This is a genomic window from Terriglobia bacterium (assembly GCA_020073085.1).
Lineage (GTDB): Bacteria > Acidobacteriota > Terriglobia > JAIQFV01 > JAIQFV01 > JAIQFV01.
The window spans coordinates 57,672-148,824 of record JAIQFV010000012.1 but is presented as its reverse complement, the minus strand read 5'-3'; the positions used below and the strand labels follow the sequence as shown (position 1 = coordinate 148,824).

The window sequence follows — 91,153 nt, the reverse complement described above, 5'->3', positions numbered from 1 at the left end:
CGAGCTGTGAAGAGACAAAATCCATATCTTCGTCAAAGTGAACATCGAAGCTGAGGCCTCGGCGCTCGTCCGAAACAACAAGCTGCGCTCCGAGGCTCATGCTGATGCCGTGAAAGAAGACCTCCACACTGCCTTCCGAAAAATCATCCATATCCCCGTCGTCTCCCGTCAGCCATTCAGCGACATTAAAGTATCGACTTTCATGGGGGTTGAGGGTTATCTCGGGAACCGCCAACGCCTGGCCGTGCTTGTTGTAGAGCGTAATCATAGCACGACTGGTGCTACCGATGACATTGTTGAGCACGAGGGTGGACTTCCATCCTTCTTGTATGGAATAAAACGCCCCATGTAAATGATTATCCATTTCCATCATCTTTCCCGAGGGCGGCGGAAGTGGGCTCTGCGGTTGAGGCGGTTGGGCAAATAAGACGCAAGAAGGACAATGAAAAAGGAAGATTATCCCCAGAAAAAGGAATGACCTCTTCGAGGCAGTCCTGACAAAGAGCTTCCATGATTGTAGAGTCATGATTGAGGATCCTCCTCATGTTTAAAGGGTTAAACTACCTTGTCTGGAGTCAACGATTCTTGATGATGGTGAAGGCGGGTTTATACGTCATGGCGGGACGAAGGTCTAGCGCGTAATGCGCCAGTTGCGCCCAATGCGCGAATTGCGTGAAAAAGTTTTGCCCCCGGTCAGATTGCTTGCCGTTCGGCCTTGGCCCTCAGATAGGCCTTCAGCGAATCCAAGCTGACCTGGTATCTCCTTCCCACACAAAGGGCGCGGATGGCTCCGACCTCGATCCAGAATTGAATCGTGCGCTGCGAGAGGCCCGCGATTTCTGCGGCCCGGGCGGTCGAGGCAAATGCTTCCGAACGCTTCTGAAGGGAAAGGCTCAGATAGAAATCCAGCAACTGCTCTTCATTGAGGGTGGTTAATTCAGTTTGTAAGTGCACGGAGGGGGCCTCCAACACTTCCCCATGGCGGTTCAACAATCCATCTACACGATTCACCCTGAAATCCGAAATTTGTGGGGGAGGGGCGCTATTTCTGCTACAGAGAGGCTTCCTCAAGGCTTCGCCGAGAAATCGGGCGACACGATTTCTACCTGCCGCTCTGGAGCCGACTCAAATTCAGGTACTCAACCATTTCAAATTCCCGATTGCCATCCCTATGGAAAAAAACCAGGGGAGAAGGGTTTCTCCCCTGGTCACAGGAGGTAGCATCGGCGTACATTGAAGCGAAGTTCCCTCACCTCCCCGGTGATTCGGAATCTGGCAATCCCGAATCGTCGAGGCGGGTCTGCCTGAGTTCCCCCCGCTCCAAACTGGTAACAAGCAGGACGGCCAAGGTTACGTCCCGCCAAAAACCTCCTAGAACATGAACTTCAACGCAAACTGAATCTGGCGCGAAGAACCGGAATCGCCGGTCCCAAAACGCGTATTGGTCACCTGTCCGAAGTTCGAGGCGCCCACGACACGTCCTGGCTGACCGAAATTGGGATGGTTAAAGAGGTCGAAGAACTCCGTCCGGAATTCCACATTCATACTTTCCTTGATCCGGGTTCTCTTGATGATCGACCAATCAAAATTGTTGAACCCCGGTCCGGTGACCGTGTTTCGGCCCACATTGCCGAAGACAGCCGGGCCGGCGCAGCCGGCCGCTCCGGGTGAGCAGAAGGCGGCGATGTTAAACCACTGCGCAACGGTCGGATTACCCACCGAGGGATCCCCCACCACGTTGGCACGTCGTGTGGCAAAGCCTGTGGGACCCGCCCCCGACACAATGATGTCCAGGGGGTTGCCCGACTGGAACGTCGTGATTCCGGAAATCTGCCATCCCTCCACCAGCCGATTTCCTTTGAAAGGGAGATCGTAAATGTAGCTGATGTTGAAATGGTGCCGCGCGTCATAGTCGGAGGAACCCTTTTCATTGCGCAGATTGAAACTGTCCTGCGCCATCATAGTGGATGCGGCGGGGGAGCTGAGCGAGATCCAATCGATGGAGTGGGACCACGTATAGGAGGTGCTGAACTGCAGCCCGTGCGAGATTCTTTTGGTGGCACTGACCCACAGGGCGTTGTAAGTGGAGGGCGAGGGGCTGTCGACCTGCACTATGTTTGAGAAGCCCGCGTAGGGTCGCGTCAGGTTGTTACCCGGCACAAGAGGCTGATTGATGTTGTGAAACATGCGCAGGTGGGTGCCTTTTGAGCCGAAGTAGCCGACTTGCACGGAGGTGCCCTTGGCCAATTCACGCTGGATATTCAGATTCCAGGACTGGACATAGGAATTCCGGAAGTCGGGGTTGATGGCGGCCGGGCTCGTCGCGGGGACCGAAGCAGAATTCGCCAGCGGATTGCTCAGCGAGACTGTCCCGGTCGCCGACACGGGATTCGCAAAGGGAGGATTGGTCGAAAGATTGGCGACAGAGTTGGTAATCGGTTGATCGTAGTACAGACCATAACCGCCGCGGATCGAGGTCTTGCCATTACCGAACGGGTCCCAGGCAAAGCCGACGCGGGGCCCAAAGTTCTTGTTATTCGAACCGTAGACCTGATCGATCCCGGAGCCCAGGCGGACCAACTTGCCCGTGACTGGATCGAAGTTCACAAACCGGTTGTTGACCTCGGTCGGCGTGGTGTTCATGTCCCAGCGCAGCCCCAGTTCCAGGGTGAGGCGCGACGAAACCTTGTAGTTATCCTGGACGAAGAGGCCAAAGCCGGTTGTCCGGATGCCGCTCTCCACGGCGCCGAGCGTGGCGCTAAAAGATGTCGCGGTGGCCGAGAGGAAACTTGAAAGGCTCGTGAACTGCATCAGTCCGATGTCGTTATTGAGGTTGTTGTTTTGGAAGCGGCGCAGTTCCGTTCCGATTTTCAGGGAGTGCTTTCCGACCAGGTAGCTGAGGGTGTCAGACCAGAGATATCCCGTGTCTGCCCGACCCTGGGGAAATCCTGCAGGGCCACCCAGGTTAGCCGAGCCGGTAATATTGATTTGTGGAAGACCAAGGGTGCCCGTGACGCCGTCATTGATCCCGAAGGTGGCCGGATCCAACGTCGCGTTCGGCGAGAACAGGATGTGAATGCGGTTGAACCCCATCCGGAAATCATTGACCGTCCGGTCGTTGAAAATATGGGTTTCATCCAGCGTAAAAATCTGCCGGTGGGATTGTCGCGTGTCGCCGAATCCCGGAATGTTATTGCCCTGCAGGCTGGGTTCCTGGCGCAGATCGCGTTGGAACGCATAGTAGCCGTGAATGGAATCTTTATCGGAGATACGGTGAGAGACGTCGCCCGTCAGTTGGTCGATATTCACCGGGGCTGTCCCGGTGCCGATAAAGCTGTTGGTCCCTGGGACATTGGCTGCCGGAATGAAAGGCAGGAGCTTGAGAACGGTCGGGTCCGTCACGGCGGCCCGTTGCGCGGCGGTGGGAACCGAGGTGACCTTGGGGAAGGTCAAACCCTGGCGCTGGCGCAATCCTTCATAGCTGAAGAAAAAGAAGGTGCGGTCCTTTCCGGAATGGCTTGGTCCCAACCACACCGGCCCCCCCACGTTAAAGCCGAACTGGTTGCGCTTGAACGGGGCGATGGGCAGGTTGGCTTGATTGGCGAAGAAGTTGTTTGCATCCATGGCATTGTTGCGAAGGAACTCAAAGACTTCTCCATGGAACTGGTTGCTCCCGGAACGCGTCGCGATGTTCACGATCGCGCCGCTGTTCCGTCCATACTCCGCACTGAAGGTCGAGTTGGTGGAGCTGAATTCGGAAACGGTATTGATGGACGGTTGGAACGTGATCTGGTTCTGTACCATGTCGTTCAGGTTGACGCCGTTGACCATGAAGTTGACAGTATCTTCGCGGTTTCCGGCGGTGTTGAAAGCGAAGGCGCCCTGTCCGCGCAACGGGGCCGTCAGGAACCCGTTTTGCGGTTGGACGACCGATCCGGGAAGCAGCAATCCCAGATCAACGAAATGCCGCCCGTTCAGGGGAATTTCCTGAACCGTCCGCTGGGGGATGACCGCGCCCACCGACATCGTAGTTGATTCGATGACCGGGGCCGAGGCCTCCACATTTACGGTTTCGCTCAGTTGACCGACCACGAGCGCGATATCGAGGTCGGTGGTTTGGGCGACCTGGACGAGGACGCTTTCGGCCACTTTGGTTTGAAACCCCTGGGCCTGGACCTCGACCTTGTAGGTGCCGATCGGCACGGCGGCAAACTGATACTGACCGGTCGGTCCGGTCACCGTGGTGCGTTCCAGACCGGTGGCGGTGTGATGCGCCGTTACTTTGGCGCCCACCACGGCGGCTCCTTGCGCGTCGGTGACCAGTCCTGAAATGGCCCCGGCCGACTGCGCCTGGGTGGCCGCGGTGAGGAGCAGTAGCAGCGCCAAGGCAATGACGGCGACCAACAGGAAACTTCTTGTCGTGAGATGTGTGTACACCATACTCCCTCCGTGTTTAGGTTGCGTTAAACACTCCTGTGCGGTGGTAACTCCTGTCTTTCAAACTCCAACCCGAGCATACGCCCGGCAGACTTAACGTTCCCCTAGTCGTAATATATGAGGGTGCTTATAGCCCAAGACGGTTGTTCCATGCAATGGAACAATTTAAATTTTTTTGTGAGATTGTTCCAGAAGGGCCTTGAGGAGGACGCTGCTCCCTTTTTACCCTGCCGGGCGGGTCCCGGGCCGCAGGGAGGCGCGGGGGAGGACCCTTTGCAGGTGCCGGATGAAGATGGCCGTGCGGAGGGAGTTCAACGATTCCACCGAGAGATGCTCCGGAAAATCAACCCTGCGGATCGTCGGAGGGAGGCGGTCGAGAACGCCGTCACCACAAAGCGGGGAGACATAGATGTGTTTGACATGGGAGAGTATCGAAGTGAGTTCCTGCTGATCGGAAGCCAGCACGGCATGAATATGCCTCAGGGCCGATTCATACCCCAGGTCACGAAGGGCGGCACGGAATTTGGAATAGTAGTCCATGTTGGAGACCACCATCAAAATCCCCCCCTTCCGCGCGCACTGAATGAGGGTGGTCAGGAATTCCGGCCGCAGCCGGATCTTCAGGGGAATTTTGTGATGCAGGAGGGCGATGCGCTCGACATCTTCCCAGTGAAAGTCGGTCGTGACCAGAAAGGAGGCCTTCGAAAGTAGCGAGGCGACCCGCGGGCCATGGGCCTTGAGATGGTCGATCAGGATGGGATGCGCGGTGATGCCGATGCGCGTCGAGATCTCGGAGGCAAACAGCCGGATTTGTTCGGTGTTGCATTCCACGACCAGGCAGGCGATCTGGCGGCGCTTGTTCGGATCGATGACTTGCCGGAGCAGGCCCAGGTAATCCCCTTCTGAAAATTGCATGCGCCCTGCTTCCTCGAGATGGCGCTCCAGCATCGACACCACCGACGCATAGTAACTGCGTTCGAAGCGGGTCCGCTCGATGGCCCCGACCTGGACCCCGCTGCCGAGACGGACTTCGACCAGGCCCTCCGTCTGGAGCTGATGATAGATTTTGAGAACCGTCTTGGGATTGACCCCCAGCAGGCGAGCCAGGGCACGGACAGTCGGGAGTTGCTCGTGGTAAATCAAACTCCCCATGTGCAGCGCTGCCGTCAATTGACTCTTAATCTGATCGTAATAGGGCAACTTGCTGGATTTGTCGAGAGAGAATTGCATGGCGCCACCCGCGTTTTTGGAGGAGTCAATCTTCGAATCGGCTCAGCAGCGCCATTCTAGCAAATTTCAGGTCATCGGAGGGTTCGGTCTTCACGGGGACAGTCGGGCGGGGAAATTTGTGAGATAATTTGGAGGCCATCACTCTCGGGAAAGGCATCCGAATGCGCGAAGTATACATTGTCGCGGCGAAGCGGACACCCATTGGAAAATTCGGGGGAGTTCTGAAGAACCTTTCCGCCGCAGACCTGGGATCGGTGGTGACCCGCGCCGTCATTGAACGCGCCGGCCTGGATCCGTCTGAGATCGATGAGGTGATCTTTGGCTGCGCCCGGCAAGCCGGAAGTGGGCCCAACGTGGCCCGGCAAATCCTGTGGCGCGCCGGCCTTCCGGAGGAGCGCATTGCGTTTACCGTGAACATGGCATGTGCTTCGGGTCTGAAATCCATCCTCCTGGGCGCCCAGGAGATTTCCCTCGGCAACGAGGATTGTATTGTGGCCGGGGGAACAGAATCCATGAGCCGCCTTCCGTTCTACCTGGAGAGTGCCCGATGGGGCGCGCGACTGGGAACGCAGGCCCTGGTCGACGGAATGTATCGGGACGGGTTCCTGTGTCCCCTTTCGAAGATGATCATGGGTGAGACGGCCGATCTGCTGGCCCAGGAGTACCACATCTCGCGGGAAGAGCAGGATGCCTATGCGCTCGAAAGCCAGTGGAAAGCCCGACAGGCGATTCTCGGGGGCCGCTTCGATTCTGAAATCGTTCCGGTGGATTTGACCACCAAGGTAGAACGCAACGGGGATCATCCCAAGGAGTCTCGCGCCCTCGATGAAAGCGTTTCACGGGGCGGCCTGGAATCGGCCCCCTCGCTGGTCACCCGGGACGAGCATCCGCGATTGGATGTGTCGATCCGGGACCTCAACAACCTTCCGCCTGTTTTCTCAAAATCGGGGACGATCACGGCCGGAAATTCATCCGGCATCACCGATGGGGCAGCCGCGGTGCTCCTCATGTCGGCGGCAAAAGCCAAACAGCATCATTTGGAGCCCCTGGCCCACATCGTCGATTGGACCAGCGTGGGGGTCGATCCTCGGAGGATGGGGATCGGTCCCGTTCCCGCTGTGCGCCAGCTCCTCAAAAAGACCGGGCTCCGCCTCGAGGATTTTGAGGTCATCGAACTGAATGAGGCGTTTGCAGCCCAGGTCCTGGCATGCGATCGCGAACTGCATTTTGATCATCAAAAACTGAATGTAAATGGAGGGGCCATTGCCCTCGGTCATCCCATCGGAGCCACGGGCGCCCGCATCGTGACGACGCTGGTTCATGAAATGGAGAAGCGTCAAGCCAAGCGGGGATTGGCCACGTTGTGCGTCAGCGGGGGCCTGGGAGTGGCACTCGTGGTGGAGCGGTCGTAATCTATCGATTTCAAGTCCATGGAGCGGAATGAATGGGAAGAGGTGCCCTTGGGTCTGGTGGATGATGTATCCTGAGAAACCACTCGGTGAAGGCGAGTACTGCCTGGTCGAATTGAGCCCCACGCAAAACCAATACACGCCCACAGTCTGGGATTTCTCGATTGTGAAGTGACGCTCGGCACAAATTTTCAGCAGGACGGATTTAGTATTACAATACGACTCGCTCCAGAAACCGAAGCCTGGAAATCAGACGACATGATCCGACGGAAGCATGAGTCTCATTTCGAAGGGCCCCCGAAGCTGAAGGACTTTCCAGGAATTCAAGTTTTCCTTGGATGCCGGCGGCCCTCTACCGACCTGCTTGACCGGATTATGAAAGGCTGGAATGGCACCTCGAGCACGTTTACGGCGAAGCGTTTTTTGGAAGCACGGATATTTAATTTTTCATAGCACAAATTCAGGAAATTGTAGATTTCTCTATCGGTTGGACAGAGGATTAATATCCTGTTCAAAATCATATTGTTGGCGATATGGGTAATGTTCTAAAATGTGGCAACTCAGTTGCATTGAATAGGGTGGTTTGTCAGTGACCTAGAGTCGGCCGGCGAGGGATCTAACGATCGACGGCTTGAGATGATTTTGCTCTTCAGAGGCGCCGCTGAATTGAGTTCAGGATCCCGGCTCCACAACAGCGACTCACAACTGACAAACAAGCCCGCCTTGAGTAGCATGACCATTGATTGCTGGTAGCAGAGACGCATGACACGAATCGTCCCATTTTCGTTCAAGTCCGTTGTGATCGCGCTGATCACCGTGTCGGTGATTGTGTTTGGTGTGATCAATTTCATCAAGCGGGCGGAGTTGAATGCCTGGATTGCCCCCGACGACGGAGTTTCGTGGAGAGATTCAGAGAAGGGGATCGAAGCCTGGATCGTGGAACCAGCAGGACCGGGAGACAAGGCAGGGATCCGGGCTGGAGACATCCTGGTTTCCATTGAAGGGCACCAGGTGGCGGATGCGATTGATGTGACCCAGCAGCTGTTCCGGCTGGGCACCTGGAGCAAGGCCAACTATCACCTCATCCGGGAAGGCGTTCCCATCGATTCGCGGGTCATTGTGGCGCCGCAGGACACGCGGGCCTCATTAAAATTCTATTTAGAGATTATTGGCTTTTTGTATCTCCTGATCGGAATTTTCATTTTTGTCAGGCGGTGGGAAGCCCCTCGGGCGACGCTTTTTTATGTCTTTTGCGTGGCCTCGTTTGTTCTGTACGCGTTTTCCTACACCGGGAAGCTCAATCTTTTCGACTGGTGTATCTACTGGGCCAATTCGGCGGCTTTGCTGTTGCAGCCTCCCCTGTTCGTGCACTTCTGTCTGTCTTTTCCCCGGTACAAGAAAGTCCTGGAATCGCGAAAGTTCCTGCTCGCTTTCCTGTACGTTCCGGCGCTGGTCCTGGTGGGCTTTCAAATCCTGTTTGTCACGGGCACCTTTTTCTCCTCGGGCTTTACTCTGCCGGAGCGGTGGCTTCTCGACCGGGTCGACATCCTCTATTCCGCCATTTATTTTCTGGTTGGAACGGCGAGCCTGGTCGACACCTATCGCCGCGCCGATACGCCCGAGTTGAAGCAGCAGATGAAGTGGATTACGCCGGGCGCAGTGGCGGCCGTGGTCCCCTTTTCGATCGGGTATGCGGTGCCCTATTTCCTGGGACATCTCCCCACCCTGTGGATGAACCTTTCCGTTCTTCCGCTGATCCTGATCCCGCTGACGTTCGGATATGCCATCATCCGTTATCGATTGATGGATGTGGACATTATTTTCAAACAGGGGGCCGCTTACACACTGGCCACCCTGATGATTGTAGGCCTCTATTTCGCGGTGGTGGCGGCGATCGGCATTATGTTCAGCAATGCGATTGCCGGATCGCGCGTGGTGAGTGTCGTGACGACGGTGGTCGCGGCCTTCTTGTTTGCCCCCGTCCGCAACTGGATCCAGGTGCGCCTCGACAAGTTCTTTTACCAGGAGCGTTACGATTACCGGACCACGATGATTGAGTTCGGCCGCGCGCTGAGTTCCGAGGTCCACCTGGAGCGCATGTTGAACTCTGTGGTGGAGCGAATCTCTCAAACCTTGCTGGTGAACAAGATTGCAATTTTCCTGCGAAAGGATTCCGCCGCGGCACCCTTTGAAGTGGCGAAGGCATTGGGGATCCGCGATATTTCGAACGTGAATCTCAGTTTCTTGTCACCCGACCGGCCCGAGTTACGGCGGGGCTATCTCTTTTACGAAAATTTCAAGTCGCTGTTGAAGGAGAAGCCTGAGGTGCACGCCACGCTGAGGCAGTTGGACCTCAACTATTACCTGCCGTGTGTGGTGAAGGACTCCATTATCGCGGTGATCGGCCTCGGCAAGACCCTCCAGGGCGATTTTCTTTCGAGCGAGGATTTCGAGCTGTTGCAGACCATCGCGGGTTATGTCGGGATCGCCGTTGAAAACGCGCAGCTGTACCAGTCGCTGGAGCAGGAGGCGACTGAGGCGCAGCGCCTGAAGGACTTCCTGGAGAACATCGTGGAGTCCATCAACGTCGGCATCCTGACGACGGACCTGGAGGACCGGATCGAATCCTGGAACTCCCAGATGGAGCGCTTCTATGGCGTTCCGAGGTCTCAGGCCCTACGCCGTCCGCTTAAAGAGGTCTTTTCGCAGGATCTGCTTCGGGCCATTCAGCGGGTGTACAACAGCAGTGTGGCCACGGCGGCCCTGGGAAGCACCACCGGGGGAGAAGATTCCATCGCGCGAATCTACCGGTTCAATTTGAGGGCTCCTGCAAGGATGGGGATTCCGGGAGGGAACGGAGACTCCCATGGCGAAGAGGCCGCGTGGCGCATGGTGAACATCGCTGTGACGCCGCTGATCAGCCGCGACAACAGTATCAAAGGGAAGTTGATCCTCTTTGACGACGTGACGGACCGCGCCTCCCTCGAGGACCAGCTGATGCAGTCGGAGAAACTGACCTCGATCGGTCTGCTGGCGGCCGGCGTGGCGCATGAAGTCAACACGCCCCTGGCGGTCATTTCGAGTTACACCCAGATGCTCCAGAAGCAATTGAAGACGGACGATCCCAAGATGAAGATCGTCGACAAGATCATCAAACAGTCGTTTCGAGCCTCGGAGATCGTGAACGCGTTGCTGAGTTTCTCGCGGACCAGCGGCACGCAATACGCCGAAGTGGACTGCAACAAGATCATCACGGAAACGCTTTCCCTGCTGGACCATCAGTTCCGGACGGCGAAGGTGGCTGTGGAGAGGAATCTGGACGGGGAATTGCCCCCCATCCAGGCCAATGGGGGCAAGCTCCAGCAGGTGTTCTTGAATCTGTTCCTCAATGCCAAGGACGCCATGGTGCAGGGCGGCATCCTGACAGTGAGTACGCAGGCGCGGAACTCCGAGGTGGTCATTGAGGTGGCCGATACCGGGTCGGGCATTTCACCCGAGCATCTGAAAAAAATCTACGATCCCTTCTTCACCACAAAAACCGGGCGCGGCACCGGGCTGGGCCTTTCCGTCAGCTATGGCATCATTCAAGAGCATTCCGGGAAAATTGACGTGGAGAGCCAGCCGGGGCGCGGCACCCGTTTCACCCTGGAGTTTCCGGCCCTACATCCTAAATCTTCATTAGAGAGAGTCGTCAACGTCTGATCCTCCGGCAGCGGCTTCACCATCACATCGTATGTCTTCCGAAAAAGCGAACATCCTGGTCATTGACGACGAAGCGGAAATCCGCGAATCCCTGCAGGTGCTGCTGACCGCGGAAGGATACGCGGTCGATGAAGCGGAGGCGGGAGATCCGGGCCTGCTGCGGATTCGGGAAAAAAGCTATGACGTGGTGTTGCTGGATGTGATGATGCCGGGAAAGAACGGATTGGAGGTCCTCAAGGAAATCCGGACCATGGATCACAACCTCGCCGTCGTCATGATTACGGCGTTCGGCTCGGTGGAGAACGCGGTCGCCGCGATCAAGGCGGGCGCCAACGATTTCATCACCAAGCCCTGGGACAATGAAAAGCTCCTCATCGACATCGAAAACGCCGTCCGGCAACGCCAGCTCTTCATTGAAAACCTCCAGCTGAAGCGGGCGTTCAAAGAGCGGTACAACTTCCCCAACATCGTGGGCAAGAGCGAGCGGATGTTGAAGATCTTCGACCTCGTCTCGCAGGTGGCCCCGTCGCGCTCCACCATTCTGGTGCAGGGCGAAAGCGGCACGGGCAAGGAATTGATCGCCAAGGCCATCCACTCGATTTCGCCGCGCGCCGAGCGACCCTTCGTCCCCGTCAATACAGGGTCCTTGCCGGCCGACCTGCTTGAATCCAATTTGTTCGGCCACGAGAGAGGGGCCTTCACCAGCGCCATCGCTGCCAAGAAAGGGTTGTTCGAGGTGGCGGATACCGGGACGATCTTTTTCGACGAGATCGGCCTGGTGGGATTGGAAACCCAGGCCAAGTTGCTTCGCGTGATCCAGGAGCGCGAGTTCATGCACCTGGGCGGAATCGACACCATCAAGGTGGATGTCCGCATCATCGCCGCCACCAATGAAGATCTCAAGGGTCTGGTCACGCAGGGGAAGTTTCGAGAGGACCTGTATTATCGGCTCAACGTCATTAGTATCCAGTTGCCCCCCCTGCGCGAGCGGAAGGAAGATATCCCCTTGTTGGTGGAGCACTTTATTCAGAAGTACTGCCAGGACAATGCCAAGGCCCCGGTCCGGTTCACGCCGGAGGCACTGAAGGTATTGATGGACTACCACTGGCCCGGCAATGTCCGCGAACTGGAAAATGCGGTGGAGCGGGCCGTCGTCCTCAGCACCTCGGAATCGGTCGATGTGGCCCTGTTGCCGGAGTCCATTTTTGAATCCAGTATCCCCGGGACACGGATGCTGCGCAGTGTCGCGCTCAAGGAAAATGCCACGCTCTTCGAGATTCTTGATTCTGTGGAGCGACAGGTCATCCTGGAAACCCTGGAGAAGACCGGTTGGAGCCAGACCAACGCGGCTGAAAAGCTGGGAGTCCCGCTGTCCACCCTGAATCAGAAGATCAAACGCCTCGCCATCGAAATCAAACGCAAGAAAGAAAACTGACCCCTTCCCGCAGAGAACTCTCCTTGATTTCAACGATTCCATTCCCTAGAATGGGTCTGCGATGAAGATCCGTCTGCTGCTCCCCCTCCTCTGCCTCGGTGTGCTGGCGGTTCCTGCCCTTGGACGCGCCGATTTCATCAAAGGCGCCAGTTTCTTCGCCCAGGGCAAGTATGAGCAGGCCATCCAGGAATACGAGGAGGAGTTGCGTGCCGATCCAAATTATGTCCAGGGCCATTACATCGTGGGGCTGTGCTGGGCGCGGCTGAAGAACTATGACAAGGCGATCGAGTCCCTGAAGAAGGCCCAAACGCTTGACGGGAAGAACTTCCAGATCTCGCTGGCCCTGGCCCAGGCCTACTTCGATGCACAAAAGTATACCGAGCTCAATGCCGCGATTGCGACGGCGACGGCGAATGCGACCGAAGCGTCCGATCTCGACAAGCTGAAAACTTTGCGGGCCGCGGCCCTGTTCAACCAGCAGGACTATGCCCAGGCGCTCCCTGAACTCAAGGCAGCCGCGGATTCAAATCCCCGCAATGCGACGCTGCAGGCGCAACTGGGAATCGCTTATTATCATCTTCAGAAATACGACGAGGCGATTGCGGCGCTGAAGGGGGCCACGACATTGAATCCTGAGGACCAACAGGCCGCGTTGTATCTCGCCCAAACCTATTTTGCCAAGGCGGTCTCCCAGACGGAGGCGAGGGAAAAGAACAAAGGACTGACAGAAGCCCTCCGCCTGGCACAGAAATTGGTCGACAAACCGCCCGCCGGCCCGGAAGCGCTTTTGCTGGCGGGGCGATCCGCTCTGGCCTTGAAGCGGTATCCTGAAGCCGTCTCGTTTCTTAAACGGGCAGCCGACCTTCAGCCCGAGTCGGCGGCCCTGCAATTTGATCTGGGGCAGGCCTACGCCTTCAATTCACAACTTCCGGAAGCCGAGGCCGCCCTGACCAAAGCGGCTCAAAGCATGACCCAGGAACCCTCGCTGTTTTCCATCCTGGGATTTGTACTCGAAAAGCAAAACAAACTGGAGGCTGCCGAGGCCGCCTATCTTCAGGCCAACACGTTGGCTCCCAGCAAAGAATCACAATCCGCCCTGGATCGCGTTCGACAGAAACGGAATCATTCCAATCCTTAAGGAATCCCATAAATCATGGACATCATCAATCGAGTTAAGGCCCGAGCCCGGGAGAACCCTCAACACATGGTCCTCTCGGAAGGGGAAGACGATCGAACGTTGCGCGCCGCCGAGAAGATCCTGGATGAAAAACTGGCGCGCCTGACCATTATCGGCGATGAAGCGGCCATCCGCGCCCGCGCCCAACAGATCCGCGTCAACATCGACGCGGCACACCTCGTCTCGCCCCAACGCTCCCCGCTCACCAGGAAATTCGTGGAAATTTATTATGAGGGACGGCGAGCCAAGGGGACGACGCAGGAGGAGGCCGAAAAGGACATGCAGGATCCGATGTTCTTCGCGGCGATGATGGTGCGCACGGCCGAGGCGGATGGGACGGTCGGCGGGGCGAGCCATACGACGGCGCACACCGTGCGGGCGGCCCTCCGGTGCATTGGCCCCGCCCCCGGATGCTCCATTGTCTCCAGCTTCTTCTTGATGGTGCTGCCGGAGAACGCCGCCGTTTCGCGCTCCGATTTCGGCGTCGAGGGGGCGCTCGTCTACTCGGATTGCGCGGTCGTCCCCAATCCCAATGCAACGCAATTGGCGGACATTGCCATTGCCGCCGCAGAAAGTGCCCGAACTTTTTTGGAGGTCGAACCGCGGGTCGCTTTGCTGGCCTTCTCGACCAAGGGAAGCGCAGCAGACCCTTTGATTGATAAGGTCATCGAAGCGGTGCGGACCGCCAAGGTGCGCGCTCCACACCTGGTGATTGATGGTGAACTCCAGGTGGATGCAGCGCTCATCCCGAGGATCGCCGCCTCCAAGGCTCCCACCAGTGTGGTGAAAGGCCGCGCCAACACACTGGTCTTCCCCGACCTGAATTCGGGAAACATTGCGTACAAATTGACGGAGCGGCTGGCGGGGGCAGCGGCCATCGGCCCCATGCTACAAGGGCTTAACAAACCGGCCAATGATCTTTCGCGCGGATGCTCCCCCGACGACATTGTGAACGTGACGGCCATTACGGCGGTCCAGGCGCTTGCCCGGAAAACTGCGGCCGCTCGAGGGTAGTGGCGTAAGGAAAACGTGAGGTAAACTGCGTTCGATGCGGTCACGGGTCGATGGTAAGCCACAGCCTTTCTTTCGCCCCGCAGAAAGAAAAAGCGCGGGGCTCCCGCCACGGCGGATCTTCGACAGACGGGGCCACATTCTGGGAGCCCTTCGGGCCCAATCCGACACCTCTCCCATGCCTGACTCCATCTCGCCCGTCCAGCCACAAGACCGAAGGCCGCTTCTGCCCGCCTGCCTGATCTCTGTCAAAGACGTGATTCCAATCTTCGCCCGACTCCCTTCATCGCCTTCAACTTCGGGATCCGGGATAAACAAGGCGACACCCACGAAATGCGAGAGACAGTATTCAGAGAGATTGGGGGAAAGTGACCATCCAGAAAAGGCCACGGAACTTCATTCATGCGGGTCGGGGCGCGAAGGTCATTCTTCCTGCCAGCAAGCCCGCAAACGAACTTCTCGTGCGGTCGGCAGGCTTGCCGGCCTGGCGATTCACCCCGCTGGTTTGCTCAGGGGCAATTAAGTGCTGGCTGGAGAGGGGGAGATTGAGCTCCGGCGCTGCTGGAAACACTCGCGACAGTAGACCGGCCTGCCCTGCGTGGGCTTGAAGGGCACAGTCGTTTGGCGTCCGCATTGTGAACACACCGTTTGAGTCTCTACTCGCGCCCCGGTGGTACCCCCCACGTTGGCGCGCTTTGCCTTACAGGTCTTGCACCGCTTGGGTTCATTCTTGAAATTCTTGTCGTGATAAAAAAGCTGTTCACCGGCCGTAAAAACGAACTCTTGATGACACTCCACACACACCAGCGTTCGATCGTGGTACTCCATGGGGGAACTCCCTAGGACCTGTGCCGCCCCTGCTTAGCCGGACGGCTGGGTAAAAGTGTGTTAGGTTGTAAAACGAGGGGAGACCAGAACCTCGTTCCGGTCATCGTACATCCACGGCAGACGGATGAAACGAACGACGGATCCACCTCAATTGCCCGAACCAGAAACCGGGGGCTGGCCAGCCTTCGGTGGTTGGCTCGCTCCCCGGTCAACGCGTGACTAATCGAGTTCCTTCCTGGCTTTTTTCCGGTTTCGCTTGCGCGCCAGCGCTTGCTTGACGCGTTTCTTTTCACCAGGCTTCATGTAAAACGAATGACGCTTCACTTCTTTGATAATATCTTCCTGCTGTACTTTCCGCTTGAACCGGCGAAGCGCATTCTCTATACTTTCGCCTTCCTGAAGTCGAACTTCAGCCACTCATCAACACCTCCAGTTGGCGGGAGATTTACCAATTCGACCCACCCCTTCTACTTCAATTGTCTTTGGACTGTCAAGGAGAATCTTGGCGTTTTAGCACGGGAGTGCAGCTCGAGAAAGCCTATGTTTGATTGATGAATCGTACGATGACGAACCGATAAGAGGGAGCCATGAGCGAAACATTTGTAGCTTGCCGATGGACACGCGGGAACCGGATTTTTCCCATCAAGATTGAAATCACCCCGATGCAAGTGATCAAGGTGAAGCGCTCTTTGTTTTCCTCCGATGAGGAATCGATCAACATCAGCAAGGTGGCCTCGGTGAGAATCAAGAAGGGGCTGATCTGGTCGGACATCTGGATTGAGTCCTCCGGGGGCAGCGATCCGATCTTCAGTCACGGGCATCACAAAAAAGATGCGCAAAGGATCAAGGAACTGATCGAATCGCTTCAATCCCAATATCGGCACGGGGCTGAGGACATCATGGTCAGCGAGGAGGCGACAAAGAAGTGTCCCTTCTGCGCGGAGACGATCAAGGCGGCGGCGAAGGTCTGCCGATTTTGTAGCCGGGACCTGGGCGGATAGCGGTTTCGTTATTAGGAGGCCAGAAATACAGGAAAGTAAAAAGCCTCAATCGGAACAGAATCTGACGATCCCGCCGGGGGGTGACTTTCCCTCGACGCCCGATCCCGCCGTTTCCTGGCTTCCTAATAGAATTTGGTCATGGTTTAGGCCGGTCCGGATCAGGAGTGTGAGGGATGATGATTGCCGGTCGGCGTTCATCTACTGTCCGCCGATTTTCAAATGGGTTGTCTGCGGCGGGATTGGCGAGTAACGATAGAAGCGGTCGCAGTGGCGGCAATGAAAAACGGCGAATCCCGGGGTGGAATAAATCTTCTTGTGCCAGGAGGTGTTGGCATTGCTGAAGGCGTTATCGCCGCAATGGGGGCAGGAAATGGTGATTACAGCCCTTTCCAGGGAGGGCAGTTCGATCTCGAACATTTTGCGGTCCGCATCTCCTCGATCATCCTCCAGTTCATCTTCCGTCAGGGCAGGATCGTTCTCACATCGGGGACACCGGTTACTGCGGCTGATGGATTCGCACTGGCTGCAGAAATAGATGGTCCGAGGTTCCGCGGTGGCTGGCATGGGTGCACCCACTTCCTCTAAAAATCCTAATGAATGAGTCTCACAGTATAGCCGCCTTTGCTTCATCCCGCAAATCACCCTCTCCCGTCCGACGCCGGTTGGGGAATGCCTACCGGTGAATTCCGGTATCTCCGTTTCACCGCCTTGTCGGGGCCGACAAAAAATGCTATAAACGAATGTTTCGGAGCGACGACTGAGAATCCCCTGAGCGTCAGAAGACCATGACGCGGCAGAGGGATTTGTCGGCGGAAACCAGAAGTTTCCGTGAGCAAAGCGCTTGACGCTCCAGCGGTTCCAGGTTTCGGGCTCTGTGCAACTGCAGCCCGTGAACCCCGCCAGGGCCTGACGGCAGCAACGGTAGCGGAAACTGTGGTGTGCCGCGGATCACCCGAAACCTGGTTGTGTTAAGGCAGGGAAGGTTTTCCCGGTTGCGAAGGCTAAGAGACTTCCGGGAAATTGTTTTTAAATATGTGAAGTCAGAAGTCGGAAGTCAGAGATCAGATGAGGACCTTTGCCTGATCTGACTTCTGATTTCCGACGTCTGACTTCTTCCGCAAGAAAAGCAAAAAAGGTTGGTGTCCGTACCGCATGGCGTACCAGGTCATAGCGCGCAAGTACCGTCCCCAGCGATTCGATGATGTGATTGGGCAGTCGGTGATCACGACCACGCTCAAAAATGCCATCGAAATGCGACGAATCGGGCACGCCTACCTCTTCTCCGGTGTGCGCGGGGTCGGAAAGACCACCACCGCCCGGATCCTGGCGAAGGCATTCAATTGCGCCAAGGGCCCGACGCCCACGCCCTGCGAAGAATGTGATTCCTGCCGTGAAATCAAGAACGGCAATGCGGTGGATGTCATTGAGATTGACGCGGCGTCCAATCGAAGCATCGACGACGTTCGCCAGTTGCGCGAGAACGTCAAGTACCGGCCTTCGCGCGACCGCTACAAGATTTACATAATTGATGAGGCGCACCAGCTCACCGACGATGCCTGGGATGCGCTGCTGAAGACGCTCGAGGAGCCGCCCGATCACGTCATTTTTATCTTTGCAACCACCGAGCGGCACAAGCTGAAGCCCACCATTCTCTCCCGCTGCCAGAACTTCTCATTTCGGACACTTTCCTACCATGAAATTTACATGTCGCTGGAAGCCATCACGGCTGCGGAGGGGGTTGGCATCACGCCGGGCGCCCTGTCGATGCTGGCCCGGGCCGCCGAAGGCTCGATTCGCGATGCGCAGTCTCTCTTAGACCAGGTGATTTCGTTTTGTGGAAAATCGATTGATGAATCAAAAATACGGGAACTTCTCGGATTTGTTTCCCAGGAGTATCTCGACCGTCTCAGCGGAGCCCTGGTTGCCAGAGACACCCGGGGGGTGTTGACGCTGGTGGAGGATCTCATCCGGGCGGGGTTCGATCCGCGCCATTTTTGTCGCGAAGCCATTCAGCATATCCGGAACCTGATGATTCTCCGTGTTGCGGGGAAGGATTCGGAGTTGCTGGAGCTTCCTCCGGGTGAAATTGAGCGCCTGGCGGAGACCGCCACTCATTTTTCGGAGGAGGATCTTGTACGCTTTTTCCACCTCCTGGCCCGGACCGACTCGGATCTCAAGTGGTCGACCCATCCGCGGCTTCACCTCGAGCTGGGTCTGGTCCGGTTGGTGCAGGCATCCCGGCTGATGTCGATCGAAGAATTTCTTTCGGACTGGAAATCCAGGGAGACCTCTACCGGCACGGCCGCAATGACCGAGGCTGTAAAGCGTCCCCCGCCCCCCGTGGCCCCCGCCGTCGCCCCTTCAATAAAAAAAAACGATGAAAGACGTGCCCCAGTTCCGGCCGCTTCAAGCTCGGCTGCTTCGAGCCGGCCCACTTTGAGGGATTCTGCCCGCTCCGAATCGGGACCTGGCCCTGACGTGCAGCGCGCCCATCCTGAGGGCCCGGGCGAACAGGACGAAGAAGTTCTTCTGAACTCGGGGGCTGGAAGACCAACCGAAAGTAAGGAGATCGAATCCTTTCGAAATGCGGTCTTCGCCAAATCAAAGTTTCTGGCCTCACTGCTCGACCATGTGAGCCGCATGGTTTTGGAAAATTCCTCCCTCGGGATTTACTTTACCCAGGCTAACAAGCATATCTATTCGATGCTGAACAACAAGGACCAAATTGCAACTTTGGGGCAGATATGCCAGAATGTTTTTGGCCGCCAGCTACAGGTGAAATTGGTGCTTACAGAGAAACTGGACGACGAGGCGCCCTTGTCTCCCCGAAGTGAGGGTACGGGGGACGCCCGGGGGCCTCTCCCTGCGGCAGGAGGAGAGGAAATTCTCAAAGAGCCCCTGGTCCGATCTTTTGTGGACACTTTCCGGGCTGAAATCCTCCAGATTAAGAAGAAGTAACCAGGGGGACGGGATTGAATTATGAACACACCCAATATGCAACAAATCCTTAAACAAGCTCAAAAGATGCAGGAACAGCTTCAGAAACAGATGGAAGATCTGGTTGTCGAAGGATCTGCGGGCGGGGGCATGGTGACGGTCAAGATGAATGGCCAGAAGCAGTTGCTGGCGGTCACGATCGACCCTGAGGCCCTCGGCTCGAGTGATCGGGAAATGTTGCAGGACCTGATTCTCGCCGCGGTCAACGAGGCGAACCGCAAAGTGGATGAACAGCTTCAAGGCCAGCTGGGGAATCTGGCCGGCGGTCTGAAGATCCCCGGCTTGTTTTGACGGGAGCATTGCCCTGTTTTGAGAGAGGAAAGAAACCGGGAAGGAGACTCCGCGAGACCGACCTGACTTGAATCCTACCCATGCCCGACTATGCCGAACCCGTCGCCCGCTTGATCGAAGAATTGAAACACCTGCCGTCGATCGGGCAAAAATCCGCGCAACGTATCGCCTTCCACTTGTTGAAAGGCCCCACCGAGGAAGTAGAACGTCTGGCCCAGGCCATCCTTGACATGAAACAGAAGGTGGGCTTGTGCTCCACGTGCAATAACCTGACGGACGTGGACCCGTGTTTTTATTGCTCCAGTCCCACGCGCACGCCCAGGCAGATCTGTATCGTCGAAGAGCCCGCTAACGTTCTTGCCATTGAGAAGACCCGTGCCTACCAGGGCCGATACCACGTCCTGATGGGCGCGCTGGCCCCGCTGAAGGGTGTCGGCCCGGATCAACTCCGCATCAAGAACCTGATAGAGCGATTGCGGGGCGGGGAAGTGGAGGAGATCATTCTCGCGACCAACCCCAACGTTGAGGGCGAAGCAACCGCGATCTATCTATCCAAGCTCCTGAAGCCCCTGGGGGTGAAAGTGACGCGCATTGCCATGGGCGTTCCCATTGGCAGTGAACTGGACTATGCTGATGAGGTCACCGTCATGAAATCCCTGGAAGGACGACGGGAGATGTAGCGTCAACGTTCTTCTCCCTCGGCAAGACCCTGCGCCCTACCCCCCATGCCGGCCAAAGACCCTCACAGACATCGACGGTGAATATTGATGAAATCCGACAGCAGCCCGAAGGCGGTTTGATGCGGGCCCCCGGGACCCTCGACGATGGTTATCTTTTCCATCGTGTCCGTATCGATGCACAGGGCGGTAGTGTCCCCACGGAGGGTTGCGAAGGTATGGGTCAGTGGAATTTCAGCGGGCTTGACACTCCCGCGGACATGGCGCCCATCCCGCCATGCGCGAACCAGCAACCGGATGCAGTAACCACGGTTCCGGGCGTTGAGAAGGTGCTCAGGGGTGAGGTTTTGAATCCCTTCGCGGTTAACCTGGCTGGGTCTCAAATTCGCGCCCATCATCACGTTTGCGAGACAACACAGCTTGGATGTCGCGTCCCATCCCTCCACATCGACCGCCGGATTTGACTCGACAATACCCATTGCTTTGGCTTCTTCAAGAGCGGTCTCCAGGCTCTTTTTCTTTTCCATCTCCTCCAGCAGGTAATTGGTCGTCGCGTTGAGGATCCCCTCAAAGCCACGCACTTCGGTCGCCGGCAAAGTCATCTCCGCCAGGTTAAAAATCGGGGTCCCATCCATGACCACGCCCTCATGCCGGAATTGCACCTTGCTCCGGGCGGCGAGCCGTTTCAGCTGCCGGTAAGCATGGACCACCGGTCCCTTGTTCGCCGTGACCACGTGCATCCTTTTCTTCAAAGCGGCTTCAATGTGCCTGATGGCCGGTTGACCGGTCCACGGATCTTGCGGTGAGATCTCAAACATGACATCGGCAGACGACCGTTGAATCAGGTCGAGGACACCTTTGAGCGGTTTGCCGCGGTGCAGAGCGTCAAGAGAGCTGTGCTTTTCCAGTTGGGTAAAGACTTTCTTCGATTGGAACCCCTGGGGCTCGATGGCTAGTCCGTGCCTGCCGGTGGCAATCGCCACGATCCGAAATTCGATCCCGTAGTCTTTTCTTAACCTCGACCTTTTCCGCTCCAACAACCGGATGAAGCTCTTCCCAACATTCCCAAACCCAATCAGTGCCAGCTTATAGAGCATGAGGACGCTTCCTTTCATGAAAGGATGAACTCGCAGGGGGGAGGCAGGTCAAGTTGCCCCCTGAGAATCAATGATACCAATTGTATGCGAGATTCGCTTGGGTGCAAGGAGAGAAATGGTTGAGGTGAGAGGTGTCAGGCGCCGGGCCGAAGGTCCGCCGGCTTTTTGGCGGATGCCGGGTGTCAGGGAAAGATGCGGGAGGCCAGACGCCAAAAGCCGGAAGTCTCCTGTAGGGGCGCACGGATGTGCGCCCCCGGTTGAGGTCGGAAGTCGGAGGTCGGAAGTCGGAAAAGCAGTTGTCGGTTCCCAGTTCTCAGTTATCAGTAAAAACCAGGATGGTTGCGGAAAATGTTTTGATGAGCTCCTGAGTGATGAACCTGGAACCGGGTTTTAGACTTTGGACCTGGAACTTTGAACCTGGAACTTTGAACTGAGTTTCAGACTTTGGACCTTGGACTTTGGACTTTGAACTTTGAACTTTGAACTTGGAACTTTGAACCTGGAACTTTGAACTGGGTTTCAGACTTTGGACCTTGGACTTTGGACTTTGAACTTTGAACTTGGAACTTTGAACCTGGAACTTTGAACTGGGTTTCAGACTTTGGACCTTGGACCTTGGACTTTGAACTTGGAACTTTGAACTGATCTTATCCTTTCCTCATGACCGCCTTGACCGATTTGCTCTGGCTTGGACTGACGGTTATTTCTTCTTCGAAATGCGCATAACCGGGTTTAGTGACGGCAACCGTATGTTTCCCCGGGGGAACATCGTTAATCACGAATTCAGGAATAGACGCATCGGATACACCCATGAACTTGCCATCGACATAGATCGCCGCATCTGACGTCGCGTGTTCAAACTGGACGGTAATTCTTCCAAATTGCACGTCCTCAGCCACACCAGGAGACGGGTTGGAGGGCGGTGTCTCGGACTGTGGGGGAAAAGGGGGATGCACATCATTTCGTGGACCTGCTGAGGCCTTCTGTCCCGCATTTCCTCGATTCACCGGAGGGGCCGAATAAGGTTGTCGCATAGGGGGTGGAGTCCGGCCTGATTGCCGCGACGGGGAGATCGAAGGTGAAGAAGGAGGGGGGCTGGACGGGGCTGCGGTCGCTGCGCCACCTGCCTGCAAATGTTCGGTGACGTCCAGGGTCTGAAGCGGGTTGACCTTGAGGTTGATGACCGCGGATTGAAAACCTTCCGCTTCAAAACGCAACGTGTGGCTGTCAGGGCTCACCGGGAGCAGTTTCTTCCCCTCTACAAATTCGGATCCTTTTCCCGCGTACTTCCCATCGATGTAAACTGAGGCCTCTCGCGGCAGGATGTCCAGTCTCAACCAAGCGATATTCTTATCGCGGGAATCCTGTTGTCGTGGAGCCTGATCTTCCAGAGTATAACTGGGCGGATAAGGTGGTCCTGGAGCCCAATAGGCTGGCCCCCAATAGCCCGGGTAATAATAGTAAGGACCAAACCCTGTGTAGAAGAAGGAAAAAGAAGGGTAAAACCCAAAAGAACGGGGAAAGAAGTTGCGATGGAATCCAAACTCATTGAATCCCCTGTGCTGCGGAAACCCGCGTGCGAACGAGGCACCCCGTCCGAATCCATGATCGGCGAACAGCGGTTGAGGAATCACAGACAGAAGTCCTATGGATAACACAACAGCGATGGTGCACACGGCCAGCAGCGATTTGCCGTGAGCGGTTTGATCGTTAGTAGGAATTCTCATACGCCCCCCTGGGACTGCAAGTTATGCATTTCATTGCTTTGTATTTCAGGTTCCCTTCTGTTCAGACACTCGGGTGTTGCTCCCTTCGGCCGAGGAGACAGGCCCCATTGCGGACTTTGAAGGGCAACAAGGGGGGCAATCCACCTGAGAGGATCACCCTCCAATCCTTATGGTTATTTTGATGAGATCCGGCCGCCAGAGGTTTGATGGGGGTGTGCCTACCGATAGAAATTCCTTTGCCAGGCGTGCTCTCTAAGTGCCGCGGACAAATCCGAAGCGAGCTTTCGGCCATCGGACACGGAGCAATTTGCTTCAACATTTTGCGTCTTGCGCATTCCCGGGATCACGGTGGAGACGGCGGGATGATTCAACGTGAACCGAAGGGCCAGCTCCGACAGGGTTTTGGCCTCGCCGTCGAGCAGCGTCCTGAGCTTTTCGATGCGGTGAACCACCTGCTTTTTACGGTCGCCGCCGAAATAACGCGTCCGGAAATCTTCGGGTGGAAAGGTCGTCTGCTCCGTAATGGTCCCAGTCAACGATCCTTCGTCAAAGGGAACGCGCACGATCACCCCAACGCCTTTTTGCTGGCACTTGGGAAACAACGCCGTCTCCGGGGACTGGTCGAAGATATTGTAGATCACCTGGACGGCGTCGATCTCACCGGTCTCGATCATCTGGAGGCTGTCGTCGGGATCATGTTCTGTGACCGAAATTCCAAAATGCCAGACCTTTCCTTCACGCCGGAGCTTCTCAAAGGCGGAGTGCCATTCGTCAGCGCCTGCCCATTCGTCGTTCCAAACATGCAGTTGCTGGAGATCGATGCGTTCGACTCCAAGGTTTCTGAGGCTCTGTTCAGTCCGCTCAACGATGTAATTCCGGGGGAAGACATCCCGGATATCGCCGCCCTTCTGGGCAGGCCAGACATAGTTCTTCGGGTTCACTTTGGTGGCGACATAGATCCGCTTGTCGCGATGCGATTTCAGGACTTTTCCGATGAGTTGTTCGCTGTGTCCTTCACCATAAGCGGCAGCGGTGTCGATGAAATTGACGCCAAGGTCGATGGCACGGTGAAGCGCCTTCAGGGATTCATCGTCATTCGAATCCTGCCACAAGTGCCCTCCGATCCCCCATGCGCCAAATCCAATTTCGGAGAGCTGCAATTCTGTTCGTCCGAGTTTTCGATATTGCATCAATGAAGGCTTCGCCTTTCTTGGGGGCGCACAGAGGTGCGCCCTCGGCGGTGAATCATCGCGTCGCTGTTTAATGTGGTCACTTCCGTATCACTTCGAAAACTTATTCAACCAATCGATCGCCGTTTTGTAGAACAGCTCCGAGTTCAGCGGCTTGAGGATCCAGTGGCCTTCGTCGGGGAAGTATAACAACTTCGACTCAATGCCGCGGCGTTGGAGCGCGGAGAACATTGCCAGGCCTTCGGCCACCGGGACTCGAAAGTCAATTTCTCCATGGGTGACCAGTTCCGGCGTCTTGAAATTCTTCACGTACCGCCCGGGAGAGAGGAAATCATAGAGTTCCGGGTTATCGGCGGGGGTTCCGCCCAACTCCCACTCAGGAAACCAGAGCTCTTCGGTCACGTAATAGCCGCTCACCTGGTCGAAGTCGCCGGCGTGGGCCACCAGCGCTTTAAACCGGGTGGTGTGACCCTGGAACCAATTGATCATGAAACCGCCGAATGAAGCGCCCGCGGACACCGTCCTGGTTTTGTCGAGATAGGGCAGTTTTTCGGCGGTATCGGTGGCCAGCATGAGATCCTTGAAACATCGGCCGCCCCAGTCTTTGTTGATTTCATCGATCAGTTGCTGTCCGTATCCGGTGGATCCGCGCGGATCCGGCATCACCACGACGTAGCCGGCGGCCGCATACATCTGCGGATTCCAGCGATAGCCCCAGTTGTCCTCCCAGGAGCCCTGGGGGCCGCCATGCACAAACAAAAGCATCGGGTATTTTTTGGCGGCATCGAACTGTGGCGGCGTGAGGATCCAGGAATGGATTTTCGGGGTGTCAACGCTCTTCTGAGCAGGCATGGCCGCATCGACCTGGCCGGGATCGAGGAATCCTTTGGCCACCTTGGGATCCACTTTGGGCCCGCCGGATGAAGGGGCGCCGTCGCTCCAAAACTCCTCGGCGGCGTTCATGTCGAGGGTCGCGAGCAGCGGCTGATTGTGGCGGGTAAGCGGTGTGGCATTCGATCCGTCGGTCCCGATGCGGTAGATTTCTGCGGGCTCGTGCATCGAGGACCGTGTGAACACTAAAGTTTTTCCATCCGGAGTGACGTTGAGATCGCCGGAGGAATGTTCCCCGTACACCCGCTTCACATCGTTGCCGGTGAGGGAGACTTCGAAAATAGAATTGCGTCCTCGGTCACCGGAGGCAAAATAGAGTTTTTTGGAATCCGGCGCCCAGGCGAACGAATCGACCCAGCGGTCGAAATTTTCCGTCAGGCTGCGAGGCTGGGCGTTCGACCGATCATAGAGCATCAGTTGAAAGCGATCGCTCTCGTAGCCGGGTCGGGATTGTGCCCGGTAGGCGATGAACTTGCCGTCGGGCGAATACTGGGGCGAGCCGTCGTAAGCCGGGTTGCCGGTGATCTTCCTGGTTTCACCGGAGGTCACGTTGACCACGAACAGATCCATGTTGGTGGAACGCTCTTCGTGGGGGTCGTGGTTTGAGGTGTAGCAGATTTCCTTGCCATCCGGAGAAAATGCGTAATCATCGGGTCCCCCGAGCGAGAATGGTGGAACATCGTGGTCCCCCGGCGTCAAATCGCGGGGTGGCTCGGAGCCATCCACCGGCACGATGAACAGGTGGGAGCGTTTGCCGTCCTTCCACTCGGTCCAGTGTCGAAAGAGCAGGCGGGTGGCAATGTGCGCCTTCACCTTGGAGTCCTCCGCCGCTTTCTTCCGGGATGCATTGCATTCGAGGGCTTTCTGAGGATCGCTGTGATCGCATTCGGGGTAGACATCGGATGTGAATAACAGGTGTCTTCCGTCGGGGGAATACAAAACGCCGCTGGCCTCGGTGGCAACGGAGGTGACCTTCCTGGCTTCGCCGCCATGGGCCGGGAGGATCCAGACTTGGGAGGAACCATCGCGCATGGAGATGAAAGCGATCTCCTTGCCATCCGGAGACCACTGCGGGCGGTCATCACTCTTTTGAGAGCGGGTGAGCTGTTGTGCCGGGCCCCCGGCGCTCGGGACCACCCAGATGTCAGAGTTCTTGGTGTTTTTTTCCTTATCAACCGCCGTGACGGAGTAAGCCACCCACTTGCCGTCCGGGGAAATGTGCGGGTCTGCCACGCGCTGCACTTTCATCAAATCGTCGAACGTGAGCGGATGCTTTTCTGCTGCCTTCATGGATGAGACTCCTGCGATGCACAAGGTACCGAGCATGATTACGGTGAGAAACAGGGGACGCATGATGCCTCCATCTGTGGAATTTGAGCAGAGTATTCTATCAGAAAGAAGGCTCAAAGTGTCGGAGGAGGTAAGCCGGAAGTCAGAGGTCAGAAGCCGGAAGCCGGAGGTCGTCCGTAGGGGCGCACCGCTGTGCGCCCTCGCTTGAAGTCAGCGGACAGAAGCCGGAAGTCGGAAATCAGATGTCAGAAGTCAGAAGGAAGAAGCCAGAAAACCTTTAATCCGTTTCCTCACGGCAACCATGCGTCTCTGCAAGAGATCATCCGTTCCCTCTTTCTGATCTCGTATGCCTAACCTCAATTCAGCCCAAGGACCATCTCCGACAACCGCTTCAAGCCTTCCTTCAGATGTCCAGGATGTCCACCGAATCCGATTCGAACATGGTGGTCCAACAGGAAATGGTCCCCCGGGACAATCAGGACGCTTTTCTTTTTTCGGAGCCGGTTGGCAAGCTCGGTGGAATTTATCTTCATTCTGTATTGGAGCAATGCGATGGCCCCTGCCTGCGGGGGAGCAGCTACAAATTGAGGGTCGTGCGCGGCGATCCATTTTTCCAGAATCGGCCACTGCGCCCGAAGGATTGTTCGCGTGCGCTCGAGGATGGCCCGGCGTGTGGCGGTGGAAAGGGCCACGGTGGCCAGCGCGTCGTTCAAGGTGCCCGGACCGATGGTCGTGTAGTCGTGTGCGGCCTAGGACTGGTCGATGGCCTCCCGCCGACCCGCCATCCAGCCAAGGCGCAGGCCGGGCAATCCGTACGCCTTGGAGAGGCTGTTGGCGACGATGAGCTTCCTATACGGGGCATTTGAGCCGGCGGCTATAGTCCAAAACGAGGGTGTAACGGGTCCCCCCAGTTCGGCACCCTGGTACACCTCATCGGCGAGAAGCCACGCTCCCGCCCACCGCGCCCGGTCAACAATCGATTGCATGGCGTCGCGAGTTAACACGGCCCCAGTGGGATTGTTGGGATTACAGATGGCGATCAATTTGGTCCTCTTCGTGACCAGCGATTTGAGCTGCTCGAGGTCCGGCGCCCACTGAATCGGTCCGCGTTGTGAGGGGGAGGTCGCCACCGGCCGCAGCCACCAGGCCTTCACCTTCGCGCGAAGCGCCCGGGCGACGCCCCACACCTGCATGTAATTGGGCAACATGACCACGACTTCATCGCGCGGCTCAACAACCCGCCACATCGTGATGAAGTTCGCCTCGGAGCCGCCATTGGTGATTTCGATGTTGTCTTCGGTGGCGCCGGGGTAAAGCGCCGCCACGCTTCGGCGCAGAGGGACCGTCCCGTTCGTCTGGCTGTAGCCCAGTGATTTCTGGAGTAACCGAGCGATCGAAGGGTCGGAAGACTTCTCGCGTCGCGCCGTCCCCGAAGCAAGCTGTGTCAGTTCCCGCACCGACATCGGCAGGATACCGCTCTCCGAGAGGTTGTAATCCACCTGGTTTTCCCATGTGGATTGAAATCGCTCCAGTTCGAAGGTCTCAAAATTCATGGGGGTGCTCCATTCGGAGGTGTATGATCGCGTCTCGATTCCTTACTTAGATTCAATCCGGCCAGACCAAAATGCCCGATGAATCCTCATCGGGCATTTGTTATTGCTTTCGCTTTATGCTTCCACTTCGTGTTGCGTCTGGTTTTCAAGACCGCTGCTTCGTGGGCCCGGAGCGCCTTTACATTCTACTTTCGCCCACAGAATGGAATTTCAAGTCCGCTTAACAAACTGCCCACCGCCCACCGCCCACTGCTTCTCAAAAGATTTCAAACTGGTCCTGAAACGTTTGGGGATCGGCTTTGATGATCACGTCTTTCCGGGTATGGCTTTCGATTTCTGAGACGACGGTCTGCTCGGACGTTTTCAAGGCCCGGGCCACTTCCGGATGAACGCGGATCCGTATCTCCCGGCCATCGAGCAGAGGGGCCATCTTCTTGGCCTCGGCCTGGATTTCGTAGCACACGGTCTGCACGCTCTTGACCAGTCCATGACCCTGACAAAAGACGCACGGCTGCATGAGAATCTTCTCGAGCGACTGTTTGACCCGCTTTCGAGTCAGGGCCACGAGCCCGAAATCATTGAAGGAAAGAATCTTTGAGGGAGCCCGATCTTGCCGCATGGCCTCTTCCAGCGCCTGAATCACCTTCTGCCGGTTCTTGCGCTCCTCCATGTCGATGAAGTCGATGACGATGATCCCCCCCATGTCGCGGAGACGGATCTGCCGCGCCACTTCCTTGGCCGCGTCGATATTGGTCTTCACGATGGTATCTTCGAGCCGCGTGGTCTTGCCCACGAACTTGCCGGTATTGACGTCAATGGCCACCATCGCCTCGGTCTGGTTGATGACGATATATCCGCCCGACTTGAGCCACACCTTGGGCTTCAAGGCCTTCTCGATCTCATGGTCGACGCCGTATTCCTCAAAAATGGGAGTGTCCTTGAAATGCAGCTTGACGCGTCCGACCAGGGCTGGCTGGAACTGGTTGACGAATTCGAGAACCTTGGCGTACTCGGTTTCTGTGTCGAGACGGATGGCGGAGAATTCCGATGAAAGTTGATCGCGCAGAATTCGTTCCAGCACGCCGAGATCGCGATGAAGCAGCGCCGGGGCAGCCCGCTTCTCCGCGCGGGAACGGATATCGGCCCACGTGTTGGCAAGAAAACGAATGTCCTGCTTCAATTCTTCTTCGGTCCGGCCCTCGCCCGCCGTGCGGACGATAAAGCCTCCCGGAAGGCCTTCCCCGAATTCATTAATGATGCGTTTCAGCCGGCGGCGTTCTTCGTCACTACCGATCTTTCGTGAAACACCGATGTGATCCACCGTAGGCATGTACACCAGATAGCGACCCGGCAGCGCAATATGTGAAGTAATGCGCGCCCCTTTCTTTCCGAGCGGCTCCTTGGCGATCTGGACCAGAATTTCCTGGCCTTCTCTCAACAACTCGGCAATGAGCAGGCGGGACGCCGGCCGCTTCTCCTCCCGGGGTGCAGGTTGTTCGGACGGAGTCTCATGATCGGCAAACCGTTTGTTGCGGCCTCGCCGCCCACGCCGACCCCGCTGGAAGGCGTAATCCCGGGGCTGAGGCGCCGCTAACTTGCGCGAGGAATCGAGGATTTTGGCCGAGGTCTTTTCTTGGGCGCGACGGGCGTTGTACTCGGCTTTTTCTCCATCCGTCATGTATTCGTAAGGCGTCGGTGGCCCATAGACCTCGGGCTGGAGAGCCAGTTGAGCAGCGGCCTTCTCCGCTTTCGCTTCGAATCGCCGGGCGGCGGGAGAGAATTTCGAAGCTGAGGATTTTTCAAAGCGCGGCCCAGTTCTTTCCCTCTTGGACTCTTCTTTGAACTTCGGCTTGAAGGTTTCGGGGGTCGATGAGGCCGGTCCCTCTGCGATTACAGGGACAGCGGCGGGAGGCACTTCCGGCAGTGGTGTCACCGGACCGGCCATCTGGAGAGTCAATCCGGCCGCCGGAGGGATTTCGGAGATCGGCACCGCAGGCACCGGTTCCCGATCAGCCGTTTCCACAGTCCTGGCTTCCTTGACGATGGATTGTTCAGACACCGGCCAACGCGGTTCGTCGGATTGTTCCGTGGATTCGCGGTGGAGCATTGTCGCGGCGAGGCTTTCGCCCGGTTCTGACTCAGGCCTTGGAAGGGGGTATTCTTCTGAGATCGTCGTCCCACGCGTGACCGCGGCTTGCTCGTCAGCCCCCGCAGGCACGGGTGGTTCGGAAGCGGGCGGAATACTCGGCGGCGTCTCCTGCTCCCTGGACACTCCTTGAACTGGGGTTGCCTGTTCTTCCGCGGGAATCGAACCTTCGTGTGCTTCGGAAGCCGGAATCTCTAATGCGGTCTCGGTCCCTTTCGATTCTGTTATGGGCTCCGCCTTTTCCTCCGGGGTTCTTTCTGAAACCCTCGAGTCCGCTGATTCAAGAGAAACAGGTTCAACGGTATCTTGCCATGCGTTGATCGCTTCTGGCGGTTCCGATCTGGCGACCTGGGCTCCTGATTCCATTGCGGCGGAGTCCGTGCTGGAGAATCTTGCGACCAGGGGAACATCGGCCGAGGCCCCTGATTCATCCAGCTGCAACGAAATTGGCTCCTCAGTTATTTCAACGGTTTCACTGGCCGGGGTGGCTGCTTCGGCAACCGCAGGGCTCACGGGCGAAGGGATTTCCGGGACAATGACATCGAGAGGGATGACGGAATCCTTTTCCAACGGGGTGGCCCGTGGCGCGGCTGGTTCCAATCGTGTCGGGGATTGACCCGGTTCGACCGGGACATCCAGGATGGACAAGATCTTCTCCACCTGTTCGAACGTCTCGGGTTGATTGGGGATCAGGGGCGCTTCTTGAACCCACGACATCCCTCCGGCCTGACTCGATGGAGCAGGTGTCACCTCTCCTTGAGTTTCCGCAGGGGCGGTTTCAACCGGGGGCAATGGGGGAGTTTCCGCCATGCCGGGCGGCGAGGATGCCGCTGTCTCGGGAAGATCAGCCTCGGGAAGATAAACAGCGTCGGGGGAAAGGAATTCGTGAGCTGGTGGCTGTTCTTCACCGGACACTGTCGCGGATTGCTGGAATTTTGACAGGGATTCTCCGGGAAGAGGGGTCAAGGTACTCACCAGCGCGGGGGCGGGCGGAGGGACCATCGCGGTCGGGATCGGGGCCTGTGGTTGGGCCGGGGACTGCGGAACACTCCGGGGTGGTTCTTCCTTTCGCCGTTCCCATGGGCGGCGGCGGCCGCGGCGGCGGCCGTACCGGCCCCGCGACTGACGGTCAAATTCACCTTGGGATTTTTGGGCGGATTCGGCAGATCCCTGCCCGGACGCCGCGGGAACACCCTTCTCCAGATCCTGTCTCGCCTCCGCCTCGGCCGCCTTCTCAGAGACCGGCGTCGGTTGCGCCATTACGGCCGCTTGAGCAATAGGAGGAACCTTCTCGGGGACCGCCTTTCCAGCTGTGGTAACGGCCGCGGCGGGGCCTTGGGTTTCAGAAGGGTCAAGCCGGGTGGGGATTTCGATAACCATCGGGGAGGGGGCATGGAGGGCCGCCTCACCCGGAGTGGATTCAAGCTTTTCAATCTTGTCTTCCACCGTGGCGACGATGGAATCGTATTCCTCAGCATCTTCAAAGAAATCGGAGACGTAAAGAAAGGCGTCGCGATCCAGGCCCACATTCACGAACGCGGATTGCATGCCGGGGAGGACTTTAGTGACACGGCCTTTATAGATGGACCCAACCAGGCCTTGTTCGAGGCTCCGTTCGATGTGAACTTCGACCAATTGGTCTTCTTCGAGTATCGCGACCTTCGTCTCTTGGGGAGACGTGTTGATAATCATTTCCTTTGACATTGCCGAATTCCTTCCCGAGACACTTCCGCGGGAGGCCGCTAAGGCTTCTCCCCAGGGTGTCCTCGAGACAGGAACTTTCGCGACCATCCGGGCACAGAGCACGCCACGATCCGAGATCCACCGCAACACGACCCCTGCCGGGTCCTGGCCTTCCGGTGCAACCGGACAATGCGGGAACGGTGGTGAAATGAAAGTTATTTTCCAGGAGACTCTGAACGCCCCGGGCAAGCCTTGCAAGGGGGCACTCCGATACAGCGTGCCAGCGGCCCTCCCCGGCATCGCGGCCCCGTGCAGTCCACCCCGTCCACGCGGAGCGATGGCGGTGCATGCAGGTCGCTGCATTCAAAATCGCTTCCAGAAAAGTGATGAGCCTTATCCAGAGATCAGCTGGAAAAAGCTGGAGAGTAAGTTCCATTTCGCTCGGCGAAAAGCGCGTCGCGCTTGATTGCGTGAAAGTTCTCGTCTGAAATGTTCAAAATGGATTTTAGAACTTCTTGAGGCCTGACCGAACCGCGCTCGCCCATCTCGATTTCGAGCTCGAGCAGCAGGCGACCGGAGGATTCCTTGACCTCGATTTTCCTTACGAACGACCGGAGATCCGTCGGGACGATCCGGTCCTTCTTTTTTCGCTGGATCACGAAAGACTTGGCGGCAAGAAACGCATCCAACTGCCGCGTCACCCCATCGTAACTCAGATCTCCCTGGGACCCGTCCTGTGACCTGTCCGACGTCAGGATCCTGTCCGTGGCCAGTTCCACTTGATATCGTGCTACCTTGACGATGGCTGATGGCGCAGGAGCGTGCAGGTCAACTGGTTTTAAGCGGGTGAATCGGACTCCGTCAGGGAGCACGGAGTTGATGACCGAAAGAAACGATTTTTCCTCCAACCCGACCATGGCTTCGAAATCCACCAGCTCGGCTGTGCCCTCGATCCCGACAGACAGGGCGGGGCCAAACGAAACGACCGGCTGCGGATGGAAGCCTTGAGAGTACTTCAATGGAATCCCCGCACGACGAAAGGCGCGCTGGACCAGCCGCATCAGATCGAGGTGCGAGAGAAACTTGGATCGACCCACTTTCGTAAATGAGGCACGGTAACGCCCGGCTCCCGGACCCTGAACCGGCGCGGCGGGGATTTCACGCTCCATTTCCAAATCCCGATCGTGATTCTGGCCGTGACCGTTCCCCTGAATTCCGGGCTTCTTCAGCTCCACGGATTGAATGACTCCAGGGCCCGTCCCATCAAATTCGCACTCCAACCCGCAATTATAGCACAAGTCCGGGCCGCAGGTGGGCGAGACCCGGGCCTGGAGACTGCGTTTCAAGTCCCAGACGATGAACTTCTTGTCCACTCGGTCGTCGAGGTGATCCCAGGGCAGCGGCGTCCAGTCGACGGGGGCGTCCAGCGGTTTCACGCGGATCGTCGAGAGCGACTTGATATAGGCGGTACAGTCGTTCCGTTCCGGCTCCGTAGATCCCCGCCACTCGGCGCAATCGAAGACCGGGAGCGCCCTCAGGTATTGTCGAAAATCCACACCCTCCTGTTCAAACGCCTGGACCCATAAATCATATCGGAACTGGTCGTCCCAGCCGTCAAAGCGACATCCGCTTCGATACGCCCGCTCGATGACGCGTCCCAGGCGACGATCCCCGCGCGACAGGACGCACTCCATTTGCGAAGTCTCGGGATGGTGGTGCTTGAAGTTGATCCGGGCCGACTTGCACCACGAGCGCAACAGGCGCTGCTTCTCTTTGATCTCCTCCAAATCACAAAAGGCGAACCATTGAAAGGGGGTGTGCGGTTTCGGAATGAAGGACGAAGCGGAAAGATTGATGTTGACCGACCGCCTCGACCGCGTGCTGAGATCCCTGACTTTTTTCCCCAGTTCGAAAATTCCCCGGACATCGTCTCCGGTTTCCATGGGAAGGCCAATCATGAAATAAAGCTTGATGAGGTCCCATCCCGCGTCAAAGGCGGCCGTGGCGCTCTTGAGCACCGACTCCTCAGTGATGTTCTTGTTGATAATATCGCGCATGCGCTGGGTGCCTGCCTCGGGAGCCAGAGTGAGGCCCGTCTTACGCACGCGCTTCATCTGCGAGGTGAGTTCGGGAGTGATCGAATCGGCCCGCATGGAGGTGAGCGACAATGCAATCTTGCGGTGCTCCAGCTCATCCATCAATTTTTCCATCAACGGATTCAAGCAGGAGTAGTCGGCCGTGGAGAGAGAAGCAATGGTCGCTTCGTCGAATCCCGTTTGTTCGCTGGCCTTGACAATGGTTCGGACAATGTCATCGATCGAGCGCTCCCGCAAAGGCCGGTACGTGTAACCGGCCTGGCAGAAACGACAGCCATCGAGACACCCGCGGGCGATTTCCATGGAGATACGGTCATGCACAATCTCACCGAACGGCACGATGAGATCGGTCGGAAAAGGATAAGCGGACAGGTCCTCAACGTATTGCCGGACGACCGGGAAGGGAGGTGCAAGCCCCCCGGCCGGCTGCGTTCGATTAAGGACCCCGTGAAAGAAGACGGGGTCATATCCGGTGGGCCGCTTGACGGTGGGCCCGGACTCGCGCGGCACCACGACCTGCAAGCCGTGCAGCGGATGAACCGCCGTGTCGTAAAGGGCAGGGACATAGATGCCCGGCCGCTTGGCAAGCTCGCGCAGCAGCTGGGATTTGTCCGCATGAGCATTCATCCCGTCCCCGGAGCGCTTCCAGTCTTTGACACAATCGATCAGGCCGCCGAGCGTTTCTTCACCGTCTCCAATAACGAAGGCGTCGATAAAGTCCGCGATCGGTTCCGGCGAGAGGGCAACCGGGCCTCCGGCAATCACTAACGGAAAACTCAGGTCGCGGTCGACACTCCGGAGCGGAATGCCGCCCAGTTCCAGCATCAGCAGGATATTCGTGAACGACATTTCATACTGGAGAGAAAAACCGACGATGTCGAAGCGATCGAGCGGCGTGCGGGTTTCCAGGGAAGTGAGCGGCAGGTGGTGCTGCTGCATCTTCTCGATCATGTCCACCCAGGGGGTAAAACATCGCTCGAAGGCCACGTCCGGTCGCCGGTTCAACAGGGAGTAGAGGATGCGAACTCCCATATGCGACATGGCGATTTCGTAAATATCGGGAAAACAGAGGGCCATGGCCACGTCAACGGCGGCATGGTCCTTGACCACCTGGTTCCACTCGCCCCCCAGGTAGCGGACGGGTTTTTCCACCTGCTGAATAAGTCGGTCGAGATCAAGCGAGATTTCCATACAAAGACCTTCTGCCCTCCAGGTCAACTCATCCGGGAACGCACGTGGTCCCGGGGGCCAGTGTCAGAGGGATATGCTTATGGCCAGCGATTATATAATCAAATGCCCTCGAATGGACACGGCATAATTTATCGTTTCCGGGATGGCTGAGGGTTCACCTCTTGCCGGGGTCCGGGTGAATCGCTCTTGATGACGGTGGAGCGGAGGGACTTTTCGTGGGGCCGGACAAGAGCAGGATCGAACTCTGGCCCATGATCCTTTCTTCAACTTAAAACGCGGCTAATTGACGTATCGGCGCATGCGGACATTCAGCACCAGGCCCAGGGCGAGGAATGTCGTCAGGATGGCGGAGCCCCCGGAACTGACCAGGGGCAACGGGATTCCCGTCACTGGCATGAACCCGATGATCACGCCCACATTGACGATGACATGGAACGCAAACAGGGCGACGACCCCCATGACGATGAAGACTCCGTACCGGTCCCGCGCGGTTCGCGCATGCCGGATCGACCTGAAAATGACGAAGGAAAACAGCGAAAGCACGACGGCCACTCCCAGGAAGCCCTGCTCTTCTGCCACCACCGAAAAAATGAAATCGGTGTGGCGATGCGGGACGTACCCGAGACGGTTCTGACTGCCGTTTAAGAATCCCTTGCCGAACAGTCCCCCCGAACCCACGGCAATTTTAGATTGGGCAATCTGGTACCCGCGACCCAACGGATCGGCATCCGAATGGATAAACGTCATGAGACGGTCCCGCTGGTAGGGCTTGAGCACAAACCATCCCATGGGCAGCACCAGCGCGACGGCGAGGCCCAGTGTGGCCACCATTTTCCAGCGGACGCCGGCAAGCCACATTCCCACCGCCAGAATCGGAAAGAAAGTCAGCGCGGTTCCCAGGTCGGGCTGAGCCAGAATCAGAGCAAAGGGAATGATCACCAGGATTCCCACCTGAAACAAATCGATCCAGTTGAGTTCCCGGTTGCGGCGCTCGCTGAAATAGCGTGCCAAAGTCAAAACAAGAATGAGTTTGAACACCTCGGACGGCTGGATCGAAAAGGCCCCATATCCCAGCCACCGCTTGGATCCGAGGTTGGTTTGCCCCATGACCATCACCAGAATCAGGAGCAGCACACCAAACAAATACAGCAGGGGCACATGCTCGATGATGAAGTGATAATCGACGAGCACGGCGATCCACATCAACCCCAGTCCCAACAGCACCCAGTAGAGCTGACGGATATGGAGTCCGGCGTACTTGGTGTGGATGGTAGAGCTGTAAATCTCAATCAGGCCGATTCCGGCCAGTGCCAGCACGGCCAGCAGCAGCCACCAATCGAAATCAGCAATGGAACCCCTTTTTGCCATGTTGCCTTTCGGTCTTTCCCGGTCAAGCGCCGTTCTGAAAACCCGGCGGCGCTCAGTTCTCGATCTTTCTTGTCCCCTGCCGGTGCGATGCCATGTCGTTCGGCAGTGCGGTCAATTGCACGGGCACCTTGGGCGAGGGTTTCACGTGCTTCTTGTCGAAATAGGTCTTGAGAATGTCGTGCACGATGGGGGCGGAAATGTCACCGCCATAGCCGCCGTGCTCGACGATGACCGCCACGGCTATTTCGGGGCGCTCGCGAGGGGCAAAAGCCACGAACCAGCCGTGATTTCCAAACTCGCTTCCCGCCGTTTGCTTGACCTTGGCTCCACTGCCAACGACCTGGACGGTCCCGGTCTTGCCACAGACCTCGACATCGGGCAGCCTCGCCCGTGTGCCGGTGCCCCCTTCATTCACCACGCCCCACATGCCTCGCGAGATCTCATCCACGGTGGTCGGTCTCAAATCAAATTTTTCATCGACGGGGTTGGTGTTCGGTGTCGCGAACCCCTCGTTTTGCTGCCAGTCCACCAGGTGCGGCTGGCGGAAGATCCCTCCAAGGGCAATGCCACCCAGCGAACGGACGATCTGCAAGGGTGTCACCCCCACGGCTCCCTGGCCGATGGAGACGGAGATGGTTTCACCGAGGTACCATGGCTGGTAGCGGACTTTCCTCTTCCATTCCGGAGAAGGGATGAGACCGGGATCCTCGTTGGGCAGATCGATGCCGGTCTTGTCCCCGAGCCCGAGCTTGTGGGCGTAATAGCTGATCCGGTCGATCCCGAGGGTCTTGCCGACATTGTAGAAGAAAATGTTACAGGAATTGACGATGGCCTGATGAAGTCCGACGGTTCCATGGCCGTGCCCGCCATGGCAATGAAACAGATTTCCGTAAAGCACAATGGACCCCGCGCAGTGGTACGAGGTCGCCGGGGTCACGGTGCCGGCCTCCATGCCTGCCGTGGCCATGATGATCTTGAAGACAGAACCCGGGGAGAAGCGGGCCTGGATGGCGCGATTGAGCAGGGGCCGGTTGGGATCGTTCTGGATGGCCTGCCACTGCGCCGCTCCCATACGTCCCGCAAACTCATTGGGGTCGAAAGCGGGATGAGAAACCATCGCCAGCACTTCGCCCGTCTGCGGATTCAGGACCACCACTGCACCGGAGCGGTCTCCCATCGATTCCTCGGCGACACGCTGCAAATCCAGGTCCACGGTCAATTTCAACTGCCTTCCGGGGATGGGGTCCAGCTGTTCGAGTTTTCCCATCTCGCGTCCGCGGCTATTGACGATGACCCGCTTATACCCGTCTTTGCCCGTCAGGAAGTCATTGTACGTAAACTCGACGCCTGACTTTCCCACGACATCGCCCGCCTGAAGATTGGCGTACTCCTTGCTGCCCAACATCTCCGGCGTCACGTCGCCGACATAGCCGAGCAGATGTGCGGCCATTCCATTCGGGGGATAGTTGCGCCGCGGGAGCAATATGATCTCCAACTCCGGGTACTCGAGGCGGTGTGCCTCAACGAACGCCACATCGGCACTCCCGGCGTCTTCCTTGATGATGATCGGCTGAAAGGAGGGGGTATGTTTGAATTTCGTGATGCGGTCGAGCACAACGGCCCGGTCCAACCCCAGGCCCTCGGCTATCGCATCGACGGAGAGATTGAGATTCTTGACGTTCTCGCGCATGAGGGCCACGGAGTACGCGGAACGGTTGTCCACGATCACGCGGCCGTCGCGATCCAGAATACGTCCCCGCGGCGCGACCAGGGGGATCAGGCGGACGCGGTTGCGTTCGGCCAGGTCCAGGTATCGCGGGGATTCAACGAGCTGCAGATAGGCGAAACCGGCCAGCAACACGACGAACACTCCGGCCAGTCCGCGTTCAATCAGAGGGATCCGCCGGATCTGAGACTTGGTGTTATCTGAAAAAAGATCGCGATAATCCATGCTCGACTGCCTAAACCAGGGTTTTCAATCTTTCTTGCGGAGTCGGTCGCCGAGGTAGAAGAGAGGGAGGCCAATGACCGCATTCAGGATCGGGGAGAACACAAAGTGATAGTGGGCCCAAGAAAAACGCGAAGAAAAAAAGATCTTCTCCAGCACCGCAAATACCCCCAGATCGACGACGCTGAATAGCCATAACGCGGTCATGCGAATCGCTGTATGCTCCACTTCAATCCGTCCGCTGACCGAAGAGGTGAAGAATCCCACCACGGTTTTTGTCAGGCCATTAATTCCAACGGGGCCATGGGACAGCGCATCCTGAAGCAGCCCGGCCACCACCCCGATGGACATCCCGCGGATCGAATCCCGGTAGGACAGTCCAAAATAGATGGTCACAATCAGGGGGAGATCCAGCCACGAGGTCCGGGGCAGCCAGAGGGGCAGCTTCGACTGCACCAGCACCGAGATGACCACAAACAGGGCGATGACCCAAATCGAATAACGGAGACGCTCCATTCAGTCAACCCGTCCGCCGGGACCCCGCTCGCGAAGCCGTCGCTGCCTCGCGGGAGTGTTATTCGCGCTTTGATGTTTTTTTCATGACCAACACCTCTTCCAGTCGCGACAGTTGCGCCGCGGGAAGGGCGGTGATTTTCTTAAAGATTCCGCTACCCGATTGCACCGAGACCACCGTCCCCACCAGGAAATCCTTGGGATAAATCTGGTCTTCCCCCGAGGTCCGGATGGCATCTCCGACCGAAATGTTCTCTTCATTCACCACATACTCAACGTCCAAAAGGCTGCCGCCCGAACCCTTCGCGACTCCGTGAACGCGCGACTTCTCAAACACCACGCCCACCCCGCTCTCGCTGTCGGTGATCAGTTGCACCCAGGAAGAGTGAGCCGACACACGGACGATCCGGCCGACCACGCCGTCTGGGGTCAGAACGGGCAGGTTGTTGCTCAGGCCGGCATTGACTCCGGTGTTGATGATGATGGACTTGAAGGCTTCACTGGGAGAACTCCCAATGACTTCACCGGCCACGCTGGCCCAGGGGGCGGCTTCCTTCAAATTGAGGAGCGCCTGCAGCCGCCGGCTTGCCTGGACTTCCGCATCCAACCGGTTCTTCTCAAGGGACAGGGCCTGAATCTGTTCCTTCAACTGGTGGTTTTCTTCCGAGGCATGTCGAAGGGCAATATAGCGGTGCCACACGTTGCTCGTGATATCGACCGTGGCTGAGGTGAATTGTTCCGCCGGGATGATGAGGAAGTTGGCCCAGATCCGAACAAACCTGACGTTGTTACGGTCGGTGACTTGAGCCCCTAAAAGGATCAACTGTGTGAGCAGCGTCAGGCTGAGCGTCACCCAGTTTTTTCTTCGAGTCAGAAATGCGTTCATGGTCGTACCCTTCAACCGCCGGACGAGGCCCTGGCGGCTTGAAGTTTTCCCATCACTGGTAGTCCACTGAAATTTTGCGCAACAGCCGGAAGTCGTCGAGCATACGGCCGGTTCCCAGGACCACCGAACACAGCGGGTCATCCGCCACAAATACGGGCAGGCCGGTCTCTTCACTGATGCGGCGGTCCAGGTTCTTGAGCAGGGCGCCGCCACCCGTCAACATGATGCCGCGATCGCTGATGTCGGCGGAAAGTTCGGGAGGGGTGCGTTCCAGCGCCACGCGAATCGCGTTGACAATAATTCCCACCGATTCCGAAAGCGAGTCCCGGATTTCCGCATCCGTCACGGTCACCGTCTTGGGGATGCCCTCGATCAGATTTCGGCCCTTGATCTCCATGGTCAGCGGCGTATCGAGCGGGTAGGCGGAGCCCACTTCAATCTTGATTTGCTCGGCCGTGCGCTCCCCGATCAGCAGGTTGAACTTCCGCTTCATGTACTGGGTAATGGCCTCATCCATGGCGTTGCCGGCGACCCGCACCGAGCGGCTGTACACGATGCCCGAAAGCGAAATCACGGCGATGTCCGTGGTCCCGCCCCCGATATCCACGATCATGTTGCCGGAGGGCTCCGAAATCGGCAGGCCGGCCCCAATGGCGGCCACCACCGCTTGTTCGACCAGATGCACTTCACTCGCTTTGGCGCGAAAAGCGGAATCCATCACCGCACGTTTTTCGACCTGGGTAATCTCGCTGGGGACCCCGATGACAATCCGGGGATGCACCAGCATCTTCCGATTGTGGGCGCGCTGGATGAAGTAGTTCAGCATGCGCTCGGTGACCTTGAAATCAGCAATGACCCCGTCTTTCAAGGGCCGTATGGCGACAATGTTGCCGGGGGTGCGTCCCAGCATTTCCTTGGCTTCCCGACCCACCGCTTCGACTTCGTTGGTAACCCGGTTGACCGCAACGATCGAGGGTTCATTGACCAGGATTCCCTTGCCTTTTGCGAAGACCAGCGTGTTCGCCGTGCCAAGATCAATCGCCAGGTCGCTGGAGAAAAAACTGAAAATCGATCGAAAGTTCATTACGGACTGAACTCCTTCTGCTACCACGGAATCACAAGAGTAACCTGTCAACGACTTCAATCCCTGTCGACTTGCGCCGCCCGGGACCGGAGGGCGTAACCTCCCCCGAGAGTTGACAGGTTATCTCCCTCCTTTTATCTTAACGGCTTAAATCGGATAAACTTTAGATATTTGGGAACGGACAAACGGACCGGCTTGGGATTGACTTCAATTGAAGAAAGTACGTCGATAGACGTGAATGCTGACCCGTCTCCTGTCAAATGAAAAGGGCATTTTGATTATCACGAGATGAGATCAACACGAAACTCAAAAACCCCGAATTCGAATCCTCCGACGCTCGAGCACAATTTTTTTCTCGGACCAAAAGTCCAGCGCCAGAAAACTCATCTTTCGGAAGAGTGCGATTGTCATTCCCAAAACCCGGGTGCCTCGAACCCCCTGAAAAAACATAAATTAGCATAGACACGGCACAAGTTCAACTCTTTTGAGGGGTACCTCCAGGGGGCGCGCTTCCATTTTCTGAAGGGGAAACCGGGACAAAAAGTCATGTTTCAAAACGGAACCCGGATTTAATTTTACTCCGTCGACCCCATTGCCGCTCCAAATCCTGCTCGCACCAACCGGATGAAAAGGGTCGATGGATCGGGGAGTGGAGGAACCGGCAAAAATCACATTGAGGATTCAGAGGTTGTCGAATATAATTCCCCGTTTGGGAAGGAGTAATCATTCATGCTTGATCTGTTCCGTAAGCAAAAAGCCGCGATGAAGTGGATTCTGGGATTCATCACGGGCATCATGGCGCTGGGCATGGTGGTCTTTTTTATTCCGACATCCGGCACGATCAGTGATGCCGGTTCCAGTGCGGCAGTGGCCGAGGTAGGGAAAACGGAAGTCACCTCGCGCGACTTTGAAACCGCCTTCAAACGCTTTCTGAAAGGGTCCAACTACCCCAAAGACATCGAGTTCCTGAAGAAGGTGGGGGTGCCCCGGCAGTTGCTCGACGAGATGATTACGCAGAAGCTGCTGATTCAAGAGGCGAAGACCTTCGGGCTGGACGCCAGCGACCGCGAGTTAAAAGAAAGAATTCTCTCCATTCCCCTGTTCCAGCAAATGGGGGGTGGGGTGAACATGCAGGCGTATAGCCGCGTCATTCAGCAGACCGGGATGTCGGTGGAGGAATTCGAGGCCAGTGAACGCGACCAGATTCTGATCGAAAAACTCCGCCACCTGATAACGGATTCCATCATTGTGACGCCGGAGGAGGTGGCGCAGTCCTACCGTAACAACAATGAAAAAGTCACGCTCGATTACGTGTTGTTCGACCCCGTGGAGATCGAGAAATCGGCCCCGGTGGACGAGGCGGGACTGAAAAAATATTACGAAACCAACAAGCAGAAATTCATGACGTCGGAACAACGCCGGGCAAAATATCTCCTCGTCAGCATGACCAAGATCCGTGCCAATCTGAAGATTACCGATGAGGATCTGCGGCAGTATTACGATCAAAACCGTATCCGGTATTTCGTCAACGACCGCACCCGGGTCAACCACATACTATTCAGTACGACCGGTAAGTCGCCTGATGAGGTTGAGAAGGTCAGGCAGAAAGCACTTGAAGTTCTGGCAAAGGCCCGGGCGGGAGCCGATTTCGTTCAATTGGCGAAAGAATACTCCGAGGATCCCGGCACGAAAGCATCCGGCGGAGCGTTGGGCTGGGTGGATGAGAGCACCCCCTTTGTTCCCGAGTTCAAACAAGTGGCGCTTTCCTTGGGCGTGGGCGCCGTCAGTGATCTGGTCACCACCCGGTTTGGTTTTCATATCATCAAGGCGATGGAACATCAGGGGGCCCACACGATGAGTTTCGAGGAAGCCAAGGAGCAGATCCGGCCGACCCTCATGGCACAAAAGGCGGATCGTGAGGGCAGCGCCCTCGCCGACCAGATTTATGCGTCTGCCTCGGCCAAGCCGGCGGATCTCGAGGCCATCGCCAAGCAGTTTGGCGCGGAGGTCCGCGAGACGCCCCTGTTCGCGGTCGGTGACACGGTGCCGGAGGTCGGCAGCAATCCCGACTTTGAGAAAAGAATCTTCGGGACCCCGCTGAACAGGTGCGGACAGCCCGTCCGAATCAGCACAGGTTTCGCGGTTCCCGAGGTGGTGGCGATTGAATCGCCGCACGTTCCCGAGCTCTCGGAAGTGCGCGCCCGGGTTGAGAAGGCGTTTAAGGACGAGCAGGCATCGACGTTGGCGAAGAAGAAAGCCGAGGCCTTTGCAAAGGCGGCCGCTTCGGCCAGGGATCTTTCGGCTTCAGCCAGATCGGCGGGATTCAAGGCCGAGACCACGGAACCCTTCAAGCGGAACGCTCCTGATAAAAAGCTGGGCGACACGCGAGATATCAGCAATGTGGCATTTGGGATGAAGGTGGGCGAAACCTCGAGCGCCCTCAAGCTCGGGAACAAATTCGTGGTCTTCCGAATCAAGGCGAAGGAAGAAGTAAAGCCGGAGGATTTTGAGAAGGCCAGGGCGGCCACCACCGCATCCCTGCAGGAACAGAAGCGCGGCAACGCCTTTCAGTCCTTCCAGGAGGAGTTGCTCGCCCGCGCATTGCGCGAGGGCAAGGTGAAGATCAATGAGAAGGCGCTGAATGCGGCCTTGAATCGCCGGGTGGTCTGATGATCCATGGGTGAGCCATCCCGGCGCCCCGGGGAGCGAGGATCCTGGGTTCCGTTTCTTGGGGCGGGAACGGTTTGTTTGAACCAACTGGAACGTCGCACGGGGAGCTGATTCTGCCTCAGCGCCACGCTGTGCGTCGATTCGAACCGGTGCGGATTCCCATATCCCGCATCGGTTTTTTTGTTTCTTCCGGGTTCGCATCTCCATAATCGCTTTCTCCTGAACCCCGGGGTTGATACAATCAAACCGGATTTCGATTGCAAGCCTCCGGTCATCAAGATCTCAACTTCACATGACTAATGAGAACGCCTCATCTTTGCCCCCGGCCGCGCAGGGATCCTCACACGCGCCGCGCCCTGCACTTTCAAGAAGGCTTTCCTTTTTTGATTTATGGTCGATTGGCGTGGCCTCCCTGATCGGTGCAGGAATCTTTGTCCTCACCGGCATCGCGGCGGGCCCGGCGGGCCCGGCGCTCTTCCTGAGTTTCCTGATTGCGGGCAGCGTCGCCACCTTGACGGCCCTGGGTTTTTCAGAGCTGGCAGCGATGTATCCGAATGCCGGAGCCTCTTACGTTTATTGCCGGGAGGCATTTACAACCCTGTCTCCGCGAATGGGAGAATTCGTCTCCGTGGTGGTGGGATGGACCCTGATGACTCAGTACGTGATCATTGGCGCCGCGGTGTGGCTCGGCTTCGGGCTGTACGCACGCTTTGTGTTTCCCGGATTATCATTGCAGGCCTGGGCCGCCTTGCTGGGCGTTTTGACGACCCTCCTGCTTTACCTGGGGTTGACCCTATCCAAGCACGTGATTAACGTGCTGGTCTTCGTCAAAATACTGGCCCTTGCCGTTTTTATTGTCCTTGGTCTTAAGACGGCTCGCCTCGCTGCACCGATATTCCAAACCCCTTTCATGCCGCTGGGAATGGCCGGAGTCATCGCGGCGGCTGCCATTGTGGCGTTCGGGCAAACGCACATCGATGCCATTTGTACCCTCGCCGAAGAAGCAAAGAACCCGCGACGGGACGTCCCTCTCGCGACGGTCACGTCGATCCTTACGGTGGTGGTCCTTTATACCCTGGTGGGCTGGACCTGTGTTCGTGTGGTGGATTGGAACCTCCTGCCGAAACTGGACGCCCCGCTGGCCACGGCGATGCGGGCTGCCCTCTCGACGAAGTCGTTCTTCGCGTGGATGGCACCCGCCTTCATCGCGCTCGCGGGAATGGCCGCCACGGCCACTTCGGGAATGGGCTGCCTGATCGGGGCGCCCCGCGTGGGCCTCGCCATGGCAAGGGATGGCCGCCTCCCCGGATTCCTCGCCTCGATTCATCCCCGCTTTCATTCCCCCTCGGTGGCGACTCTCGTCCTGGGCGCGCTCGGGGTCGGCTTGACCGCAATCGGCAACATCGCCGTCGTCGCTTCCGCAGGCGTGTTCGCGGCCTTGATTGTATTCGTGTTCGTCAATCTCTCGGTCTTGATTCTGCGGCACCAGAGACCCGATCAGGAACGGCCATTCCGGATACCGTTTTCAGTGGCGGGACAGCCCGTGCTGACCTGTCTGGCCCTGGCCGGGGTGGTCGGAGAACTGTTCTATCTGACCCGCCGCGCGATCCTGATCGGTCTGCTCTGGCTGCTGACGGGCGTCTTGGTTTATTTCATTCATCGAAGAGAGAAGCGGTCAGAGACGGGCAGAGAGCAATGAGGGGAAAATCCATGAGTGCGGGGCTTCCTCATGGCGCACTGGGCAGGGCCGAGCAGCCTCGCCTGCAATCCTCAGGTCTCGATGATTAACAATCCCTGCTTGATCTCCACGTGTTTGATGGAAGTGGAAAGCGGGATGGGCTTGGTCACATCAATCTTCTGTGACTGCCTGCGGGCTAACACCTCGATGAGTTTTTCCACGAGGGCATTGGGCAAGGTCACTCCATTCAATTGCGCGCGTTCCAGTTCGTAGGTGACCGTATTGCCCTTGAATATCAACTTGGCTTCCGCGTGGAGCAATTGATTGCCGCTCATCAGCCAGGTGAGCAGCTTCAACCCCATGGAATTGTCGCTTTTGACCTCGTCCACATCGATCATCGAATCCGCCGCTACCCGGTTCCCGTCGAACAATTTCACGGTGGCGGATTTCATCCCGCTGTTTGGTTTCTTCCGGTATTCCTGCTCGAGGTAAGCATTTAACTCCTCTTCAGTGATTCGGATCGTCGAGCTGGGAGGCGGACTCTGGTCCCCGGGAGGTCTCTCCTTCAGCGATTGGAAGATGGAGGCCACCCGGGCCGCCTTTTCCTCGGAACCCGGAGAGGGCCCGGCTTGGCCGCCGGACACCCAAGCGCTCCAAGCCAATACCCCCGCCAGGATCCACACGCCGATCCGTCGGGAGTCAAATTCTCGGGCTGGGCCATTACGATGCGTTTCCATTGCGATCGATTTAATCACACCCTGCGCTCATTCATCAAATGTGAATGAGACCGGTTCCTGCGTCGCGTGGGCGGAGAATTCAGAAAGGGCGAACTGCTGCTCACCCCTCGAATTGCCCCCCTGCTCCTCCTCTGGTAGAATCCAACGGTTTTACAATATTCTCAAATCGACCGCATTCGCCGCAAGCCCATGGAACCCCGATGAGCGACACGATCGTCCACGTGAACGGGCTGTGCAAGTACTTTCGAACCTTCAAACGCCGCGAGGGTGTCGCGGGAGCGCTCAAGGATCTGTTCGCGCGGACGTACCATCAGGTCAAAGCCGTCGACCACATCTCATTCGACATCTCGACCGGAGAAATGGTTGGTTACATCGGTCCCAACGGGGCTGGAAAATCGACGACCATCAAAATGCTGACCGGCATCCTGGTGCCTTCAACGGGAAAGATCGAGGTGAACGGTTTTGTCCCGCACCGGGACCGCAAGCATTACACCAAGACCATTGGAGTGGTGTTCGGCCAGCGGACGCAACTGTGGTGGGACATCGCCGTCATCGAATCGTTCAAGCTGTTGCGGCGCATCTACGACGTCTCGAAAAGGGATTTTGATGCCCGCATGGCGTTGTTCAATGAGATCCTCCGCCTCGGAGATTTCCTGCACACCCCCGTTCGGAAGCTCTCGCTTGGCGAGCGGATGCGCTGCGATCTGGCTGCTTCCTTGTTGCACAATCCGCCGCTGCTGTTTCTCGACGAACCGACCATTGGCCTCGACGTGGTGGCCAAGGAAAGCATCCGGGAGTTTCTGAAGACGATCAATCCACAATTTCAAACGACGGTCCTGCTGACGACCCACGACCTGGCGGACATCGAGGAACTCTGCAGGCGAATTATGATCATCGATCACGGGAAAATCCTGTTTGATGGTTCTCTGGAGGAAATCAAACGCCGCCTCGGAAAGATCAACCAGATAACCCTTTATCTCAAGGATAAGACCGAAATTCCCAAGATCGACCAGCTGAATGCTGCCCTGGCCCGGATGGCACAGAACCTGACGGCGCCCCCGGGCGCGACTTCCAACGGGCTGAAACTTGAACCCATGGACGAGTTGAAGTGCCGGATCGTTTATGACCGCAATAGCATCCCCTCCGAAGAGATCCTCCGCCAAATTGTCAACACCCTCGAGGTGCGAGACATCCTGATTGAAGAAGAATCCATCGAAGAAATAGTCAAGAAGATTTACACGCAGGGCAGTGAAGCGCTGGTTGCTCCGAGTTGAGTGTTTGGAGGAGGGAGAAGAACGCCTCTTCGCTCGCGATACCCTCTTGAGTTTCTCCCAAGCCGCGCCTGCGGGATCCTTGCCTGTGGTTGCGCCCTTTCACACGTCTCGGATTCTCGTGGATGGCAGAGACCTTGAAAAGCGCTATAATGATCTAGCTTAAATTCCAAATTGAAACCATGCGGGTAGCCTTGGTGGATGACAAGGCGTGAGATGGAACGCCCGGAGACAGAGGGACGCGGGAGGTGTTTTCTCTCCCAGTCCAGAGACGCCTTGGTGACAAAATCTATGGCCGGAGGCAGGTCCATGAACAAGCCACTATTCGGATTATTCCTTTTTATGACATTGATGGGAGTTCTTTGCAAGAACGATCAGACATACGGGGTGACCTCGGGCGCAGGGCCCGTTCAGGCTTCTATCCAGCTGGTGCCGGTTTTGACCGGGCTCTCCAACCCGCTCTTTGTAACCAGTGCCCAGGATGGGAGCAATCGGCTCTTTGTCGTGGAGCAGGGAGGACTCATCAAAGTTCTGCAGCCCGGAGCCTCCAGTCCCACTGTTTTTCTGGACATTTCCTCCAAGGTGATCTTTGGCGGAGAGCAAGGCTTGCTGGGTCTGGCGTTCCATCCGCAATTCCCCGCGAACCGGCGCTTCTTCGTGGATTACACACGGGCGGGCGACGGGGCGACGGTCATCGCGGAGTATCATGCCTCGGCTTCAAACGCGAATGTGGCGGATCCCACAGAGCAGATCCTGCTCGTCATTGCCCAGCCGTTCGTCAACCATAACGGTGGGATGGTCGTGTTTGGGCCGGATGGATTTCTTTATATCGGGATGGGGGACGGGGGTTCGGCCAACGACCCCGGCAACCGGGCCCAGAACACCAACGAACTTCTCGGCAAAATTCTTCGCATTGATGTGGATCATCCCAACGGATCCGTCCCGTATTCTTCGCCGCCCAGCAATCCCTTTTTCTCGGGCGGGGGGAGGCCCGAGATTTTTTCACTGGGCATGCGCAATCCGTTTCGATTCTCATTTGACCGGGGCACGGGGCAACTCTACGTGGGGGATGTCGGTCAGGACCACTGGGAAGAGGTCGACATCGTGACGGTGGGAGGCAACTATGGCTGGCGCATCTTTGAGGGAAATCATTGCACGAACAATGATCCCGCCTTGTGCGCCAACACGAGTGGTTTCACGTTTCCAATCGCTGAATATCCCCATGCCCAGACGTCTCCCGCCGTCCCCGCGCGATGTTCGATCACCGGCGGGTATGTTTATCGAGGGACTCGGGGGAGCCTTCCGGCGGGGGCTTACGTTTTTGGTGATTTTTGCTCCGGCGAGATCGTGATGTTGAACAATGGGACGCAAAGCGTTCTTCTCAACAGCGGATTGAACATCTCGTCTTTTGGGGAAGACGAGGCGGGAGAAATTTATGTGGTTGGGCTCGGAGGCGTCGTGAACCGGCTCACCTCCGGCACCTCGGCCTGCTCGTTCTCGAGATCCCCGGTGAGTCAATCTTTTACGGCGAACGGCGGGACGGGCAGTATTGCGGTGACCACGACCTCCGGCTGCGCCTGGACCGCCCTAAGTAACGACCCGTGGATCTCCCTCAATTCAGGGAGCAGCGGCTCAGGAAACGGAACAGTGAGCTACACGGTGGCTGCCAACCCGCCGGGACCTTCGCGCGTGGGGACCATTTCTGTCGCCGGTCTCAGCTTTACTGTCACAGAGGACGCCGCCGGGGTCGGAACGTCCGAGGTGACCCTGGCCGTCCCCGGAGACGGCGCTGCTTCAAGCACGACCCCGGGGCAGGGGGGCTCAGTGCGTGCCGGTTATGCGACGGTGACCCTGGGCGTTCCGAATTCATTGGTGGGGACCGCCGTCTTCAGCCTGAGGCAAAACAACGTCATCGTGAGCGAGGTCGGGGTGCCTGCGTCACCGCCCACGGCGATCGCGCGAACGTTTATTGATTTTCGAACCGGCGTGGCCGCAAAGGACGACCGGAATGAGCTCGGGACCCTCAGCGTGAACACGGGCATCGCGTTGGCCAATCCGGGTGGGACGACGGCAAGCGTGCAATTCCTGCTGCGCGACGCCAATGGAAATCAGATCGCTCTGGGCAATGGAGCGATTCCGCCGGCGGCCCATCGCGCGCTGTTCATCACCGAGTTGAATCAGCTGGCGCCGGATTTTGTTCTTCCTCCAAACTTCGCCTCGGCCATCCAATTCGGTTCGCTGGAGATTTCCAGCTCTGTGCCGTTGTCCGCCGTAGCCCTGCGCCTGACGACCAATCAGCGCGGTGACACGCTGCTCACCACGACCCCGGTCGCGGATGTGAGCCAACCGGCCTCCCCGGGACAACTGTTCTTTCCACACTTTGCAGATGGGAATGGTAACCAGACCGCGCTGGTTCTCTTGAATACTTCGCAAGCCATCGAGACCGGGACACTGCGGTTCTTCAGCAGCGCAGGCGGCTCCCAGGCCATTCATCGAGTGGGAGACTTCTCGCCCAACGATAGCTTCCAGTACAGTATTCCTCCCGGCGGGCTCTTCCGTCTGGTGAGCGACGGCTCTCCGGCGGCGACGGTCACCGGGTCTGTTCAGTTAACTCCCGACAACGGAACCTCGACTCCCAAGGGCGCGGGCATTCTCGGCTTTTCCCAGGGCGGGGTACTGGTGAGCGAGACGGGCGTTCCCGCGGCGACTCCCACCACTCATGCACTGATTTACCTTGATAAATCAGGAGGCCACGATACCGGCATGGCAATCGCGGCGACCGGCAGCTCCCCCATCACGGTGGCGCTCAATGCCTTCCAACCCGATGGCAGCACGCCCGCCGGAAGCGGGGCCATAAACCTCACCGGCAACGGACACGACGCCAGGTTCGCCGGCCAGTTCATCCCCGGACTGCCTGCAGGGTTTACGGGAGTGCTGGATTTGAGTTCGACCAATCCTTTTGCGGCCTTGACCCTCCGCTCCCTGACGAATTCAAGGAATGAATTTTTGATGTCGACCTTCCCGGTGGCCGATTTTCTTCAGGCCTCGCCCATACCAATCATTTTTCCCCAGGTGGCCGATGGAGGCGGATATCAAACGCAGTTCATCCTCCTGGCGATTGATGCGCCGACCCAAGCGACACTGAATTTTTTTGCCGATAACGGGACGGCACTCGCCATCGGGAAATCGGCCCCTCCGCGATGAGGCTTGAATTCCGCTGGAGAGGCACCCCCCGTGGACCCCTGCGGCCGAGCGGCGGCGAGAGCACCTCGCCGCCGTTTCGGGAGAGGCCGGCTTGGCTGAACTCCTGACCCCCTTGCTTTTCTTTCGTGTTAGAATCCTGCTTCTTCAACCCAAGATAGCTTTGTATCGAGGCATTCAGGATAAGTGATCACAAAATGCTGACCTGGTTCAAGACCTACCTCGAGTTCGCCCGTGTGGGCTTTGTGAACATCCTGGCGTACCGCCTCCGCTACTATACCGGGGTGATTACCTATCTCATCAATGTCACCGTGTATTACTTCATCTGGCGGGCGATCTTTCTCAACAGTGACCGCATCGAGGGATTCAACCTGAAACAGATGGTGACTTACATCTCCTTGGGCTGGATCATCCGGTCGTTCTATTTCAGCACGATCGACCAGGATATGGCCAACGACGTCATGGAGGGAAAAATCTCGATGACGCTTATCAAGCCCATCCATGTCCAGTGGTCCGTGATCGCCCAGTCACTCGGCGAGAGCTGCTTCCGCCTGTTCCTGCTCACCGCACCCGCCGCCGTGGTGATTTCGCTGGTTTTTCCGGTGAGCGGACCATCGAGCGGGGTCCACTTCGTCGCATTCTTCATTTCCACCGTGCTCTCCTTTTTTATTGTGGCCACGATCAATTTCATCTTCGGAACCTGTGCCATCCGGTTGAAGTCGATCCAGGGCCTGTTGCGGGCCAAGTATTTTCTTTTGGAATTGTTCTCGGGACTTTTAATTCCGATGTCGTTTTTCCCGCGCGGTTTCCAGCGAGTGCTGGCTTACCTCCCCTTCCAGCATATCAGCTTCACACCCGTGCTGATTTATCTGGGAAAAGTTCAGGGGGGAAAGATCTTTGAGATGCTGGCCATTCAGCTCTTCTGGGCCATTGTCATTTTCCTCCTCGGAGAGTGGTGGTGGGCCAGGTCGATTCGAAGACTCTCTATTCAAGGAGGGTGAGTGTGCGGACTTGAAATCCTCGAAGTAAACAGAGCCGGGTAAGAAGTGTCAGGTGTCAGGAAGGCAGTTGCCAGAGGGAACAAGCAGAAGCCGGAACCAAGATTCCCGAAGAAGCCTTAGGATCGTTAACTTTGGACTTTGGACTTTGAACTTGGAACTTGGAACTGGTTTTGGACCTTGGACCTTGGACTTTGAACTTTGAACTTTGAACTTGGAACTTTGAACTTTGAACTTTGAACTTTGAACTTGGAACTTTGAACTTGGAACTTTGAACTTGGAACTTTGAACTTGGAACTTTGAACTTGGAACTTTGAACTCTCATCCATGAAGCGCCATTTTATTTTGTTCATCAACTACTTTGCCCAATACGCCAAGGTCCGCATGGCGTACAAGGCGGATTTCTTTATCGCCATCGGCACTTCCTTCACGGCGACGCTGCTGGGATTTGGATTTGTACTGGTCCTCTTTTCAAAAATACCCAGTCTCAAAGGGTGGTCGTTTTACGAGCTGCTCTTCCTGTACGGATTTTCCCTGATTCCCCTCGGGCTCTTCAATGTATTGAGCTTAAACCTCTATCAGTTCGGGGAAACGTACATTATCCAGGGCAAATTTGACCGTATCCTGTTGCGGCCGATTCACTCCATGTTCCAAGTGCTCTTCGAGGCCTTTCGACTGGAATCTTCGCAGGAATCGGTGACTGGCCTGCTCGTCATCGGATACTGTTCACACAAGCTCCACCTGGAGTGGCATGCCACGGACTTGGCCCTGGGTTTCGTGATGGTGATTTGCGGGGCGGTAATTTATGTCTCGACTTTCCTTATTCTGACCACTGTTTCTTTTTTCTTTGAAGACAAGGTGGGGGTCGTCCCGCCAGTTTACAATATGCTGGCATTCGGCCGGTATCCTCTATCCATTTACAACGGGTTCCTCCAGTTTTTCCTGAGCTGGATTATCCCCTTTGCGTTTGCTTCGTTTTATCCCTCCGTGAGACTCCTCCGACGGAATGAATACGCGCAGTTCTACTATCTAATACCGGTCGTGGCAGCCATTTTTTTCGGGTTTGCCCTCGTCATGTGGCATGCAGGGGAAAGAAACTATAGCAGCACGGGTACGTAGTAAGGGGGAGCAGCATTCAACCGTCAGCGCTCGGCTACCAGCTATGGCCCACCGCGCTCCGTTATTGATGGGCGCGACCTAAATCCTGCTTTGGATGGGTTTTGGGCCTCGATAGCTATTCATTCAGCAGGCTCACAGCTGCGAACTGAGCGAAAATCGGTGACTACTGACAGCTGATGGCTGAAAGCTGACCGCTGATCGCTGATCGCTGATCGCTGAAAGCTGACCGCTGATCGCTGAAAGCTGACCGCTGCCCTTAAGGTCCCTTACTATGGATGACGAAAGAAGCCTGCTGGACTGGCTGCAGTGGCCGTTGCTGATCCTGATTGTAGCCACCCCCTTGCGATTTGCCCTGGAGGTTGCCGGGATCCCCAAGCAGGTCACGCAATTCTTCAGTTCTACAGTTTTTGTGTATATCCTCGCCATCTATCTCGGGGTGGCCATGGCGCGAGAAGTGGGAGGGCGATTTCACCGATTGCTGGGGGCGGGATTCGCATTGGGCTACGTCAACGGGTTCATGACCCTGATTGCGACACTGTTGAGCACCTACGCCTCTCTGGAGACTCATTATCGGCATCACAACCTCAACGTGAGTGATGCCCAGCATATCCTGATGCGGCACATTGTTCTGACACCGTTATACACATCCCTGGCTGCGTGTGTCGTCCTTTTGGTGGTTTATTACGTTGCCGGGAAGATTCGAGCAAGCCGAAAGCGGTCTCTGGATTCCACAGGAGACCCTGCTTAGTCCTCCGTGGTCATTTCCCATAGCTCCAGGAACCTATCAATGCCCATGACCATAGCCTGGTTTCCCCCTTCCGAACGGCCAGAGCGCCCCTCCGGGCGAAGGGGCCTTTCCAAACCGCGTCCCGGGTTTTTCCGGATCCGGGCCCTTTGCGGTCTCCTCCTGCTCCTGGGCCCTATTGCGAAAGCCCAGGAGGCAACGACCTTTTCTGAGCGGGCCCATGATCTGCCCAGGGCGGCGCGCGTTCTGATGACGGGCGCGCATCCCGATGACGAGAACAGTGCCCTGCTGGCCTATCTGTCGCAGGAGCAGTTTGTGCATTGCGCCTACCTCTCGGCGACGCGCGGAGAAGGGGGACAAAACCTCATCGGGCCCGAGCTGTTTGACAGCCTGGGAATCCTGCGGACCGAGGAAATGCTGGCGGCCCGTGGATATGACCACTGCCAACAGTTCTTCACTCGCGCCTACGACTTCGGATTCTCAAAAGACCCGAAGGAAGCCTTGGAGAAATGGGGGCGGGATGTGGTTTTGGGAGATATGGTTCGCGTCATCCGGCGTTACCAGCCGGACATCATCATCTCCGTCTGGCGAGGGACGGCGGAGGACGGACATGGACATCATCAGGCCATCGGAATTCTCACCCCGGAGGCGTTTCGTGCGGCGGCCGATCCCAACCGCTTTCCCGAGCAACTGACGCAAGGGCTGCATCCCTGGCAGGCTCAAAAACTCTATGTGACGGGGCGCGACCCACACGAGCCCGGCAGCTTTTCGCTCGACGTGGGACAATTCAGTCCACAGCTTGGTAAGTCGATGACTGAGATTGCGGCGATTGGCCGAAGCCAGCACCAGTCCCAGGGCCAGGGGGCAGAACAGCGAAAGGGCCGGCATCCGGTTTATCTCCGGCTGATCGCCTCTGCGAGTTCATCCGAACCCCCGGATCTCTCTTCTGGGTCTCAGCCATCGCAAACCCCGGCTGATCCCGCAATTGCTCAACAAGCCTTTCATCAGTTTATGCAGGCTCGAATGGCCGATTGGACTGCCCTGGCAGGAGGTGAGCTGGACCGGGTGCCGTTCCTCTCCCCCGGACTGAGCGCGATTGACTCCCTCGCCATGGAGATGGCCGGTCATGCCCCCGACGAGCACCCTTCCGCCAGCGTCCCTGCGTTGATCAAAGGGATTGAGGCACTCCGATCCTTGCGCCAGAGGGTTTTGTCGAGCGCGCTCAGTGAGGGTCGCCAGCTGGCGCTGGCAGAGCACTTGAGATCCAAAGAAGAGGACTTTACCGAGGCGCTCATCGCGGCGCTTGGGCTGAGCTTTGAAGTTCGTTCGGATCAGCCCTCGCTCACGCCGGGCTCCGGCGTCACGGTCACCGCAACGCTTTTGAATCGAAGCGATGTCCGCATTGAACCCGTGACCATTGAACCCGCGTCGGTTCGAGACTGGACCGTGAAGAAGACCTCGGGCGAACTGAAGCCGTTACGATACAACGAAAAAATGGAGTGGAAGTTTTCCGCCACCGCTTCCACGGCCGCACTGCCGACCGAAATGTACTGGCTGCGGCTGCCGCGGGAAGGGGATCGATACGCCGTCGCGAATCAGGCCCTCGTGGGACGCGCGGAAAATCCGCCCGAGATCCCTTTTGTGGCTGCCTTTCGCGTCGCTGATGATCCCTCCGGCGCCTCTTTTCAAGTGGTGCGGCCCGTCGAGTTCATGCAAGTGGACCCGCGCTACGGAGAACGGCGCGAGAGCTTCAAGGTGGTCCCGGTCCTTTCGGTATCGAGCCTGCCCGACGAGTTGATCATCGCGAGTCCGGCCCTGGCACAGTCGAAGACCGTTTTTGTGCGCCTCGAAAGTGAGGGCGCCGAAAAAGTCGATGGCGTGGTCAAACTGATTCTGCCCAGGGGATGGAGTTCATCGCCCATTACCACGGCCTTTTCGACGGCGGGAAAAGAGCAGGTGGTTTTGAAGAAGTTTGTGCTGCGCGTTCCTCCCCGCGCGTCCACGGGAGACTATCGCATACTGGCGGTGGCCACCGTGGGCAAAGAGAATTTCTCGCGGGGGTTTCAGAGGATCTCCTATCCCCACATCCGGGAGCAGAATTTTTATCGGCCCGCAGAAACCGTTGCCCATGTCACCCCGCTCAAACTTCCCCCGGGACTAAAGGTCGGGTACATCATGGGAACCGGCGATCGCATTCCGGAAGGGCTGGAACAGATGGGCGTCAGTGTCACGTTGCTCGATGATCAGGCCCTCGCCATCGGATCCCTCGACGGATTTGATGCGATCATCACCGGGATTCGGGCTTATGATGTGCGCCGCGATCTGGATCAAAACAACGGACGACTGCTGGACTACGTCAAAAAAGGCGGCACGCTGATTGTCCAGTACAACTCGGCGTCCTTTGGCCTGGACCCCGCTCGGGTCCCGCGCCTCGAAATGGATTCCCCGGATAGAGAGGAACAGATTTCCCAGAGGACGGCGTTGTTAAAGGAGCTCGAAGAATTCAAGGGGCCGCAGAGCGCAGAGAAGATAACGGCCTATACCGATCCGGTCCGCCAATTTGGCCCTTACCCCCTGCTGCGCTGGCAACGTGAGGAGGTCGTGCGGGAGAGATCCTCGGCCAGACATCCCGACCACGAAGCGGAGCCCCCCGCCGATGACCTTGCTCGCATCGTGGATGAGCGAGCGCCCGTCCACATCCTGGTTGCGAAGAATCCCGTCTTCTCCTCTCCTAATGCGATTACAGAAAAAGATTTCGAAGGCTGGGTGCAGGAACGCGGTCTCAATTTCATGAGGACCTGGGATGAACATTACACCCCATTGCTGGCCTCCCATGATCCCGGCGAGAAGGAGCAACTCGGGGGAATGCTTTACACCCGGTATGGAAGGGGGAACTTTGTGTACACCGGGTATTCCTGGTTTCGCCAGTTTCCCGCGGGGGTAAGTGGCGGGTACCGCATCTTTGCTAACCTCATTTCTCTTTCACGCGAACAAGCAGGAAAATAGGTTTGATGGAATGGGTGAACGGAGGATTAGCGAGGCTGAAAAGAATCCTCACAGGACTCGGGTTTTGAGACTCCGTTAATTGAAGGGTTATCGCGTGGGTTGGTCACCCTGATCGCTCGTCCTCGATAATCGAGCGGGGCCGGTGTCACTCCAGGCCCGTAAGGGCTGTCAGGTTGTAGCCTCGTTTGAGCCCCGCGCTTTTTCCTTTTGCGGGGCGAGGGGGGTATGCATGAGAGAAACCTTGAGAGCCCCGCTTGCGGGGCAAAACGAGGCCCGCAGTTCCAAGTATGCCGAACGCCCTATGTCATGCTTCGTACTCAGAAAGAGTCCGCCCGCTCTTGCGGAAAAGAAATCTTCCGAGGGCGTTCCCGCAGCTGGAAAAACCTCCAGGGTCCCGATATCGTTTCATGAATCCGACCGCTGGAGTTGGGCTCCACTCTTTCGTGAAACGAGAAGGGTGAAGGGAAGCGGCGAGAAAGCACTGCGGAGAGGGACATGCCAGTGAATTATTATAGGGTTCTCCGAAGATCCATTCGACAGATTCCTTCGCCCCGCAAGCGGGGCTTGGATGTCCTTGGGGAGACCGGCACCCCACCCTCGCCCCGCCCCGCAAAGAACGCGTAACGGAGCTTCAGGTGGGGCTATACTCTGACGGCCCTTCAGGCCTAAAGAGGAACTCAGGCGAGGCTATAATCGAGAGCCCTTTGGGTCGAAAGCAGCAAGACCCTTATTCGAAATGCATCCACTAATGCGAATCGAACCCCCTCCGACTTTGATCATGGCATTCAACTTCGGAATTCGGGTTAAGACAGCACGCCAGGTAACCGGCGGGTAAGCGATGGCAAGAAAGTCCTAAGCCCGGTCCACCGGGCTTCAATTTCATTAACTCCCGACAGGCAGTCCGTTCGGCTCAAAAGACACGCTGCTTCATGGCTACCTCCCCAAACACTTCGCCCGGGATGATCCGTGGCATCGGCTTGTGGCAGGCCACAACGCTGAACATGATCGACATGGTCGGCGTGGGGCCGTTCATCACGTTGCCGGCGATTCTGGCGGCCATGGGCGGCCCTCAGGCGATGCTGGGCTGGATTTTTGGCGCCCTGATTTCGATGTGTGACGGGCTGGTCTGGTCGGAATTCGGAGCGGCGCTGCCCGGGTCCGGGGGTTCATATCTCTACTTGCGCGAGGCGTACGGGCCCGACCGGTGGGGCCGCCTCATGTCGTTCCTGTTCATCTGGATGATCCTCTTCAGCGCTCCCCTGTCGGTGGCGTCGGGAGCAATTGGCTTTTCACAATACACCGCCTTCCTGTGGCAAGGCATGACACCGCTTGAAGGCAAACTCGTGGCGGTGGGTGTCGTGGTCCTCACCGTGGTCCTGTTGTACCGGAAGATCACCGCCATCGGAAAGCTTTCCATCCTGCTGTGGGGCGGCGTGATCTTGACGGTGGGGTGGATGGTGGTGGCAGGCCTGGGCCATTTCAATGCCCGGCAGGTTCTTGATTTTCCTCCCCAGGCCTTCCACCTGTCGAAGGAATTCTTTCTCGGACTGGCCCTCGCGTCCCGATTCGCGGTGTACGATTATTGGGGGTACTACAACATCTGCTTCCTGGGAGATGAGGTCCGCGATCCCGGCCGGACGATTCCGCGCGCCGTCCTGTTGTCGATTGCAGCGGTCGCGGCAATTTACTTATTGATGAACCTTTCCGTCATTAGCGTGATTCCCTGGAGGGAGGCGGTCGCACTGGTGGCGGATCCTAATCACGTGCACAATTTCATCGCTTCAATTTTTATGGAGCGACTTTACGGCCATCGCGCTGCCCAGGTCATTACGGTGCTGGTGATGTGGACGGCCTTTGCCTCCGTGTTCTCGCTGCTGCTGGGATATTCACGAATCCCCTATGCTGCTGCCGTGCGAGGTGATTTCTTCAAAGTTTTTGGCCGCCTCCACTCCCGCCATGCATTTCCCTACCTGTCGCTGATTTTTCTGGGGGCTGTCGCGGCCTTCTTCAGCTTAAAGAAACTCACGGACGTCATCTCAGCCCTGGTGATAATCCGGGTGGTGGTCCAATTTCTGAGCCAGACCCTCGGGATCATGATGTTCAGGCGCCGGAGGCCCGACTTGAAGCGGCCATTCCGGATGTGGCTTTATCCTATCCCTGCTGTCATTGCCCTGGGAGGATGGGTGTTTATTCTCTTCTCGCGGGCCAGCGAAATGCGGTTCGTTCTTTATGCCTTGATCATTACTGCGGCAGGCGCACTCATCTTTTTTCTTCGCGCGGCTCGCCGCCGGGAGTGGCCCTTTGAGGCCCGAGTTTGAGCTTTAGGCGGTAAGCACCAGAATTTGTGCGGGCATGGGCGGGAAAATTCATGATTAGGAGGCCAGGAATGCAGGGGGTCAAGAACCTTCAATCGGGAGAGAACGTGATGATCCCGCCGCCGCGGGCTGTCCATCGACGACCGATCCCCCGGTTTCCTGGTTTCCTAATAAAATCTGGTTTTGGTTTCGGCTCGTCCGGATTGGGAGGAGAAACGAAACATGTGCCCCTTATGCGGAACGCCTTGGACTCCGTTACGTTTTGAGTTCGCGGTTCGATAGAAACCCGCGTCGAACCCAGCAACTTTTGCAAATTATTACACTCTGTCGGCAGACACTCTGCTACAGTATGGAAGCCACTTCATGCAGACCGTGCTCGCAGGAAAAGCATCGCGCCTTCCGGTCGCGGTGCCCAGTTGGGTTGCCTTGTTTCAGTCGATTTTCCTTTTTACGGAATCATCAAGGGCTTCACGCCCGACATGAAATCTCTCGACAATTGGGAGGGAAAGAGCAATGCCTCAGAAGAACAAACCCCCGCGGGGGAAAAACAAGTTCATCCCCGCCTCGCTCAGCATGGTTGAGCCGAAGCTGCGCGACATCTATTACGAGTTTTACAAGGAAGCTTACCGGCCCAGTTCCCTGGATTTCAAGACCAAGGAACTGATCTCGATCGCCGCTTCACTGCTGGCTCGATGCGAGGGCTGTCTCGACGGCCACGTGAAGAAGGCCCTTCAGAGTGGAGCGACCAAACACGAGATCAGCGATGCCATTGCCATTGCGATCGGGATCAATGCGGCCGCCGTCATCGACCAGACCGACCGGCTGGCTGTCCGGTTGGAGCTGAACCACTTTGAAGGGCTTCGCCACGGAGGCGGGCCGGCGGTGGAGCACAAGTCATAAGGTTTTCGACATGAAATGGGTACGGCCTGATGATCTCAAGCCCGGAGAAGATTGGAATGGGACTTGGGACATTCGAAAAAGGGCGGATGGTTGGGGGGTTACCTCTCTCAAGATCTTGTTTAGACGGGTGGCGCACCTGTGTTCCTGGCCTGAGTGCGATCTTCGTTGTGCTGTTGGAAACCTCCCCCGCCCGGGAAGCACCATCAAAAAGACTCCCGGGGTCCAGCAATACGAAAGGTGTCTATTCCAAGAAACTGCGGCCGGGAGAATCGTCACACTCGGAGTTCACGAAGTGCGTCCCCGGGCGCGGATGCGGTTTGTTTAATCCATGAGCAAGAAAACTCAATGGGCAGTGATGGTGAATCTCTTCCTGCTCCTCTTTCTCGGGCTGGTTGACAACCAGCTCATCTCGCCGCTGCTTCCTCTCATTCAAAAATCCTTTCACGTGGATGTGACCGTGGTCGGAACGCTCGTCGTGGCTTACTCGGTGGCGGCGGCCTTGAGCTCGCTGGTTTCGGGGGCCCTGTCGGATCATTACGGACGGAGGGTTTTTCTCATCGGCTCGGCCCTGGCATTTGCGGTATTTTCGCTGCTCATCCACTGGGTCGCCTCTTTTGGCATACTGCTTGTATTGCGTTTCCTGGTGGGGCTCTGCGCCGGGGCGATCTCGACCTGCACGATTGCACTCGCGAGCGATATTTTTCCTTACGAAATTCGAGGCCGGGCCATCGGGACGATCTCTTCGGCCTACTTTGCGGCTTTAATCCTGGGGGTTCCACTGGGATCGCTGGCGGCCGATCAGTTTGAATGGCGCACGATTTTTCCGGGAATCGCCGTGATTGCCCTGGTGGTCGCCATTTCGAACTGGATTTATCTGCCCGCACGGAAAATGGAGTTTAGGGCCGGCGAAACGGATGCGGAATTCCTTCAGACGCGGATCAAGTCTTTTGGGACCTTTCTTTCCCGGCGCGATCTGCTGGCCGCCGTAGTCATGGCATTTTTTGTGTCCGGGGGGATCGTGGGCTTGATCACCTACGTCGGGGTGTGGCTGCACACCACCTTCCAGGTGCCGGTGCGATTGATCGGCATCATCTTTCTCCTGAGCGGGGTCGTGTCCTTCATCGGGGCGCCCCTGGGTGGAATCCTGGCCGACCGTTGGGGCAAACGCCGCGTCTCGATCGCCAGCAATGTCCTGCTGGCGCTCTCGATGATGCTGGTGCCTCTGCTTCACTGGGGGGTGCTGCTCTTTGTGGTGTTCGGGTTCTTGAGTTTGAGTGCCGCGTTCCGGCAGGGGCCCATCACCGCCCTCATCAGTGAGCTGGTGGAGGAACGTGAGCGGGGTTCGTTCATCGCCCTTCGAAACATTTTTTCACAGCTCGGGATCGCGATCTCAGCCTTCCTGGGAGGCGTTCTTTACGTGCGATGGGGATACTCGGGTGTTGCCGCCTTGTGCACGATCTTTACACTTGTGGTGGTGTGGCTGCTCGCCCGTTACCTCCAGGAACCGAATTCGGTCGCAGCGGATTCAGCGTCCTCACTCATCGGCGTGCCGAGAGGATCCCATTAGTGATTCATCAGCCAGCATTATGCTCATCCCGGCACGAAGATGGTTAGGAAGCCAGCAACTCAGGGGATGAAAACGCCGGATCTTAAGTCCATTGTGCTTTCTGGACAAGCGACGGATTGGTTGCCTGCCTCCTCAACTCCTGGTTTCCTAATAAATTAAGATTTTGGTTTCGGGTTGTCTGGGAAGGAAATTCATGGTTGAATCAAGAAGTCAACATTCCATTTTCATCCGTGGAGAGTTCATTGGCAGAGAAACCCAGGAAGCGCTGGAAGAGAATCCTCAAGTGGTCTTTGATTGGTCTCACCGGGGCGGTGGCCTTCTTCTTCCTCGTCTACGTCCCCTATTTTCTTGCCAACGTGGTGACCCACCGCCGATACCATTATCCTGACAAGGACGATGGTCAGACGCCCGCCACCTATCACGTTGACTACCGCCCGATTGAGTTCACCTCCTCGGATGGCATTCCGCTCAAGGGATGGTTCGTCCCAGCCGAGCACGCCAGGGGAACGTTTATCTTTGTACACGGCCTGAATCGGACCCGGGTGGAACTGTTGCGGGAGGCGATGTTTGTGCACCGGTTGGGTTACAACGGCCTTCTCTTTGATCTCCGCCATTCCGGCGCGAGCGGGGGGACCGTGACTTCCATGGGGTATTACGAGCGGTTGGACGTGGAGGCCGCGGTGACGCAAGCCACAGGGCTCGATCCTCAGGCCAGGCCTGTCATGGTCTGGGGGGTCTCCATGGGTGCGGCCGCGGCGTTGATGGCGGCCAAAGAAACGCCGGCCATTGATGGAGTGATTTGCGACAGCACGTTTCTCACGCTTCGCGACACCGCCTACCACCATTTGAAGCTCTTTCTCCACATTCCCCGCTTTCCGATCCCCATGACGGCGATCTGGCTGGTTGAGCGTTTCGCGCATTTTGATGCGGACGCCCTGGACCTCGAGGAGGCGGTGCATCAGATTGGCGACCGCCCGATCCTCTTTGTATCGGGAGGCGCCGACAACCGGATGCCCCCCAGCATCGCGCTCGGGCTGTTTCATCAGGCCAGGGAAGGGTACAAGATGTTCCTTGAAGTGCCGCGCGCCCGCCACGGTGAAGCCTTCCGGACCGATCCCCCGCTTTATGAAAATGCCGTGACCGAGTTCCTGAATCAATCTCAGCAGGATGGCTCCGCCGGGGGAAGGTAGCCCGGATTCGCGGCGGATTTGTGGCGGGGCATTTAACCCGGATTCCGAAGTTGAAGGCCATGATTCCATGATTAATGTCTAAGGAAGATTCGATTCCCATGAGTGGATGCTTTTCGAGCGAGGCTTTTGTCCCTTTAGGCCCGAAGGGCTGTCAGATTGTAGCCCCACCTGAAGCTCCGTCCCGCGTTTTGTGCGGGACGGAGCGAGGGTGGGGTACGCGTTTTCCCAAAGACATCCGAGCCCCGCTTGCGGGGCGAAAGAATCTGCCGAATGGATCTTCGGACAATCGTGCAATAATTCCCGGCATGTTCTTCTCCGCAATGTTTTTTCTCCGCCCCCGTTACCCTTCTCGTTTCACGAATTAGGAGAGCCCAACCGCACCGGTTGGATTCACGAAGCGACATCGGGACACTGGAGGTTTTCCTGGCAGCGGGAGCGGCCAGGGAAGCTCTCTTTTGTGCAAGAGAGGGTGAACTCTTTCCGAGTGCAAGGCATCGAACAGGATGTTCGGCAAACCTGGACCTGAGGACATTGTTTCGCCCCGCCTGCGGGGCTCTCACATTTTCTCTCATCACCACTCCAGCCAAAGGAATTCATGGATTCTCCTCCCCCCCAGCAAGGTCCTTCCCACCCCACCCTTTGGAATGTGAGCAATATAGAATAGATTTCAGGTCTCCAACCTGCTAAGGTACTGGGACGATTCAACCGCCGGAGGAGTCTTTTCCCTGGCTCCACAAGGCGATCGGGAACAGATCCCCATTTAAGACGGAGAATGGCTGGCCGGGGAGCGGCCTTTTCGCGGGGAAGTGTTGTTTAAAACAAGATTCTTCAATCCTGCACTTCGGAGACAGGTGACTTTTAGATGAATATCCTGCTTTACAATCCGGACAACGAAATTACCAACAATTTCATGCCGCATCTTTGGATGTTTCTTCTCAAATCACTGACGCCTCCGCGACACCAGGTGTTTCTGGTGGACGGTAACGCGCAGCGATTGGACAAAGCAGAACTGGTGAAGTACATCCAGGAGAATCACATCGGGCTCGTGGGGATTGGCGCGATGACCCGCATGGTCAGGAAGGCCTACCAGATGGCGGATGCGGTGCGCGCCGCCGGCGTGCCCGTGGTGATGGGCGGACCGCACGTCACCGAGGTGCCCGACGAGGCCTTGGGGCGTGACGGCGGACCACGCCATGCCGATGCCGTGGCACTGGGCGAAGCCGATGAAACCTGGCCGTCGATTGTGGCCGATGCGGAACGTGGCACACTCAAAGAAATCTACGCCCCTCTCGACGCGGCCGGAAAGGAAGTCAAACCGTCACTCGATGACTACCCGGTGATCCCCTGGGACCGCATGGATCTGAACCAGTTCAACATGATCCGGCCGCTTCCTCACTGGGGTCGGCGGATCCTTTCACTCGTCGGCATCCACTGGGAGGCTTTTCATGTGCTTCCCATCGAAACCGGGCGCGGCTGTCCCTATGGTTGCCATTTCTGCACGGTTACGGGGTTCTTCGGTGATTCGATCCGCTTTCGACCGAACGAAAGTGTGGTCAACGAGTTGTTGATGCTGAAGGCGCTGGAGAAGAAGAAGAAAGGAAAGATCGCCGCATTCTTTATTGACGACAATTTTGGCATCAATCCAAAGCGCACCAAGTCGTTGCTGCGGGAAATCATCGCCCGTGACGCCCAGGTTCCCTGGGTGGCGCAAATCAGCATGAACCTCTTGCGAGATGAAGAGCTGGTCTCCCTGATCGCACAGAGCGGCGGCCGATGGGTTTTCATTGGACTGGAGTCCATTGATCCCGAAAACCTCAAGAGTGTGAGCAAGGGATTCAACAAGCCGGATGAGTACAAAGAGGTTTTGGAACTGCTGGCCCGGCATGGCCTCTCTGCCATCACGTCATTCATTTTTGGAATGGATGGCGATCGACCCGGTGTGGCCGATCGCACGGTCGAAGTCATTCAATCCTGGCCACCCGGACTGCCTGTGTTCGGTCTGCTCACGCCTTTTCCGGCGACACCGCTCTACGCCCAGTTGGCTTCGGCGGGCCGGCTGACCCGGCCGAAACATTGGTTGGAGTTCGAACCCTTCGTCATGAACTTCTCACCCCTGGGGATGTCGCCCGGCCAGGCTCAGGAAGAGATGAGACAAGCCTGGGTGTCGTCTTATAATCCCGCGGCAATTGCTTCCGCCATGAAGGCCCTGAAATCAAGGCCCCTGGAAGATCGCATCATCCACCTGCTCGTCCGCCTGATCTTTCGGGGAATCTATTTTCCTCAGACGAGACGGCGGGAGTGGTTGCGGGTTCTCTTCGAAAATCGACGCCCCATTCTGAATCTGATCGGTCAGGCGCTGGAGATGAAATTCATGCCGAAGCGTGGAAGATCCCCATTGCCTAACACATATCAGCCCGCCCAACCCCCGTCCAAGATCGTTGAGATCACCGCTGAATAGCCTTCAAGAACGATTGTGGGGGGTCACGCACCAATTTTTTTTGAACGTTCTTTGTCTGGGCGCTTGTGAAATGAACAAGGGGTCCACTAAGGCGACTACAGGCCAATGAGCCTGTATTCGGTTATTACAAGCGATATGGCCTGTAATTGATCAACACAGGTCAAATGACCTCAAGAACAAAAACGAGATAAATCGAACGGGTTGGCAGCTTGGGATCAGTCTCGTGGAGGATTGTGGGGGTCAGACACCAACAAATGATGCCCTGGCTTTTTTTGTTTCTACTTCACTTTTTCTTCTTGTCAACAGGCGATTTGGAAATTTGTCGTCGATTATGGAATCCTCTTGGTGCCACCGCACGAATTCCAAGATCCCATTCATATGCAGCGTGACCATTTTTCTGGGTTCTTATAACCAGACCTTTTTCTTCAAACCTCTGCAAGATGGTCGCTGGGGCAGATTCGGGGCGGGAATACCTGCCTGTATTGAATTCCATCTCCCGAAGTCCCTCGCACAGTTCTTTACTGGTCAGGGGCGAGGGGCTAGACCTAAGGACGGTCTCGCAGGCATCGGTGAGTCCAAGAGCCACGGCGTCCGGCATCTCCTGATCAACGAGCCCCCGCAAACCTGCGATTGCTTCCCTCACCTTAGAAATTCTTTCCTCGATGGCTTTCCTGTCATTAACCAAGATTTGCAGGAAGAAAAATAGGGACAGCCAAGTTTTTGTCAACAAGGGCTCAGGTTTGTGTACCGCGAACCTTGTGAAAAAGGTCCTGTGCGACTTGCTTTGGTGTATATCCGCGAGCGTCCAGATAACCCACAGTTGGGGGCAGGCCGGGCACTTCAGAATCGTCTAGTCGGATCGGCAATATATATTCTCGCTTTTCGAGAATGGCCCGTGACAGTGCGTGCTGACGTTCAAAGTTTGGCCACGCCTTACGTACGTAATCTCTTGAAATGAACATTGCACAATAGTCTGCTCGTTTTCCGTAAATCCAAGCAAAGTGGGTAGCCAAATCCTTCCCAAGTAGACTTACCCGTTCAAAGGCGTCGTAGAATATTCTCACGCGCATGGACTTGAGGATATCAGCGATTTGATCGACATAAGTTCGATCCTCACCGCTGAAAGAAAGAGCGATTTCATACCGCTTACCACTGATTGTGGAAACGGCTCGTTTTGGAGGTATCGTCGCAAGACTTCCTCCATGCTCCCGCAGATCTTGTATGAAGAGTTCTCCGATTTTTCGGACATTTCCGTTCTGGAAGAAGAAATCAAAGACAATAGCAGGTTCTGTCGAACGCAAACGCACGGCCTTTCCTCGGTCCACTTGACGGAAGAGCAAGGACAGGTGCCTGGGCATCCCAGCCCGCAACAGCTCAAAGACCGCAGACGCCGCGCCGCCACGCTGAAGTCTCTGCGTCAATACTGCCCACATGGACTCGTAATTCGTGCGAGGAACACGTATACCGCGCGAAGAGAAGTAAGCCTGCTTTTGTTCCTTTGTCCCTCGAACATGCTGCAAGACTTTGATGAAATCGTCTTCAACGGCAACAACATCTTTTGCTGGCAACATTTACTTTTCTATCCTCTGCCAAATGAAGAGTGGAAGAGCCTGCCTTTACTCTGTCATTTACATATTCATAGCGTTAAATCGCTTTGACACTGCCACCGCATTTAGAACATCGAATGGGCCGAGTTGAAACTTGTTTCTCCTCAGCTTCCCCAGGTTCGAAGACTCTTTCCTCGAATTCATAACCACAACGGACACACACGAACCGCAACGTAATCATAAGTCGTCTCCGGATGACATTAAACCCGATTCAAATCTCTGATACTCAATGTGGGTAACCGCTGCCAAGTTTGCCCTTCCAGTAAATAGCCGGCTCTGACATGTAACCTCCTCCTCTTCGGTGGTGCGATCAATCGGAGCGAGCAAGCTGTTCTCTGTGTTCTCTGAGTGGGGGAAGCGTCCAAGGCTGCGTTCGAATTGGGCCCTGGTTCGAAAGCATCTGTCTTTCGTGCTTTCGTGGACCCCATTTTCTAATCCTCACTTTCCACGACTTCTCGGAAGGATTCAAATTTCATCCTGAATCGGTTGCGCTCAAGCTCGGTCTTAATTGCATCCGCCTCCTCCTCGGACAAAAGACCCTGCTTTATCGCCTTCAGCAAAATCCCGGGTGTGTTAACAACCTGGATTCCTCTTTCCGTGATTTCCCGCGTCAACCGCTTGTCCTTGATCTCGTCGGTTGCTATTACCCAATCGCGACACTTGGCCACGGCCAGCGAGGCGGCCTCGCCTTTGCCAAATTGTTCAGCATATTCGGCGTAAGCCTGCAGCTCCTCCACACTCTCAATCTTGATTGTTCGTAACCCGCCTGTCGCAATCTCGGCATTCACCCGTTCCTTTTGGGTTGGATCTTTAATCTCGTTTAGGACTTCCAGGGGAATGCAAAAGTCAAAATCCGACAGCTTTCGGAGGAGGTCAAGCCGCGACACAATGGCCAGATTGATCAGCACACAACTGTCGACGCAAACCTCTCTTTTTCTTGGAGCAGGTGACATCGCGTTTAGTTGGGCAAACGTACCCCCTCCGCCTCTGACTCCGCGTGGACATCAATGCCTCCAAGAAGATTTTTCAATTCTTCATTCGGAACTTCGACATCCTCTGCGATTTCTTTCAACTTGGCTCTGCTGATGTGGCCGAGACGAAAAGCCTCCAGCGCCAAAGTAAACAGTTTGTGCTGAAATGCCCGCTCCCGCCTTACAAATCTCTGTCTGTGATTGGCAAATCGCTCACCGAGAACCCGTCGAAATGCATTGGCCGATCCTTGTTTCTCGAAAAGCTCATTCCTCTCCTCCTCAGAGAGAATCTGGAGAGCCTTCAATCGCCACAGCGCTGCCTCATAACTCACTCCAAAGTAAAAAGCGAGATGTGCAACGTCATAAAACTGAAGCCCGGTGGGGAAAGAAGGACCCCGGCGCTGCGCACGCACCATGCTTCCGTCTTCGTCGTACACTTCTTGTAAAGCGGGAAGATCGCGAGTCTTGCCGACAGAAGTCAGAAGGTCTTTGACGCCTTGTTCAGGCATAAGGAAGGCAGCCGCGAAGGCGTTTGCTCGAACCTCAGTAAGTTCCTCGCGGTCAGCGAGACGGCTGATCGTACCTCGCTTTTCTCTATCAAAAAGCAAATGGCTGTATTCATGAGCGTAGGAAAAGAGTTGTCTGTGCTCGCTCTGGTTGGCATTAATGAGGACGCTGAGTCCAAATTTCTCATCAGCCATGAACAAACCCGAGATGGAGTCATCTAGCGGCAGCACACCTCCCCTGACTCCCTGAGCTTCGATAATCTCAGGAAGCTCCGAAACGGGCCCGGTCCCCAATTTGAGCCGGCTTCTTTCATGATCGGCAACAATGGTGCCCTGTTGGATTGCTTCCCATTTGCTTCGTGCTTCAGGCAAATCGTAGCGAACTGGAGAGACATAACTTCTATCGACTCCAACAAGCCTTTCAAGCGTGGTGAATTGACGGCACAATGCTGACCACTTGGAAATCGTATGGGTCAGTTTTTTGTCAGTTGCCAAATCTGGATCGGCCCGGAACAAAGCCGTTACTGAATCCAACTGCTCGCTCGTCTTCGCAGCAAAGAGATCTTTTGGATCGAAACCCAGCTCCGCGGATAACTTCATTAATTCGATGCTGTCGAGAGAGCGTTTTCCGGCCTCGATCTGAACAACACTCGGGCGGGGGATATCGAGAACCCCGGCGATTTCCTCCTGGGTATAACCCCGGCTCTCTCGAATCCTGCGCAACCTCAATCCGATATCCTTGAGGTCAATTGACATGAGCCACCTCTCCCTGGAAATTCGATGATATTATAGTATCAATATCAACCGTATGTCAATATAAATACATCGAATAATGATATATTATCATACATACATCTCGCCCTTAGACAACAGCCAGGGCTTCAATGCTCTAGACACTCGTTGATTTAGAAATGTCCGGCCCATCATGTAAGAAAAATCGATGGTGTCAGGATGCAGAATTGAGGCAGCAGGGCATTTTCGGTTAACTTAGGGGCAGCATTCGTCTATGATTTGTTGTTCGCTTCCCAGAAGCCAGTCGCCGCAGATATAGTTAATGATATTTTTAACAAGTACCGACGTAGGGGAATCTCCTAATGGCTGCCAATTCCTCCATTGAGTGGACTGAATCCACCTGGAACCCCCTGACGGGGTGCAGCAAGATTAGTCCTGGGTGCAAGCACTGTTATGCGGAACGTATGGCGTTTCGCTTGCAGGCGATGGGCCAGCCCCATTATCTCAACGGCTTCATACTTACCTTGCACGAAGATTCGTTGGAATTGCCTCTGCGCTGGAAAAGGCCACAAACGATCTTCGTAAACTCCATGAGTGACCTTTTCCATCTCGACGTTCCGTTTGATTTCATTCAGAAGATGTTTGTGGTGATGGCTAAGGCCCGGTGGCACCGCTTTCAAATCCTGACCAAACGCGCAGATCGGCTCTCGAGACTGAGCTCGTTGCTGCCTTGGACCGAGAACATTTGGATGGGAGTCAGCGTCGAAAACCAGGATTACGTTGGTCGCATCGATTTTCTCCGCAGCACCGACGCCAAGATTAAGTTTCTCTCCCTTGAACCGCTTCTTGGACCTTTGGAGAGTCTGGATCTTCGGGGAATTGATTGGGTGATTGTAGGAGGTGAATCGGGCCCCGGCGCGCGCCCGATGAGGGTGGACTGGGTACGATCAATCCGCGACCACTGCAGGTCCGCCGGTGTGCCGTTCTTCTTCAAGCAATGGGGCGGCGTCCGAAAGAAAAAAGCGGGACGAGAGCTTGAAGGACGAACTTGGGATGAGATGCCTCTAAAAAAAGGTCGAGAGGAAGTCGGGTTAGCGATGTAAGTTGCATACCCGCCCTCATATCTTCATTTTCCATTTTTCCTTTCCTTTCCAGACGTATACACTATCTCTTGCGGCCCTCCATGCCTCGGCGGTGCTGTTCACCTCGGATGCTTTATGAGAAAAAACTCGATCCTGATTCTTCTCCTATTAACACCGCTGATCATAGCAGGGCAAACAGAGCCTTCAGCACCGGGCACGGGGCAAGGTGGAAGCCAGCCCGCTTCGCCTCCCGCGCTGACGCACAATGCGGCGGTTGAGGCGGCCCTTCAAGTAAAGCACGCCGCCGTGAATTCGTCCCATAGTTCGACGCTGCCTGCGGGGGTCACGATGGTGTCCCTCGAAATTGAGTTTCAAAACAATTCCCGCCAGGTGATCACCGCCTTCAACTACCATCTTTGGCTCCGGTTCGCCGACGGCAGGGGAGCCCCCAGCGAAGGCGGGGAGGACCTGATCAAGAATCTGGCCATCGCTAAGAATCAGCCGGAGGTTGCCAGCCCCTCCTTAACTTTCTCTCCCGCGACGACACGTCAAATCACGAGGAATTTTACCGTGCGGTCAGCCGGTGCAACCCCGGTGGCAGTTGAAGTGTATCCCTCGCTCGTGGTGTTCGAGGATCGGACTGCACTCGGAATTCCCAGCGAAATGGCAAAGCTGGAGGCTTCACGCAAGAGCGAGGCTCAATACCTGGCGGGCCTGATTGCGGATCTGGATGGCGTGGCAGCGTCCAAAGACCCGGCGGCAGCCCTCGCCACTCGAATTGCCCGACTCAAGCAAGAGGGGTCTTTGGGCCCGAATTCCAAACAGGCCAAAGATCTCGAAGGCTTTTCCGACGTAGTGGGACTCTTTGGAAAAATCAATAATGGACACGATATCGGCAGAGAGGCCTTCAAGGGTCAACTGGACGAGATTCGCACCCAGCAGAAGATGCTGGCCGAGCACTCCAGCCTCAAACGCGCCGAGTAGGTCTCGATGGAAATGAACTTGCACGGAGACATCGTGGAATGTTTGTTGTCGGGGCGTCCGCCGCGGCGTCCGCCCCAACGTTGAACCCGGAAAGGCCTTGTGACATATTAATTGACGTTTGTATTTCAAGGGGGCTTTGTGAGTATTCCCGAAAGCGAGTCAACAAAGTCGGGTGGGAGAAGTCTTCCACGAAAGATCATCCGGTGCTTCCAACAAGGGCTGGCCGAGGAATTAGGGAAGGTCCGAGGCAGGGAAGTGCTTGCAAAGGTCCAGACCCGGTATTCTGCCCTCCTCGGTCTTTGCATTCGATATCCTGAACGGGCGTTACGCATGCACCTGGAAAAGAACATTCTGCCTGCCCTTGCCTTGTACCAGGTCCTTCGCGAGGAGGGGATCACCCAGGCGCCGGCCCTGGAAGTGGTGGACCGGATCATCGAGATTCGAGTGGAAGCCGTCCGGAGGAGAGCGGCCTGGGTTGGAAAGTTCGCGCTTTTCTATCATTTGATTCGAAGGTTCACCCGGCCCGTGATGCGCGTCAGCTACCCCGAGGCCGGGTGGAAAGTCGAATGGCTGGAAGTGGGCCCGAAACAAGTCGCCTTCAAGATTCATCGATGTTTCTACTGGGAGGTTTTGACGTCGTTCGGCGCTGCTGAACTCACATCCTCATTCTGTCGGGGCGACGATCTGCTCTACAAAGATGTTTCTCCGCATCTTCGATTCGAACGCACGAAAACGATTGGCCGGGGGGATGATTGTTGCGACTTCCGGTTTGTGCGGACAAGGTCCAACTGAGGATGATAAGGGAGGGAGTCATGCTGAAGCGTTTCGTCGTGTGGGGCTCGATCCTCATTCTGTTCATGGTGACAAGCTGCCAGAAGGCCAGGACCCCTTCGGAGGTGATCAAATCCATTCCAATCGCAAACATGGATGGGGTTCTGACCCAGTCCGGAGTTACCTTTGACAAGAGTACTTCGAGCGATGGGAATGGCGCCTTAAGAATCGATACCTCGCAACCGGTCACCGTGAGGTTGTATGAAGTCAAGGATGTCAACGTTGAAAATGCCCGCCTCACTTATCGCGCCCATCTGAAAACACAGAATGTGATCGGCACGGCTTATCTTGAAATGTGGTGTGTGTTTCCCGGGTCCGGGGAGTACTTTTCCAGGGCCTTGCAGAACCCCCTTTCCGGGACCATTGACTGGACGACCATGGAAACACCATTTTTTTTGCAGAAGGGACAAAAGCCTGAACTGATCAAGTTGAACGTCGTTATTAACGGCAAAGGGACGGTGTGGGTCGACGACATCACTTTGACGAAGGGGCCTCTGAACTGAAGCCGGTTGAGCGGTTAGTAACTTATCAATAGAATTTGTGAGGATCTATGGCAGCTCCCGTCAAGCCCATCATTTCGATCGATCTCCTGAATCAGGTGGATATTCGCGTGGGTACCATCCTGCGGGTGGAAGAGGTTCCCCAATCGGCAAAGCTGGTCCGATTGATTGTTGATTTCGGAGACTTCCAGCGGTCCATTCTGGCCGGTATGAAACAAGAACGGCAAGATCCCCATGAGGTGGAAGGCAAGCAGGCATTGTTTGTGGTGAACCTGGCGCCCAAGAAGATGCTGGGGGAGCTGTCGGAAGGCATGCTGTTTGATATCGGGTACGCCGATGGCGTTCGACCGGTGCTGGCCGTCCCGGAAGGTCCGGTTCCTAACGGCACCCGGGCGGGATGATGCGAACCCGGCGAATGGCCCGGCATGGAAGCAAGCGAAAAAGATTGTGTCCCGCTCGATTTTTTCGAATGTCAATTTAGCGCGTCAAGAGCGAGCTTTCCACTATGTTGAGGACTCTCTCTATTTTGGGACTGGCCATCATGGTGCTCGCCTTGGCAGGCCTGATTTCCACCCATTCGCTCTTTTCGGCATCGCCTGCAATGATGGCCGTTCAGGCGTGCGCGCTCGTCCTCTTGATATGGGCACGGCTGACATTTGGAATCCGCAGTTTTCACGCCAGTGCCGGTCCGACCAAGGGCGGGCTGGTAACAACCGGTCCTTACGCTTTCATCCGTCATCCGATCTACACATCCGTGTCCTTGTTCGGATGGGCTGGCATTCTGGCGCACTGGTCCCTGCTGTCGATATTCTTTGGTTTACTCTTACTGGCCGGCGCGCTTGTGCGAATGTTGTGTGAGGAGAGACTTGTCGCCGAACGCTACCCGGAGTACTGGCAATACATGGCGCGCACAAAGCGCATGGTGCCTTTTTTGTTCTAAGTTGCTCCCGCAGACGTTTGGATTCTAAAATGTGGAATGTGTGAAGAGATAGTTCGACATTTGGTGACGATCTGGTTGAGGACATCCATCGCGGCAGAAGAAGTCAGAAGTCGGAGGTCAGAAGGCAGAAGAAAGGCCCGTCCTCATTTGGTCTGAACCTTTTTGCGCTCTCCCAGGCACAGCCCGATGGATAGGGAGCAGCCAGGCCCTTCACACGAAGGAGGATTACAACTCCTGCAATCCCACGACGAATACCTCACCACGCCGGATGGCCTGCGACTTTTCACGCGCCGGTACACGAATGCCAACCCGGTTGCGGAAATTGTCCTGGCGCACGGCTTCGGCGAGCACAGCGGGCGTTACAGTGCGCTCATTGGACACCTGGGTTTGCATAATTATGCGGTGACCGTCTATGATCACCGCGGGCATGGGAAATCAGAAGGGCTGAAGGGACACGTTGAACGTTTCAGCGATTACGTGGATGACCTGGATCTGTTCATATCCCGCGCGCGAGCCCAGGGCCCGTCGCGCCGGCTGTTTGTCATCGGCCACAGCATGGGAGGGCTTATCGCGCTAGCCTACGCGGCGTCTCACCCGGAGCGCGTCGATGGAATGGTCATTTCAGCCCCGCTTCTGGGGGTCGCAGCCCCGATTCCGCCCGCCAAATTAATGATCGGCCGAATGGCGGGGCGGTGGATGCCTCGCCTGCGATTGCACAATGGATTGGATCCGTTCCATCTCAGCCGTTCACCCGAAGTCGCGCCCGCTTACACCGCCGATCCGCTCGTCAATTTTAGGGTCAGCGCGCGCTGGTTCGCAGAAGCCACAAAGACGATGAGTGAGGTCATGGAGGCGGCCCCGCGAATCCGTCTTCCGATGCTCATTCTTCAGGGAAGCGGAGATCGAATTGCCAGCCCCGGAGCAACCGAGCAATTCGTTAGGCGTCTTGGGTCAAGCGACAAGGAGTTTGGGCTCTGCCCAGGCCTGTACCATGAGCTCTTTAACGAGCCCGAGAAACATGAGATCTACGATCGAGTGAGCCGTTGGCTGGAGGCACATTGAGGATTGACGTCAGGGAGGGCGGAGCCCCACGAAGTTCAAAGGCGAGTAGGTGTGAAGATGATTGTCCACTGGGTTAGGAAATTGAGAGTCCGGCTGGAATAGGATAGTCCCCTTTGAGGGGACTTGGCTTCCTGCAGCCCGCCGCTTTAGCGGCGCGAACAGGCGAGCTGGAAGTCGTACCCCGATTCATCGGGGTTGGTGGCGAAGGGGTCGGTCGTTAACGACCGACCCGGGCATGAGGTCAACCCCGATGAATGGTGGTGAGAGCCCGATGGGGCGTGGAATTTCATGAATAAGAAGATAGCGGCATATTTATTTCTAGGAATCTGTTTAATCCTCGCGGTCCTGCTCTTGACCAAGACGATCACACTCTTGACCAGCTCTTACGTGTTCGCAATTGCTCTGGTTGTGCTGGGAGGACTTTCGCGGGGATTCAGGGAAGAAAAACCATAGAGGTCCCGCAGCTGGGGACGGGTTCACCCATCACTTCTTGCCCGGACTCTTGATTTCGGACAACGTTTCGACGTTGAATTTCTTGTACTGGCTGTAATGAAGGACCAGATTTGCGGAGACGCTCTTGAACAACAGGAACTTTCCTGAGAGGTTGACCTCTGCATAGGACGGCAACCAGACTTCATTGTTGACCAGTTCCTGTTCGAAAACAAAGGCTGACCCGGGCAGGATGGTGACCAGCAGGCCCCCGGCCATTTTGAAGGAATCGCTGAGACGCGCTTCCAACCGGACCACTTGGTTGGCGTGTTCATCAATCCAGACAACGCCGACCAGCTTTTGCACGAGGTTTTCTCCACGGGTCTGTGATTTATAGCCGGGCTTCGGCTCGAAGTCGAAGACAACCACGTCTTGACCGCGGAAACGCTCTCGTCGCGGGTTGACAAACCGTGCGACCTTGAGGAAAGTGGAAATCGTCACTTCGTTCTCATCGTTCTTTTTCTTCCCCTGCTTCTCCTGTTCCTCTTCCTTCTTGTGCCGCTCTTCAATTTCGCGAATTTCTTTAGTCACGCGGTCCTGTTCTTTTTTCTGCTCGGCCGCGCTTAGATCCTGGCCATTCTTTTTGATGAGTCGTTTCACCTCTTTGCCCTGGACGTAGAACACCTCGGATTCTTCTTCGGATTTGTCCTTGAGGGTTCCCTTCTTGTCGACCTCGATTTCGCGGCTGACCTCCGTGTAGGTGTAGTTTTCGACAATCTCTTCAAGATGCTTCTGGTTGGCGGTCACCGCCGCCAGCAGCGAGGCGATGTCGGGGATCGGATCCGAAGAGACCTTGGGAATGTCAAAGAGCCGAGCATCGATGGCTGCATTGTGGGTCACCTCGGTGAGGGTGACGTCGTAGGAATTTGACCCTTCCTTCCAAGAAAACCGGAAGGGCTCCTTCACACCGTCTACCGCCCGATAATCGGAGAAATCCAGCTCCCTGGATTCGGACGAGAGGGAATCCTTTTCAGCGATCAGGAGGGAAGTCTTCACATCGAAACAGAGCGTGTATTTGAGACCGGACCGCGTGGTGACCTCAATCACGTTGGCGCTCACCCCGTTTATTTCGTCGCGCCCCAGAAAACGGAGCCGTGTTTTCTCCTTCTTGTAAGAGAGCAGATGATCGTTGCGAAAAGAGGCGTTCGTCTTCAGCCGGGTGCTCTCCGGGCCGGTGAGGGTAGTCAAGCCCGAGGCGGGATCCTGGCGCCACGCGGATTTTCCGTTGAACCCCTCGCTCCACCGGTTCTTTGTCCAGAGGATCTCGGTATAAATCCGGTTCGGCGCTTTCAGTTGAAGACGATAGGATCCCGTCTCGCTGGTGGTGTGATCGACAATTTTTCCGGCATAGGTCGTGTTGGCGATACTGCGGAGCGCCCGGGCGCCGCCCAGGGCCTTGATGTAATCATCGACCAAGCGCTGGGGGGACTGCGCAGATAGAATCGCGGGAATGCCGGCCAACAAGGTGCATGCGAAAAAGGCGCGGACGAGACGTTTCACAGGATCTCCTTGTGTCGTTGTCGTGATGTCCATCCCTTTCCCCTACGGGCAAACTCCCCACGAGGTTTCCGGTCATCCACGGCGGAAGCGGCAGAGCCGCACATCATTGCCAAACTCCTCCAGCGGTGTCACTATACTTAATCATCATCAATCCGTTCTGCTGCCTTGGATTCTCAAGAAGGGAACAGGGTTGTCACGTCAGACGGAAGCGGTGAGCTTAATACCTGGCGAACTCGCCGGAGGAGCAGGGGAGCGGAACTTTTTGTCTCCTGCGATGAACGTCAAATCAAAGCGGCTCGGAAGGCAGGGCTCCGAACCCGGCATATCGAGCCCGGATAATCGGAAGAATTCGGGGGGACTTCTATATCCTGCAAGGAATCACCCCCGATCAATGCGGGATGGAGCTGTATACCCGAATTCCGAAACTAAGGGCGTCTACGAAGGGCTCGGCTCTTCGATTCAAATCGATTGGAATGGAATGAAGGAAGAATGGAATTGTTTATCCCTTGAAGGGACCGGAGAAAGAGGGAGAGATGTCTGACTCTGTACCATCGGTCGATGCTTTTCGAGCGAGGCGGCTGTCGCTCTAGGCCCGGAGGGGCCATGGTGCCAATGAACCGCTGAACTGCGGGGACAGGCAGCTTCGTTTTAGGCCCGGAGGGCTGTCAGATTGTAGCCCCGCCTGAGCCCCGCGCTTTTTCTCTTTGCGGGGCGAGGGCGGGGTACCGAGGAGAGAAAAAGTGAGAGCCCCGCTGGCGGGGCGAAACGATGTCCCAGAGCCAAGTATACCGAACGTCCTATTCGATTCCTTGCACTCGGAAAGAGTTCCTCTCTATTGCGGAAAGGAGATCTTCCGCAGGCGCGCCCGCAGCCAGGAAAGGCCTCCCGGGTCCAGATATCGGTTCGTGAATCCAACCGGTGGAGTCGGGCTCCACTCATTCGTAAAGCGAGAAGGGAACGGGGAGTGGAAAGAAAGCACAGCGGAGAGGAACATGCCATGGAATTAATGTAGGGTTGTCCGAAGATCCACTCGACAGATTCTTTCGCCCCGCAAGCGGGGCTCCGATGTGATCGGGAGACCGGTACCCCACCCTCGCTCCGCCCCACAAAGAACGCGGGACGGAGCTTCAGGTGGGGCTACAATCTGAGAGCCCTCCGGGCCTAAAGCGATATTCGAAAATCATCTATAGAGGATGATAAAACATAGTGACACGACTCGGCCACCCAAGACCCCACCAATGTGGCAATTCCTGCACGGGCGGCGTCACAATAATTTATCATCCTCTATAATAATGGGGATTGAATCTCCCTCCGACCTTGATCATGGCATTCAACATCGGAATTCGGGGTAGAATAATTCCCTTTCCACAGCTCAAGCGGTGAGCTGCACGATTCCAACACCGCCGAGGCGGCATTGGACGCAACTCCGTCGTCACGTCACAGACTGCGGGGGTAAGCGCCATTCGGCCCTGGATCCGTCCTATCTTCTTACCATCTCAAGACGACTTTTTGCGGGTGAAGCGAAAGGCGCCGCTCTGGTCTTTCCCGTTCTCCCGCCACGTCCAGTTTTGGGTGAAGTGAGCGTGGTCGTCGAACGTGACCACGAGATGATGGATATGGCTGGCACCCGGACTGGCGAGGTTGGTAATGCTCACGAACGAGAGATCGAGTTTCTGAGGATTGCCGCTGAGGGGCCCGGTCTTTAAGTGGGGCTGCCAGAGGCTGGAGTCATGGACCGCGCACCTCCAGCAAGAGGTGGTCGCAGTCGCCGGAAAGCCCGTAGACAATCCCTTGGGACAAGCACTCTCTTTCAGACGTCCAAAGGACTGGAGAACGGCTATCCATTCAGAGGAGAGATTTGATGAGAATCACCGCCCACGTTGAGAACGGTCGCCACCAGCATCGGGTGACTTTGGCAACCAATGATCATAGTCACTCCCTCCGCATTCCTCCCAAGCCTGATGGGTTCGGCTCGAGTGTCAATGGAGGAGAGTTGCTGTTCCTTGCGTTGGCCACCTGTTATTGCAATGATCTTTACCGCGAAGGCACCAAGCGGGGGATAGGCATTGAAAGGGTAGAGGTTGAAGTGACCGGTGATTTTGGGGTTGAGGGAGCCGCTGCCATGAATGTCACTTACCGCGCCCGAGTGATGGCCCGCACAAGTGAGGACGCAATCCGGGAGCTCATGATTCACACCGATCAGGTGGCAGAGATCCACAATACCCTGAGAACCGCAACCCAAGTCACGCTCAGCCACGTCGAAGCGATTCCGGTGAACTGAACTCATCGCAGAGCACTGTTCATCGAATGCATCCTGACCACCTTCCCCTGCCGCCCATGGAGTCGGAGTGTGGAATTTAACGCTTCTCTCCGCCCAAGGCGCTGCTTAACACCCCCCCGATCAGCCCTTTGTCACCGTGGCGACGGGATTACACCGGACATGTCCTGTGCTAACGATACGCTCCGACATCCACTTGCCCGAATGGGCAACCTGTGTTTTAATGGCGCTGGAAAATTCCAAACCTCAAGAAACCGGTCGCACTATGGCGGCGAAAATTCAACTGTTCATCACTTGCCTGGCGGAGCAGTTCTTCCCCGGCGTCCTTGAACGGACGGTTGAATTGTTGGAGCGCCTCGGCGTGGAAGTGGAGTTTCCAGAAGAACAAACCTGTTGCGGCCAACCCTTCTTCAACAGCGGTTTTCAGAGTGAGGCCCGTGTCGTGGCCCGCAAATGGCTCGACATTTTTGCCCGGACAAAAGGCCTCATTGTCTCTCCCTCGGGCTCCTGCGTTGACCTCGTCCGCCATCATTATCCCGAACTCTTTCCCGCCGGAACGCCTGAGCACACGAGCGCCCTGGAAGTGGCCGCCCGCGTGCGAGAGCTCAGCGAATTCCTGGTCAAAGAACTGCACGTCACCGATCTGGCAGCCCGTTTCCCCCACAAGGTCACCTACCATGCCTCGTGTCACTTGTTGCGTGGATTGGGTATTTCCGATGAACCCAAGACACTCCTCAAGAATGTGCGCGGCCTGGAACTGGTGCCGTTGGAGGGCGAACAAACCTGTTGTGGCTTCGGCGGGGTGTTCAGCGTGATTTATCCCGAAGTAAGCCGGTCCATGATGGAAGACAAGATCCGCGCAATCGAGGCGAGCGGCGCTGAAGCGGTGGTTGCCTGCGATGCGGGATGCCTGATGAATATTGCCGGGGGAATGAGGAAGACCGGGTCGCGTCTGAAGGCCTTACATCTCGTTGAAGTTCTGACTTCGGGACAGTAATCCTTACCAAAACCGGGACTTGACCCGTGCTCCGGGCCGATCAGCAAAGGTGTCGAGCATGAATCCCAGCCCAGCTCCGATTGACTTTCGCGGCAACACGCAGCGGGTGCCGCGGCAGATCGTGACGTCGGTTCGCAAGGCGACCACCCGGTTCCTGGGAACGCGCGCCGGTGTGGTCGGCCAGGTTGAAAACTGGGAGGAGTTGCGGGAAGCCGGGCATAACATTCGACTCCATGCGATCAACCACCTGGACTACTACCTGGAACAGATGGAGCAGCGCGTTACCGAGGCCGGAGGGCATGTTCATTGGGCGCGGACGGCAGCAGAAGCCCGCGAGATTGTTCTCTCCATCGCGCGCCAGCATCAGGTGAAGTCGGTGGTCAAAGCGAAGTCAATGGCGACCGAGGAGATTGGCCTGAACCATGCCTTCGAGGCCGTGGGCATTCGAGCTTTGGAGACCGACTTGGGGGAGTACATTGTCCAGATGGCGGGCACCGGCCCGTCCCATATCATCGTGCCGGCCGTCCATCTGACCAAAGAGGACATCGCCGACCTGTTCTCGGATAAGCTGCACATGGACGCCCCCGCGGATCCGATCCGGCTGGCGGAAATCGCGCGGCAAAAATTGCGCCAGGAATTCATCTCCGCCGATATGGGGATCTCGGGCGCCAATTTTCTGGTGGCGGAGACGGGTACCCTGGTCATGGTGACGAATGAGGGCAACGGACGGATGTGCACAACGCTGCCCCGGGTCCACGTGGCGGTGGCCGGGATCGACAAGATTGTCCCGGACTGGGAAAGCCTGACTGTTCTGCTCAAGTTGCTGGCCCGCAGTGCCACCGGTCAGAAAATCACCACCTATACTTCATTCATCACCGGGCCCCGGCGTTCCGAGGCGGAGCACGGCCCGCGGGAGTTTCACCTCGTCCTGCTCGACAACGGCCGCACTGCGGCGTTGCGGGATCCGCTGACCCGGGAGACGCTGCTGTGCATCCGCTGTGGCGCGTGCCTGAACGTCTGTCCGGTTTACAACCACGTGGGCGGCCATGCGTATGGCTGGGTCTACTCCGGTCCCATTGGCTCCCTCCTGTCCCCGCAATTGATGGGCACAAAGATTGCGGGAGATCTGCCTTTTGCCTCCTCGTTGTGTGGGGCCTGTGGCGACATCTGCCCTGTAAAGCTCCCCATCCCTCAGATCTTGTTGCATCTCCGACGACGGGTTTCTGAAGGTGATGAGATCGAACCTCCAATTTCTTCACGTTTCGCCCGATGGGGAGCCCGGGCGGGCGCCATCATACTGACGCGGCCGTGGCTCTACCGCTTCATGTGCGCCTTGCTCAAGCTGGTCCAGATTCCGTTTCGCCGCGACGGTTGGCTGCCGGCCCTTCCGCCACCGCTCAATCGTTGGACAATGTCCCGGCCCCTTCCTGCATTCAACGCCCGATTCCGGGGGTGGTGGTCACTACACCAGAGCGGTTTAAAGAGAAACTGACATGAACGACAGCCGAGGAACGATTCTGAGCAATGTCCGGGGAGCGCTGGGTCGTGCACCGGGAGCGTCGATCTCAAACCGCCCCCCGCTCCTGGCCCCGCGTGTGGCCGGCCCAACGGATGCGGAGATTGATCGGTTGTTGAGCGAAATCTCCGCCCTCACCGGAGTGACACGCCGTGTGTCAGCCGGAGAAATTGACGGGGCCCTTCAGGAGCTGGTCGAATCGCAATCGGTTCGAAAAGCCACCCTGTGGAATACAACGCGGTTGGGGAAGTTGGGTGTCGCCGCCCGTTTGAGTGCCCTGGGGGTTGAAGTCGTAGCCCCGGATGCAGGTGCCGCGGCCCTGGCGGATGTCGATTTGGGCATCACGGAAGCGGACTTTGCCCTGCCGGAGACCGGGACCCTCGGACTGTTTTCCTCCCCGTCGCAACCGCGGCAGGTTTCGCTCGTGCCCCGCATTCACCTGGCGATTGTTCACCCCAGCGCCCTGCGGGCCGATTTGCACGAGGTGTTTGCGGAGGCGAAGCAACGGCATTACATGGTCTTTGTCACCGGCCCGAGCCGCACCGCCGACATCGAATTAACGGTGACCATCGGAGTACATGGCCCCAAGGTTCTGCACGTCTGGGTTGTGGAATGAGGAGAAGCGTCGGAAGTCTCGACGCCGAAGCGGACGATGCGGGCGACGCCGTCCCATGGGCACGGAGCAACACAGTAGATGCCCCCGTTCTGTTAATAAATGTTGAGGTCTGAATCTCAAACCTTCTTAAGTGGCCTGATGCGATCCCTGGCTTGATCCCGTACTTTCAACTAGCTGGTTGTTCAACCACTCCACCCAACGCCTCCCGGTAAGAGGAACGGGAGAAACAAATCCGGAGGTTTGAGATGAACCCTGATTCGAGTTCCAGGACGGGAGCAGGAAGTGCTTCCCCGTCTGTGCTACCTCTAGCAAGAGTTCCCGGTCCGGCACCAAGCCAGTGTGACATCGCCGGAATCGGTGCGGGGAGGTGTTATGTACCATCAGAACTATAATCCCTTTGGCAATGCCGCGCTTTCCACCCTTGTGGCTGCCCTGCCCATCCTTGTCCTGCTGTACTTTATCGCGCTCCATCCCCACCGCGATAAACAGGGTGCAAGGCATCTGGGCATCAGCGCTCCCTACGCAGCTTTTTACGGCGTCCTGGCGGCTTTCCTGGTGTCCTGCGTCGCATTCCGGATGCCGCTCGGCTCAGCGATCTCAGCGTTTGTCCTGGGTACTTTCTCAGGGTACCTGGGAATTATCTGGATTGTGCTGGCGGCCATGTTTCTTTACACCATGACCGTCATCACTGGAAAGTTTGAGATCGTCAAGGAGTCCATCATCCACATCTCCTTCGACCGTCGCCTCCAGGTTCTTCTGATTGCCTTCTCCTTCGGGGCGATCATCGAAGGGACCTCGGGCTTTGGGACTCCGGTGGCTATTGCAGGGGCGGTGATGGTGGGTCTTGGTTTTTCGCCCTTCCAGTCAGCCGTTCTGAACCTGCTGGCCAACACGGCCCCCGTGGCCTATGGGGCCATTGGGACCCCGATCGTGACGCTCGCGGCGGTGAGCGGCCTCGATCAGCTCAAGCTGTCGACGATGGTGGGTCACCAACTCCCGTTCGTCTCCGTGCTGGTTCCCTTCTGGTTGGTCACGACCTTCGTGTTAATGGAAGGAGGAACATGGAAAGAGGCTTGGGAGGTGTGGCCCGGGTCCTTGTGTTCGGGCCTCTCCTTTGCCGTGATGCAGTGGTTCGCCTCCTCACATAGTGCGACACACCTCATGACCGATGTCGTCTCGGGAGTTTTCTCCGTGATTTGCACGGCGCTCTTCTTGCGCTTCGTTTGGCACCCCAAGACGAGATTTTTGCTGAGGTCGGAGCGGCAGGGGGCGAAGAACAAAGCCAATGCGAAGGGGGTGGCGGCTCACGCGACTGACACCGAGTGGGAATATCCTTACACCCTCGGCCAGACGGCGCATGCATGGACGCCTTGGGCGATCCTCATCCTCTGTTGCGCCCTTTGGGGCCTTCCGGCCAACAAAACCCGTCTGGATAATCTTTTCGCCGGAACGAAGATTAAGACGACCATCCTCGGGTCCAATTTTTCCGGCCCGCTTTCCGTGCCGGTATGGGAGATGCCGGACCTCCACAAAAAGGTCCAGCGCATGCCCCCTGTCGCCCCGCCCAACGCCCCTCCGGAGGCAGCCACCTTCAGGATCAACTGGCTTTCCGCGGCTGGGACAGGGGTGTTCGTGGCAGCGCTCCTCTCGGGTTTGGTGCTGGGGTTAAGCTCCAAGCAGTGGTGGGAAGCCACCATCCGAACTCTGCAGCGCATGAAGGTTCCCGTGCTGGTGATCGGCCAGGTGCTTGGGTTGGGTTTCCTCACGCGGTATGCCGGCACGGATGCCGTCCTGGGATTGGCATTCACCAGTGCGGGTGTGATGTACCCGTTCTTCGCTGCTTACCTTGGATGGCTCGGCGTGTTTCTGACCGGGTCGGACACCGCTTCGAACGCCCTTTTCGGCAGCCTGCAACGGATCACCGCCCAGCAACTCCACCTCAACGAGATCCTGATTGTGGCCACTAACTCGACCGGCGGCGTCATGGGAAAGATGATTGACGCGCAGTCGATCATGGTGGCTTGTGCCGCGTGTTACGACGATCCGTACGAACGCTCCCATGCCCTGGGGCCGATATTCCGCACGGTGTGGTGGCACTCCATCGCCGGGGCCGCTGTGATTGGTTTGATCGCTTTACTCCAGGCCTACGTGTTCACCGGCCTGATACCCAAGTAACTTCAGGGAGGGGCGGCGCCGGGCTGCCCCTCCCCTCAGGCCGCTTGATGGGTCCGGTCATGGTGGGCTGCTCCTGAGAAAATTCTTCGGGAGTTATTGCGAATGTTGGAAATACAGTTAGAGGGAGAAATCGTGGATTCTTCTCAGTAGGGGCGTCCACCACGGCGGACGCCCCTACAGTAAGGCGCGCACGCTCTTGCAACAATTTCAATGATACTTGTATAGGAATCCAATGGTTTTCCCGGAGGGGATGAGGCCCCATCAATACCGAAGTTTTTTTAGTTGCAAAGTTGGTGGTATGCTCAACCGTTGAGAGGACCGCGAGGTAAGGATTCGGCCTGAATTCCAAGATCTTCAGAAAATTGATTTAGTTCCCTTCGAGCTGAACCAACCTCCCATGACCTCGCTATGACCAGCCCCGCAGAATTAACTCAAAAACGTGATGCTCAGGTCTCTCAACCTGCGGCGGATACATCTTTCACTCCCGAAGGACTGAAGCAGGCGCTCTCTCGAATAATCGACTCCCAGCGCATCCTCACTCGCCCTATCGACCGGATCGCCTTTGCGGCGGACGCAAGCTTCTATCGCATGATCCCCCGCGCGGTCGTGCTGGCCCGGTCGGTCGAGGAAATCCAGTCCCTCTTTCGATTCAGTCACGAACACCTCCTTGCGCTGACGTTTCGCGCCGCAGGCACCAGCCTGTCCGGACAGGCGATTACCGACGGAATCCTGGTCGAGGTGGGACATTACTGGCGTTGGTTACGGGTGGAAGAGGAGGGCCGGAAGGTTCGGTTCCAGCCGGGCGTGATCGGTGGCCACGTTAACCACGCCCTGCGCCCTTATCGCGTCAAGATGGGGCCCGATCCGGCTTCCATTAATGCCTGCATGATGGGCGGCATCCTTTCCAATAATTCCAGCGGGATGTGTTGCGGCGTTGCCCAGAACGCCTACCATACCCTTGACTCCCTCACCTTTGTCCTCCCTTCGGGCACCGTCATCAACACGGCCGATCCGCGCGCCGACGAGATGTTTCGCGTGGCGGGACCGCACCTCGTGGAGGGTCTGCTGGAGCTCAAGCGACAGATTGGAGCCAACCCGGCACTCCACCAGCGTATCCGCAACAAGTACCGCATGAAGAACACCACCGGCTACTCCCTGAACGCCTTCGTCGACTTCGATCGCCCGCTGGACATCTTTCAACACTTGCTCATTGGGGCCGAAGGAACGCTGGCATTCATCGCCGAGGCGGTACTCAACACGGTGCCGGACCTTCCTGTCAAATACACCGGCCTGTTGCTGTTTCCCGATCTTTATGCCGCGGCTGCGTCAATTGTTCCTCTTCGCGACGCCGGGGCTGCAGCCCTTGAGATCATGGACCGCGCCTCCCTTCGCTCAGTCGAGGACCAGCCGGGGATCCCCCCCTCCATCCCGAAGCTTGCGGAGGGTGCCACCGGGGTGCTTGCTGAATTCCAGGCGGCGGAAGAAGCGGAGCGGTCGGCCCTTGAAACCAGAGCACACGAAGCGATCCAGGGGCTCCATTTGCTGGAACCTCCGCTGTTCACCCACGAGCCCGCGGAGCAGGCGGCGTTGTGGAAGATCCGTCAGGGCATGTTTCCCTCGGTGGGCGCGGTGCGCGAGAGTGGTACGACGGTCATCATCGAGGACGTCGCTTTTCCTATTGAGCGACTCGCTGATGCCACCCTGGAGCTGCAGCAACTCTTCGGAAAGCACGGATATGAGAAGGGGATCATCTTCGGTCATGCCAAGGACGGCAATCTGCATTTCGTCATCACGCAATCGTTCAACAATCAGGCGGCCGTGGATCAGTACGCACGTTTCATGGACGACGTGGTGCGACTGGTGGTTGAACGCTATGATGGCGCGCTCAAGGGAGAGCATGGCACCGGCCGGAACATGGCCCCGTTTGTGGAGGCGGAGTGGGGCGGCGAGGCCTATGGGATCATGAAACGGCTGAAGGAGCTCGTGGATCCCGACAATCTGCTGAACCCGGGCGTGATCATCAACCCCGATCCTGCAGCCCATTTGGCCAGCCTGAAACGTATGCCCGTGGTCGAGGAGGAGGTCGACAAGTGCATCGAGTGCGGCTACTGTGAATCCAAGTGCCCGAGCCGCGACCTGACGCTGACGCCGCGCCAGCGGATCGTGGTCCGCCGCGAGATCCAGCGACTAAAGGAGAGTGATGGCGATCGGGGACTCCTGTCCGGTTTGGAGGCCGATTTTCCTTACATGGCGCTGGACACCTGTGCCGTGGACGGACTGTGTGCCACTGCTTGCCCGGTCTCGATCGACACCGGACAACTCACCAAGCGCCTGCGAAAAATGCGCCATTCGCCTTCGGCACAGGGCTTCGCCCGCTACCTGGCAGAACATTTCGGACTCGTGGAACACTCGATGCGATTCGGACTCTCGCTGGGTCATGGGCTTCAGTCGGTGTTTGGTCCCGGAACCTTGACAGCAATCACCCGAGCCCTTCGCGCCGTGACAAAAGAACCCGTGCCGCTCTGGACAGAGGATGTCCCGCGGCGGGCACGCCGGCTTCCAGCCACAAAGAAGAGCGGGGCACAAGCGGTCTATTATCCCGCATGCATCTCGCGAGTGCTGGGCCGTCTGCCGGGTGAACCCGACGATCTGTCGCTCATGGAAGCTTTCGTTGCCGTCGCGCGCCGCGCCGGAGTGGAGATCTTTATTCCGTCCGAAGTGGGCGGCACTTGTTGCGGGGTCCCCTTCTCCTCCAAAGGATATGAGGCGGCCCACGAGGTTTCTCTGAACCGCGCTATCGAGCGTTTCTGGGATTGGTCCGAGCGAGGTAATCTGCCTGTCGTGGTGGATACCAGTCCGTGTGTCTACGGCCTCACCACCGGCCGAGCGCACTTGACGCCCGACAATCAGAAAAAATTCGACCAACTGAAGATCCTGGACAGTGTCACCTTTGTCCACGATGAACTTCTGCCCCGGCTGACTGTCACCCAGAAAGTGAAATCGGTTGCGTTGCATCCCGTGTGTTCATTGATCAAGATGAATCTTGTGCCCAAGCTCAATGCACTTGCTTCGGCATGCAGCGAAAAGGTGGTGGTTCCGCTCAATGCGGGCTGTTGTGGATTTGCAGGTGACCGGGGGTTCCTGTTCCCTGAGCTTACGGAATCCGCGACGCGACTGGAAGCCGCAGAGCTTGGAGATCGAAGGCAGGACGGCTTCTACTCGAGCAGTCGCACCTGCGAGATTGGCATGGCCCGCGCCACGGGACAAGTATACCGCTCCTACATCTATCTGCTTGAGCAAGTGACGCGGGGGAAGAAATAGAGACAGAAACGTACTTCAACCTCTTAATCATTCGCACTCACCGGTGTTGCTCCAGGCCCGTAGGGCTCGAAGAATGTGGCCCCGTCTGAAGCTCCGTCCGCCGTAGACGGAGAGCGAGGGCGGGGTACCAACGAGAAAAAAGGTAAGAGCCCCGCTTGCGCGGCGAAACAATATCCCGTGTCCAAGTATGCCAAACGCCCTATTCGATGACTTTTACTCGGCGCGGGTGGCGCAGACATGCGGTGTATGCATGTCTGCGATGAGGGGCTCTTGGAGGTGCGCAATAGGAACGCAGGTATGCATAGAGCACATGCCTGCGGCACCCCGACCTCTGTTCTTTTTTTCTTCCCCAAGCGCCCCGATTTATCGGGGTGTTAGCCGTTCACTTTCCACTTGCTATGAAACCGATTCATCGGTTTCTGCTCATGAGGAATCCGCCTTCTTCAAGAGAACTCCATTCTTTACATTCGGAAGCCGTTGAAACGGCTTCAAGCAGGGCCTAATGATTTCTCGGTCACCCCGATAAATCGGGGTGCTTTTCAACACAAGACCGATTGAGGATAAGAAGGGGCTGTGACAGGATCCGAGCATTCGGGAACACAAAGCAGGGGGATTATTGCGAACACGGCGTCACTGTGGTCCATCATGCTCAATGAGGGCCCTTCGCGTCATACCTCCTCTCATGAGCTCAGGAGTTAGTGCCGGCCCTTAATTTTTCGAAGATTGCCGCGATCTCTCGATCGGAACGAACCGCAGAAGATTTCTCTATTCTTCGTGCCGGTAGTACTTTCGAGAGCCGCCGCAATGCCTGAATGAAAGACCGCCACATTTGCAGATCCAAGGTCAACGCCGCTCCCAGCAATTTCAGTCCCAGCCACGCCACATGTTCACTGAACCAAAAGGGATCATGCAAATTGACCCAGGTCATAAGTAACCGGTTTCGTTCCGCGACGATGCCGAGCTTGGATTTGGAGATCTCTTTCTTCATCGTGGCGCTGCCGAGATGGTACACCACGCTCCGCGGTTCATACTCCACCACCCACCCACGTTTCCAGGCACGATAGCAGATATCGACGTCTTCCCAGTAAAAGGGAGCCAGAAGCTCGTTGAATCCTCCGACCAAAGAAAGCTTCTTCCCGTCGTACGCCGTGTAGCCGCCACTGCCGAAAAACGAGGGCCATCGCTTGCCAGACAGGGATTCGTGTTCATCTCGGACCTCGTAGTTTTCAAACACACGCCAAAAGCCGTTTTTAAAAGTGCCCAGTTTCCCGGCCCCATCGAGCTCGTTGGTTTCTATCCGGAGTGCCCTGGAGCAGACCGCAAACACCGTTTCATCCTCAAAAAGGCGGACCAGGGGAGCGATGGCATCGGGTGATAAACTCACATCGTTATTGATCAGGAAAACGATCCGGTGGCGGGCGGCGGCAAAACCGCTGTTGGCGGCAGGGACAAATCCCCCGTTGTGATCCCGCACTACAAGGCGCATCAGAGGGTCATGACCATATTCTTTTTTGAACCAGCTGACACTATCGTCCGTGCTTCCATCATCCACGACAACGATCTCCGTCTTTTGTCCGAATTGTTCTTGATACCGTTTGGCGGCAATCAACGCAGAGGGAAGAAACCTGTGAAGCAGTTCCCGCCCATTCCAATTCGGTATGACGATGCTGACGTCGTGCATAAGGAGAACGAAGGAGGCTTCCGAAGTCTCGACGCGCCGCTTATACGTGAGGGCCACCGCTTTGTCAAGGCAGAGCTGTGCTAGAATTGGTTCTCCTGAAACACTTTGATCTTGAGATCGATTCCATCTTACTGACAGACCTGTGAGGAGCATTAGAGGAATCAAATCAACAGGGGAGCGCGAATTTGAACGATCTGGAAGAGTACTTCCTGAAAAATGCAGGGCACCGCACCGTCAAGTGGAAACATTATCTTGAAATCTATGACCGGTACTTCTCAAGGTTCAGGGGAACGGAAGTTCATCTGCTGGAAATCGGGGTGTTCGACGGCGGGTCCTTGCAGATGTGGAAAAGCTACTTTGGTCCCAAGGCCAGGATCTATGGAGTCGATGTCGATCCCAATTGCAAGCAACTGGAGGAAGAACAGATTTCGATTTTCATCGGGGACCAGGCCGATGAAAAATTCTTGAGGCATCTGGCAAAGACTCTCCCCCGAATTGACATTTTGATCGACGATGGGGGTCACAAGATGAATGAGCAAATCGCGACCTTCCGAGTGCTCTTTCCACATATTGACAAGCAGGGAATTTATGTATGCGAAGACCTCCACACCTCGTACTGGAAGAAATTTGGCGGGGGTTTTCGAAGAAGAGGAACTTTCATCGAATATAGCAAGGGTTTCATCGATTCTATCCACGCCTGGCATTCCAAGGAACCACGGAAACTCGCGGTGTCGGACCTGACGAGATCCATTTATTCACTCCATTACTATGATAGCCTCCTCGTGATCGAGAAGAGGCCCATGGAACCGCCCAGTCCGATCACCAGTGGTAGCCCCACGTTGGACCGATCCCGGAAGCCATCCTCCATTCGTCGTTTAGTCCGGTCTCTGAGCTCCAGGGTGAAGTGAATCGGGTCGATATCATTCCACGGTTACGGTTCCCGTTCGGAGTCGAGTTTTCTGAAGAGCGGATACAACCGATATGAAAATGTCCAAGACGCTGTTTGTCTCCAACCGCGCGGCATGGCGGGCGTGGCTCTCACAGAATCATGAGAATGAAACGGAGATCTGGCTCATCCATTATAAGAAACGCACCGGCCGACCCAGCCTTCCATACGAGGATGCCGTCAATGAGGGTTTGTGCTTTGGGTGGATCGACAGCCTTGTGCAACGGATTGATTCAGAGAGATACGCGCGAAAGTTCACACCCCGCAAGGCCCAAAGCCGCTGGTCAGAATTGAACAAGTGCCGTGTCAAAGCGTTGATCCGTGAGGGCAGGATGAGGTCAATGGGGTTGGCTAAGATCCCGGATCAGGTGCTCCGCGACAAAGCGGGTTCTGAAACCCTGCGGCAAACGAAGACCTCGGCCATTCCCCCGTCGATCAAGCAAGTCCTCATGGCCAACTCGCAGGCCTGGAGGAACTTCAAGGGGCTGGCCCCGTCTTACCGGCGGCTTTACGTGAAATGGATCACCGCCGCTCGAAAGGAAGAAACGCGCCAGCGACGGATGCAAGAAGCCCTCGCGCTTCTGTCTCAGGGCAAGAAACTGGGCCTGAAATAGAGAGGAAGGGGAATTGATATACCTGCAGCGTTCAGTTCGTCTGACAAGGAGGGAGAATGGCCAAGAAAGAACTTCCCCAACCCGGCACCATCGCCTGGGTGGACCTCACAGTCCCTCACGCGACGAAGGTCCAGGACTTTTATGCCGCGGTGACCGGCTGGAAACCCGAGGCCGTGTTCAGTGGGCAGGGGGCCCTCCCCCGCGATGCTTCGGCCTTTTGAAGAGAAGAAGCAGCGGAAGGACGGCCACGAAAATGATGCCGAGGATGCGGAAAGTTTCCAGAAAAGACAAGATCGACGCCTGTTGCTGCACCATCCCAAACAAGGTGCCGTACGCTTCCCGCGTCGCCGTATAGGCATCTGCCCCGCGTGCCATCATGGCCATCCGGATGTTTTCCAGCATCAACTGGGATTGGGGGCTATAGACGTTGACGTGAGCCCCCAGGGTGTTGATGTTCCTCTGCGAATCACGCGCCAACATGGTCGTCGTAATCGCGATCCCCACACTCCCTCCAATATTTCGCATCAGGTTGAATATACTGGTGGCATTGCCCATCTCTTCTTTTGGAATGGGGTCCATGGTCACAGTGGTCAGCGGAATGAAGAGAGGCGCCAGGCAAAGCCCCTGAAGAAACTGGGGCCAGAAGATGTCCCAATAGCCCGTATTGAGATTCAACCAGGAAAGCTGAAAGAGGGTGAACGCGGCCCCGATCAGGCCGAAGGCCAGAAGTTTTCGGGGATCAAAACGGGACATGATGGCCCCCACCACCGGCATGGCGATGAAGGAGCCCAGGCCGCGCGGAAACATGGCAATGCCGGCATCCAGGGCGGGGTATCCCAGCAGCGTTTGCAGCAGGATGGGAAGCAGGACCAGGCTGCCATAGAGCACGAATCCCAATACGGTCATCAGAAATACCCCGGCACTAAAGGTCCGCAGCCTGAGCACGCGCAGGTTGACGACCGGATGCTTCGTACGCAACTGGTGAATCACAAAAAGGACCAAGGTCATTGAAGAAACGATGGCAAGGGTAGTGATCCAGTGGGACGAGAACCAGTCTTCCTCCTGGCCTTTATCGAGGACGATCTGCAAGGC

68 protein-coding genes and 1 other RNA gene (1 of these 69 running past the window's edge) are annotated in these 91,153 nt (G+C 56.8%); 40 read left to right on the top strand and 29 right to left on the bottom strand.

The annotated features are described in order from the left end of the window. The 4 genes from LAO21_14075 to LAO21_14060 form a co-directional block, all read right to left on the bottom strand. A partial coding sequence (locus LAO21_14075) for a hypothetical protein (GenBank protein ID MBZ5553846.1) occupies positions 1 to 370 on the bottom strand: 370 nt, incomplete at its 3' end. A 323-nt stretch (positions 371 to 693) separates the two neighbouring features. Next, positions 694 to 954, bottom strand: coding sequence for a helix-turn-helix domain-containing protein (locus LAO21_14070; protein ID MBZ5553845.1), 261 nt, complete (start codon positions 952 to 954; stop codon positions 694 to 696). Between the two features lie 417 nt (positions 955 to 1,371). Beyond that, the gene (locus LAO21_14065) at positions 1,372 to 4,440 is read right to left on the bottom strand and encodes a TonB-dependent receptor (GenBank protein MBZ5553844.1); all 3,069 of its coding nucleotides are present in this window, start codon (positions 4,438 to 4,440) and stop codon (positions 1,372 to 1,374) included. 219 nt (positions 4,441 to 4,659) lie between these two features. Continuing rightward, a complete protein-coding gene (locus tag LAO21_14060; protein MBZ5553843.1) occupies positions 4,660 to 5,667 on the bottom strand; it encodes a GntR family transcriptional regulator in 1,008 nt (335 codons plus the stop codon). 161 nt (positions 5,668 to 5,828) lie between these two features. Between LAO21_14060 and LAO21_14055 the strand changes: the two genes are divergently transcribed. The 5 genes from LAO21_14055 (at position 5,829) to pta (ending at position 14,404) form a co-directional block, all read left to right on the top strand. Beyond that, positions 5,829 to 7,079, top strand: coding sequence for a thiolase family protein (locus tag LAO21_14055; protein MBZ5553842.1), 1,251 nt, complete (start codon positions 5,829 to 5,831; stop codon positions 7,077 to 7,079). A 759-nt stretch (positions 7,080 to 7,838) separates the two neighbouring features. Further along, positions 7,839 to 10,778, top strand: coding sequence for a PAS domain S-box protein (locus LAO21_14050; GenBank protein MBZ5553841.1), 2,940 nt, complete (start codon positions 7,839 to 7,841; stop codon positions 10,776 to 10,778). A gap of 31 nt (positions 10,779 to 10,809) precedes the next feature. Continuing rightward, a complete protein-coding gene (locus LAO21_14045; GenBank protein ID MBZ5553840.1) occupies positions 10,810 to 12,213 on the top strand; it encodes a sigma-54 dependent transcriptional regulator in 1,404 nt (467 codons plus the stop codon). Between the two features lie 61 nt (positions 12,214 to 12,274). Next, positions 12,275 to 13,351, top strand: a complete 1,077-nt coding sequence (locus LAO21_14040; protein MBZ5553839.1) for a tetratricopeptide repeat protein — start codon at positions 12,275 to 12,277, stop codon at positions 13,349 to 13,351. 15 nt (positions 13,352 to 13,366) lie between these two features. Then, positions 13,367 to 14,404 carry a phosphate acetyltransferase gene (gene pta / locus LAO21_14035; GenBank protein MBZ5553838.1) on the top strand — a complete coding sequence of 346 codons (1,038 nt, stop codon included), beginning with the start codon at positions 13,367 to 13,369 and terminating at the stop codon, positions 14,402 to 14,404. Positions 14,405 to 14,920: 516 nt separating this feature from the next. Here the strand turns inward: pta and LAO21_14030 are convergent. Together LAO21_14030 and rpsU are read right to left on the bottom strand one after the other, a co-directional pair. Then, positions 14,921 to 15,229, bottom strand: coding sequence for a zinc-ribbon domain containing protein (locus tag LAO21_14030; GenBank protein MBZ5553837.1), 309 nt, complete (start codon positions 15,227 to 15,229; stop codon positions 14,921 to 14,923). Between the two features lie 219 nt (positions 15,230 to 15,448). Next, positions 15,449 to 15,646, bottom strand: a complete 198-nt coding sequence (gene rpsU, locus LAO21_14025; GenBank protein ID MBZ5553836.1) for a 30S ribosomal protein S21 — start codon at positions 15,644 to 15,646, stop codon at positions 15,449 to 15,451. A gap of 170 nt (positions 15,647 to 15,816) precedes the next feature. Between rpsU and LAO21_14020 the strand changes: the two genes are divergently transcribed. After that, positions 15,817 to 16,230, top strand: coding sequence for a hypothetical protein (locus tag LAO21_14020; GenBank protein MBZ5553835.1), 414 nt, complete (start codon positions 15,817 to 15,819; stop codon positions 16,228 to 16,230). A gap of 198 nt (positions 16,231 to 16,428) precedes the next feature. Here the strand turns inward: LAO21_14020 and LAO21_14015 are convergent, their stop codons facing one another. Next, positions 16,429 to 16,794, bottom strand: a complete 366-nt coding sequence (locus tag LAO21_14015; GenBank protein ID MBZ5553834.1) for a hypothetical protein — start codon at positions 16,792 to 16,794, stop codon at positions 16,429 to 16,431. Between the two features lie 299 nt (positions 16,795 to 17,093). On the opposite strand from LAO21_14015, the gene ffs reads away from it, so the two are divergent. The 4 genes from ffs (at position 17,094) to recR (ending at position 20,198) form a co-directional block, all read left to right on the top strand. Beyond that, an RNA gene (gene ffs / locus LAO21_14010) (signal recognition particle sRNA small type) lies at positions 17,094 to 17,191 on the top strand. A 191-nt stretch (positions 17,192 to 17,382) separates the two neighbouring features. Next, positions 17,383 to 19,188 carry a DNA polymerase III subunit gamma/tau gene (gene dnaX / locus LAO21_14005; protein ID MBZ5553833.1) on the top strand — a complete coding sequence of 602 codons (1,806 nt, stop codon included), beginning with the start codon at positions 17,383 to 17,385 and terminating at the stop codon, positions 19,186 to 19,188. A 21-nt stretch (positions 19,189 to 19,209) separates the two neighbouring features. Then, positions 19,210 to 19,518, top strand: a complete 309-nt coding sequence (locus LAO21_14000; protein MBZ5553832.1) for a YbaB/EbfC family nucleoid-associated protein — start codon at positions 19,210 to 19,212, stop codon at positions 19,516 to 19,518. An 80-nt stretch (positions 19,519 to 19,598) separates the two neighbouring features. After that, a complete protein-coding gene (gene recR / locus LAO21_13995) occupies positions 19,599 to 20,198 on the top strand; it encodes a recombination mediator RecR (GenBank protein MBZ5553831.1) in 600 nt (199 codons plus the stop codon). A 62-nt stretch (positions 20,199 to 20,260) separates the two neighbouring features. Here recR and LAO21_13990 read toward each other — a convergent pair whose 3' ends face one another. From LAO21_13990 to LAO21_13930, 13 genes are all read right to left on the bottom strand, one after another. Then, positions 20,261 to 21,310, bottom strand: a complete 1,050-nt coding sequence (locus LAO21_13990; protein MBZ5553830.1) for a homoserine dehydrogenase — start codon at positions 21,308 to 21,310, stop codon at positions 20,261 to 20,263. Between the two features lie 629 nt (positions 21,311 to 21,939). Further along, the gene (locus LAO21_13985) at positions 21,940 to 23,019 is read right to left on the bottom strand and encodes a PEGA domain-containing protein (GenBank protein ID MBZ5553829.1); all 1,080 of its coding nucleotides are present in this window, start codon (positions 23,017 to 23,019) and stop codon (positions 21,940 to 21,942) included. Positions 23,020 to 23,237: 218 nt separating this feature from the next. Then, on the bottom strand, positions 23,238 to 24,209 hold the full coding sequence (locus LAO21_13980; GenBank protein ID MBZ5553828.1) for an aldo/keto reductase: 972 nt from the start codon (positions 24,207 to 24,209) through the stop codon (positions 23,238 to 23,240). 90 nt (positions 24,210 to 24,299) lie between these two features. Then, positions 24,300 to 26,426 carry a S9 family peptidase gene (locus LAO21_13975; protein ID MBZ5553827.1) on the bottom strand — a complete coding sequence of 709 codons (2,127 nt, stop codon included), beginning with the start codon at positions 26,424 to 26,426 and terminating at the stop codon, positions 24,300 to 24,302. 320 nt (positions 26,427 to 26,746) lie between these two features. After that, positions 26,747 to 27,103, bottom strand: a complete 357-nt coding sequence (locus tag LAO21_13970; GenBank protein ID MBZ5553826.1) for an aminotransferase class I/II-fold pyridoxal phosphate-dependent enzyme — start codon at positions 27,101 to 27,103, stop codon at positions 26,747 to 26,749. Between the two features lie 36 nt (positions 27,104 to 27,139). Continuing rightward, positions 27,140 to 27,943 carry an aminotransferase class I/II-fold pyridoxal phosphate-dependent enzyme gene (locus tag LAO21_13965; GenBank protein ID MBZ5553825.1) on the bottom strand — a complete coding sequence of 268 codons (804 nt, stop codon included), beginning with the start codon at positions 27,941 to 27,943 and terminating at the stop codon, positions 27,140 to 27,142. Between the two features lie 256 nt (positions 27,944 to 28,199). Further along, positions 28,200 to 30,455 (bottom strand): Rne/Rng family ribonuclease, encoded by a 2,256-nt coding sequence (locus tag LAO21_13960; GenBank protein ID MBZ5553824.1) that lies wholly within the window; start codon positions 30,453 to 30,455, stop codon positions 28,200 to 28,202. A 1,721-nt stretch (positions 30,456 to 32,176) separates the two neighbouring features. Next, entirely contained in the window at positions 32,177 to 35,059 is a 2,883-nt protein-coding gene (locus tag LAO21_13955; protein MBZ5553823.1) for a TIGR03960 family B12-binding radical SAM protein, read from the bottom strand. A 279-nt stretch (positions 35,060 to 35,338) separates the two neighbouring features. Further along, positions 35,339 to 36,427 (bottom strand): rod shape-determining protein RodA, encoded by a 1,089-nt coding sequence (rodA, locus tag LAO21_13950; GenBank protein MBZ5553822.1) that lies wholly within the window; start codon positions 36,425 to 36,427, stop codon positions 35,339 to 35,341. Between the two features lie 52 nt (positions 36,428 to 36,479). Beyond that, complete coding sequence (gene mrdA / locus LAO21_13945) at positions 36,480 to 38,378, bottom strand: penicillin-binding protein 2 (GenBank protein ID MBZ5553821.1); 1,899 nt, start codon at positions 38,376 to 38,378, stop codon at positions 36,480 to 36,482. 24 nt (positions 38,379 to 38,402) lie between these two features. Then, complete coding sequence (gene mreD / locus LAO21_13940) at positions 38,403 to 38,891, bottom strand: rod shape-determining protein MreD (protein ID MBZ5553820.1); 489 nt, start codon at positions 38,889 to 38,891, stop codon at positions 38,403 to 38,405. A 58-nt stretch (positions 38,892 to 38,949) separates the two neighbouring features. Beyond that, positions 38,950 to 39,774 carry a rod shape-determining protein MreC gene (mreC, locus tag LAO21_13935; protein ID MBZ5553819.1) on the bottom strand — a complete coding sequence of 275 codons (825 nt, stop codon included), beginning with the start codon at positions 39,772 to 39,774 and terminating at the stop codon, positions 38,950 to 38,952. A 52-nt stretch (positions 39,775 to 39,826) separates the two neighbouring features. Then, complete coding sequence (locus LAO21_13930) at positions 39,827 to 40,858, bottom strand: rod shape-determining protein (protein MBZ5553818.1); 1,032 nt, start codon at positions 40,856 to 40,858, stop codon at positions 39,827 to 39,829. Positions 40,859 to 41,587: 729 nt separating this feature from the next. Here LAO21_13930 and LAO21_13925 point away from each other — a divergent pair. Then, positions 41,588 to 43,528 (top strand): peptidyl-prolyl cis-trans isomerase, encoded by a 1,941-nt coding sequence (locus tag LAO21_13925; protein MBZ5553817.1) that lies wholly within the window; start codon positions 41,588 to 41,590, stop codon positions 43,526 to 43,528. Positions 43,529 to 43,820: 292 nt separating this feature from the next. Then, the gene (locus tag LAO21_13920; protein MBZ5553816.1) at positions 43,821 to 45,227 is read left to right on the top strand and encodes an amino acid permease; all 1,407 of its coding nucleotides are present in this window, start codon (positions 43,821 to 43,823) and stop codon (positions 45,225 to 45,227) included. A 71-nt stretch (positions 45,228 to 45,298) separates the two neighbouring features. On the opposite strand, the gene LAO21_13915 is transcribed toward LAO21_13920, so the two are convergent. Beyond that, positions 45,299 to 45,943, bottom strand: coding sequence for a hypothetical protein (locus LAO21_13915; GenBank protein ID MBZ5553815.1), 645 nt, complete (start codon positions 45,941 to 45,943; stop codon positions 45,299 to 45,301). A 200-nt stretch (positions 45,944 to 46,143) separates the two neighbouring features. Here LAO21_13915 and LAO21_13910 point away from each other — a divergent pair, with 200 nt between their 5' ends. The 11 genes from LAO21_13910 (at position 46,144) to LAO21_13860 (ending at position 64,713) form a co-directional block, all read left to right on the top strand. Next, complete coding sequence (locus LAO21_13910; GenBank protein MBZ5553814.1) at positions 46,144 to 47,217, top strand: ATP-binding cassette domain-containing protein; 1,074 nt, start codon at positions 46,144 to 46,146, stop codon at positions 47,215 to 47,217. A gap of 306 nt (positions 47,218 to 47,523) precedes the next feature. After that, the gene (locus LAO21_13905) at positions 47,524 to 50,418 is read left to right on the top strand and encodes a PQQ-dependent sugar dehydrogenase (protein ID MBZ5553813.1); all 2,895 of its coding nucleotides are present in this window, start codon (positions 47,524 to 47,526) and stop codon (positions 50,416 to 50,418) included. Positions 50,419 to 50,612: 194 nt separating this feature from the next. Then, entirely contained in the window at positions 50,613 to 51,416 is an 804-nt protein-coding gene (locus LAO21_13900; GenBank protein ID MBZ5553812.1) for an ABC-2 family transporter protein, read from the top strand. A 324-nt stretch (positions 51,417 to 51,740) separates the two neighbouring features. Continuing rightward, on the top strand, positions 51,741 to 52,532 hold the full coding sequence (locus LAO21_13895; protein MBZ5553811.1) for an ABC-2 family transporter protein: 792 nt from the start codon (positions 51,741 to 51,743) through the stop codon (positions 52,530 to 52,532). 271 nt (positions 52,533 to 52,803) lie between these two features. Continuing rightward, positions 52,804 to 53,280 (top strand): hypothetical protein, encoded by a 477-nt coding sequence (locus LAO21_13890; GenBank protein ID MBZ5553810.1) that lies wholly within the window; start codon positions 52,804 to 52,806, stop codon positions 53,278 to 53,280. A 39-nt stretch (positions 53,281 to 53,319) separates the two neighbouring features. Beyond that, a complete protein-coding gene (locus LAO21_13885) occupies positions 53,320 to 56,283 on the top strand; it encodes a PIG-L family deacetylase (GenBank protein MBZ5553809.1) in 2,964 nt (987 codons plus the stop codon). A gap of 929 nt (positions 56,284 to 57,212) precedes the next feature. Then, positions 57,213 to 58,601, top strand: coding sequence for an APC family permease (locus LAO21_13880; GenBank protein ID MBZ5553808.1), 1,389 nt, complete (start codon positions 57,213 to 57,215; stop codon positions 58,599 to 58,601). A 510-nt stretch (positions 58,602 to 59,111) separates the two neighbouring features. Continuing rightward, positions 59,112 to 59,498, top strand: a complete 387-nt coding sequence (locus tag LAO21_13875; GenBank protein ID MBZ5553807.1) for a carboxymuconolactone decarboxylase family protein — start codon at positions 59,112 to 59,114, stop codon at positions 59,496 to 59,498. A gap of 328 nt (positions 59,499 to 59,826) precedes the next feature. Continuing rightward, complete coding sequence (locus LAO21_13870) at positions 59,827 to 61,065, top strand: MFS transporter (GenBank protein MBZ5553806.1); 1,239 nt, start codon at positions 59,827 to 59,829, stop codon at positions 61,063 to 61,065. A 242-nt stretch (positions 61,066 to 61,307) separates the two neighbouring features. Next, entirely contained in the window at positions 61,308 to 62,255 is a 948-nt protein-coding gene (locus LAO21_13865) for an alpha/beta hydrolase (protein MBZ5553805.1), read from the top strand. 862 nt (positions 62,256 to 63,117) lie between these two features. Further along, the gene (locus LAO21_13860; GenBank protein ID MBZ5553804.1) at positions 63,118 to 64,713 is read left to right on the top strand and encodes a B12-binding domain-containing radical SAM protein; all 1,596 of its coding nucleotides are present in this window, start codon (positions 63,118 to 63,120) and stop codon (positions 64,711 to 64,713) included. Positions 64,714 to 64,996: 283 nt separating this feature from the next. Here the strand turns inward: LAO21_13860 and LAO21_13855 are convergent, their stop codons facing one another. From LAO21_13855 to LAO21_13840, 4 genes are all read right to left on the bottom strand, one after another. Next, positions 64,997 to 65,440 carry a hypothetical protein gene (locus LAO21_13855; GenBank protein ID MBZ5553803.1) on the bottom strand — a complete coding sequence of 148 codons (444 nt, stop codon included), beginning with the start codon at positions 65,438 to 65,440 and terminating at the stop codon, positions 64,997 to 64,999. Positions 65,441 to 65,447: 7 nt separating this feature from the next. Further along, complete coding sequence (locus LAO21_13850; protein MBZ5553802.1) at positions 65,448 to 66,284, bottom strand: TIR domain-containing protein; 837 nt, start codon at positions 66,282 to 66,284, stop codon at positions 65,448 to 65,450. Positions 66,285 to 66,751: 467 nt separating this feature from the next. Next, positions 66,752 to 67,273: a hypothetical protein gene (locus tag LAO21_13845; GenBank protein MBZ5553801.1), complete on the bottom strand. Its 522-nt coding sequence runs from the start codon at positions 67,271 to 67,273 to the stop codon at positions 66,752 to 66,754. 5 nt (positions 67,274 to 67,278) lie between these two features. After that, positions 67,279 to 68,553 carry an XRE family transcriptional regulator gene (locus tag LAO21_13840; protein MBZ5553800.1) on the bottom strand — a complete coding sequence of 425 codons (1,275 nt, stop codon included), beginning with the start codon at positions 68,551 to 68,553 and terminating at the stop codon, positions 67,279 to 67,281. 338 nt (positions 68,554 to 68,891) lie between these two features. On the opposite strand from LAO21_13840, the gene LAO21_13835 reads away from it, so the two are divergent. The 8 genes from LAO21_13835 (at position 68,892) to LAO21_13800 (ending at position 74,381) form a co-directional block, all read left to right on the top strand. Beyond that, positions 68,892 to 69,632, top strand: a complete 741-nt coding sequence (locus LAO21_13835) for a phage Gp37/Gp68 family protein (GenBank protein MBZ5553799.1) — start codon at positions 68,892 to 68,894, stop codon at positions 69,630 to 69,632. A gap of 114 nt (positions 69,633 to 69,746) precedes the next feature. Beyond that, on the top strand, positions 69,747 to 70,595 hold the full coding sequence (locus LAO21_13830; protein ID MBZ5553798.1) for a hypothetical protein: 849 nt from the start codon (positions 69,747 to 69,749) through the stop codon (positions 70,593 to 70,595). Positions 70,596 to 70,733: 138 nt separating this feature from the next. Beyond that, positions 70,734 to 71,387 carry an L-2-amino-thiazoline-4-carboxylic acid hydrolase gene (locus LAO21_13825; GenBank protein MBZ5553797.1) on the top strand — a complete coding sequence of 218 codons (654 nt, stop codon included), beginning with the start codon at positions 70,734 to 70,736 and terminating at the stop codon, positions 71,385 to 71,387. 20 nt (positions 71,388 to 71,407) lie between these two features. Further along, positions 71,408 to 71,929 (top strand): hypothetical protein, encoded by a 522-nt coding sequence (locus LAO21_13820; GenBank protein MBZ5553796.1) that lies wholly within the window; start codon positions 71,408 to 71,410, stop codon positions 71,927 to 71,929. Between the two features lie 47 nt (positions 71,930 to 71,976). Beyond that, positions 71,977 to 72,327, top strand: a complete 351-nt coding sequence (locus tag LAO21_13815; protein ID MBZ5553795.1) for a tRNA-binding protein — start codon at positions 71,977 to 71,979, stop codon at positions 72,325 to 72,327. 104 nt (positions 72,328 to 72,431) lie between these two features. Further along, the gene (locus LAO21_13810) at positions 72,432 to 72,866 is read left to right on the top strand and encodes an isoprenylcysteine carboxylmethyltransferase family protein (GenBank protein MBZ5553794.1); all 435 of its coding nucleotides are present in this window, start codon (positions 72,432 to 72,434) and stop codon (positions 72,864 to 72,866) included. A gap of 186 nt (positions 72,867 to 73,052) precedes the next feature. Beyond that, complete coding sequence (locus LAO21_13805; protein ID MBZ5553793.1) at positions 73,053 to 73,928, top strand: lysophospholipase; 876 nt, start codon at positions 73,053 to 73,055, stop codon at positions 73,926 to 73,928. Between the two features lie 288 nt (positions 73,929 to 74,216). After that, positions 74,217 to 74,381: a hypothetical protein gene (locus LAO21_13800; GenBank protein MBZ5553792.1), complete on the top strand. Its 165-nt coding sequence runs from the start codon at positions 74,217 to 74,219 to the stop codon at positions 74,379 to 74,381. A gap of 30 nt (positions 74,382 to 74,411) precedes the next feature. Here the strand turns inward: LAO21_13800 and LAO21_13795 are convergent, their stop codons facing one another. Both LAO21_13795 and LAO21_13790 read right to left on the bottom strand, forming a co-directional pair. Further along, positions 74,412 to 75,917 (bottom strand): hypothetical protein, encoded by a 1,506-nt coding sequence (locus tag LAO21_13795; protein MBZ5553791.1) that lies wholly within the window; start codon positions 75,915 to 75,917, stop codon positions 74,412 to 74,414. 1,496 nt (positions 75,918 to 77,413) lie between these two features. Continuing rightward, complete coding sequence (locus LAO21_13790) at positions 77,414 to 77,572, bottom strand: hypothetical protein (protein MBZ5553790.1); 159 nt, start codon at positions 77,570 to 77,572, stop codon at positions 77,414 to 77,416. 206 nt (positions 77,573 to 77,778) lie between these two features. Between LAO21_13790 and LAO21_13785 the strand changes: the two genes are divergently transcribed. The 6 genes from LAO21_13785 (at position 77,779) to LAO21_13760 (ending at position 86,820) form a co-directional block, all read left to right on the top strand. Next, positions 77,779 to 78,198 (top strand): OsmC family protein, encoded by a 420-nt coding sequence (locus tag LAO21_13785; GenBank protein ID MBZ5553789.1) that lies wholly within the window; start codon positions 77,779 to 77,781, stop codon positions 78,196 to 78,198. A gap of 262 nt (positions 78,199 to 78,460) precedes the next feature. Then, complete coding sequence (locus tag LAO21_13780) at positions 78,461 to 79,192, top strand: (Fe-S)-binding protein (protein MBZ5553788.1); 732 nt, start codon at positions 78,461 to 78,463, stop codon at positions 79,190 to 79,192. A 58-nt stretch (positions 79,193 to 79,250) separates the two neighbouring features. After that, the gene (locus tag LAO21_13775; GenBank protein MBZ5553787.1) at positions 79,251 to 80,684 is read left to right on the top strand and encodes an iron-sulfur cluster-binding protein; all 1,434 of its coding nucleotides are present in this window, start codon (positions 79,251 to 79,253) and stop codon (positions 80,682 to 80,684) included. A gap of 1 nt (position 80,685) precedes the next feature. Beyond that, on the top strand, positions 80,686 to 81,324 hold the full coding sequence (locus tag LAO21_13770) for an LUD domain-containing protein (GenBank protein MBZ5553786.1): 639 nt from the start codon (positions 80,686 to 80,688) through the stop codon (positions 81,322 to 81,324). Between the two features lie 372 nt (positions 81,325 to 81,696). Then, the gene (locus tag LAO21_13765) at positions 81,697 to 83,499 is read left to right on the top strand and encodes an L-lactate permease (GenBank protein ID MBZ5553785.1); all 1,803 of its coding nucleotides are present in this window, start codon (positions 81,697 to 81,699) and stop codon (positions 83,497 to 83,499) included. A 408-nt stretch (positions 83,500 to 83,907) separates the two neighbouring features. Continuing rightward, positions 83,908 to 86,820 (top strand): FAD-binding oxidoreductase, encoded by a 2,913-nt coding sequence (locus tag LAO21_13760; GenBank protein ID MBZ5553784.1) that lies wholly within the window; start codon positions 83,908 to 83,910, stop codon positions 86,818 to 86,820. Positions 86,821 to 87,508: 688 nt separating this feature from the next. Here the strand turns inward: LAO21_13760 and LAO21_13755 are convergent. Next, a complete protein-coding gene (locus tag LAO21_13755; protein MBZ5553783.1) occupies positions 87,509 to 88,558 on the bottom strand; it encodes a glycosyltransferase family 2 protein in 1,050 nt (349 codons plus the stop codon). Between the two features lie 128 nt (positions 88,559 to 88,686). Between LAO21_13755 and LAO21_13750 the strand changes: the two genes are divergently transcribed. The 3 genes from LAO21_13750 (at position 88,687) to LAO21_13740 (ending at position 90,282) form a co-directional block, all read left to right on the top strand. Then, entirely contained in the window at positions 88,687 to 89,409 is a 723-nt protein-coding gene (locus tag LAO21_13750) for a class I SAM-dependent methyltransferase (protein MBZ5553782.1), read from the top strand. A gap of 79 nt (positions 89,410 to 89,488) precedes the next feature. Next, positions 89,489 to 90,061 (top strand): YdeI/OmpD-associated family protein, encoded by a 573-nt coding sequence (locus LAO21_13745; GenBank protein MBZ5553781.1) that lies wholly within the window; start codon positions 89,489 to 89,491, stop codon positions 90,059 to 90,061. Between the two features lie 56 nt (positions 90,062 to 90,117). Next, positions 90,118 to 90,282: a hypothetical protein gene (locus tag LAO21_13740; protein ID MBZ5553780.1), complete on the top strand. Its 165-nt coding sequence runs from the start codon at positions 90,118 to 90,120 to the stop codon at positions 90,280 to 90,282. On the opposite strand, the gene LAO21_13735 is transcribed toward LAO21_13740, so the two are convergent. Beyond that, a protein-coding gene (locus LAO21_13735; GenBank protein ID MBZ5553779.1) for a DHA2 family efflux MFS transporter permease subunit crosses the window boundary here: on the bottom strand, positions 90,239 to 91,153 show its 3' portion. It continues 651 nt past the right edge of the window; the window shows 915 of its 1,566 coding nt (coding positions 652–1,566); the start codon falls outside the window, past its right edge; the stop codon is at positions 90,239 to 90,241. The genes LAO21_13740 and LAO21_13735 overlap by 44 nt on opposite strands.

Coding starts and splice junctions, on each gene's coding strand:
- LAO21_14055 (MBZ5553842.1), top strand. CDS start 5,829: ATGCGCGAAGTATACATTGTCGCGGCGAAGCGGACACCCATTGGAAAA.
- LAO21_13850 (MBZ5553802.1), bottom strand. CDS start 66,284: ATGTTGCCAGCAAAAGATGTTGTTGCCGTTGAAGACGATTTCATCAAA.
- recR (MBZ5553831.1), top strand. CDS start 19,599: ATGCCCGACTATGCCGAACCCGTCGCCCGCTTGATCGAAGAATTGAAA.
- LAO21_13975 (MBZ5553827.1), bottom strand. CDS start 26,426: ATGCTCGGTACCTTGTGCATCGCAGGAGTCTCATCCATGAAGGCAGCA.
- rodA (MBZ5553822.1), bottom strand. CDS start 36,427: ATGGCAAAAAGGGGTTCCATTGCTGATTTCGATTGGTGGCTGCTGCTG.
- LAO21_13895 (MBZ5553811.1), top strand. CDS start 51,741: ATGAAGCGCCATTTTATTTTGTTCATCAACTACTTTGCCCAATACGCC.
- LAO21_13775 (MBZ5553787.1), top strand. CDS start 79,251: ATGAATCCCAGCCCAGCTCCGATTGACTTTCGCGGCAACACGCAGCGG.
- LAO21_14040 (MBZ5553839.1), top strand. CDS start 12,275: ATGAAGATCCGTCTGCTGCTCCCCCTCCTCTGCCTCGGTGTGCTGGCG.
- LAO21_14045 (MBZ5553840.1), top strand. CDS start 10,810: ATGTCTTCCGAAAAAGCGAACATCCTGGTCATTGACGACGAAGCGGAA.
- LAO21_13845 (MBZ5553801.1), bottom strand. CDS start 67,273: ATGTCACCTGCTCCAAGAAAAAGAGAGGTTTGCGTCGACAGTTGTGTG.
- LAO21_13930 (MBZ5553818.1), bottom strand. CDS start 40,858: ATGAACTTTCGATCGATTTTCAGTTTTTTCTCCAGCGACCTGGCGATT.
- LAO21_13840 (MBZ5553800.1), bottom strand. CDS start 68,553: ATGTCAATTGACCTCAAGGATATCGGATTGAGGTTGCGCAGGATTCGA.
- LAO21_13805 (MBZ5553793.1), top strand. CDS start 73,053: ATGGATAGGGAGCAGCCAGGCCCTTCACACGAAGGAGGATTACAACTC.
- LAO21_13740 (MBZ5553780.1), top strand. CDS start 90,118: ATGGCCAAGAAAGAACTTCCCCAACCCGGCACCATCGCCTGGGTGGAC.
- mrdA (MBZ5553821.1), bottom strand. CDS start 38,378: ATGGATTATCGCGATCTTTTTTCAGATAACACCAAGTCTCAGATCCGG.
- LAO21_13925 (MBZ5553817.1), top strand. CDS start 41,588: ATGCTTGATCTGTTCCGTAAGCAAAAAGCCGCGATGAAGTGGATTCTG.
- LAO21_13910 (MBZ5553814.1), top strand. CDS start 46,144: ATGAGCGACACGATCGTCCACGTGAACGGGCTGTGCAAGTACTTTCGA.
- LAO21_14065 (MBZ5553844.1), bottom strand. CDS start 4,440: ATGGTGTACACACATCTCACGACAAGAAGTTTCCTGTTGGTCGCCGTC.
- LAO21_13990 (MBZ5553830.1), bottom strand. CDS start 21,310: ATGAAAGGAAGCGTCCTCATGCTCTATAAGCTGGCACTGATTGGGTTT.
- LAO21_13780 (MBZ5553788.1), top strand. CDS start 78,461: ATGGCGGCGAAAATTCAACTGTTCATCACTTGCCTGGCGGAGCAGTTC.
- LAO21_13765 (MBZ5553785.1), top strand. CDS start 81,697: ATGTACCATCAGAACTATAATCCCTTTGGCAATGCCGCGCTTTCCACC.
- LAO21_13800 (MBZ5553792.1), top strand. CDS start 74,217: ATGAATAAGAAGATAGCGGCATATTTATTTCTAGGAATCTGTTTAATC.
- LAO21_13820 (MBZ5553796.1), top strand. CDS start 71,408: ATGCTGAAGCGTTTCGTCGTGTGGGGCTCGATCCTCATTCTGTTCATG.
- LAO21_13980 (MBZ5553828.1), bottom strand. CDS start 24,209: ATGCAATATCGAAAACTCGGACGAACAGAATTGCAGCTCTCCGAAATT.
- LAO21_13875 (MBZ5553807.1), top strand. CDS start 59,112: ATGCCTCAGAAGAACAAACCCCCGCGGGGGAAAAACAAGTTCATCCCC.
- LAO21_13810 (MBZ5553794.1), top strand. CDS start 72,432: ATGTTGAGGACTCTCTCTATTTTGGGACTGGCCATCATGGTGCTCGCC.
- LAO21_13960 (MBZ5553824.1), bottom strand. CDS start 30,455: ATGGAATCAGGAGCCCAGGTCGCCAGATCGGAACCGCCAGAAGCGATC.
- LAO21_13920 (MBZ5553816.1), top strand. CDS start 43,821: ATGACTAATGAGAACGCCTCATCTTTGCCCCCGGCCGCGCAGGGATCC.
- LAO21_14000 (MBZ5553832.1), top strand. CDS start 19,210: ATGAACACACCCAATATGCAACAAATCCTTAAACAAGCTCAAAAGATG.
- LAO21_13860 (MBZ5553804.1), top strand. CDS start 63,118: ATGAATATCCTGCTTTACAATCCGGACAACGAAATTACCAACAATTTC.
- LAO21_13870 (MBZ5553806.1), top strand. CDS start 59,827: ATGAGCAAGAAAACTCAATGGGCAGTGATGGTGAATCTCTTCCTGCTC.
- LAO21_13985 (MBZ5553829.1), bottom strand. CDS start 23,019: ATGAGAATTCCTACTAACGATCAAACCGCTCACGGCAAATCGCTGCTG.
- LAO21_13905 (MBZ5553813.1), top strand. CDS start 47,524: ATGAACAAGCCACTATTCGGATTATTCCTTTTTATGACATTGATGGGA.
- mreD (MBZ5553820.1), bottom strand. CDS start 38,891: ATGGAGCGTCTCCGTTATTCGATTTGGGTCATCGCCCTGTTTGTGGTC.
- dnaX (MBZ5553833.1), top strand. CDS start 17,383: ATGGCGTACCAGGTCATAGCGCGCAAGTACCGTCCCCAGCGATTCGAT.
- LAO21_13785 (MBZ5553789.1), top strand. CDS start 77,779: ATGAGAATCACCGCCCACGTTGAGAACGGTCGCCACCAGCATCGGGTG.
- LAO21_13965 (MBZ5553825.1), bottom strand. CDS start 27,943: ATGAATTTTGAGACCTTCGAACTGGAGCGATTTCAATCCACATGGGAA.
- LAO21_14015 (MBZ5553834.1), bottom strand. CDS start 16,794: ATGCCAGCCACCGCGGAACCTCGGACCATCTATTTCTGCAGCCAGTGC.
- LAO21_13830 (MBZ5553798.1), top strand. CDS start 69,747: ATGAGAAAAAACTCGATCCTGATTCTTCTCCTATTAACACCGCTGATC.
- LAO21_13835 (MBZ5553799.1), top strand. CDS start 68,892: ATGGCTGCCAATTCCTCCATTGAGTGGACTGAATCCACCTGGAACCCC.
- LAO21_13815 (MBZ5553795.1), top strand. CDS start 71,977: ATGGCAGCTCCCGTCAAGCCCATCATTTCGATCGATCTCCTGAATCAG.
- LAO21_13880 (MBZ5553808.1), top strand. CDS start 57,213: ATGGCTACCTCCCCAAACACTTCGCCCGGGATGATCCGTGGCATCGGC.
- LAO21_13890 (MBZ5553810.1), top strand. CDS start 52,804: ATGGATGACGAAAGAAGCCTGCTGGACTGGCTGCAGTGGCCGTTGCTG.
- LAO21_13885 (MBZ5553809.1), top strand. CDS start 53,320: ATGCCCATGACCATAGCCTGGTTTCCCCCTTCCGAACGGCCAGAGCGC.
- LAO21_13745 (MBZ5553781.1), top strand. CDS start 89,489: ATGTCCAAGACGCTGTTTGTCTCCAACCGCGCGGCATGGCGGGCGTGG.
- mreC (MBZ5553819.1), bottom strand. CDS start 39,774: ATGAACGCATTTCTGACTCGAAGAAAAAACTGGGTGACGCTCAGCCTG.
- LAO21_13915 (MBZ5553815.1), bottom strand. CDS start 45,943: ATGGAAACGCATCGTAATGGCCCAGCCCGAGAATTTGACTCCCGACGG.
- LAO21_13770 (MBZ5553786.1), top strand. CDS start 80,686: ATGAACGACAGCCGAGGAACGATTCTGAGCAATGTCCGGGGAGCGCTG.
- LAO21_14020 (MBZ5553835.1), top strand. CDS start 15,817: ATGAGCGAAACATTTGTAGCTTGCCGATGGACACGCGGGAACCGGATT.
- LAO21_13955 (MBZ5553823.1), bottom strand. CDS start 35,059: ATGGAAATCTCGCTTGATCTCGACCGACTTATTCAGCAGGTGGAAAAA.
- LAO21_13760 (MBZ5553784.1), top strand. CDS start 83,908: ATGACCAGCCCCGCAGAATTAACTCAAAAACGTGATGCTCAGGTCTCT.
- LAO21_14030 (MBZ5553837.1), bottom strand. CDS start 15,229: ATGGAGTACCACGATCGAACGCTGGTGTGTGTGGAGTGTCATCAAGAG.
- LAO21_14050 (MBZ5553841.1), top strand. CDS start 7,839: ATGACACGAATCGTCCCATTTTCGTTCAAGTCCGTTGTGATCGCGCTG.
- LAO21_14060 (MBZ5553843.1), bottom strand. CDS start 5,667: ATGCAATTCTCTCTCGACAAATCCAGCAAGTTGCCCTATTACGATCAG.
- pta (MBZ5553838.1), top strand. CDS start 13,367: ATGGACATCATCAATCGAGTTAAGGCCCGAGCCCGGGAGAACCCTCAA.
- LAO21_13900 (MBZ5553812.1), top strand. CDS start 50,613: ATGCTGACCTGGTTCAAGACCTACCTCGAGTTCGCCCGTGTGGGCTTT.